Source organism: Verrucomicrobiia bacterium (assembly GCA_019634635.1).
Lineage (GTDB): Bacteria > Verrucomicrobiota > Verrucomicrobiia > Limisphaerales > UBA9464 > UBA9464.
This window is the reverse complement of the sequence record JAHCBB010000001.1, coordinates 1-115,343: the sequence shown is the minus strand read 5'-3', so window position 1 is coordinate 115,343 and position 115,343 is coordinate 1. Positions and strand designations below refer to the sequence as shown.

The 115,343-nt window shown below is 66.3% G+C and carries 96 protein-coding genes, 1 tRNA gene and 3 pseudogenes (1 of these 100 running past the window's edge); 44 read left to right on the top strand and 56 right to left on the bottom strand.

The window, feature by feature from the left end; genetic code table 11:
- From KF791_00500 to KF791_00485, 4 genes are all read right to left on the bottom strand, one after another.
- A protein-coding gene (locus tag KF791_00500; protein ID MBX3731051.1) for a hypothetical protein crosses the window boundary here: on the bottom strand, positions 1 to 795 show its 5' portion. Its footprint begins 156 nt before the window's first position; 795 of the gene's 951 nt are visible here — the first part of the coding sequence; it begins with the start codon at positions 793 to 795; its stop codon lies beyond the left edge, outside the window.
- Positions 792 to 1,271 (bottom strand): hypothetical protein, encoded by a 480-nt coding sequence (locus KF791_00495; GenBank protein ID MBX3731050.1) that lies wholly within the window; start codon positions 1,269 to 1,271, stop codon positions 792 to 794. The genes KF791_00500 and KF791_00495 overlap by 4 nt, the downstream gene beginning before the upstream one ends.
- A 98-nt stretch (positions 1,272 to 1,369) precedes the next feature.
- Positions 1,370 to 1,756 (bottom strand): DUF393 domain-containing protein, encoded by a 387-nt coding sequence (locus KF791_00490; GenBank protein MBX3731049.1) that lies wholly within the window; start codon positions 1,754 to 1,756, stop codon positions 1,370 to 1,372.
- 192 nt (positions 1,757 to 1,948) lie between these two features.
- A complete protein-coding gene (locus KF791_00485; GenBank protein ID MBX3731048.1) occupies positions 1,949 to 2,773 on the bottom strand; it encodes a type II secretion system protein in 825 nt (274 codons plus the stop codon).
- Between the two features lie 229 nt (positions 2,774 to 3,002).
- On the opposite strand from KF791_00485, the gene KF791_00480 reads away from it, so the two are divergent.
- The 8 genes from KF791_00480 (at position 3,003) to KF791_00445 (ending at position 12,747) form a co-directional block, all read left to right on the top strand.
- Entirely contained in the window at positions 3,003 to 3,791 is a 789-nt protein-coding gene (locus tag KF791_00480) for a cyclase family protein (protein ID MBX3731047.1), read from the top strand.
- A 103-nt stretch (positions 3,792 to 3,894) separates the two neighbouring features.
- Positions 3,895 to 5,385: a PD40 domain-containing protein gene (locus tag KF791_00475; GenBank protein MBX3731046.1), complete on the top strand. Its 1,491-nt coding sequence runs from the start codon at positions 3,895 to 3,897 to the stop codon at positions 5,383 to 5,385.
- Positions 5,382 to 7,022, top strand: a complete 1,641-nt coding sequence (locus KF791_00470) for an alpha/beta-hydrolase family protein (protein ID MBX3731045.1) — start codon at positions 5,382 to 5,384, stop codon at positions 7,020 to 7,022. The genes KF791_00475 and KF791_00470 overlap by 4 nt, the downstream gene beginning before the upstream one ends.
- Positions 7,023 to 7,077: 55 nt before the next feature.
- On the top strand, positions 7,078 to 8,040 hold the full coding sequence (locus KF791_00465) for an ROK family protein (protein ID MBX3731044.1): 963 nt from the start codon (positions 7,078 to 7,080) through the stop codon (positions 8,038 to 8,040).
- Positions 8,041 to 8,056: 16 nt separating this feature from the next.
- Positions 8,057 to 9,511 (top strand): DUF1080 domain-containing protein, encoded by a 1,455-nt coding sequence (locus tag KF791_00460; GenBank protein ID MBX3731043.1) that lies wholly within the window; start codon positions 8,057 to 8,059, stop codon positions 9,509 to 9,511.
- Positions 9,512 to 9,701: 190 nt separating this feature from the next.
- Positions 9,702 to 10,010, top strand: coding sequence for a hypothetical protein (locus tag KF791_00455; GenBank protein MBX3731042.1), 309 nt, complete (start codon positions 9,702 to 9,704; stop codon positions 10,008 to 10,010).
- Between the two features lie 24 nt (positions 10,011 to 10,034).
- Positions 10,035 to 11,645: a bifunctional GNAT family N-acetyltransferase/carbon-nitrogen hydrolase family protein gene (locus KF791_00450; protein ID MBX3731041.1), complete on the top strand. Its 1,611-nt coding sequence runs from the start codon at positions 10,035 to 10,037 to the stop codon at positions 11,643 to 11,645.
- A gap of 64 nt (positions 11,646 to 11,709) precedes the next feature.
- On the top strand, positions 11,710 to 12,747 hold the full coding sequence (locus KF791_00445) for a methyltransferase domain-containing protein (protein ID MBX3731040.1): 1,038 nt from the start codon (positions 11,710 to 11,712) through the stop codon (positions 12,745 to 12,747).
- A 12-nt stretch (positions 12,748 to 12,759) separates the two neighbouring features.
- Here KF791_00445 and KF791_00440 read toward each other — a convergent pair whose 3' ends face one another.
- The 5 genes from KF791_00440 to KF791_00420 all read right to left on the bottom strand — a co-directional run bounded on the left by KF791_00440 (position 12,760) and on the right by KF791_00420 (position 17,987).
- On the bottom strand, positions 12,760 to 13,830 hold the full coding sequence (locus KF791_00440) for a hydroxymethylbilane synthase (GenBank protein MBX3731039.1): 1,071 nt from the start codon (positions 13,828 to 13,830) through the stop codon (positions 12,760 to 12,762).
- Positions 13,831 to 13,859: 29 nt separating this feature from the next.
- The gene (gene hemA / locus KF791_00435; GenBank protein ID MBX3731038.1) at positions 13,860 to 14,909 is read right to left on the bottom strand and encodes a glutamyl-tRNA reductase; all 1,050 of its coding nucleotides are present in this window, start codon (positions 14,907 to 14,909) and stop codon (positions 13,860 to 13,862) included.
- A gap of 5 nt (positions 14,910 to 14,914) precedes the next feature.
- Positions 14,915 to 15,682 carry a cytochrome c biogenesis protein CcsA gene (gene ccsA, locus KF791_00430; protein MBX3731037.1) on the bottom strand — a complete coding sequence of 256 codons (768 nt, stop codon included), beginning with the start codon at positions 15,680 to 15,682 and terminating at the stop codon, positions 14,915 to 14,917.
- Positions 15,683 to 15,814: 132 nt separating this feature from the next.
- A complete protein-coding gene (locus tag KF791_00425; protein MBX3731036.1) occupies positions 15,815 to 17,107 on the bottom strand; it encodes a PQQ-binding-like beta-propeller repeat protein in 1,293 nt (430 codons plus the stop codon).
- 31 nt (positions 17,108 to 17,138) lie between these two features.
- The gene (locus KF791_00420; protein ID MBX3731035.1) at positions 17,139 to 17,987 is read right to left on the bottom strand and encodes a hypothetical protein; all 849 of its coding nucleotides are present in this window, start codon (positions 17,985 to 17,987) and stop codon (positions 17,139 to 17,141) included.
- 318 nt (positions 17,988 to 18,305) lie between these two features.
- Between KF791_00420 and KF791_00415 the strand changes: the two genes are divergently transcribed.
- A complete protein-coding gene (locus KF791_00415) occupies positions 18,306 to 19,184 on the top strand; it encodes a purine-nucleoside phosphorylase (protein MBX3731034.1) in 879 nt (292 codons plus the stop codon).
- A gap of 33 nt (positions 19,185 to 19,217) precedes the next feature.
- Here the strand turns inward: KF791_00415 and KF791_00410 are convergent, their stop codons facing one another.
- The 5 genes from KF791_00410 to KF791_00390 form a co-directional block, all read right to left on the bottom strand.
- A complete protein-coding gene (locus tag KF791_00410; protein MBX3731033.1) occupies positions 19,218 to 20,969 on the bottom strand; it encodes a cation:proton antiporter in 1,752 nt (583 codons plus the stop codon).
- An 85-nt stretch (positions 20,970 to 21,054) separates the two neighbouring features.
- Positions 21,055 to 22,110, bottom strand: a complete 1,056-nt coding sequence (locus KF791_00405) for a sugar kinase (protein ID MBX3731032.1) — start codon at positions 22,108 to 22,110, stop codon at positions 21,055 to 21,057.
- A gap of 322 nt (positions 22,111 to 22,432) precedes the next feature.
- On the bottom strand, positions 22,433 to 24,856 hold the full coding sequence (locus KF791_00400) for a hypothetical protein (GenBank protein MBX3731031.1): 2,424 nt from the start codon (positions 24,854 to 24,856) through the stop codon (positions 22,433 to 22,435).
- Between the two features lie 87 nt (positions 24,857 to 24,943).
- Positions 24,944 to 26,041, bottom strand: coding sequence for a TIM barrel protein (locus KF791_00395; GenBank protein ID MBX3731030.1), 1,098 nt, complete (start codon positions 26,039 to 26,041; stop codon positions 24,944 to 24,946).
- A 36-nt stretch (positions 26,042 to 26,077) separates the two neighbouring features.
- Positions 26,078 to 27,229 carry an SAM-dependent methyltransferase gene (locus KF791_00390; GenBank protein ID MBX3731029.1) on the bottom strand — a complete coding sequence of 384 codons (1,152 nt, stop codon included), beginning with the start codon at positions 27,227 to 27,229 and terminating at the stop codon, positions 26,078 to 26,080.
- A gap of 206 nt (positions 27,230 to 27,435) precedes the next feature.
- Here KF791_00390 and KF791_00385 point away from each other — a divergent pair, with 206 nt between their 5' ends.
- From KF791_00385 to KF791_00365, 5 genes are all read left to right on the top strand, one after another.
- Positions 27,436 to 28,227 (top strand): TlyA family RNA methyltransferase, encoded by a 792-nt coding sequence (locus KF791_00385; protein MBX3731028.1) that lies wholly within the window; start codon positions 27,436 to 27,438, stop codon positions 28,225 to 28,227.
- 540 nt (positions 28,228 to 28,767) lie between these two features.
- On the top strand, positions 28,768 to 32,721 hold the full coding sequence (locus KF791_00380; protein MBX3731027.1) for a PQQ-dependent sugar dehydrogenase: 3,954 nt from the start codon (positions 28,768 to 28,770) through the stop codon (positions 32,719 to 32,721).
- A gap of 173 nt (positions 32,722 to 32,894) precedes the next feature.
- Positions 32,895 to 34,244 carry a hypothetical protein gene (locus KF791_00375; protein MBX3731026.1) on the top strand — a complete coding sequence of 450 codons (1,350 nt, stop codon included), beginning with the start codon at positions 32,895 to 32,897 and terminating at the stop codon, positions 34,242 to 34,244.
- A 256-nt stretch (positions 34,245 to 34,500) separates the two neighbouring features.
- Complete coding sequence (locus KF791_00370; GenBank protein MBX3731025.1) at positions 34,501 to 36,252, top strand: hypothetical protein; 1,752 nt, start codon at positions 34,501 to 34,503, stop codon at positions 36,250 to 36,252.
- A gap of 28 nt (positions 36,253 to 36,280) precedes the next feature.
- Positions 36,281 to 37,216 (top strand): SCO family protein, encoded by a 936-nt coding sequence (locus KF791_00365; protein MBX3731024.1) that lies wholly within the window; start codon positions 36,281 to 36,283, stop codon positions 37,214 to 37,216.
- Positions 37,217 to 37,237: 21 nt separating this feature from the next.
- Here the strand turns inward: KF791_00365 and KF791_00360 are convergent, their stop codons facing one another.
- The 7 genes from KF791_00360 to KF791_00330 form a co-directional block, all read right to left on the bottom strand.
- Complete coding sequence (locus tag KF791_00360; GenBank protein ID MBX3731023.1) at positions 37,238 to 38,224, bottom strand: phospholipase; 987 nt, start codon at positions 38,222 to 38,224, stop codon at positions 37,238 to 37,240.
- Between the two features lie 31 nt (positions 38,225 to 38,255).
- Positions 38,256 to 40,043, bottom strand: a complete 1,788-nt coding sequence (locus KF791_00355; protein ID MBX3731022.1) for an ABC transporter ATP-binding protein — start codon at positions 40,041 to 40,043, stop codon at positions 38,256 to 38,258.
- A gap of 141 nt (positions 40,044 to 40,184) precedes the next feature.
- Positions 40,185 to 40,955 carry a hypothetical protein gene (locus KF791_00350; protein MBX3731021.1) on the bottom strand — a complete coding sequence of 257 codons (771 nt, stop codon included), beginning with the start codon at positions 40,953 to 40,955 and terminating at the stop codon, positions 40,185 to 40,187.
- A gap of 68 nt (positions 40,956 to 41,023) precedes the next feature.
- Positions 41,024 to 41,413: an RbsD/FucU family protein gene (locus KF791_00345; protein ID MBX3731020.1), complete on the bottom strand. Its 390-nt coding sequence runs from the start codon at positions 41,411 to 41,413 to the stop codon at positions 41,024 to 41,026.
- A 66-nt stretch (positions 41,414 to 41,479) separates the two neighbouring features.
- Positions 41,480 to 41,569, bottom strand: a tRNA-Ser gene (locus tag KF791_00340).
- Between the two features lie 59 nt (positions 41,570 to 41,628).
- On the bottom strand, positions 41,629 to 44,151 hold the full coding sequence (locus tag KF791_00335; GenBank protein ID MBX3731019.1) for a DUF1553 domain-containing protein: 2,523 nt from the start codon (positions 44,149 to 44,151) through the stop codon (positions 41,629 to 41,631).
- 417 nt (positions 44,152 to 44,568) lie between these two features.
- Positions 44,569 to 45,930 (bottom strand): DUF1501 domain-containing protein, encoded by a 1,362-nt coding sequence (locus KF791_00330; protein MBX3731018.1) that lies wholly within the window; start codon positions 45,928 to 45,930, stop codon positions 44,569 to 44,571.
- 220 nt (positions 45,931 to 46,150) lie between these two features.
- Here KF791_00330 and KF791_00325 point away from each other — a divergent pair, with 220 nt between their 5' ends.
- The 10 genes from KF791_00325 to obgE all read left to right on the top strand — a co-directional run bounded on the left by KF791_00325 (position 46,151) and on the right by obgE (position 54,781).
- The gene (locus KF791_00325) at positions 46,151 to 46,975 is read left to right on the top strand and encodes a type II secretion system protein (GenBank protein MBX3731017.1); all 825 of its coding nucleotides are present in this window, start codon (positions 46,151 to 46,153) and stop codon (positions 46,973 to 46,975) included.
- 237 nt (positions 46,976 to 47,212) lie between these two features.
- Positions 47,213 to 48,067 (top strand): sugar phosphate isomerase/epimerase, encoded by an 855-nt coding sequence (locus KF791_00320; GenBank protein MBX3731016.1) that lies wholly within the window; start codon positions 47,213 to 47,215, stop codon positions 48,065 to 48,067.
- Positions 48,068 to 48,085: 18 nt separating this feature from the next.
- A complete protein-coding gene (locus KF791_00315) occupies positions 48,086 to 48,925 on the top strand; it encodes a DUF1080 domain-containing protein (protein ID MBX3731015.1) in 840 nt (279 codons plus the stop codon).
- Between the two features lie 56 nt (positions 48,926 to 48,981).
- Positions 48,982 to 49,497 (top strand): hypothetical protein, encoded by a 516-nt coding sequence (locus KF791_00310; GenBank protein MBX3731014.1) that lies wholly within the window; start codon positions 48,982 to 48,984, stop codon positions 49,495 to 49,497.
- Positions 49,494 to 50,555 (top strand): hypothetical protein, encoded by a 1,062-nt coding sequence (locus KF791_00305; protein ID MBX3731013.1) that lies wholly within the window; start codon positions 49,494 to 49,496, stop codon positions 50,553 to 50,555. The genes KF791_00310 and KF791_00305 overlap by 4 nt, the downstream gene beginning before the upstream one ends.
- A 46-nt stretch (positions 50,556 to 50,601) precedes the next feature.
- Entirely contained in the window at positions 50,602 to 51,711 is a 1,110-nt protein-coding gene (locus tag KF791_00300) for a D-TA family PLP-dependent enzyme (GenBank protein MBX3731012.1), read from the top strand.
- 18 nt (positions 51,712 to 51,729) lie between these two features.
- Positions 51,730 to 52,818 carry a membrane dipeptidase gene (locus KF791_00295; GenBank protein ID MBX3731011.1) on the top strand — a complete coding sequence of 363 codons (1,089 nt, stop codon included), beginning with the start codon at positions 51,730 to 51,732 and terminating at the stop codon, positions 52,816 to 52,818.
- 103 nt (positions 52,819 to 52,921) lie between these two features.
- Positions 52,922 to 53,233, top strand: coding sequence for a 50S ribosomal protein L21 (gene rplU / locus KF791_00290; protein MBX3731010.1), 312 nt, complete (start codon positions 52,922 to 52,924; stop codon positions 53,231 to 53,233).
- An 18-nt stretch (positions 53,234 to 53,251) separates the two neighbouring features.
- Complete coding sequence (gene rpmA, locus KF791_00285) at positions 53,252 to 53,515, top strand: 50S ribosomal protein L27 (GenBank protein MBX3731009.1); 264 nt, start codon at positions 53,252 to 53,254, stop codon at positions 53,513 to 53,515.
- 75 nt (positions 53,516 to 53,590) lie between these two features.
- Positions 53,591 to 54,781 carry a GTPase ObgE gene (obgE, locus tag KF791_00280; protein ID MBX3731008.1) on the top strand — a complete coding sequence of 397 codons (1,191 nt, stop codon included), beginning with the start codon at positions 53,591 to 53,593 and terminating at the stop codon, positions 54,779 to 54,781.
- A gap of 33 nt (positions 54,782 to 54,814) precedes the next feature.
- On the opposite strand, the gene KF791_00275 is transcribed toward obgE, so the two are convergent.
- Positions 54,815 to 58,030, bottom strand: coding sequence for a HEAT repeat domain-containing protein (locus tag KF791_00275; GenBank protein ID MBX3731007.1), 3,216 nt, complete (start codon positions 58,028 to 58,030; stop codon positions 54,815 to 54,817).
- Between the two features lie 108 nt (positions 58,031 to 58,138).
- Between KF791_00275 and KF791_00270 the strand changes: the two genes are divergently transcribed.
- Entirely contained in the window at positions 58,139 to 59,527 is a 1,389-nt protein-coding gene (locus tag KF791_00270; GenBank protein MBX3731006.1) for a polynucleotide adenylyltransferase, read from the top strand.
- A 25-nt stretch (positions 59,528 to 59,552) separates the two neighbouring features.
- Here KF791_00270 and KF791_00265 read toward each other — a convergent pair whose 3' ends face one another.
- Entirely contained in the window at positions 59,553 to 60,269 is a 717-nt protein-coding gene (locus tag KF791_00265; GenBank protein ID MBX3731005.1) for a pirin family protein, read from the bottom strand.
- Positions 60,270 to 60,497: 228 nt separating this feature from the next.
- Here KF791_00265 and KF791_00260 point away from each other — a divergent pair, with 228 nt between their 5' ends.
- From KF791_00260 to KF791_00250, 3 genes are all read left to right on the top strand, one after another.
- The gene (locus KF791_00260; GenBank protein ID MBX3731004.1) at positions 60,498 to 61,454 is read left to right on the top strand and encodes a ThuA domain-containing protein; all 957 of its coding nucleotides are present in this window, start codon (positions 60,498 to 60,500) and stop codon (positions 61,452 to 61,454) included.
- Positions 61,455 to 61,529: 75 nt separating this feature from the next.
- Complete coding sequence (locus KF791_00255; protein MBX3731003.1) at positions 61,530 to 62,033, top strand: TlpA family protein disulfide reductase; 504 nt, start codon at positions 61,530 to 61,532, stop codon at positions 62,031 to 62,033.
- Positions 62,034 to 62,154: 121 nt separating this feature from the next.
- Positions 62,155 to 65,055 carry an MMPL family transporter gene (locus tag KF791_00250; GenBank protein ID MBX3731002.1) on the top strand — a complete coding sequence of 967 codons (2,901 nt, stop codon included), beginning with the start codon at positions 62,155 to 62,157 and terminating at the stop codon, positions 65,053 to 65,055.
- Here the strand turns inward: KF791_00250 and KF791_00245 are convergent.
- Both KF791_00245 and KF791_00240 read right to left on the bottom strand, forming a co-directional pair.
- A complete protein-coding gene (locus KF791_00245) occupies positions 64,976 to 65,839 on the bottom strand; it encodes a histone deacetylase (protein MBX3731001.1) in 864 nt (287 codons plus the stop codon). The two genes, KF791_00250 and KF791_00245, sit on opposite strands and share 80 nt — an antisense overlap.
- 82 nt (positions 65,840 to 65,921) lie before the next feature.
- The gene (locus KF791_00240) at positions 65,922 to 66,998 is read right to left on the bottom strand and encodes a Gfo/Idh/MocA family oxidoreductase (protein ID MBX3731000.1); all 1,077 of its coding nucleotides are present in this window, start codon (positions 66,996 to 66,998) and stop codon (positions 65,922 to 65,924) included.
- Positions 66,999 to 67,277: 279 nt separating this feature from the next.
- On the opposite strand from KF791_00240, the gene KF791_00235 reads away from it, so the two are divergent.
- From KF791_00235 to KF791_00215, 5 genes and pseudogenes are all read left to right on the top strand, one after another.
- Positions 67,278 to 69,314, top strand: a complete 2,037-nt coding sequence (locus tag KF791_00235) for a 2-oxoacid:acceptor oxidoreductase family protein (protein MBX3730999.1) — start codon at positions 67,278 to 67,280, stop codon at positions 69,312 to 69,314.
- Between the two features lie 50 nt (positions 69,315 to 69,364).
- Positions 69,365 to 70,972, top strand: a complete 1,608-nt coding sequence (locus KF791_00230; protein ID MBX3730998.1) for a thiamine pyrophosphate-binding protein — start codon at positions 69,365 to 69,367, stop codon at positions 70,970 to 70,972.
- Positions 70,973 to 71,514: 542 nt separating this feature from the next.
- Positions 71,515 to 72,054 (top strand): PEP-CTERM sorting domain-containing protein, encoded by a 540-nt coding sequence (locus tag KF791_00225; GenBank protein MBX3730997.1) that lies wholly within the window; start codon positions 71,515 to 71,517, stop codon positions 72,052 to 72,054.
- Positions 72,055 to 72,128: 74 nt separating this feature from the next.
- Complete coding sequence (locus KF791_00220; protein ID MBX3730996.1) at positions 72,129 to 73,004, top strand: hypothetical protein; 876 nt, start codon at positions 72,129 to 72,131, stop codon at positions 73,002 to 73,004.
- 13 nt (positions 73,005 to 73,017) lie between these two features.
- Positions 73,018 to 73,236: pseudogene (locus tag KF791_00215) on the top strand (prepilin-type N-terminal cleavage/methylation domain-containing protein).
- Between the two features lie 604 nt (positions 73,237 to 73,840).
- On the opposite strand, the gene kdsA reads toward KF791_00215, so the two are convergent.
- Positions 73,841 to 74,665 (bottom strand): 3-deoxy-8-phosphooctulonate synthase, encoded by an 825-nt coding sequence (gene kdsA, locus KF791_00210; protein ID MBX3730995.1) that lies wholly within the window; start codon positions 74,663 to 74,665, stop codon positions 73,841 to 73,843.
- Between the two features lie 140 nt (positions 74,666 to 74,805).
- Complete coding sequence (locus tag KF791_00205) at positions 74,806 to 75,348, bottom strand: gamma carbonic anhydrase family protein (protein MBX3730994.1); 543 nt, start codon at positions 75,346 to 75,348, stop codon at positions 74,806 to 74,808.
- Between the two features lie 278 nt (positions 75,349 to 75,626).
- On the opposite strand from KF791_00205, the gene prmC reads away from it, so the two are divergent.
- The 4 genes from prmC to hemL all read left to right on the top strand — a co-directional run bounded on the left by prmC (position 75,627) and on the right by hemL (position 83,510).
- Complete coding sequence (gene prmC, locus KF791_00200; protein ID MBX3730993.1) at positions 75,627 to 76,529, top strand: peptide chain release factor N(5)-glutamine methyltransferase; 903 nt, start codon at positions 75,627 to 75,629, stop codon at positions 76,527 to 76,529.
- Positions 76,530 to 76,554: 25 nt separating this feature from the next.
- Entirely contained in the window at positions 76,555 to 77,817 is a 1,263-nt protein-coding gene (gene murA, locus KF791_00195; protein MBX3730992.1) for a UDP-N-acetylglucosamine 1-carboxyvinyltransferase, read from the top strand.
- Positions 77,818 to 77,984: 167 nt separating this feature from the next.
- Positions 77,985 to 82,136: a hypothetical protein gene (locus tag KF791_00190; protein ID MBX3730991.1), complete on the top strand. Its 4,152-nt coding sequence runs from the start codon at positions 77,985 to 77,987 to the stop codon at positions 82,134 to 82,136.
- Between the two features lie 93 nt (positions 82,137 to 82,229).
- Positions 82,230 to 83,510 carry a glutamate-1-semialdehyde 2,1-aminomutase gene (gene hemL / locus KF791_00185; protein ID MBX3730990.1) on the top strand — a complete coding sequence of 427 codons (1,281 nt, stop codon included), beginning with the start codon at positions 82,230 to 82,232 and terminating at the stop codon, positions 83,508 to 83,510.
- On the opposite strand, the gene KF791_00180 is transcribed toward hemL, so the two are convergent.
- From KF791_00180 to KF791_00105, 16 genes are all read right to left on the bottom strand, one after another.
- Positions 83,511 to 84,518 carry an alpha/beta fold hydrolase gene (locus KF791_00180; GenBank protein ID MBX3730989.1) on the bottom strand — a complete coding sequence of 336 codons (1,008 nt, stop codon included), beginning with the start codon at positions 84,516 to 84,518 and terminating at the stop codon, positions 83,511 to 83,513.
- A 5-nt stretch (positions 84,519 to 84,523) separates the two neighbouring features.
- Complete coding sequence (hpnD, locus tag KF791_00175) at positions 84,524 to 85,396, bottom strand: presqualene diphosphate synthase HpnD (GenBank protein ID MBX3730988.1); 873 nt, start codon at positions 85,394 to 85,396, stop codon at positions 84,524 to 84,526.
- Entirely contained in the window at positions 85,393 to 85,740 is a 348-nt protein-coding gene (locus KF791_00170; GenBank protein ID MBX3730987.1) for a hypothetical protein, read from the bottom strand. Before KF791_00170 ends, hpnD begins: the two co-directional genes overlap by 4 nt.
- Positions 85,737 to 87,185: a sigma-54-dependent Fis family transcriptional regulator gene (locus KF791_00165; protein MBX3730986.1), complete on the bottom strand. Its 1,449-nt coding sequence runs from the start codon at positions 87,183 to 87,185 to the stop codon at positions 85,737 to 85,739. Before KF791_00165 ends, KF791_00170 begins: the two co-directional genes overlap by 4 nt.
- Positions 87,182 to 88,606, bottom strand: a complete 1,425-nt coding sequence (locus KF791_00160; protein ID MBX3730985.1) for a hypothetical protein — start codon at positions 88,604 to 88,606, stop codon at positions 87,182 to 87,184. The genes KF791_00165 and KF791_00160 overlap by 4 nt, the downstream gene beginning before the upstream one ends.
- A 27-nt stretch (positions 88,607 to 88,633) precedes the next feature.
- Entirely contained in the window at positions 88,634 to 89,188 is a 555-nt protein-coding gene (locus tag KF791_00155) for a phosphopantothenoylcysteine decarboxylase (protein ID MBX3730984.1), read from the bottom strand.
- Positions 89,189 to 89,205: 17 nt separating this feature from the next.
- Positions 89,206 to 89,613 carry a hypothetical protein gene (locus KF791_00150; GenBank protein MBX3730983.1) on the bottom strand — a complete coding sequence of 136 codons (408 nt, stop codon included), beginning with the start codon at positions 89,611 to 89,613 and terminating at the stop codon, positions 89,206 to 89,208.
- Between the two features lie 2 nt (positions 89,614 to 89,615).
- A complete protein-coding gene (locus KF791_00145; protein ID MBX3730982.1) occupies positions 89,616 to 89,765 on the bottom strand; it encodes a hypothetical protein in 150 nt (49 codons plus the stop codon).
- A gap of 75 nt (positions 89,766 to 89,840) precedes the next feature.
- The gene (locus tag KF791_00140) at positions 89,841 to 92,576 is read right to left on the bottom strand and encodes a leucine--tRNA ligase (protein MBX3730981.1); all 2,736 of its coding nucleotides are present in this window, start codon (positions 92,574 to 92,576) and stop codon (positions 89,841 to 89,843) included.
- Between the two features lie 93 nt (positions 92,577 to 92,669).
- Positions 92,670 to 94,460 (bottom strand): sulfatase, encoded by a 1,791-nt coding sequence (locus KF791_00135; GenBank protein MBX3730980.1) that lies wholly within the window; start codon positions 94,458 to 94,460, stop codon positions 92,670 to 92,672.
- Between the two features lie 168 nt (positions 94,461 to 94,628).
- A complete protein-coding gene (locus KF791_00130; protein MBX3730979.1) occupies positions 94,629 to 95,528 on the bottom strand; it encodes a DUF2652 domain-containing protein in 900 nt (299 codons plus the stop codon).
- Between the two features lie 351 nt (positions 95,529 to 95,879).
- Entirely contained in the window at positions 95,880 to 96,749 is an 870-nt protein-coding gene (locus KF791_00125) for a prohibitin family protein (GenBank protein MBX3730978.1), read from the bottom strand.
- 7 nt (positions 96,750 to 96,756) lie between these two features.
- Positions 96,757 to 97,584, bottom strand: a complete 828-nt coding sequence (locus KF791_00120; protein ID MBX3730977.1) for a prohibitin family protein — start codon at positions 97,582 to 97,584, stop codon at positions 96,757 to 96,759.
- A gap of 122 nt (positions 97,585 to 97,706) precedes the next feature.
- A complete protein-coding gene (locus KF791_00115) occupies positions 97,707 to 98,075 on the bottom strand; it encodes a DUF5615 family PIN-like protein (protein MBX3730976.1) in 369 nt (122 codons plus the stop codon).
- Positions 98,072 to 98,293, bottom strand: coding sequence for a DUF433 domain-containing protein (locus KF791_00110; GenBank protein ID MBX3730975.1), 222 nt, complete (start codon positions 98,291 to 98,293; stop codon positions 98,072 to 98,074). The genes KF791_00115 and KF791_00110 overlap by 4 nt, the downstream gene beginning before the upstream one ends.
- A 259-nt stretch (positions 98,294 to 98,552) precedes the next feature.
- Positions 98,553 to 98,699, bottom strand: a complete 147-nt coding sequence (locus KF791_00105; protein MBX3730974.1) for a hypothetical protein — start codon at positions 98,697 to 98,699, stop codon at positions 98,553 to 98,555.
- Positions 98,700 to 98,710: 11 nt separating this feature from the next.
- Here KF791_00105 and KF791_00100 point away from each other — a divergent pair, with 11 nt between their 5' ends.
- Entirely contained in the window at positions 98,711 to 99,697 is a 987-nt protein-coding gene (locus KF791_00100; protein ID MBX3730973.1) for an SUMF1/EgtB/PvdO family nonheme iron enzyme, read from the top strand.
- Between the two features lie 173 nt (positions 99,698 to 99,870).
- Here the strand turns inward: KF791_00100 and KF791_00095 are convergent, their stop codons facing one another.
- Both KF791_00095 and KF791_00090 read right to left on the bottom strand, forming a co-directional pair.
- Positions 99,871 to 100,398 carry a DDE-type integrase/transposase/recombinase gene (locus KF791_00095; GenBank protein ID MBX3730972.1) on the bottom strand — a complete coding sequence of 176 codons (528 nt, stop codon included), beginning with the start codon at positions 100,396 to 100,398 and terminating at the stop codon, positions 99,871 to 99,873.
- Between the two features lie 74 nt (positions 100,399 to 100,472).
- Positions 100,473 to 100,553, bottom strand: a pseudogene (locus KF791_00090) (transposase).
- Between the two features lie 379 nt (positions 100,554 to 100,932).
- On the opposite strand from KF791_00090, the gene KF791_00085 reads away from it, so the two are divergent.
- Positions 100,933 to 102,159 carry a transposase gene (locus tag KF791_00085; protein ID MBX3730971.1) on the top strand — a complete coding sequence of 409 codons (1,227 nt, stop codon included), beginning with the start codon at positions 100,933 to 100,935 and terminating at the stop codon, positions 102,157 to 102,159.
- A gap of 27 nt (positions 102,160 to 102,186) precedes the next feature.
- On the opposite strand, the gene KF791_00080 is transcribed toward KF791_00085, so the two are convergent.
- Together KF791_00080 and KF791_00075 are read right to left on the bottom strand one after the other, a co-directional pair.
- The gene (locus KF791_00080) at positions 102,187 to 102,390 is read right to left on the bottom strand and encodes a hypothetical protein (GenBank protein ID MBX3730970.1); all 204 of its coding nucleotides are present in this window, start codon (positions 102,388 to 102,390) and stop codon (positions 102,187 to 102,189) included.
- A 507-nt stretch (positions 102,391 to 102,897) separates the two neighbouring features.
- A complete protein-coding gene (locus tag KF791_00075; protein MBX3730969.1) occupies positions 102,898 to 103,269 on the bottom strand; it encodes a DUF2934 domain-containing protein in 372 nt (123 codons plus the stop codon).
- A 295-nt stretch (positions 103,270 to 103,564) separates the two neighbouring features.
- On the opposite strand from KF791_00075, the gene KF791_00070 reads away from it, so the two are divergent.
- The 3 genes and pseudogenes from KF791_00070 to KF791_00060 all read left to right on the top strand — a co-directional run bounded on the left by KF791_00070 (position 103,565) and on the right by KF791_00060 (position 105,739).
- On the top strand, positions 103,565 to 104,482 hold the full coding sequence (locus KF791_00070) for a BON domain-containing protein (GenBank protein ID MBX3730968.1): 918 nt from the start codon (positions 103,565 to 103,567) through the stop codon (positions 104,480 to 104,482).
- 43 nt (positions 104,483 to 104,525) lie between these two features.
- Positions 104,526 to 105,041, top strand: a pseudogene (locus KF791_00065) (DUF3341 domain-containing protein).
- 173 nt (positions 105,042 to 105,214) lie between these two features.
- The gene (locus KF791_00060; protein MBX3730967.1) at positions 105,215 to 105,739 is read left to right on the top strand and encodes a ferritin-like domain-containing protein; all 525 of its coding nucleotides are present in this window, start codon (positions 105,215 to 105,217) and stop codon (positions 105,737 to 105,739) included.
- 360 nt (positions 105,740 to 106,099) lie between these two features.
- On the opposite strand, the gene KF791_00055 is transcribed toward KF791_00060, so the two are convergent.
- The 9 genes from KF791_00055 to KF791_00015 all read right to left on the bottom strand — a co-directional run bounded on the left by KF791_00055 (position 106,100) and on the right by KF791_00015 (position 114,473).
- Positions 106,100 to 107,455: a sigma-54-dependent Fis family transcriptional regulator gene (locus KF791_00055; GenBank protein MBX3730966.1), complete on the bottom strand. Its 1,356-nt coding sequence runs from the start codon at positions 107,453 to 107,455 to the stop codon at positions 106,100 to 106,102.
- A 140-nt stretch (positions 107,456 to 107,595) separates the two neighbouring features.
- Complete coding sequence (locus KF791_00050; protein MBX3730965.1) at positions 107,596 to 108,744, bottom strand: hybrid sensor histidine kinase/response regulator; 1,149 nt, start codon at positions 108,742 to 108,744, stop codon at positions 107,596 to 107,598.
- A complete protein-coding gene (locus tag KF791_00045; GenBank protein MBX3730964.1) occupies positions 108,741 to 110,936 on the bottom strand; it encodes a CHASE3 domain-containing protein in 2,196 nt (731 codons plus the stop codon). The genes KF791_00050 and KF791_00045 overlap by 4 nt, the downstream gene beginning before the upstream one ends.
- Positions 110,933 to 112,009: a putative zinc-binding metallopeptidase gene (locus tag KF791_00040; protein ID MBX3730963.1), complete on the bottom strand. Its 1,077-nt coding sequence runs from the start codon at positions 112,007 to 112,009 to the stop codon at positions 110,933 to 110,935. The genes KF791_00045 and KF791_00040 overlap by 4 nt, the downstream gene beginning before the upstream one ends.
- 126 nt (positions 112,010 to 112,135) lie before the next feature.
- Positions 112,136 to 112,618 (bottom strand): SRPBCC family protein, encoded by a 483-nt coding sequence (locus tag KF791_00035; GenBank protein MBX3730962.1) that lies wholly within the window; start codon positions 112,616 to 112,618, stop codon positions 112,136 to 112,138.
- Between the two features lie 554 nt (positions 112,619 to 113,172).
- Entirely contained in the window at positions 113,173 to 113,562 is a 390-nt protein-coding gene (locus tag KF791_00030) for a phage holin family protein (GenBank protein ID MBX3730961.1), read from the bottom strand.
- 105 nt (positions 113,563 to 113,667) lie between these two features.
- On the bottom strand, positions 113,668 to 113,982 hold the full coding sequence (locus KF791_00025; GenBank protein MBX3730960.1) for a DUF883 domain-containing protein: 315 nt from the start codon (positions 113,980 to 113,982) through the stop codon (positions 113,668 to 113,670).
- A gap of 67 nt (positions 113,983 to 114,049) precedes the next feature.
- Positions 114,050 to 114,196, bottom strand: coding sequence for a lmo0937 family membrane protein (locus KF791_00020; GenBank protein MBX3730959.1), 147 nt, complete (start codon positions 114,194 to 114,196; stop codon positions 114,050 to 114,052).
- Between the two features lie 118 nt (positions 114,197 to 114,314).
- Entirely contained in the window at positions 114,315 to 114,473 is a 159-nt protein-coding gene (locus tag KF791_00015) for a DUF1328 domain-containing protein (GenBank protein ID MBX3730958.1), read from the bottom strand.
- A 366-nt stretch (positions 114,474 to 114,839) separates the two neighbouring features.
- On the opposite strand from KF791_00015, the gene KF791_00010 reads away from it, so the two are divergent.
- A complete protein-coding gene (locus tag KF791_00010) occupies positions 114,840 to 115,046 on the top strand; it encodes a CsbD family protein (protein ID MBX3730957.1) in 207 nt (68 codons plus the stop codon).
- 91 nt (positions 115,047 to 115,137) lie between these two features.
- The gene (locus tag KF791_00005) at positions 115,138 to 115,290 is read left to right on the top strand and encodes an entericidin A/B family lipoprotein (protein MBX3730956.1); all 153 of its coding nucleotides are present in this window, start codon (positions 115,138 to 115,140) and stop codon (positions 115,288 to 115,290) included.
- Positions 115,291 to 115,343 lie beyond the last annotated feature (53 nt).

Genomic DNA, 115,343 nt, shown 5'->3' with positions numbered 1-115,343 from the left:
GCCCACCAGCAGCGCACCCATGACCGGCACCAACACCCAGCGCGCCCTGCCCGAGAACAGGGCGGCAGGGTAGAGGAGTTCGGCGACCTGGGCGACAACGCCGATGATCACGGTGCTCATGGGATGCCACTGCAGCAGCCAGGGGCCCAGGTCGGTCGCCGGTCGCCCCCGCGAGGTGTACCAGTAGCCCCCCTGCAGGATGGCGTGCCGGATGGTGTCGGAGAGCATCCAGTCGGGAAATCCGCCAAACCGGACCTTGGCGACCCCGGCGGCGAAAAAAATGCACGACAGAAACGCGCAGACCAATCGCACCGGCCAGCCGTACTCCTCCGGAGGTCCGGCGACATCCCGGCCCCGCCGCCGCCGAATCCAGGCGTCCACCGACAGCACATCGCCACACCGCGAGACCCCAAGGATGAGCGGAACAAACACGCCGGCGGTGTACGAGCGTCCGGCCACATCAGGGGCGTCGAGTCCCATCAGGTAAAGGCTGCCGAACCCGGCAGCGAAGCAGGCCGGCCGGGTGAGCAGCCCGATCGCGGCCATGAAGATGGCCAGCCGCCACAGCCACTCGATGCCCATCAGCGGCAGGGTCCCGGGTACCGGAACCGCCAGCCACACGAGATACCGGGCGCGGAATGCGTGAAGGAAGTCAGGGACCTCCGCCCATTCGTGGAAGGCACGGGTCAGACTGAAGGCGAAAAACCCGGTGAAAAACAGGAAGCGTCCCACCGCAAGGTCCGCGGCCGGAGCGGGGGCAAACCAGAAACGGTTCCAACGGCTCCAGAGATTCACGGATGTTCCCCGGACTCCCACGATTCCACGAGAAGGGTCCTCGGGTTCGCCCGATTGCGGAGGGAGGGATCGGGATCCCACTCCACGTCGTACAACCGGATCCCGCGAAGCCGGTCACCACCGGGGTCCTGCCGGGCGATCTGCAGATTGCAATACCGGAGCATTTCTTCAAGGCGCCGCCGGACTTCCGGCGCTCCATGGCGGGCGCGTGCCTGGGGACCCAGCGGACCGGCATAAAGGAATGGCGACAAGGAGCGCCCCAGATCCCGTCGCCCCTTCAGCCAACGCTCGGCCCCGTCGCCGGTGACCCCCACCAGCACCGTGGCCCGGATCACGGATGGCATCCGGCGACTTTCGGCGAACATGGGATAGTGCGAAAACGGCCAGAGCTGGTGCCCGGCCAGCAGGCACACCAGGTGGCCCAAGAGGACGCCCCCGATGGTGCACTGGATGACGAGGCGACGAACGGGTGACATGCCGTGGGGGAATTGACCGACCGGAGAGGGGCCGATGGTCTCGTTGCCACTTCCCCGATCAAGGGGACAGTCGGGCGGCTCCGCGCGTTCCCTGAACTCTACTCCAGGAACCGCCCGCGCTGTTCCGGGGACGGCAGCGCACACGATGCCTTCCCAAACCACGAAAACCGGTGACGTGCCACAACGTCATAGGCGGCATTGCGCAACCCCCGCGGCAAAACGGTCGCGAACCTGAGCCAGCACCATGGCGCCCGAAGATGCCGCGCGACGGCCAATGCGGCATCGCTGCGCTGTAGAAGCGCGTCCCCCTCCACAAACAAGACGGTCTCCAACCCGCTCCCCGCACGTCCGGACCATTCACGGCCAACGGCGGACTGAAGCGGGGCAAACCGGATTCGCGGAACCCGCTCCCACCGAAGAACGAACCGCACGAATCCATGGCAAAGCCCGCACTCACCATCGTAGAGCAACAGCGGACCACTCACCCGGAAAACCTGAAGGGTTCATCAGAAATTGGCCAGCAGGCGTCACCGGCGGGTGCGCCCCGGTGGTGCCGAGGCTCCGCCATACGCTTCACCGAGGGTCGGGCCCAAGCGGACTGCTCACGCCGATGGCCCGGAAGGACCTTGCCCCACCGGGGAGGAGATCGCGTGGGCTCCGCCGGGATGGACCGAGGCTCAATAGAAATAGGTGGTGTCCGCCGACGGGCCGCCGCGCGCCCGCGGCTTGATCTGGGCCTTGGGCCGGTTGATCACCGAGCCATCGGCCTGTCCCACGGGTTGATCCGGCGTGGCCGACCAGGCCCAAAGCGGCCGGCTCTGGCTGCCCTGCCCGAAGCGTCCCAGATGCCCGACATCCCACAGCATGGTCCCGGGCGTCTCGCTGACCCGATGAGTGATGAAGGCCCGGCGGCTTTCGCACTCGTTCTCGTTCCGGGGCCATGCGGGCTCGGTGTCCGGATCCGTGGCATCCACCCGGCCTGCCGGCGTCAGGAAACGCATGGGCGGCGACGCAGTGAAGTTCGCGAACCACATGTAGGGCGTGTACACATTGGCCGCCGGAGTGTCCCACCCGCCGTAATCCCGCGTCGAGCGATCGGCAAAGTTCGCCATGCTCTCGTAATTGAGCCATTGGCGGCCAAATGACTTGCGCGTGATCGGACAGATGAGGATTGCGGTGTTGGGCACGTATTTTCCGCGCAGCAGCGTGACAATGCTGTCGGCGCGGCCGCCGAGGCGATGGTAATCGGGACTGCCGTCCTCGTGGTTGGGAAACCGCCCGCGATTGTCTCCGCTGTAAAGCAACTGGGAAAGGTATTGCTGCCGGATGTTGCTCCAGCAGGCCGCGCGCATGCCCGTGTACTTGGCCCGGGCGAGTGCCGGCAGCAGCATGCCCGCAAGAATCGCAATGATGGCAATCACCACCAGCAGTTCGATCAGCGTGAACCCATGAGTCCGCGGCCGGACTGGCGGCCACCTGCATGCCCCTTTGCCACTCCCCATGGGAACGTTCTGCGCCCGCGCCGCAGATTCGTCAACCCGCCAGCACAAAAATGGGGCACTGGGGAATGGGTCCATGGTGGCTTCTCAACTTCCGGATCAAGGCCGGCCCACGCGACGGAGCCCCCCACGCACCATTCGCGACGCATCCCCCACGACCCTGAGCCCGGATGCGACCAGTCCCGCGCATCGCCGTTGTTCGAGACGATCGGCGTGCCTACCTTCAAGCGCGATGACAACGACCCTCCCCGCAATCCTGCTGGCGGCGGTGCTTGCCGGCCTTTGCCATGCCGCTGATGCCTCACGCCCCTCCGAAACCTGGCCATGGGTGGACCTCACACATCCCATCCCGCCAGGCACCCGGATTGGCGTGCCCCAAACCGTCACCACGGACGCCCCGTCCTCCTCCCTCATGACACTGCTCGGGGCGCCCGCCCGATTCGCTCCCGACCGGCCGGCGATTGCCGACCTGCGACCGGATCAACTCACGGGCAGGACGGTCGTGGTGGGTGTGGTGGACGCCGTCCGCACCCACCGCGACTACGCGGTGACCGTGGACGACCTCCAGCGCTGGGAGCGTCGCCACGGACGCATTCGCGAGGGCACCATCGTGCTGATCCACACTGGATTTGGGTTCTGGTGGCCCGACGCGGAACGGTATCTGGGCCAAAGTGCCTCTGCTGCCGGGACGCCCGGGCGGGCGTCGCACCCAGGACTCCATCCGGAAGCCGCCCGATGGCTGGCGAGCGACAGGAGGGTGAAGGCCGTGGGCATGGACACGGCGGGCGTGGACCCCGGTGGGTCCGGGAGCACTGAGGTCGCGCAAATCTTCTCCGAAGCCCACATCCCGATCTTCACGAATGTTGCCAACATGGACCGGTTGCCCCCGACCGGCTCCTATGGAGTCGCCCTGCCCCTCCGGCTTGAGGATGCCGGAGAGGCGCCGGTTCACATTATCGCCCAGTTCCGCGCCCGCCCTTCCCGGATCCGTTCCTCATCTCCCGCCGGCCCCGTCTTTTGAGATGGAGCACCGGCGCCGTGTCGTGAGGGTCCGGGGGCACCTGGAGCCGGAATGCATGTCCTCGACGTCGCGCGAAACAGAATGCACACTTTGACATCTTCGTATGACAACCCGTCGCCTGCCGGCCTTCCGACTTCTGCCATGGGCCGCACTCCTCGCCACTGCGCAGATTGCCGGGGCGGCGACGGGGACGATCTTTTTCAATGGAGCCGAATCCGTGCAGAGCCCGATCACGCTGCGGAGCGTGAACAGCGACGGCACCGGACTTCGGATCGTGCCGGTGGATCTGCCGGAACCGGCGTTCCCGGTGATCTCGCGTGACGGCCGGCAGCTCCTGCTCACCTCCGGGGACCCTGGCCGGCCGTTCAAGATCAGCCGCAACATCTTCAGCCTGGACCTGGCCACGGGCGGACTGGCCAAAGTCACCTCGTTTGAAGACTCCGTCCGGACGGGTACCGGCACCATCACGACGCTGACCAACGGCGTCGCCTCACACACCAACGACTCCTCGTTCACCTCCTATACGATCCACTTCCCCTACCACAAGGCGCTCTCACCGGACGGACGGCAAGTCGCCGTCATGGACCTGCCCCGGACGGGCGGCAGCACCCTGAGCGTCTCACGAACCAACGCACCCACGGAGCAATTTCTGGGGGGCGGCCGTGCGCCGGTCCTGGAGGTCTATCCGGCCGCCGGCCCCAGCTTGATCGGTCACCTGCTCTTCGCAGGCGGCTTTCGCACAGGCAACAATCAGGGCGGCGACGGCGTGGACTGGCATCCCAATCTCGCCGAGGTCGTGGGTGCCTTTCGCGATGACATTCCCGTGACGGGCACCTCCGGAGTTCAAGGCTCCGAAGGCACCGTGGTGGTGGTGTTCGCCACGGACGGGCGCCTGGACCCCTTCGTCCGCAAGCTGACACGGCCCGCGGGTGTCTGGCATTCCTACATAGACCTCTTCACCTCGATCTTCACCCGTGCGGACGAAAACGACTATGCCCCGGCGATTTCTCCGGACGGCACGCGGGTCGCCTACCTGCGGCACACGATCCGGTTCGACTCCCGGATCAGCGACCTGCACAACCTGCCGGCCGTATGCGCCATCCGGGTGATCAATTACGACGGCACGGGGGACCGCGAGGTGTTGCGACTGGCCGACGGGTTGTGGGTGACCCGCGTCGCCTGGTCGCCCGATGGTTCGGAGCTCGCCTTCGACCTTTCGCCCCAGCTGTTCTCGCAGGGCGCTCCGCTTCTGGCGGGCGACATCACCCGTTCGGAGATCCACGCGGTCCGCGCGGATGGCACCCACCCGCGACCACTGGTCCCCGCCCCGGCCGCCTACCCGACCTGGTCGCCGCTGGGAATCGTCGTTCCTCCCCCATCGCCGCCCGGGATCCGCATCACACGCAATGGGGAGGCCCTCGAAGTGCAAGTTTCCGGTCTGACTCCGGGCCGCGAGGTGGATCTTGAACGTTCGGCCGATCTGGATGGCTGGGCCCTCGTCCACCGCGAGCTGGCTTCAAGCGCCAGTCGAACGTTCCATCTGGAACCGCCGGCGGCAAACGCGCCGGGGTTCTTTCGGATCCGCACCCGATGATTCCGTCACCCGGGCCGGCATTGGGGCGGTTGAATCTGAGCAGTGCCGGCCTGCTCGTCGGCACGGTGTTCTTTGCGGTTTCCCTCACGCCATCGCTGCTGCCACGGCCGTATGGGGTCCAGGGCGTCCTCTCGGGTCTGTCCTTCGCAGCGGGCTACGGCCTGGGCGCAGCAGGGGTCTGGCTGTGGAGCTTCCTGCAGCTGCCGGTGGGGCGTCCGGAGATCACGCGCAGGGTCCGCATCGTGGCGGCCGTGCTCTGCGCGCTGATCGTGGTCAGCTTTCTTTGGCGGGCGGCGGCCTGGCAGAACTCGATCCGGACCCTGATGGGCATGGAGGCGTCGGCCGGCGTGCAACCGTTCGTTCCGGGGCTGATCGCCGTGGTGGTGTTCGGCGTGGTTCTGGGGCTGGCACGCCTGTTTCGGTGGGTCATTCACGCGCTGTCCGTCCGGCTGCGCCGTTACGTGCCACCGCGCATCTCCCACGCGGTGGGCATCGTCATCGCGGTGCTGCTGTTCTGGGGGGTGATTGACGGGGTGCTGGTCACCGGCCTGCTGAGAACCGTGGACCAGTCGTTTCAGCAGCTCGATGCGCTGATCGAGGATGATCTGCCGACCCCGGTCCACCCGGACCAGACCGGCAGTGCCGCCTCGCGGATCCGTTGGAAGGAGCTGGGCCGGCAAGGGCGCCGCTTTGTATCGGGCGGTCCCACCGCCGGGGACTTGAGCGAATTTTTTGGCGCCCCGATGCCCGCGCCGGTCCGCGTGTACGTGGGATTGAATTCAGCCGAAAGCCCGGAACAACGCGCGCGCCTTGCGCTGGACGAGCTCATACGTGCCGGCGGTTTCGGACGGTCGGTGCTGCTGCTGGTGACACCGACCGGAACCGGCTGGGTGGACCCCGCCGCGCAAGATACCGTCGAGTACCTTCATCGCGGCGATGTCGCCACGGTCGCGGCGCAGTACTCCTACTTGAACAGTCCGCTGGCCTTGATGACGGAGGCCGCCTACGGGGCCGAGATGGCGCGCGCCCTGTTTTCGGAGATCTACGGTCACTGGCGATCCCTGCCACGGGACTCCCGGCCCCGGCTTTACCTTTGGGGATTGAGCCTCGGGTCGCTGAACTCCGATCTTTCCTTCGATCTTTACGACATCATTGATGATCCCTTCGACGGAGTGCTGTGGAGCGGACCGCCATTTCGCAATGCGACCTGGCGCCACCTGACCCGGCAGCGCGATCCGGGGTCCACGGAGTGGTTGCCCCGATTTCGCGGCGGCGCGGTGGTTCGCTTCATGAATCAGGATCCAAGTCCAGCCCCCTGGGCTGTTGATTGGGGGGCGTTCCGGATGGTCATTTTGCAATACGCCAGCGATCCGATCACGTTCTACAGCCCGCAGTCGGCCTGGCGCGAGCCGGACTGGATGCGCGAGCCGCGCGGTCCCGATGTCTCGGCCGACCTGCGCTGGTTTCCGATTGTGACCATGCTGCAACTGGCCGCCGACATGATGGTGGGCACCGCCCCGAAAGGCTTCGGACACGAGTATGCACCGGCTCACTACATTCAGGCCTGGCTGGCCCTGACCGAACCGGAAGGCTGGAGCGCGGCCGAACTGGATCGTCTGCGGGCCGTGTTCGAGTGACGTCCCGGCGTGGCATGGCCCCGGCTTCTCGTCGCGTTCCGGTGCCGGTAGACTCGTGCCCGTGAGCGTTCTCGGAATCGAAATCGGCGGCACCAAGCTCCAGGTCGTGGCAGGCGACGGCTCGGGGCGGATCCTCGCCCGAACCCGGGATGCCGTGGATCCCGCCGCCGGGGGTGCCGGAATCCGCACCTCCCTCAGCCGCCGCCTGCCCGGATTGCTCCAGGAACATGGGCCGGTGGCGGTCGGTGTCGGGTTCGGAGGCCCCGTGGACTGGCGCACCGGACGCATCGGCTGCTCCCATCAGATTTCGGGCTGGAACGGTTTCGAGCTTGGCGCCTGGCTGTACGCCGAAACCGGGCTGCCCGTGCATGTGGACAATGACGCCAACGTCGCCGCGCTGGGCGAAGCCATTTGCGGCTCCGGACGCGGCGCCAGCCCGGTGTTCTGGATCAACATGGGCAGCGGGGTGGGCGGCGGTCTGGTGGTGGACGGGCGCATCTACCACGGGGCACCCCCGGGCGAAGCGGAGATTGGACACCTCTGCCTCGACAAGTCCGGGGTGCGCGTGGAGGCCCGATGCTCGGGATGGGCGGTGGATCGCCGCATCCGGGAGGCCATCCGGCAGCATCCGGAGGGTCCGTTGGCCACGCACCTCCGACCGGTCGGAAGCTGCGAGTCCAGGGCCCTGGCCCCCGCGCTGGCCGACGGCGACCCGCTGGCGCAGGCGATCCTTAGCGAACTGGCCGACAACCTTGCCTTCGCGCTGTCGCACGCGGTGCAGCTTTTCCACCCCGAGGTGATCGTGATCGGGGGGGGACTCTCGCTGATTGGCGAACCGCTGCGCGCCGCGATCGCCGCGGCCCTGCCGGCCTACGTGATGAACGCCTTCCTGCCCGGCCCGCGCATCGCGCTCGCCGGATTGGGGGAGGACTCCGTGCCGGTCGGCGCCCTCGCGCTCGCCGCCGGCCGCGTCTCACGCGTCGTGCCGGCGATTGCGCAATTCGCCCCGCCTGCCTAGAACCACCGCGTCCGCCATGCCCCGACTCTTCCCGTGCCTCCTCGGTTGCGTGCTCCTGTCCGCCGTCGCGTCACCGGTCGTTCTCCCCGCCGCCGAGACGCCATGGCAGGCCCTGTTCAACGGCCGCGACCTGACAGGCTGGGATACCTGGCTCGGACCCAAGAGCAGCGGGTACCTGGACCCGAAGACGACCGCCGAGCCGCCCTTGGGCCTCAATCACGATCCGCTCGGTGTGTTCACCGTGGACACCGCCTCCGGTTCACCCGCGATCCATGTGTCCGGGCAGGTCTTCGGGGCCATCACCACGCAAAACTCGTTCGAAAATGCGCACATTCGGGTCGAGTACCGTTGGGGCACCAAAAAGTGGCCGCCGCGCGATGAGGACCGGCATTACCGGGACACCGGGATTCTCTATTGGGCCATCGGTCCCCAAGGCGCCGGGAGTTACGCGTGGATGCGCTCCGTCGAGTGCAACATCATGGAGAAGGGGGTCGGCCAGTGGTGGTCGGTTGACGGCACCCATGTGGACATCGAGGGCCGCAAGGTCACGCTGCAGGACCACCCCACCATTCCCTACCGCGGAGAGAGCCCGGGCGAGCAATGCGTCGTCTGGGAGCCGGGAGCGCCGCAGTTCACCACGGGCGAGGGCATCACGTCGCCCTTCGACCCGGAACGTCCCGCCGACTGGAACCTCTGCGAAGTGATCGCCTGGGGAAACGTCTGCCTCCATCTGCTGAATGGCGAAGTCGTCCTGGCTCTGACCAATCCCGGCTACATCGAAAACGGGCGCAAGCGCCCGCTCACGGAGGGCAAAATCCAACTGCAATCCGAGGGGGCCGAAGTCTTCTTTCGCAGGGTGGAGACACGGCCGGTGGATGAAATCCCCGCCTCCCTGCTCCGTTGGATTCCAAAGAGCGCCCCCGACGAGCGTGATTTTCTCCCGCTCCTCACCGATCCGGCCGCCACGAACTGGGTCCAGTGCGGCCCCGGACGCTTCACCGTTGCCGAGGGGGTGGCCAGCGCAGAAGGCGGCATGGGCCTTTGGTGGTATCGCGGCCGGGAGTTCACGAATTTTGTACTGCGAGGCGAGTTCCTGCAGTCCAAGGCCACGGCCGATTCCGGAGTGTTCGTCCGCTTCCCCAATCCCGGCGAGGATCCGTGGGTGGCGGTCCGGCGTGGACACGAGTTTGAGATCGGTGATCCCGCGCCGGAGAATCCCAACTGGCGTACCGGCTCTCTCTACCCGTTCAAGGCATCCACCCGGGCCAATACCCATCCCCCGGGGACCTGGAACGACTTCGAGGTGGTCTGCTTCGGACACAACTACTCGATCCGGATCAACGGCGAGGTCGTCACGACCTGGACCGATCCGGAGCGCCGCAGCGCGCGGGGATTCATCGGGCTGCAGAACTACGACGACGGCGGCACCGTCCGGTTCCGCAACCTGCGCATCCGGGACCTCCCTGACTGAGCGCCACCGGGTTCACCCTGCAGGCCTGTCGCAGCTCCGCCCCGAAGGTCCATGGATGGGACGGTCGGTTGGATTGGACTTCGCGCCATGCCACCTTGAAGGCAGACTGATCGCGGAGTTTCCGGGCCGGCCGGCGGCGTGTGCGTCGGGCTGCATCCCGGGAAGCACCCGGAACGCAAGAATGCCTGCCATGCCACAGAATCGCTTTATCTATTGGGGGATCGTCGTCCTGGTCGCGACGCTGTCGCTCTGGGCCGGTGCGGAATTGACCCGTCGCGTCGAATGGATCCTGCCGTACACCGGGTCGTTGGCGGCCCTGATGATTGTCGGCGGCTTCGCCTACGAATGGTGGCGGGCCCGCAAGGCCGCCGAAACCTCCCGGGAAGGCCCGCCCCCGGCGGCGACCTCCCCGGACCCCGCGCCCATGAAACCCCCGGGGACGAATTCCGCGCCACGATCCTCCCGCGGAGCCGCGGATGGGATCTCGAATCCCTCCTGAGGCCCGCACCCGACCCGCGCGTTCGTGAGCAAGCCCAAGAAGTCCATCAAGGTCCGCCAGGCGACCAAGGCTGACATCCCGCGCCTGGTCGAGCTGAACCGGGCCGCCTATCCGGTCCTCGCCGCCGAGAACATCGTCTGGGGAGAGGCGCACCTGCTGAGCCACCAGCGCGTGTTTCCGGAGGGGCAGTGGCTTGCCGAGGTGGGCGGCCGCATCGTGGGCGCCGTGGCCACGCTCATCGTGGACCTCGGGCGCGATCCGCTGCGGCACCACACCTGGTCGGGAATCACCGACAGCGGCTACTTCACCAACCATGACCGGGACTCGGACACGCTGTATGGCGCGGACATCTACGTCCATCCGGACGCCCGCGGGCTGGGCGTGGGTCATGCGCTGTACGAAGTGCGTCGCGAGTTGTGCGTGCGCCTGAACAAGCGCCGCATTCTCGCCGGGGGCCGCCTTTCAAATTACCACGAGCACGCCGACAGGATGTCAGCCCCCGAATACGCCCACCGGGTGGCCTCCGGCGAGTTTCGAGACCTGGTGCTGAGCTTTCAATTGCGCGAGGGCTTCCAGTTGCGCGGGGTGATGCCGAACTACCTGCGCGATCCGCAAAGCCGCAACTGGGCCAGCCTGATCGAATGGCTCAACCCGGACCACCAGCCGATGCCGCGCGGGCCGCGCAAGGCCCGGATCGCCTGCGTGCAATACCAGATGCGCCGCGTGAAATCCTTCGCCGAGTTCGCGCAGCAGGTGACGTACTTCACCGACGTGGCCGCCGATTACCGCGCGGACTTCGTGCTCTTTCCTGAGCTGTTCACCGTCCAGCTCCTGTCCGCCATGGAGGCCAAATCCCCCCAGGAGGGCATGCGCAAGCTGTCGGAGTACACTCCAAGGCTGGTCACCCTGCTCCAGGGCCTGGCCATGAAATACGGCGTGACCCTCATCGGGGGCAGCCATCCGGTCGGTGTCGGCAAGGAACTGCTGAACAACAGCTACATCTGCCTGCCCAGCGGCCAGATCGTCGAGCAGCCCAAGCTGCACATCACGCCCAACGAACGCCGCTGGTGGGGCATCTCGGGCGGAGGCAGCCTCCAGATCATTGACACCCCCAAGGCGCGGATCGGCGTGCTGATCTGCTATGACATCGAGTTCCCCGAGACCGCGCGATACCTGGCCGATGCCGGCGCCGAGATCGTATTTGTCCCCTTCTGCACCGACAACCGCCAGGGCTACCTGCGCGTGCGCCACTGCGCTGCCGCCCGCGCCATCGAGAACCAGATCTACGTCGCCCTCGCCGGCAATGTGGGCAACCTGCCCGACGTGGCCAACATGGACGTGCAATACGGTCAGGCTGCGGTGCTCACGCCGTCCGATTTCGCGTTCGCCCGCGACGGCGTGGCGGCGGAGGCGGATGCCAACGAGGAAACGGTGCTGATCTGCGACGTGGACCTCGATGCGCTGCACGCGTCGCGGAACGCCGGCACCGTCACACCCCGGCTGGACCGCCGGTCCGATCTGTTCCACATCAGCAGCCGGCTTCGGCTGCCGGCCGCATTCCAGGTCAACCCGGACGACGGACCGCTCGGCGACCACGTGGACCGTCTCCCCGCCCACGATCCGGAGGATGAATGACCCGGACAACGCCCACCGATGACACGTGCTTGGCGGCGTGCGTCCTCCGCGAGAGGATCCCTTCATGCCGGTTGATGACCTGATGTCTCTGCCCGGGAGCGACCCGACGCGGGCCTATGCGTATCGGGACACCCTCTACGCCGCCGACCTGATTACCGCGGCCCTGGTCCATTTCGACGTGTTCTCCGCACTGGGTGACGCCCCGGCCACGTTGGAACAGTTCTGCGCCCGACATCGCTTCGCCCGGCGCCCCGCCGACGTGCTGCTCACCCTTTGCGTCGCCAACGAATTTGTGACGTGCAACGGGGATGGGTCCTTCGCGCTCACCGGCACCGGCCGTGATTTTCTCACGAAGGGCTCTCCGTGGGGGCTTGCTCCGTACTACGCCTCGCTGAAGGACCGTCCCGTGACGCTCGACTACGTCCGGGTCCTGACCACCGGCCGCCCGGCCAACTGGGGGGGCGACCGGGGGGCGCGCGACTGGCACCGGGCCATGGAGGACGAGGCCTTCGCCCAAATGTTTACCGCCACCATGGATTGCCGCGGGCGCCTGCTCGGCCCAGCCCTTGCCCGGCGCCTCGACCTGGGCCGGAACCGCCGCGTGCTTGATGTGGCCGGCGGTTCGGGCATCTATGCCGCCGCTCTTGTTGCGGCCCATCCCGGGCTGGAGGCCACGGTGCTGGAGCAACCCCCGGTGGACCACATCGCCCGCACGTGCCTTGCGGCGCTGGGACTCGGCGGACGCGTCCGCGTGGCGGCCGGCGACCTGTTTCAAGAGGCGTGGCCCGAGGACTGCGACGTTCATCTGATCTCCAACGTCCTCCACGATTGGGAGGAACCTGAGATCGCCTCGATCCTTTCACGTTCGTTCGAGGCAATGCCCCCGGGCGGACTGTTGGTGATCCACGACGCCTTCCTCAATCCCGAGAAGACGGGTCCGTTGGCGGTTGCCGAGTACTCGGCACTGCTGATGCACTCGACGCAGGGCCGGTGCTACTCGATCCGCGAGTATTCGGACCTGCTGGCGGCCGCGGGTTTCGAGGTGGGACGTTACGAGGAGACCCTCGTGCACCGGGGATTTCTGACGGCGCACAAGCGCTGATCCGCCGGGTCCTCACCGCAGGACTGCGGCAACCTCCTCGCCCAACCGGATGGCCTCGCGGACCGGCCGCCGCGCGGACGCCACGCGGGGTGGGTCCTGGTGGAACGAGGCAGCCCGCAGCTCCAGTTGATGCCCAAGGATGCGCGCATGGGCGGCGACCGGGGACTGGCATCCCCCGCCCATCGCTGCGAGGAAGGCGCGCTCTGCGGTAACCGACTGGAACGTGTTGAAATGGTTCAGGGAGGCGACGATGGGGGCGATCCCGGGGTCCCCGGCCCGGATCTCCAGCGCGACGGCCCCCTGCCCCACCGCCGGCAGCATTTCCTCCGGATCGAGCACGCAGGCCAGCAGTCCCGCAGGCGGTGCCGCGAGGGTCTCCCGAACGTCGGCAGGCAGGCGTGGATCCAGCCTCAGGACCCCGCGTGGGCCCAGGTCAAACTGCAGTCGTACCAACCCGGCCGCGGCAAGCAGCGTGGCATCGAGCGTCAGATCCCGCCGCAGCTTCTCCAGGCGCGTTCCGACATTCCCGCGAATGGGCACCACCGCAAGGTCCCCGCGCAGGGCACGCAGCTGGGCGGCACGCCGCGGACTGCTCGTGGCCACTACAGCGCCCGGTGGCAGGGCGCGGATCGAGGCACCCGGTTTTCCGAAGTACGGCTCCCGTACACCCGGTCGCCAGTCCGGGGCTGCCCCGCCCTCCGGGTGCGCAACCGGATGGGCGACATCGCGATAGAGCAGCACCTCCCGCGGATCCGCCCGCGGCAGGGTCGCCGCCAGCACCAGGCCCTCCGGCAACGCCGTCGGAAGGTCCTTCAGGCTGTGAACGGCAATATCCGCAGTGCCGTCCAGCAGCGCCACCTCCAACTCCTTGGTGAACAGGCCCCGGGGCACCGACTCGGAGGCGTCCGGGGCTTGTGACGTCTGGAGGCGATCCCCGGTGGTCCGGATCACCAGGCGCTCGAAGTGCCGTTCCGGAAACTGCCGCCGCAATTCACGGATCACCCCGTCCGCCTGGGCCAGCGCCAGCGCGGAACCCCGGGTGCAAACGGTGACCGGACGGTGGGGAGCATCGGAGGACGGCATCGGAAAGCGGCGGGGTGTCGTCCCCGGATTCATTCAAACGCCCAGCGTCCGGTCGCCTGCGGCGCGGGCCCGAGTCCGTGCAACCACCCCTGCACGCGTTCCCGGACGATGGCGTCGCAACGGGCCAGCTCCTCCCGCCGGTTGCGCACATGCTCGTCGGCAATCGCCTGCAGGTCGTCCACGTTCGCGAGGAAAACGCCATCCAGGCGCTTGATCTCCGGATCAATGTCCCGGGGCACTGCCAGGTCCACGAGCAACAACGGACGGGCAGGGCGCCCGACCAGTAGTCGTTCGAGGCGCGGGAAGTCGAGGATGAAATGCGGGGCGCTGGTGCTGCTGATGAGAATGTCGAGCCGTGCAAACTCCCGCTCCCACTCATCAAAGTGGATGGCCCTTCCCCCAAGTTCCGCGGCGAGGGCCGCTGCGCGATCCCAGGAACGATTGCTCACGATCACGGAATGGGCGCCGCGGCTGAGCAGCGCCCGGGCAGTCTTCTCGGAGGTATCGCCGGCGCCGATGACCATCACCTGGCGGTCGGAAAGTCCGTCAAAGATCTTCTCCGCCAGGTCCACGGCCACGGAGGCGACACTGGTGTTCCCGCGCTGGATCTGCGTGTCGCTCCGGATCTTCTTGGCGGCGGCAAAGGCCGCCTGAAACAGCTTGTTGAGGAGGCGTCCGGTGCTCCCACAGCGCAGCGCGAGTCCGTAGGCCTGCTTCAACTGCCCCAGGATCTCGGTCTCGCCCAGGACGAGGGAGTCCAGTCCGCCGGCCACCCGGAACAAATGTTCGGCCGCCGCAAGGCCACTGAGGTGGTACACCTCGGGTCCCAGGGGCTCCTGGATGCCGCGGTCGCTCAGCAGAAAACGCCGCAGGGCCGCGGTCGCCTCGGCAGGCGGATGGGGCGTGCCGATGTACAGCTCGACCCGGTTGCAGGTGGACACGAGCACCGCCTCGGTGCCGATGCCGCCGGTACGGACGCGCTCGAGCAAACCGGGGGCCTCGGCATCCGGACACGCAAAACGCTCCCGCAGCTCGACGGGAGCCGAATGGTGACTGATGCCGACCAGCAGGAGGTTCATGCGGCCTACGGATTGTGGATCGCCGACGGCAGGTTGGTGCCCCAGAACGTGAGCAGCACGAAGACGAATGCCCCGATCACCACCCAGGCAAACCGGCGCCCCACGGTCCGGAGCCGGTCATGCAACGCCAGCAGCGCGCCGTAGGCGAGCCAGACGCCCAAGGACCAGACGACCTTGGGATCGGCGATAAACCAGCGTCCCTGCTCCCGGTAAAGCCACCACGAGCCGACCACGAGACCCGCGGTGAGCAGGCCAAATCCCGCCACCACCAGGCAGGCGGTCACCTTCTCGAGTCGCTGGATCGCCGGCAGGATCGCGAGCACGGCCCGCGTCTTGTCGAACTTCAGATTGTGCTCCTGGGTCAGGTACATCAGGGCCGCCACGGCGCTCAGGCCGAAGGCGCCGTAGGCCAGCAGCACCAGCGCTGCGTGCAGGCTGGCCCAGCCATGGACGAAGGCCGGCCGCGGTCCGCGTTCGTCCAGCATCGGAAATAGTCCGAAGACCCCAAGGGCAAAAAGCAGTGGGGCTACCAGGGCGCCGAGGGATCGCAGGCGGCGCCACAAACCCAGCAGGAGAAACGCGGCCACAATGGTCCAGGCAATGAACATGGTGGCCTCAAAAAGGTTGTTGATCGGACAGCGCTGGATCGAAAACCCGCGGTGGAGCATCGCCACGGTGTGCAGCAAGGCTCCAAGGGCGAGCGAGGCATACAGAATCCAGTCATCACGGCGAAAACCGCGCCGCCAGAGCAGCACCGAATACGCCGCCCCCATGCCGTAGCAGGTGACGGCGAGGGCAAACCACTGGCGATCCGTCAACCCAGGCACCCGGGCACTCTACAAAAGGCGCCTGAATTTTCCAAGATCCCGCGGGATTCCCCCCGTACGCCCGGACGCCGCACCGTTTCAGGGCGCCCTGAAGCAAAACAGATGACGCTCCGTGCGGATGTAAAACCGTCCGTCCGCCAGCGCGGGCGAGGCCTGCACCGGTTCTCCGAGTGGATTGCGAGCCAGCACCTTGAATTCCGGTCCGGCCTCAATCACGGAGGTGTCCCCGTTGTCCGCAACCAGATACAGGCGTCCCGCAGCGGCGACCGGCGACGCCGAAAAATTGCCGCCCACCCGTTCCATCCACACCGATTCGCCGGTCGCGGCATCCAAACAGGAGGCCACCCCTCCGTCGGTGATCGCGAACAGATGGGGCTTCAAATACAGCAGGGAGGGCACCTTGGGCATGCCACGCTTTTGCTCCCAGGCCAGCCGCGATTCCCCAAGGTCGCCACGGCCTCCCAGGCGAAACGCCTTGATGGTCTCCTTGCCGCCCCAGCCGCCCGCGGTGAAGACCAGTCCCTCACCAGTGACCGCCGACGGCACCTTGCCCTCGCCCAGCACTTCACTGGTCCACAGGCGTTCCCCGGTCTGGACATCGAACCCCTGGACCACATCCCCCGCCTCGCTGATGACCTGCACGCCGTCCGGCGACTCCCAGATCGTCGGCGCCCCGTGGGAAATCCGCGACAGACCCCGTCCGGTGCGCCACTGCTCCCTCCCGGTCCGGGCGTCGAGCGCGAGCACATAAGACCGGTCCCAGGGTGTCTGCCACCCGATCTTCTTGTCCTCGCCGTCATTGCTGCCGTCCCGGGCCATGATCAACAGGTTCCCGTACAGAATGGGCGAGGTGCCGAGCCCGTGCTGGCTGTAGAACGGATACGCCCGATTGGTCCAAACGAGGGTTCCCTGGAAATCCAACCCCGCGAAACTGCCATCGCCAAAACAGGCGTACACCCGCTCCCCGTCGGTCGCGGGCGTCGGGGTCGCGTAGGAATTGCGGCCTTCCTTCCGACGCGGGAACTGCTGAAACACCTCCCGGTTCCAAAGAATCCGCCCGGTGTCCCGATCGAGCGCCAGCACCCGACATTCCACCCCGTTGGCGGTCGCCGTGGTCACAAACACCCGGTCGCCCCAGACAACCGGCGATGACCAAGAGTCGCCCGGAATCTCCGTCTTCCAGGCGACATTTGTCGTGGCGGACCAGTGGAGCGGCGGGTGGGGATCCGGAGAGACTCCCTGGTACCCTGGGCCGCGAAATCCCGGCCAATTCCCGGCAGCCGCAGGGGCCAGCGCCGCCATGGCAACGAACCCCCAACGGGTCATCGAGCCGACGATGCCGGAAGCAATGGGAAACGACCTTGGAATCATGGCCGTAGCCTCACCGCTCGCCTTCCGGACCTCAAGGCCGCTGTTCGCCAGGCGGCCGCCCAACCGAAGCCCCGCCCTCCGGAAGCGGCCATGCACGGCCAATCGGAAGCGGCTCCCGTCGCCATCCGTCGCCCGGCGATGATTCCCCGACTCCATACCAGCGCGCCGATCCGCCATCCCGCCGCCATTCGAACAACGGCAGCGTGTCCGCGGACGGCGGCAGGGCCCGCACCCGCTCCGGTCGCCGGGCCTCCCAGCGGCCCGAGTCCCCCTCGGGCACCTGACGCCAGGTGCCCCGCAATCGTCCCTGCTCCCAGGTGCCGCTCATCTCATACCGGTCGCTGATGTACTCCACCATCACCTCAAGCTGGCGCTGCCGCCAGGTGGCTCCGGTCAGGTAGGCAAAGCGAAAATCCGTCTCCTGATCGAGCCGCCCCGCGGCACGCTCCCCCGCAACGCTCCATTCCATCGCCAACCGGTGCCGCCGCCCCTCCTCGCTTTCGGATTCCAAGGTCCAGCGTCCGGCCAAAAGCGCGGCATCCGGCTCCCCCTCCGGCGGCAACAAGAAGCAGAGCGGGTCCGAAAAATTCTCACGCCCAAGTGGCGGGAGCCGTCGCAACTCCGCGCGGCCCTCCCCCTCGATGGCAAACACCGGCACCAATCCCTCGGGCCAGGCCTTGGACACCACCCCACGAAACACGCGGATCGCAGTTGTGGGCGCGGGCCGATCCGGACGCTCAACGCCCCACGTCCCACCGCCCCCCGGCCCGGGGATCCGCCACACGGTGGAGAGCACCTCCGGCGGATGGCCCTGCCCAAAAGCCCATACGACCATCAGGCCCGGAATGACGCCTCCGGCAATCGTCCGCACCCATCGCATTTCCGACCCTCCTTCACCCCCCGGCCCGCCGCAATGTCGCAATGTGCACTGCCCTGCCGGGAACTAAGCCGTCCGGTGATCCGTTTGCGGCCCAGCCCCCCAATTCCGGTGGAGCGAGGGTCCTCACGAGCCGTGCGCGCGTGAAGACTCCACCAGGTCAGCTCGCAGTCCCGCGCACGGCGCGGCAGGACCCTTGCGCCACCCTAGCAACCAGGAGGCGGGTTTTCCATTGCGCACTTCATCCGCAACGCGCCTTTCGTCATCCTCCCCCAACCCAACGGCCCACCACGGCCCGAGGCACTCCACAACACGATGCCCATGGCTTCACCGAAACCCGCCACCACCGCCGCGTTCCTCCGCCGGACGGTTCCGTCACCGCCGCGCCTTGCCATCCAGCTCGGAACCGGTTTCGGAGGCATCGCCCGGCAGGTCACCGTGTCGCAGGAGTGGAGCTATCGCCGAGTTCCTGGGTTCCCCGTCGGCGGCGTGCCCGGTCATGAGGGGCGGCTGATCGCGGGGCGGTTGGCGGAGGTCCCGGTCTGGGTGCTTTCGGGGCGCACTCACTACTACGAGGGCGCCCCGATGAACCAGATCACCTTTCCCATCCGCGTCCTGGCCGCACTCGACGTGGAAACGGTGCTCCTCACCAACGCCTCCGGCGGGATTGGCCGGCAACTGCGTCCGGGCGATTTCATGATCCTGCGCGACCACATCAATTTCATGGGTTCCAATCCACTGCGCGGGCCGACGCCGTCCGGACTTCCGCAATTCGTGGACTGCCACGCGGTGTACGACGCAACCCTGCGCACGATGCTCCGTCGTGCCGCACGCCAGGCCGGAGTCCGATGCCGGGAAGGAGTCTACCTGTCCGTCAGTGGTCCCAGCTTCGAAACGCCGGCGGAGGTCCGCGCGTTCGCCCGGCTCGGCGCCGACGCCGTCGGCATGAGCACCGTACCCGAGGCCCTGGTGGCGCGTCAGCATGGGCAGCGTGTCGCCGCCGTCAGTCTGGTGGCCAACCCCGCGTCCGGGCTGGACACAACGCAACCGATGCTGGCCCACCACGATGTCCTGACCCTCGCGGCCGCACGGGAATTGGAGGCCACATCCTTGATCACCGGGTTTGTCAGACTCTGGGCGGCGGCAGCAAGCCATGGGCGCTTCCCCGCATCCGATGGACGGGCAGCCGCGAGCCGCTGATTTTTTCCCGACGCGCCCGTGGGTTCGCGCCGCTCAGGCGGTGTCGTTCCCGGCAGGCGCGTGTTCGTTCATTTCCCGCCGTTCCCCGACCAGCGACTCCAGGTCTCGGCGCAGATCCGGATGCTTCCGGAGGATGTACCGGAAATCCCCGGGGCCCAGCCAAAGCAGCCGGCAGTAATCGAGCGCCGTCACGTCGGCGGTCCGGAGCTTGCCCCCCAGCAACCCCATTTCCCCAAACACGGATCCCGGGCCGAGCCGGATGCGGCGTCCGGCGGCCTGCACCTCGACCTCCCCCGACTGGATGAAGTACACCGCATCGGCGACGTCCCCGGTTCGGATGATGCGTTCGCCCGGCTGCACGGACCGGGGCCTGAAATACAACAGAAGAAGCTCGCGTTGATCCTGGGACAAATCGCGAAACACCGGAAACCGCTCGGCGAGCTCCTCCGGGCTGAGGAAGCGATGAGCCGCCACACGCTCCTCGGCGCGCAGGCGGGCGGCGTCCAGGTCGGCCTCGACCGCGGCCAGCCGGTCCCGTCTCGGATCCGGGGCGCCGACAGGCCGCCCGAGGCATCGGACGGCCAGGTCGGTCGCGGCGAACACCGCCGGATTCAGGGCGATGGAGAACAGGGCTCCTGCCACAAGCAGACTGACACTCTCCGCGGGCAGGAGCCCCAGCCCCACACCCAGGCCGGCCAGGATGAACGAAAACTCGCCCACCTGGGCCAGCGCCGCCGAGACGTTCAACGCCGTGCGCGCCGGAAACCCGAGCGCCAGGACGATCCCCACCGCGATCAACGACTTCCCCATCAGGATCAGCAGGACCACGCCGGCGACGCGCAGCGGTTGCTGGAGGACGATTCCGGGGTCAAACAGCATCCCGACGGACACGAAGAAGAGGACGGCGAAGGCATCCTGCAGCGGCAGCGAGTTCCCCGCGGCCTTGTGGCTCAGGTCGGACTCGCTCAGCACCACGCCCGCAAAAAAGGCGCCCAGGGCGAAGGACACACCGAACAGGTGCGCGGAACCAAAGGCGATGCCCATCGAGATGGCCAGGACGGAGAGGGTGAACAGCTCGCGCGATCCCGTCCGGGCCACTTGGCGGAGCATCCAGGGCAGCGTGCGGGGCCCGAGCAACAACACCAGCGCGGCAAACGCGCCGACCTTCAACAGGGTCAGGGCCAGGGCGCCGACCCAACCGCCGGGCCCGTGGGAGGCCGTCGCGGCGTGCGCGCCGTCCGCCGGCGGGCTTGTGGCCCCAAGAAACGGCGCGACGGCGGGCAGCAGGACCAGCACCAGCACCATGGCGAGGTCCTCAACGATGAGCCATCCCACGGCAATCCGCCCGTCCACGGTCGCCACCGCATTCCGTTCCTCCAGCGCTTTGAGCAGGACCACGGTGCTGGCCACCGAGAGGCACAGGCCCATCACTACGCCGCTGCCCCACGACCACCCCCAGGTGCGCGTCATGACCGCCCCCAACAGGGTGGCGATCAGGATCTGTCCGACGGCCCCGGGAATGGCGATCCGTCGGACCGCCGCCAGGTCGGCAACCGAGAAATGAAGTCCGACGCCAAACATCAACAGGATCACGCCGATCTCCGCCAGCTGTCCTGCGAGTCCTGCATCGGCGACGAACCCCGGAGTGAACGGCCCCACCGCCACACCGGCCAGCAGGTAACCCGCCAGGGGCGGCAACCCCAGCCGGCTGGCCCCGTAGCCAAACAACGCCGCCAGCACAAACCCCACCGCGACCGACGCGATCAGCGTGACATCATGCGGCACGGCCGCCCTCCTCGTCGCTGGTGTCGAGCCGGATCATTCCGGCCAGACTGGGAAACGGACGCCACGCGGGCAAGTCCGCCGCGCCTCAACGTTGCATGGCGGCCGGGGAGCCGGTCATGCGGCCCTCAACCTCCCCCGCGGTGAACTGGGACGTATCACCCCGCGTGGTATGCACCAGCGCGGCATGGGTGAGCGCAAACCGCAGCGTCCGTGGCGGCGGCCAGCCCGAGAGCACCCCGTGAACCAGTCCCGCCGAAAAGGCATCCCCCGTGCCCACCCGGTCCACCACTCCAAGATCCGGCCAACCGGGGTCCTCGAACCACCCCTGCTCCGAGAGCAAAAACCCCGACAGATCGTTGCGGGATGCCGAATGAACCGTCCGGCAGGTGCCGGCAACGATCCTGAGCCCCGGAAAACGCTCACGCACCGCCGCCGCAAGGGTTCCCACCGGCCGGCACTCCCCCGCACCAGCGTCGCCCAGCAGGCATTCCAAACCCTCGGGACTTCCAATCAGCACGTCGGCGATCCCGACCAATTGTCGGTTGAGCACCGCCGCCTCTCCCAGCGTACCGAGCGCGGACCGGTAGTTCAAGTCAAAGCTGACGGTCGCCCCGAACCGCCGGGCGACAACCAGCGCCTCCTCCAATGCCCGGGCGCAGTCCCCGGCCAGCGCCGGAAAGATCCCGCTCGCGTGCATCCACCGGCAGCCGCCCTCAAACAGGGCCGCCCAATCCACCGAGCCCGGACCCATCGCTGCCGCGGCGGAATGCCCCCGATCAAACAGCACCAGCCCGCCGCGGGCCCCGGCTCCGATCTCCGCGAAATTCAGCCCCAGACGTCCGGACCTTCCCACGCCATCATACGGACGAAGCGTCATCCAGCGGGTGTCCAGTCCGGCAGCCCGCGCATGCTGCAGCACCCGGCGCGACAACGGGTGATCCGGCAGCTGCGTCACCAATCCGGCAGACCACCCGAACCGGGCCAACGCATGCACGACGTTGTATTCACCGCCCCCGACATCCACCTCCAGGGTCCGCGCAAACTCCAACCGTTCCGCTCCCGGTGGCGACAACCGGATCATGACCTCGCCCATCGCGACGATTGCCGGGCATCGTCCACCCTCCAGGGTCGCTGCGCTCATAGCCGATTCATTGATGCCTCATACTCGTCGAAACCGCCTTCCCCCGCGGCGCCCCACGGCGGAGCAAATCTTCCTGGTGAGTCGTGCACCGGCAATCATCAGCGAAGGTAGGATCACGGCTTCGCATACGGTGCGGCGGGAGCCTGGGCTGATCCGATCAAGAGGCAGGATTGAGGCCCACGCCCTCAATACCGGTGGGGCAAGGGTCCTCACGTGCGCGTTCAAAGTCTCCACCAGGTCAGCTCGCCGTCTCGCGCACGGCGCGGCAGGAGCCTTGGCCCACCGGATCAAGGAGCAAGACCTCCGATGTCGGTGACGGTCCTCACAAGCCATGTGCGACACCCGCTCGGTGACGCAATTGACGCGCGGCCGCCGTCCGCAGCCGTTCGTCCTTGTTGGCAATCAATTCCCCCACCAGCGCCTCCGTGGGCTGCCCAAAGGCCTCCTGCAACCACAGCACCTCCAGACGGGCCCGCGGGTCGGTCTGCCGGGCCAGCCATCCGGACAACTCGGGAGCCACCGCCGCCCCGCCGCGCTGGCGCAGGACCACGCGCGACTGCTCCTGCTCCCATCCGTTTGCCGAGAGTGTGCGGTCGAGCAGTTCGGGCGTGGACAGCCGGGTCAGGTCCGGCGCGGGTCCGGTGGGCCGGGCACCGGACGCCGCCACCCGCCAGATGCGCCCGTGCTCGTGGTCGCGGCGCGGATCCCGGAAATCCACCTCACCATGTTGAATGATCGGGTTCGACCAGTCGGCGATGTACAGGGCGCCGTCGGGACCAAACCGCAGGTCAATCGGCCGAAATGTCACATTCGTGGACCGGAGCAGATCCGGCATCTCACGGGTCTGGAACGTGGAGCCGACGTCGGTGAGCTGGAACCGCACGATGCGATGAGCTCGGAAATCACACGTCAGCACGTTCCCCTGCCAGTCCGCAGGAAACATCGGGCTGTGCACGATCTCCAGGCTGGCAAACTTGGGGTAGTTGCCCGGACTGATGCTCTCCGCCTCACGCCGCATGTCGGCGTAGGTGAAGTAGGTCGCTCCCTCCATGGCGTGGTAGATCCCCTTGAAGCCGGCGCCGTCGGTGAAAAAGGAGTTGCCGTACTGGTCCCAATGATGCCCCCAGGGATTGCATCCGCCCTTGGTGAAGATTTCCAGGGACCACGTGTCGGGCTGGAACCGCCAGATGCCGGCGCTGTTCAGTCGCCGGACCCCGTGGGGGGTCTCCACATGGGTGTGGGTGTAGATGGACTGGTTCAGATAGAGGTGCCCGTCGAAACCCCAGCGCAGGGTGTGCAGGTTATGGTGGGTGTCCTCGGTGCCAAAGCTGGAGAGGACAATCGTCGTCTCGTCGCCGCGGCCGTCACCATCCCGGTCGGCCACGTGCAGCAACTGGTGGCTCGCCGCGACATAACACCCGCCGCGTCCGTCGGGCACCACACCGGTCGGGATCACCAGGCCCTCGGCAAACACCGTGTGCGTGTCGGCCCTGCCGTCACCGTTGGTGTCCTCCAGCACGATCACCGCGTCCTCCGCGTCCTGACCGGGCTGGATCTGCGGATACAGCCGCGAACTCGCCACCCAGAGGCGGCCCTGCGGATCCCAGTTCATCTGGATCGGCTTGTAGAGCATCGGATTCTCCGCCCAGAGCGACACCTCGAACCCGGGGGCCACCTCGAAGGTGGGCAGCGGCTGTTCCTTGTAGTTCGGGTCGCGATGATCCCTGCCGGCCGCGCCGGCCGTGGCCGTCCGGACTTCGGCAACGACCGCGGCATCCTGCCGCCCGGGATGCCGCAACGCGGCGATCCGGGCGTCCCAGGCCTCGATGAGCGGATCGAACTTCGGGATCTCGACCGCGTTCTGCCCCTGCTCGTGTTTGCGGAATCCAAACAGGTAGGTCCAGTTCGCCGGACGCCACCGGTGAAAGAACAGCTCGTTCTTCTTGCGGATGGCCGCGTTCAGGACCTGCACCCCCGCAGCCGCGTCGCCGTCATCCGCCGCCGGCAGCACCGTGCCCCCCAGCGCGACCACGAGGGGGCCCGACAGGAGTGCATACCCGGCCGGTTTCGGCACCACGCCGTCCGGACTGGTCGGGTTCCCGGAACGGGGGGCCGCGGCCGGCTTCGAGAAATCATGGAAAGCCAGGAACGCCGCGCCCTGGGCGTCGGCCACCGATTCCAGCGTCCGTTGCACCAAATCAAGCCGCCGCTCCCGTTCGGCAAAGGTCGCCGACAATTCCGCAGGACCGTCGGAAGGACGCACCGCCGGACCCAGCACCACAAAGCGAACTCCGGGGCCGCTGACCTCGCGAATCGCGTCCATCAGCCGCACAAGGTCCCGGCCAAACGGTTCAAGGTCGGGCTGCCCGGAGCCATCGGGTTCCCCGAGAGCCGCGGACATCCCATGGCTCATGACCACCACTGTGGGCTCCACCAGCGCCACCTGTTCCTGCACCCGCTTCAACCAGTCTGCGCCCGATTTGTTCCAGTCGAAGCTGGCCCGGGAACGTCCGAGGGGCGTATCGGCCGCCCAACCGAGATTCCGGAAGGTGATCCGCCGGTCCGGAAAGGCCATGGTCAACGCCGTCTCCAGAATGCCGTAGTCCACCTCCCGCTCAATGAAGGTGTCCCCCAGGAACAACACCCGGTCGCCATCCCGAAGCGCGACCGCCGGCGCCGCCGTGAGCCGCACCCCCGCGACGGCCAGCACGGCCAACAACATCAGGCATCGCCACCGTCTATTCATCGCAAACCCCGGAGGAGTGGTCATCACGAAGGCAGTAGAGCGGGGACGGCTCCGAACGGCAAGAATCCGGCCGCTGGTCCCCCGGGGCTATTCCCGCCATCCATGATGCTCGCGCACCTGGATCATCGCAGCCAGAATGTTATTCCAGGTCTCCTGCTTCATGAGCATCTCGTTCGGGAACATGCAGCCGTCCCAGCAGATGTGGCGGGTCTTGCGGGTCACCTTGCCCCGGGCGTCGCGCAGCCAGTAGCCGGCATCGCGCACCACGTTCAGCTTGCCCTGCACATCGTTGACCGGGCAGTGCTTCCCGGTTTTCTCGTGGTCTCCGGACCCCTTCACCGTCGCGTCGTTCTGGGCGACATGGAAGTCGAACGTCCACGGGCGGAGGGCGTCGGTCATCTTCGTCATCGCCGCATGGAAGGCGCCCGGCTCCCAATGGAAGTTCGCGGGAACGATCCGGTGCTCGGGCGCATTATACCCCAGCGTGTACAGGAGCGTGTGGGCCATGTCGGCCTGGAAACCGACGACCCGCGGCATCGCCGTTTCCTCAAGGGTTCGGAGCATGTATTTCCAGGAATGCATGCCACCCCAGCAGATCTCCCCTTCGGCGGCGAGGCGTTCCCCGTGGTCCTTCGCCACCTTGCCGCCTTCCCGAAACGTCTGGGCGATCCGTTTGGTGTTGCCCTTCGGGTCCTGGCCCCACGCGGTGACCGGTGCCGCGGAATCAATCCGCACGACGCCATACGGACGCACCCCCAGCTCGCGAAGGCGTTGCGCAATGTGGCAGGCCTTGCGCACCGCCGTCACCCAGTTCGATCGCTGCGTCTCGTCCCCCATCGCCGAGCCGTCGAACCACACTGGCGCCACCACCGACCCCACGACGAAGCCCTTCTTGCGGATCTTGTCGGCGAGGCGCCGGATGCCGGCGTCGTCGAGGTCAATATCCACATGCGGGTTGTACAAGAACAGGTCCACTCCGTCGAAGCGCACCCCGCCCACCTCGGCCTTTGCGGTGAGATCCAGCATCGTGTCGAGGTCAATCGCCGGTTCGGCTCCGGGACTCCCCTTCCCCACCAGGCCCGGCCACATGGCGTTGTGGAGCCTCGGAAAGTTGTTCGCAGTGGCCGGGTTGGCGGCGGCGGTGGTGGCGCTCTTGCGGGCTTTGGCGGCGGACGTTGTGCTCATGTGCTGGAGGGAACCCCAATTGCCGGAAAACCGCCCTCAAGGGCAAGCCGCATTTCCGGAAACCGCCGGCGGACGCCTCTGGACGAGGACGCGAAAGCGCCGGCCCAGATGCTCGGGATGGGTGAGGGTTTGAAACTGCCGCACCCGGCCCCGATCCCATTCCGGGAACCCGGTGCCCGCCACCGGAAGCGTCCGGCCCAGGAGCGCCGTCAACCACGCCCGCTGGGTGCCGCGCCACTCTGTGGACAACCCCGCCGCCTCGCCGGCGCGCGCGACCGCCGCAACGTCCACATCCGCCGTTAGATCCTGCCCACCGGGATCCGCCAGCACGTCCCCCAGCACGCGATGTTGCGCATACGCACGCAGCGATCCCGACGAAGCCCCGGGCCGCACCGGCACTTCCTCGTCGAATCCGTAGTCGAAGGTCATCAACACCCCGTGGCGAAGGGACCCGGCCGCCTCCTGCCACCACGCCGCGGCCGACGGCGACACGTCCAGCACCTGCCCGTCGGGAAGAACCTCCCGCAGGGAAGCCGGCAGGCCATCCAGACGCCGCCGATCCGCGGCCCCTGCCGTTTCGAGCGCATCCGGCAGCGGCCGCCAGACAAACCGTCCGGCCGCCCAGCCCACCCCCGATTCCTCCCAACGGCCGGGCGGACGGCGCCACACCAAGCGATGGACCGGGAAGGCATCGAGCAGTTCATTGGAGTAGAAAACGCCGCGAATCCCACCTCCGGTCCGGGCGGTCAACTCCGCGGGTCGGGACACCCAGTCCGCCCGGGAGACCCATTTGCCGAGGGTTCCGGCCTGCCGGGCGCGACGCGTGGCCGATGGCTCGACAAGCCACAGGCGCAGCCGGGAGGCCAGGTCCGGACGCCACCGTTCAAACCACTGCAGGACATCTGCCGCAAGCCGGCCGTCATGGGCGCCCGCCTCCACCAGGTCCAGCGGCCCATTCCGCTCCCCAACCTTGTCCCCGTTCGCAGCCAGGAGCTGGTCGAACCAGCACGAGCATTGATACGCGAGCAACTCTCCAAACAGCGGCCCGACGCTCACACTCGTGTAAAAATCGCCGGAACGTCCCGGGGAAGTCCGCCGCTCATAGTATCCCAGTTCCGGGGCATACAGCGCCACTTCCATGAACCGGGCAAATGGCAGAACACCGCCCGCCGTGGCGATCTCCTCCACGAGGCGATCTCGAAGCGCCCCCCGATCCTTCGATATTCGCTGCGCGTCCAGGACGCGAGCATCAAGAACCGCCGATCCCGCTCAAGTCGGAAGCGCCCTTTTCATCGCGGCACCGGGTGCATCCCAGGTGCTTGGTGGAGTCCCCGGCGGGCCGTAACGAAACAATGGCAGGGCGACTTTGACCGGGATTTCCGCTCCCATAGCCCGTGGTGACGCGTCTGGACCAGGCATTGGTGGAGCGTGGCCTGTGCGAGAGCCGGGGCCGCGCCCAGCGGTCCGTCATGGCCGGACAGGTGCGCGTCAACGGGCGGCGCGCCGGAAAGCCCGGGGACCGGGTCCGGGACTCCGACGTCTTGGAGGTCGTCACCGGCGAACGTTACGTGAGCCGGGGCGGACACAAGCTGGAACACGCGCTCCGCGAGTTCGCACTGGACCCGACGGGGCTTCATGCGCTGGACGTCGGAGCCAGCACGGGGGGATTCACCGACTGCCTGTTGCAGCATGGAGCGGACCGTGTCGTCGCCGTGGATGTCGGCCAGGGACAGCTCGCCTGGAAGCTGCGGCAGGACCCGCGGGTCGTGGTTCTGGAACGGGTCAATGCGCGCCACCTGACCGTGGACCATCTGCCGCCGAACCTCCGGGAATTTGATCTCGCCGTGATGGACTGCTCGTTCATATCGCTGCGACACGTCCTGCCCCCGGTCGCCCGGCTGTTGCGTCCCGCCGGAAGCGTGGTCGCCCTGGTAAAACCCCAGTTCGAGGCCGGGAGGGACGAGGCCGACCGGGGAGCTGGCGTGATCACAGATCCCGCAGTTCACGCCCGCGTGCTCGCCGAACTCGAAAGCTTCGTCGCCCGCGAACTCCCAAACCTCCGGTGGGACGCCGTCACCCCTTCCCCTCTCCTGGGCCCTGCCGGCAACCGCGAGTTCCTGGCCCTGCTGACGGCGCACCTCAGCCACCCCGAGGACTCCGGACACCCGGGCCGGGTCGCTGCATGACCTGCGTGGCGTTCGGCGTCACGGCACATTGGGTTCGTCAACCAGAACTGAAGCGCCCCATTTGCGTCATGGTCGTAGCAGGCGTCCCTCTCTGGATCCGGCGACAAGAGATGATTCGCCGCGAGAAAGCTCGGAAGTGATGCCTGAGCAATCGGTCGAGCCGAACGGTCGCCGCGATGTTCCGGGCGAGGTTGGGCGCCAGTCCGGGAGCGCCTCGTGCGATTCACCCTCCCTGTCACCGGCGGTCCCCCACCTCTACCGCTTTGAAATCGGCATTCTTGGCTCTACGGATCGTCGTCCCCCCCTCCAGATGTTTCCCATTCGTCACGCGGCAACCCACGGTTTGAAATGGTCCGCGGTCAAGAATGAGAGGTGATCCATTTTGGCAGCTCGTCCTCAGCGGGCATCGCATGCCTGCTCGTCAGCATCACTTTGGGAGCCGACGCCCCCCGAGGCCTGATCGAACGCCCCTCGTTCCCAGCCTTCCTCTCCGGGCGTATGCCGGAGTCGGCGCCAACCCTCTCCGGCAATTGGACAGCGGTGCCGGCGTTTCCCAACCTGACCTTCCTGAATCCGATGGGACTGTTGCCGGTGCCGGGAACGTCCAATCTGGCGGTGTACGAGCGGGAGGGACGCATCTACCAGTTCCCCAACGATTCCCAAACGGCATCCAAAACCCTGGTGCTCGACATTTCCCGACAATGCCAGGGATGGGATGATTCCGGGCTGATGGGCATTGCCTACCACCCCGGTTTCGAAACCAACCGATTTCTGTTCGTCTACTACACCTGGGTGGCTCCCGGAACCGTCCGGGGCAGCGCCACCGCACGCCCGCCCACCGCGACGCCCAACCGCGACCGCCTGGAGCGCTACACGCTCGACGCCTCGGGTGTGGCCATTCCTGGAAGCGTCCAGATCCTGATGGATCAGCGCGCCGAAACCGTGTGGCACAACGGAGGCGGCATGTTCTTCCATCCGCAGGATGGCTTCCTCTATTTGACCAACGGCGATGATGCCATCGGGGCCAACGCCCAGCGCATCAACCGCAGCCTCCATTCCGGGGTGCTCCGGATTGACGTGGACCAGCGTGGCGGGGACATCAGCCATCCCATCCCGAGGCAGCCCCAGCCTTCGGGAAGCGTGACCTCCCACTACTTCATTCCGAACGACAACCCGTTCGTCGGGCTTCCCGGCGTGCTGGAGGAGTTCTTCGCCGTCGGCCTCCGGAGTCCGCACCGGATGACCCTGGATCCGCCCACCGGACGCATCTTCATCGGTGACGTCGGCGGCAGTTCCAGGGAGGAGCTCAACATCATCGAGCCCACCGACCCGTTCGGATTGAACTTTCAGTGGGATCGCATCGAGGGACTCGGCGGCGATCTCAATCCGCCCTTTATCGGCGTCAACCACCGTCCCGCCCTGGACTATCCCCGCAGTGACGGCGCGGCCATCATCGGCGGCTACGTGTATCGCGGACAGGAATTCGCAGCAGAGCTGGGCGGCCGATATGTATTCGGCGACAACATTGCGAACGTGATCTGGGTGCTCGACGAAACCACCAGCCCGGTTCGCAAGGTGCTTCTCTGCTCGATGCCGCGCGGTCCCGGGCCAAACGCGGGCAACGACTACGTGGGACTGTCGGGATTCGGCCACGATCATGAGAACGAAATTTACATGTGCCAGTTGAGCAGTACCGCTGGACGCATCTTCAAGCTGCGTCGGGGCGGACCGGCCCCCCGCCAACTGCCGAACCTCCTCTCGGCCACCGGCGCCTTCACGGATCTGGCCACGCTCACACCGTCCCCCGGATTGGTGCACTATGAACCGGCGTCCCCACTCTGGTCGGACGGTGCCAGCAAGGAGCGCTGGATGGGCATTCCCGACGGCACACGGATCGGCTTCGCGCCCCACGGCGAATGGACCTTTCCGGCCGGCGCCGTCTGGGTGAAGCACTTCGACCTGCCCGTCCACGAAACCAATCCGGCGATTCGACGCCGGCTGGAAACGCGCCTCCTCGTCCGTGACACCAATGGGCATGTGTACGGGGCCAGCTACCGGTGGCGTCCCGACCAGTCCGACGCCGAGATCGTGCATGGCGGTCTCACCGAGGAGATCCCCATCACCGGTGCCCAGCAGATGGGCGACCTGACCAGCCAGGACATCGGGGGACCGGTGGCTGGATCCACGATGCGCCCTGGCGATGTCTGGGAACTCACGGCGGGAGGCGCCGACATTTGGGGTGCCACCGACCAGTTCCGATTCGCCCATCAGACGCGCGAGGGGGACTTCGATGTCCGTGTCCGGATCCACTCGGTCACTCCCACCGATTTGCACACCAAGGCCGGCTTGATGGTGCGCGACTCACTGAATCCGAACGCGCGGCACCTGATGGCCCTGGTCTTCCCGAGCAACGCCTCAAGGAACAACAACGACGGCGGGTATGAGTTTCAGTTTCGCGACACGCCGGGTGGACAGGCCGCGGCAATCTACCCTCCACGGCCCAATCCGCGGGTGCGTTACCCGGACTCCTGGCTGCGCCTGAAGCGGGCCGGCAACGTATGGACCGCCTACAGCAGCGACGATGGGCGGGATTGGCGTCCCATCGCCACCAAGACCCTGACGCTTCCGGATACGGTCTACTTCGGCCTCGCCCTGACCGCCCACACCACGTCCGGCGCACGGGCGACGGCACGCTTCGATTTCCGGGAGCGTTACACCCAGCCCTGGTTCTTTCCGGGGCGTGACGACTGCCTGCGTTGCCACACTGTGGCCTCCGGCGGCGTGCTCGGGGTGTCCACGCGCCAGAGCAATCGGGAGCACCTCTTTCTGGAATCCGGGGTTCGGGACAACCAGCTTCGCGCCTGGAATCATGCCGGCTACTTCGATCCGGCCCTGACGGAATCGTCCATTCCCGGCATGCCCGCCCTGGTGCCCCTCACGGATGACGGGTCGCCACTGGAGCGGCGCGTCCGATCGTATCTCGATTCGAACTGCTCGCATTGCCACCGCCCCGGCGGGCCCGCCGGCCAGTCCCAATGGGACGCGCGGATTGAAACCCCGCTCGGCGCGTCGGGAATCCTCGGCGGCCCGGTGGTGGACACCCTCGGGGTGAGCGGCTCCCGGGTCGTGCTCCCCCGGGACCTCGCCCGGTCCGTGATGCACCGCCGCTTGGCCACGGCGACCGAGACGTACCGGATGCCCCCGCTCGCGAAGAATCTTGTGGATCGCGAGGCCGTCGAGACGCTCGCCGCGTGGATCACCGGATTGACCGGCCTGCCCGAGGTCACGCTCGCATTCCCCGAGCACGGCGGCATCTTTCCCTCCGGCTCCAGGATCATCCTCACCGCGCACGCGCGCACCACCAACGGTTCCATCGCGCGGGTCGAGTTTTATGACGGGGATGCCAGGCTCGGCGAAGTGAGTTCGCCGCCCTATCAGCTGAGCTGGCGGCCCGCCAGCGGCGGGAATCACGAGATCCGGGCCCTCGCAACGGATTCCGCGGGCATCTCCGCCAGCACGCCCTCCACGACCGTCTCCGTGCTGGACAACTCCTCCGGCGGGCTCCTTGGGGAATACTTCAACACCATGAATCTGACCGGCCCAAGCCTCGTGCGGCTGGATCCCCAGGTGGATTTCGACTGGGGCGATGGATCGCCCATGGCCGGGATTGACCCGGACACCTTTTCAGTGCGCTGGAGCGGCTTCCTGACGCCGGCATACTCGGAACTCCATACGTTCATTGCCACTGTGGACGACGGGTTCCGGCTGCGCGTCGGCGGTCGGCTCGTCATCAACCAGTGGATGGACCAGCCGCCCACGACGCACCGGGGCACGATCGCCCTGACGGCGGGCCAGCCCGTGGCCATCCGGATGGAGTACTACGAAAACGGCGGCGGCGCCGTGGCCCGGGTCCGATGGTCAAGCCGCAGCCAGCCGGAGGAGCCGCTTTCCGCCAGGGCGCTGCGACCGCCCCTGCCTCCATCCGCGCCACCGACGGTCATCCTGCGGTCGCCGGTCGCGGGACAGATGCTCGCCCAGGACGCGCCCGTCACTCTTGTCGCGGAGGCCTTGGACGCCAATGGCGACCTCGATGCGGTCGAATTCCATGTCAACGACCTGAAGCTGGGCGAGACGACCGACACGCCCTTCCAGTTGGAATGGATACCCCGTCAACCGGGTCTCCATCGCATCCGGGTGCGCGTCCGCGACCATTCGGGCCAGACGGCGGAAACCCTTGTCGAGATCCAGGTCATCGCGCCGCCAGAGGTTTGGCTGGAGATCGCGGCCGTCGAAGGCACACCGGCGGGATTCCTGATTCGTGCCGCCGTTCCGGATGGTCTGCGGGTGCGGCTGGATGCCGGCGAACGGCCCGGCGATTGGCAATCGGTCGAGGAGCGGACCGCTTCCGGAGGCCGTGTCGAGTTTCTCCGTTCCGCCGACCGGAACCTGATGTTCTTTCGCCTCGTCACCGGCGCCGGCGCCTCGGAGCCGTAGCCGCGGCCCAAAGGCGTCGTGCTTGGCTGTCCGGGGTCATCGGCTCGCCCCGTGTCAACGATTCGGGAACCGGCCGGGAAAATGTACCGTCGAAGACGGGCTTGCACTCGCGCCCATTGGAACAGTTCCTTCGGGCGCGAACCCGACGCAAATGCCATCCTTCCACGCCAGAAATGAAACTCCTCCTCACCCTGCTTTTCGCGACGGAGATCCTGCTGGCCGACACCGCTGCGACGCAGACCCCGATCTACTACACACGCTACACGGACTCGCCTGCGGGGCCGGTCGCGCAGCTCTTCCGACTCGGCGTCGGGACCGACACCCAGATCCCCGTCGGTCTTCCGGAGCAGGCCCTTCCAGCAATCTCCAAAAGCGGGCGCTTCGCGGCCGTCACCTCGGGCGACCCGAATCGCCCGAACAAGATCAGCCAGAACGTCTACATCATAGACCTCGCGGACAATAGCCCCCGACTGCTCGTCGAAAAAAGCGATGCCACCGACCCGATTACCGGTAGTTCGACGACGACACTCCCTCTCTTCAAGGCGTTCTCCCCCGACGGCAGCCTGCTCGCCGTTTCTTCGGTTCGACAGACGATCGCCAATCCCCAAGGCCTCAGCACCAGCCCCCTCTTGGAGATTCACCGCGTCACCGATGGCTTCCCGGTCGCGCTGACCGTCATCGGCCAGATCCGCACGGGTGACTACACGGAGATGGCCGGTCTTGACTGGTCCGGACAGGGCAACGTCCTCGTCACACCGCTGCGTCGGGACTCCCCGACGGGTCCCGGGCAGGTCACCGCCATCCACCTCGTGAGTCCGATCGAGGACGCCATTGGCCGGAATGCCTTCACCCAGATTTCCTTTCCACAGTCCACTTCCGGGTTCAATCAGGGCGTGTTCTTCACGCTTTGGGAGAATGACCTCCTGCCGGCCTTCGCGCCCAACGGCACCGAAGTCGCCTACTTCCGGGCACCGCAGGGCCTTGCCGGCACGGTCCCGCCGCAGCGGTTTTTCCAGCAGCCCGTGCTGTTGGTGCGCAATCTCAACTCCCACCAGACCCGCACCGTCCGGAATTTCCCCCAAGGCCTGTACCCAACCGGACTTTCCTGGTCGCCGGATGGCACACGGCTGATCGTCGGGATTGCCCCGCTGTTGTTCTCCGACGGCCAACCGATTCCCCAAGGCAACCTCCTCCAGAGCAACCTTGTCATCGTCAACGCCGCCGATGGCACCTCCGAGGGCGTGGGGATTCCCGCATCCGCCGCCTTTCCCGCATGGCCGCCCGTGGACGGTTCTTCCAGCGGCAGCCTGCCCGCAGTCACCCTTTCCCCCGGCACCAATGGGAACCTGATCCTCCAGACCCACGGCGCCGTCCCCTCCGCAAACTTCACGCTGAAATCCTCGGGCAACCTCTCCACTTGGGGAAACCCGCAGACGTTCACCGGGGCCGAGCTCAACAACGGCTTCACGGTCACCCCCGGCCAGATCCGGGAGTTTTTCCGCATTGAGGCTTCCACGAATTGAACCGCAGCCCTCAGAAGCCAAAAACAGTCACGGATGCAATGCCGACCCTTCACCCGGGGAGGGAGCATTGATTCCCGGGCCCCGGGGATCGAAAAGGGGCGCTTGGCAATCGGATCCTAGTCCATGCCAATTCCGGGTCGGGTTCGGAGCACCCGACTTGCTGCGGACATGCGCTTGCAATTCCGCCAGGAGCTCCGCATCGTCAAAGGCCTTTGCAGAATTCAAGCCTCGCCCTGTCCGCGACGCCCTTCCTTCCATGAGCGAACCCCTCGACCTCTCCCTCGACCTCGAAAAGGCCTTTCTGCCGGCATGGGCCCAGCAGCCCGCCACCGACACCTCAAAATATGCCAAGTACGAGGGCCATGACGACGCCGGTCGGGGACGACGACGCGACGGCGATCGCGGCTTTGATCGGGGGCCCCGACGAGACGGTCCCGGGCGCCGTCCCGGTCCCGGTTCCGGTCCTGGTTCCTTCGGGCAGCGCGGTCCGCGTTCAGGTCCGGGCCCCGGGGGTCCACGGGACGCCGGGGGTGCGCCGGGACTGCGATGGGATCCGACACAGGGCCCGGGTCGCGGCGGTCGGGGACCGCGACGCGACGACCGGCGGGAGGCCCCGCCGGAACCGCTGGTGCCGGTGGACGTGGACCTGCGGCCCGATCCAGCCGGGGTCACATCGCTCGCGCGCCAGATCAAGTTGAGCGGACGCGCCTATCCGCTTGCGGAGGTGGCGGGATTGGTGGTTCAGAAGCCGGACCGCTACGAAGTGACCTTCCGGGTGCAGCGTTCCAACGAGGGCAAACCCATCCAGGCCCTGTATGTCTGCTCGCTCGACGACAGCCTCTGGCTGAGCGAAGCCGATGCGCACCGGCACGCGCTCCAAGCGCACTTCGACACCTTCTACCAGACGAACAAGCAGCCCTGCGACCCCCCAAAGGGTGTCTGGACCCTGGTGGCGGTGTTTGACGACCAGGTGCTGGGACCTCCGAATTACCACGGGTATCAGGACAAGTTGCGGAAGTTGCATTCGCAACGGGCCCCGCGAATGCCCTTCGAGGCCTTCAAGAGCCGCGTACGCATCGTCAAGGACGAGGCGGCTGTAAAGCAGTGGCTGGAGGATCAGAGCCACCGGTTGGAATTCACCGCGTTGAACGTGCCCGAACCGAAGACACTGCTCTCCATGGCCGAAGTGGAGGCGCACTTCTTGGAGACCCACGCCGCCGCGCTGGTGAAGGAGGTCACCTCGTGGGTGCTTCGACGGGAACCCAACGCACCGCGCCTTCCCGAACCGCTCCTCCGCGTGCTCAGAGTCACCCTCGACCGCGAGCGCCGCTTTCCCATCCGGACCATGACCGCCCTGAGCGGGGCGTTTGCCCAGGCCGGACTCCAGTTCTTCAAGCGGGACCGGACGGTGGTGCACGTCGCCGTCGCCCGGCCGCATTATCTGGACCTGGAGACAACCGCGGTCCAGCCGGGGATCCGCCGGATCATCGAATTCATCAACGAGCATCCGAAGTGCACCCGCAAGCATCTGGTGGAGGCCCTCGTCCCGGTGGCACCCGTGACCCCGGCCGTTTCTCCGATCCCGGACGAAGGAACCGCCCCGGCGGCAGCTCCGGCAGATGTCCCCGTTGCCGAAGGGATTGCGACCGTTGTACCGGAGACACCGCCGTCGCCGGCCTCCCCCGAAGCAACGACGACCCGCGATGCCGCTGCGTCCAACGCCGAGGAAAACATTCCGGCCCCGGTGGCCGCAGATCCCGCGCTCCAAACCGTCCTGGGCGACCTGCACTGGCTGATTCACCAGGGCCACGTGATCGAGTTTGCCAATGGTGTGCTTGAGACGGCCCGCAAGCCGATGCCCCGTCCGGAGCCCACCCCGGCCGCTCCGGTGACGCGGCCGGTCCGGACCGAAAAGCGCGAGCGTCCGCCGAAGCGGCTCGGCCGCTACGTCTGGGACAATCAAGGACTCCTGCCCCTGCCGATGGCGCAACCGGCTCTGGTCGGCTGACCGGCCGGCGGCATCAAGTCTCCCCGGCATGCCCCCGCCCTTGTGGAACCCGGCGACGCTGCTTCCGGCTGTCAGTGCCGCGATGCTGCTCGCTGTCGTGGGCTGCCGGCCGTCGCCCCAGGCGACTCCGGACGTCGCTGCGGACGGCCCGATCACCAACTACACCGTTCGCGGGGTGGTCCGCTCCCTGAAACCTGAGGAAAGGACCGTGGTGGTCCGGCACGAGGAAATCCCGGGCTACATGATGGCCATGACCATGCCCCTGGCGGTGCTGGACGTGGCGGAGCTGGATGGCGTCCGCCCCGGCGACGGCATCCGGTTCCGGATGCGGGTCACGGCCAACGACGGTTGGATTGACCAGATCGAGGTGATCAGCAACGCCCCGCCGGACGCCCCCGAAGCCGCCCAGGCCCCGCCCGGATTCCGCGTCCTGCCCAATGTGCCCGAACTCGAACCGGGCGACGCCATTCCCAACTACGCGTTCACCAACCAGTTTGGACAGCGGTTCGATCTGGAGTCGCTGCGCGGACAGGCGGTGGCCGTGACGTTCATCTTCACCCGCTGTCCGTATCCCCTGTTCTGTCCGCGGATGTCGGGCCACTTCGCACAGGTGCAGCGCCTGATGAGCGCCGGTGCCGACGGTCCAGCCAACTGGCGGCTGATCTCGCTTACCTTCGACCCGGAATACGACACACCCGAAACGATGAGGGCTTACGGCGCGCGCTGGAACGCGAACCCTGAGCACTGGATCCTGGCCACCGGGGCGCTGGACCAGATTGAGCCGTTCGCGATCAGCTCCGGGTTGTACTTCGGACGCGACGTGGACGTGGCCAACATGAACCACAACCTGCGCACGTTGGTCATCAATCCCGACGGCCGGCTCCGGGAAACCCTGGTGGGCAATGAATGGACCCCTGCGGAGCTCGCGGCCTCCTTGAAGGCCGCCGCCACTCCGGAGCCCTGACCCACGACGGCCCCGGCCGGGTCATTTCCCCGGCTTCAGTGCGAGTCGTCCTGCTCCCTCACGGTCTGCGAGATCGGCCAGAAGTCCCTCGTCAGTCAGGTCGAGCGGATGGGAGTGTTCCCAGTCGTGATGGGACACCTTGTGCAGACGCTCCACCACATCGTCGTCGTGAATCTCGATCGCCAGCTCGCGGCGATCGTCAAAGCTGCCCGGAGCCAGGTTGATGGACCCGATCACCGCCCGGAGTCCGTCGGCAAGAAGCATCTTCCCGTGCAGCTTGAGGTGCTTGAGCTTGTGCACCCTGATCCCGACGTCGTCCAGGATGCGCAAGCCGCCCACGCCTTCGAGCAGCTTTTCCCTTTTCAGCGCATGGGGCGGCCGGGCCATGACGTGGACCTTCACGCCGCGGGTGGCCGCGCGCACCAGGCGCTCGATGATGATGGGATCCTGATAGCGCTCGTTTTGAATGAAGAGCCGGTGGTTCGCCCGGTCGATGAATTCGGCGATCCGGTCGCGGCCATTGATGGGGCACCAGATCAGGTGCGGATGGCTCCCCGGGGCAAAGGACTCGCGGTTCCAGTCAGCCTCGAAACACTCGAGCACCTCCCGGACCTCCTTCGGATGCTCTGTGGACACGGCGTAATCGCGGGTCTCCGTGAGGTTCTTGGTCGCCCAATTGAGGGACTTCACGAAGGCCACGGTGTCGTCCACAACCATGGATTTTTCGTGGGTCAATCCGAAATCCGGATTGCTGTCCTTCACCTCCACACCGGCGGCATGCAGCGCCTTGCGGCACTCCGCGTTGTCATCCTCGCCATCCCGGCGCGCCGGGTTGAGCATCACCCGCACGTTCACCCCGCGCCGCTTGGCCGCAATCACCGCCTTCAGCAGATCCGGATCTGAAAAGACGAACATTTTGACGCACAGCGTGCGGGAGGCATCGGCGATCGCCTCCAGGATTCCACCAGGCGAATCGTCGGGCAGGACCAGCAGCGAGCGGGCAGGCATCGCGGAGAGCTTGCGAATCCGGGGGGCCCGGTCAATGACCGTCCGCGGCCACGACGCCGCCCGCCTGGATCCGGTGCAGGTCGGCATAGACCCCATTGCGGGCCAGCAACTCCGGATGGGTCCCTGATTCCGCGACCACGCCCTCCTTCAACACCACGATGCGGTCCGCATCCCGGATGGTGCTGAGCCGGTGCGCGATCGTGATCACCGTTCGGCCCTCCATCAGCCGTTCCAGCGCCTCCATCACCAGTTGCTCCGACTCGGTGTCCAGGGCCGCGGTCGGCTCGTCCAGGATCAACAGGGGCGCATTGCGCACGAGCGCCCGGGCAATTCCGATCCGCTGACGCTGGCCGCCGGACAGCGTCAGCCCGCGTTCCCCGACCATTGTGTCGTACCCATGAGGGGCACGCGCGATGAACTCCTCGGCGTTGGCGAGCCGCGCCGCCTCCTCGATCTCGGGCTGCGTCGCCTCCGGGCGTCCGTAGGCGATGTTGTCCCGGATGGTGCCGCGAAACAGCACGGTATCCTGAAGGACAAACCCGATCTGCGCGCGAAGTCCGTCAATCCGAAACTCGCGGAGATCCACACCATCCAAGAGAATGCGGCCCCGGGTGGGGTCGTAGAACCGGGGAATCAGGCTGACGACGGTGGATTTCCCGCCTCCGGTCGGACCGCAGATGCCGATCCGCTGTCCCGGCTGGATGGCGAAGCTCACCCCTTTGAGGACCGCAGCCTCGTCGTTGTAAGCGAAATGGACGTCCTCGAATTCCACGAGGCCGCGCAGGGCTGCCGGATCCCGCGCGTCCGGCCGCTCGGGGACGATGTCGTCGGTGTCGAGGATGGCCCGGACCCGTTCCAGTCCGACGGAGGCGGCGGCGATGGTGTTGGTCATCTTGGCGAGGTCCTGCACCGGTTTGAAGAACTTGTTCAGATACGCCAGGAACACCGTCAGAGATCCGATGGTCATGGCGCCCGTCACGATGAGGTGGGCGCCGCGCCAGAGAACGATGGCCGTGCAGGCGGCAACTGTGAACGCGACGATCGGCGACAGGAGTGATTTGACCCGGCGGGCTTTCAGGGCGGCCTCGACCGTGGCCTGACTTGCGGAGGCCAGGCGCGACTCCTCCAGCGGCTGGCGCCCGAAGGCCTTCACGGAGCGCACGGATTCCAGCCCCTGCTGGACCACGGCCAGCATGTCACTCTGCCGGTGGCGGACCTCGTGGGTGGCCTTCTTCACCGCCTTCTTGAACCGGGCCACAAACAGGAGCAGGAACGGGGTGATGCCCAGCGCGATCAGGGTGAAATCCCAGTCGAGCCAGAACATCAATCCCAGCATCCCCACGATCGTCAGCAGGTCCACGAGGATTCCCAGGGTGGCCGACGAGGCGAAGTTTTGCAGGGTGAGCACGTCGTCGGTCAGGGTGCTCATCAGCACCCCGGTCTGGTGGTTGTCGAAAAACTTCAACGAAAGCCGGTGCAGATGGTGGTACACGCGGAGCCGCAGATCATTGGCGACCCACTGACCGACGCTCTCCGTATAGTAATTGTCCACATACCCGGCCACCCCGCCTACGACCGCGATCCCGAGCGTCAGCACCGCCGCGAAAGCGGCAATGCCCATCGGAGACTGCCCGATGGCAAAGGCCTCCAGCCAGTGGAGCCAGCCGGGCAGCGGATGCCCGCCCACAGCGTTGTCCAGAACCAGCTTCAACGGCCACGGCGCCGCCAACCCCATCACCGTCTCGATCAGCATCGCCCCCAGCACCACCGCCAGCGAGCCCCGGTAGGGGCGCAGAAGGCCGGTGACGAATGCCGCCATGGGCTTGCCGGCCGCCCCGGACACCCCGGGAGACCCGCCGGAATGCGGCCGGGGATTCGAGTCGGTTTGTGGCGCTTCCACGGCGTCATCGGGCCTTTCCGACACCGCCGCTGTCAAGACCGCCACCTTCCCGCCTCCGGGTCAGTTGTCTTCGGGAACGGGTGCCGGGTCGGGAGCCTGCAGGGGCTGCCGGAGCGCCTCCCACTCGCTGAAGTCCCCGGTGTCGTTCGCCGTGATCTCGCTGTGACCATCCGCAAACCCGTAGGTGCGGGCCCAACGGCCATCGAAGGTCTGCCATGCAGCGCGCTCCCGCATGACTATGGCCATGGCTGAATTCCCGACATCGCGGAGGGACCCGGAGAACGTGATCTCGAATTCCCCCGGGTTGAGCGACGCCAGGCCCTCTGCAAACTCCGGGGCCACGTCCCCCTGTCGCAACCCCGCGGCGGCGGCCTCGGGCGTCCCGGGGAACTGATCCCCGTTGGCGGCGGCAACCTGCAGGGCCCCCACCAGCAACAGCTTCATTTCCTGGAGCCGCCGGATCCCGAAGCGCTTGGTCTCCTCGCGGGCCGAATCTTCGGGAGGGGCCTCCGCCTCAGGGGGCGCCGCCACCACCGGCACCCGGGTGGCGGCGCGGGAAGCCCCGGCCAGTTGCTGGTGGAGCCGGGCCACTTCGCCACGCAAACGCAACAACTCGGCCGAGGGCTGCTGCAATCGAGATTGTTCCGCCGCGTGCTCGTCCGCCGCGCGACGCAGGGAATCACGCTCCCCGGCCACCGCCGCGAGTTGAGCCTCCAATTCCCGCTGCGCGTCCCGCAGACGCGAGGATGTCCGGTATTGAAGGACGGCGACGGCAACGACCCCGGCGAGGGCCACGACCAGCAGGGAAATTTTCAGGAATGAGGTGTTCATGGGGGGTGTCGATTGCAACCCGGGAGCGACAGGACGGCGGGTCGCTCAACGCAGGCCGGGATTCAGGTTCATGCCGATTCCAGGATCATGTTGGTGTAAATTCGGGCTTCACCGGTCCGGATCAACCCGACTGCCCGGGGCACCCGTTCCTTGAGGGCCGCGTGGGGGATCAAACCCAGGGGGACAAAACCCAGCGTTTCGCGGATCTCGCGAAGTGTGGCGGCATCGCCCCGGTCCACAAACTCGGAGGCCATCCAAGCGGCACCACATTTCCACTGGGACAGCAGGGCGTCGAGCACCTGCGGCACGGTAGGAACGCCCTGAACCAGCGAGAGGTCCACCTCGGGAAGTCCGGTCCACGATGGAAACATCGAATCCGCGATCACCACGGTGTTGGTATGACGCACCCGTGCCAGCAGCGCCAGCACGTGGGGATTGAGCAGGCCGGACCGGATCACACGGCGATCACAGGCGCGGAAACCTGGAAGGTCAAGCCGGCGCAGCGTGCGACACGGAAACCAAAGTGGCGGAAGGGGAGGGATTCGAACCCCCGGATGGGTTGCCCCATCTCCTGATTTCGAGTCAGGTGCCTTTAACCACTCAGCCACCCTTCCCGCCGGTCGGCACAATGAACCAATCGAAATGCCCGGAGGCAAGCCCCACGTTCCCGCCTTCAGTGGTTGAAAAGAAATTCCTTGGTGTTCAGGAGCGCCCAGAGGGTGTCCTCATACGCCTCGCGACGCGCCTGGAGCCGGGCGGCTTCCGCCTCCTCGGAGGTCGCGTCGGTCGCGGGCGGGGGCGTCCGTTTCGCGAGGTGGTCCAGGGCGATCTTCAATTCCTCCGAATGCGGATCCCGGGCGTAGGCCAGCCGGTACAGGGCCTGCACCGAGCCGGGGTCGCCGGCGGGATCCTGCCGCGCGAGCATCGCCGCCCGCCCGCCAACGCCGGCCAAACGCTCCTGAAGGTCCTTCGCGTTGATCAAATGCAAGCTCTGGCTCAGGGAGGCCTCCATGCTCCGCTCGCATTCGCAGGCGCTCGCGCTGTCCGGACGCCCAAACACGGTCAGGAAATAACTGCCGGCGTTGAAACTGTTGTCCGGCAGGCAGACGGCCCGCGTGCCCGGCGGCAGTCCCTCAAATCGCGCCTCCGCACCCACCAGGCGGTTCAGGGAGTCGTAGAGCACCTCGGCAGGGAGACGGCGCGGATAGAACCGGGAAAAGAAATGCCGGTCGCGTATGTTGTGGGCGTTGGGCACGGCGCTGAGCTGGTAGGCCGCGGACCGGGTCAGTGTGCGCACCAGATCCTTCAGATCGTAGCCGCCCGCGACAAAATGGGCGGCCAGCGCATCCAACAGCTCCGGATGGGTCGCCGGATTCGTGTCGCGGAGGTCGTCCTCGGGGTCCACCAGGCCACGCCCAAAGAAATGCTTCCAATACCGGTTCACCAGAGCTCTTGCAAAAAAGCGGTTGGTGGGGCCGGTCATCCAGTCCGCCAGAAGGTGGCGCGGATCCTCATCCGGCGAGAGGCCGGCAATGGACTCCCCCAGACCCGTGGGTGAGACCGGCTGGCCGCTCTTCGTGTTGGTGGTTTTCGGTTCGCCGCGGCGATGAACCAGGGTCTCCTCGCCGGGTCGCATCCCCGGGCGATAAGCCACCCGTGAGAAGAAGGCCCCGAAGCTCCAGTAGTCCGCCTGGCTCCAGCGCTCATACGGATGGTGGTGACACTGCGCGCATTGCAGGCGCTGACCCAGAAACAACTGGGCGGCGTCCTCCAACTGACCCTGCGGGGTCCGCACCTGGCGAAACCAGGCGACCGGGGGGTTCTGGTTCATGTCGCCCGACGCGGACACGATCTCGCGCACGAACCGGTCGTAGGGTTTGTTGTGCAGCAGAGAGTCCCGGATCCAGCCGTGAAAGGCCAGCGTCCCGCGCGCCTGCCGGGGATCCGCCCGCCGGTTGCGCAGAAGCGCGGACCATTTGTTGGCGAAGTAATCGGCGTAGTCCCCGCCCGCCAGCAGGCGCTCAATGACCGCTTCGCGGGCCGCCGCAGTCGCTTCCGTGGGCCCGGGGGCCGGCCGATCGGATGCGGGGGAGAGCATCGCCCCGCGTCGCCGGCGGGAATCCTCCAGGAACGCCTCCAGCTCCGACTCGGTGGGCAGGCGCCCGGCGATGTCGAGCGTCACACGCCGGAGGAAGGTGGCGTCGTCAGCCGCATCGCTGGCCGGTAAACCGACTTTTCGAAGCTCCGCAAACACCAGGTCGTCCACAAAGGTGCGCGCCGGCGGCAGCGTCGCCACCGGCACCCCCAGGGGCACCGTGGCGCGGAACACGGCCACCTTGCCCTGGTAGCGGACCATCACCGCCACCACGCCAGGCTGATTGAAGACCTTCACGCGGCCCAACGCGTCGGTGGCCGCCATGTCCTTGTCGTTCGCCTCGTAAAGCGCACTGCGGGTCACATCCGCCGTCGAGCCATCCGCGTAATGCGCCGTCACCACCAACTGCTGCTGCCCGTCCAGCGGCAGGATCCGCTCGGCGGGATACACCTCGAGTCGCGCGACGGACGGTGCGTCAACGGCGCCGGGCGGCATGCCTTGCCCGATCCAACGGACCAGCAGGCGGTAATCGTCGGAGCCCGGTTCGAGTCGGCGGCCGCCGCCATGCGGCAGTTGGGCCGTGCCCTTGGTGAGCAGCAGGCTCCGCTCCGGCGCCGCGGGGAACAGCCGGCGTCCACGCGCCTCGCGGACCAGGTGGTCATAGTCCTCCTCTGGCTCAAAGCCGAGGAGCGAAAGGCGGAACCCGTTCTGGCCCGCCGCCTTTCCGTGGCAGCCGCCACCATTGCAGCCGTACTTGGTGAAGATCGGGACGATCTGGTTTGCGAAATGAATCGTTGGCGAACGATTCGCAGCCGCCACCACAACCGGAATCCGGGCCTCCATGCCGTCCGGCATTCGGGCCACGATCGCGGCCGCCCCGTCGGCGACCGGCGTGACACGCCCCGAACCATCCACCCGGGCCACCCCGGATGGTTCCACCGACCACGCCACTGCACGGGTCACATCAAGGTCCCCTGTCCCGGTGGCCACAACCTGCTGATGGGCGTCGGCCGAGTCGAGCACCACCTCGGTGGCACCCGGACGAAACTCAATCCGCAAGGCCTCCGCACCCAAAAGCGAGCCGGTCAAAATCCAGCTCATCAAGCCACCGGCAACGCGGCTCCACCCGCGAAACCCGGCAAGCCCCGAAGCCGGGCACCAGGACAGGAGTTTGTGTAGATTCCGTCGCAGCACCTGCCGGAGAGTTCTCCCAGGAAGCTTCATTTCACCGTTCCCTCCGGTGGGGGGGCACCGGGTCCGACAACAGAGGTGGGGCAAGGTCTTCCTGAGCCGTCCGCGCAGGGAGTCCCCACAGGACCGAACCGCAGTCCCGCGTACGGCTCGGCGGGAGCCTCACCCCACCGGGGCCCACAACGGTGGTGGGGCGAAGGTCCTCCTGAGCCGTCCGCGCAGGGAGTCCCCACAGGACCGAATCGCAGTCCCGCGAACGGCTCGGCGGGAGCCCCACCGGGGCCGAAAACGACTCGACCATCGTGGCGTCGTGGATGTTCATCCCTCCTACCCGATCAACTCCCGGATGGGTTGGGAACCGTCCGGGACCAGGAATTGCGGCCGCCCCGTCAGGTCATTGACCGTCACCTGGTTCACGTCAAGCCCGAGGGCGCGGTACAGGGTGGCATGGACCTCCCCGAAGGTGACCGGACGCGAGGCCGCCTCGCCGCCGAGACGGTCGGTGGACCCGATGACCTGGCCGTGTTTCATGCCCCCGCCGGCCAGCAGCGCAAAGTTCACCCGCGGCCAGTGGTCGCGTCCGCCGTCCTTGTTGATGGTCGGGGTTCGCCCGAATTCACCCCAGACCACCACACTGACGTCCCGCTCCAGTCCGCGATCGCGCAAGTCCTGGAGCAACGCACTCAAACCCTGATCGAAGAGCGGGAGGTCCTGGCGCAACGCCCCAAAGTTGTCGCCGTGGTGATCCCACCGGCTGAAGGCCAGCGTCACGCACCGCGCGCCGGCCTCCACCAGACGGCGCGCCACCAGGAAATGTTCCATGAGCTTCGGCCCGCCGTCATCGCGGTTCTTCGGATCCCCCTGGCCATATCGCTCGAGGATCGTGGGATCCTCCCTCTGGTAGTCCAACGCCTCCACCAGCCGGCTGGAAGTCAGGATGCCAAAGGCCTGCTGATTGTAGGCGTCCAGTCCGGCCATCTGCCCACTCGCATCCACCTCGCGACGGAAGGTGTCGAGCGACGCCAGCAGACCCCGCCGGTCAGCCAGGCGGTCGAGGGTGATCCCGTTGAGGATCATGTCGTCCTTGCCGCCGCCCTTGTGGATCTCGAAGGGCGCATAGGCCGCCCCCAGGAAGCCGGCGACGCCGTTGTCGGACCAGGGCACATGGCCCATCTTCGGTGCCAGTCCAACAAACGCCGGCAACGCGGGATCGCCGGAGCCCTGGAGCTTGCCCAGCAGCGACCCCATGGACGGCCACCCCCCCGGGGGCTGCGCGCGGTTCAGCCGGCCGGTGTAGCATTGGAACGACTCATGCCGGTCCTCCATGCCCACCAGGGAGCGGATGATCGTGTACTGGTCGGCCTGCCGGGCGATGCGGGGCAGATGCTCACAAATCTGGATGCCCGGGACATTGGTCGCGATGGGCTTGAACTCCCCGCGGACTTCGGCCGGAGCGTCCATCTTCAGGTCGAACATGTCCTGATGCGACGGCCCGCCCGGCAGGAAAATCATGATGACCGCCTTGTGCTGGCTGCCGGCGCTGCGGATGCCGGCTGACGACTCGGCGCGCAGCAGGTCCGGCAGTGCCAGCCCTCCCATCCCAAGCGCACCGATGCGCAGGAAGTTGCGGCGGGAGACGCCGTCGCAATACGCGCGGCCGGCACAGCGGGGACCCAGGATGGTCAGCATGGGAGCATGCGGTTCAGTTCACGGGACTTTTCAACGGAGGGTCTACGCTCCGGCCGGTGGAGAGGCAAGCGTCGGTTCAGCACGGCGGCTTCGGTCAAGGCCGATGGTGGGGAGGGTCCTTTCGCGCCCCGAGTGGTCTTGACAGGGCCTGCCGAATTTTCCGCTGGCCACGGAAGTCCTGCTGCCTACTGTTTCCAAACCTCATACACTGGTACTTGCCATGAAACGCAGAATCCTTTCCACGACCCGCAGGGGGTTCACCCTGATCGAGCTCCTGGTGGTGATCGCCATCATTGCCATCCTGGCGGGCATGCTCCTTCCTGCTTTGTCGCGTGCGAAAAGCAAAGCCCATTCCATCAATTGCGTGAACAACCTGCGTCAGCTCGCCCTGTGCTGGACGATGTACTTCAACGACAATGACGATCGTTTGATCCCGAACTGGCTGGGCACCACCAACGCGTGGATCGGCGGCAATGTCGCCGCACTGCCCGGTGCGACCAACGAACTGGACATCCGGAATGGCCGGTTGTTCGTGTACAACAATTCGGTGGCCATCTACCGGGACCCGGCGGCAGTCGAGCTTCCGGACAGTCTGAAGGCCCAGAGGGCCCGGATTCCCAAAGGGTTGGTGCGCACCTATTCCATGAGCGGGCGGATGGGCGGGAGCGATGGCCGGGACGGAGGCGCCGACACCAGCTGGGTGTTGGGTCCCCGATACCCGCAGTACCGACGGTCCTCGGACATCAAGAACCCCTCCCCGGCCCAGTCCCTTGTGTTCGTGGACGAAAGCAAGGAGACGGTGGATGACGGCTATTATGCCACACAGGCCCCCCCGAGCCGCACCTGGCAGAATTCGCCCACCGCGCGCCACGGGCGGTCGGCGGCGTTTTCCTTCGCGGATGGGCATGCCGAGGTGTTCCGCTGGACGGTCCTCAGCGTGGACCAGCGGCTCGATACCCCGGCGGCCTCCAGTCGGGGCGGCAACAGCATCAACGACCTGAAAAAGATGCAGCGCACCGTCGTGCCGCCCGAGGACGTGCCATAATCCGCTGTCCGCGCCATTCGAAGTTCTGGAAGCCGGCGCAACGCGATCCATGCGCCGGAAGGGCGCTGCGATTCCCCAGATTTCCAGGACGCAGCGGCTTCGTCACCCTGTGGGACCGGCCGGGAGGGTGATCGGGCGACGGTCCTTGATCCGGGGCCGCGTGACCTTCTCCCCGCCGGACCGCGCGAATCGCTTTGACGCCGGGCCATGCCTCCCTAGCCTCGCGTCGCTGTCACCATGCGTTTCGGAATCAACACCTTCCTGTTCGTCTCTCCGTTCACGACGGAAAGCGTCAAGCTCTTCCCCCAGTTCAAGCGCTGGGGGTTCGACTCCATCGAGATCCCGGTCGAGGATCCGTCACACATTGACCCGGCCCGGGTGCAGGCGGCAGCCGACCGGGCGGGCCTCGTCATCGGCAGCATCTGCGCCTGCATGGGACCCGGACGCGATTTCCGCGGCACCGCAGAGGAGCAGAAGACCGCGATGACTTATTGCAAGGCGCTCGTGGATCAGGCCGGGGTGCTCGGTGGCGCGAAGATCATCGGCCCGGTGTACTCCGTGGTCGGCAAGGCCGACGCGGTGGACCCCGCCCAGCAAAAAGTCGAGTTCCAGCTTGTGGTCAAAAACCTGAAGGAGCTCGCCAGGTACGCCGAGGCACGGGGCATCACCATCTGCGTCGAGCCGCTGAACCGGTTCGAGACGGATTTCCTCAACACTTGCGACCAGGGACTCAAGCTGCTGAGGGCGGTCGGATCCGGGGCACTCCGGCTGCACCTCGACACCTTCCACATGAACATCGAGGAGAAAAACCAGGCGGCGGCCATCAAGAAGGCGGGCAGGCTCCTCGGCCATTTTCATGCGTGCGGCACCGACCGTGGGACACCCGGTGGCGACTCGCTGAACTGGAAGGAGATTGTGGCGGCGTTGAAGTCGGTGAAATACGACGGGGACATCGTCATCGAGTCGTTCACCACCGACGTGAAGGTGATCGCCCGGGCCGCCGCCATCTGGCGCCGCATTGAGCCCACCCGAAACGAAATCGCCGTCAAGGGCCTGCAAAACCTCAAGCGCCTCTTCGGCCGCCGCAAATAACCCGCCACCTTCCCCATCATGTCTGTCCCGCACTCCCCCAGCCGCCGTCCCGCACTCCGGGCGCTCGCACTCGCCGGCCTCGCCCTCGGCCTGACGGCCCAGGCCGCTCCGCCGAGGGCCGTGGCCCCGCCCGGCGTCAAGCCGGAGTCGCTCTTCAACGGCAAAACGCTCGCCGGCTGGGCGGGACTGCCCGCCCACTGGACGGTCCGCGATGGTGCCATCACCGGCTTCACCTCCCCCGCGAACCCGATCCGCCAGAACACCTTCCTCGTCTGGACCAACGGAACGGTTCGCGATTTCGAGCTGCACCTGAAATACCGGATTGTCGGCGGCAACTCGGGGGTGCAATACCGCAGCGAATTGATGGATCCCGCCGCGTTCGTCGTGGGCGGCTACCAGGCCGACATTGACTCCAGTCCGCGATACACCGGGATCCTCTATGAGGAACGGGGCCGCGGCATTCTCTGTGAGCGGGGGCAGCGCACGCTGGTGAAGGATGTTGACGGCAGGCCGGAAGTGAAGGTGATCGGAACTGTGGGCACCCCGGAAGCCCTCCAGAAACGGATCCATGCCTCCGACTGGAACGAGTACACCATCGTCGCCCGGGGAAATCAGGTGCTCCACTTCATCAACGGACACCTCATGGCGGATTGCGTGGACCTCGGGAGCAAGGCCCCTCGCGAGGGAATCCTGGCGCTGCAGATCCACACCGGCCCTCCTATGCAAGTGCAGTTCAAGGACATTGAACTGTTCCGCCTTCCCGATGCCCCGCCGGAAACGGGTCTGCCCGCAAAGGTGGGGATCGGCAAAGACACCAATGCGCCGGCCGCGGACGCCCCATCGCCTGCCCGGCGCTGATCCGGAACGCTGCGGCGTTTGCACGCCACGGTCCCGACAGCGCCCCGAGGTCTCCCATGAAACCCACACTGCTCTGCCTGATCCTCGCCGTTGGCCTCGTGTCGGGCTGCACCACACCCCCCACCGGTGCTGGCAAAGGTCGCTATGCCGCCGTGGAGGTGGACGGCTTCTCCCGCGACGCGGTCCGCCTGGCCATCGCCCAGGTTTTTGAACGTGAGGGGTACAAGCTGGTGAACGAAAAGAACAACGCGCTCACCTACGAAAAGGCCGCAAGCACGGGCCAGAACGTCCTCTGGGGCAATCTCGAGCGGGGGGTCTGGGAACGCGTCATCATCTCCATAACCCGCCTGCGCGAGGGGGACTTCTTCCTCGTGTCCCTGGACGCCTATCGGATCAACAACCACGGCGACGCCGTCCTTGAAGACGCCAAAAAGATGGGCTTCGCGATGCAGAGCAAGTATCAGGACCTGCTGGAACAAGTACGTAAATTGCTCGCACCGCTCCCCATGGCCGCCGCACCTCATGTCCCGGTTACACGTCCCGTCCCCCACGTCATCAGATCCCCTTCATGAACCACCCGACGCCCGCCCGGGCCCTCCGGATCCTCGCCCTCGCGGCATGGACCGCCACGGCCGCCCTCGCCAGCACCGCCACCGAGCCAGAGCCCCGGCCCGACGAATGGTGGCAGCAGCGCCAGACGGCCATGAACACGCGGGTCTCCGTGGCCGGTGACCAGGCCCAGGTGCTGTTCATTGGCGACTCCATCACCCAGGGGTGGGAAGGTGCCGGCAAGGAGGTCTGGTCCGAGTTCTATGCCCCCCGCCACGCCATCAATCTCGGCATCGGTGGGGACCGCACCCAGCATGTCCTCTGGCGTCTCGACAACGGAAACCTCGCCGGAGTGCACCCCAAGGCGGCAGTGATCATGATCGGCACCAACAACTCCAATGGCGAGGACAACACCGTCGCCGAAATCGCCGAGGGCATAACGGCCATTGTCCAGAAGCTCCGCGCGACCCTGCCGGACACCCGCATCCTGGTCCTCGGTATTTTTCCGCGTGGCGAGACCCCGAATCCGCAACGCGGCAAGTTGTGCCAGGTCAACCAGCTCCTCCAACAGCTTGACGACGGCCAGCACGTCCGGTTTGTGGACATCGGCCACCGATTCCTCCGCGCCGACGGCAGCCTGCCGAAGGAGATCATGCCGGATTTCCTCCACCTTTCCCCCGCTGGCTACCGGATCTGGGCCGAGGCCCTCGAACCCCATCTCGCCGAAATCACCGGTCCCCGCCCGCCCTCGACAGCCGGCGCCGATGTGCTGACCGGCAACTGGACCTGGACCATCAACGGCCCGGATGGCCAGCCGGTGTCGGCCCCGCTGATCCTCAATCAGGAGGGCGCCACGGTCAGCGGCCGCTTCGCGGGCGGACCCGACCGCTGGCTGGCGATCGAAGAGGGACGGGTGGAAGGGCGGAAGTTCAAGTGGACCGTGAAGCGGATGCGCTCGAACGGGGAAACCATGACCTATCGCATGACCGAGGAGGTCGTCGAGGGGTCCATCCGCGGAACGGCAAAGGCGGACCTCGACGGCACCGAGATCGTCAGCGACTGGACCGCCGTCCGGGACTAGGCACCGGGACGCTTGCACTTGATGCGGCCCGTGCCGCCGGGATCGCATGGACGACTGGTACCGCATCACCGGTGAGTCGGAGGTGGCCTCCCCGGCGCTCCTGATCCACCCCGACCGCATCGCGGAGAATCTCCGGCGTTTGCTGGCCACGGTCGGAGGCGATCCGGCGCGGCTGCGTCCTCACGTCAAAACCCACAAGCTGGCGCCGGTCATCGCGCTGCATCTCGACGTCGGGATCAACCGATTCAAGGCATCCACCATCGCCGAGTGCGAGATGGTCGCGGCAGCCGGCGGCACGGATGTGTTGCTGGCCCATCCCATGGTCGGCCCCACGGTCAACCGGTTCGTGGAACTGCAACGCGCCTACCCCCGGGTCCGGTTTCGCGGCATGGTGGACCACCCCGACACCTTGGAAGCAATCCGGACCGCCGCCGGCCGCTTGGGAGGCCCGATCCGCCTCCTGGTGGACCTGGATGTCGGCATGCACCGGACCGGCATCGCCCCCGGAGAGGCTGCGTTCGATCTGGCGTGCCGGATACACCAGGACGCTGCACTCGAATTCGATGGGCTGCACGTTTACGATGGGCATCTGGCCATACCCGAGGTCCAAAAGCGCCGGGCCGCCTGGAACGAGGCCGGCGGCCCCGTCTGGACGCTGCGGGACCGATTGGAATCCGCTGGTGTCCACGTGCCGCGAATCGTCGGTGGCGGCACCCCCACCCTGCCCTTCTTTGCCGAAAGACCGGATGTGGAGTGCAGCGCCGGGACGGTGGTGCTCTGGGATTTCGGCCAGCCCCTGCAGGATCCGGATCTCGATTTCCTGAACGCCGCGGTACTGCTCACGCGGGTGATCAGCCGGCCGGGTCCGCGGCGCCTGTGCCTGGATTTGGGCCACAAGGCGGTGGCGTCGGAGATGGCACCCCCACGCGTCCGTCTGTTCGGTCTCGAGGAGGCCACCCTGGTGGGCCACAGCGAGGAACACCTGGTGCTGGAAACCCCGGAGCCCAGCGCGTTGGCCTCCGGCACGGTCGTGTACGGAATTCCGCGCCACGTGTGCCCGACGGTCGCGCTGTATTCCGAGGTGCTGGCGGTCCGGGACCATCAGGTGACGGACCGATGGCCGGTGACCGCCCGGACACGACGAATCACAATTTGACGTCCCACGGCCCATCCAATGAAGCCGCGCCTCCTCTTTGACGCCCACCTCGACCTCTCGTACAACGCGGTGGATTTCAACCGGGACCTCCGCTGGCCACTGGAACGTATCCGCCGCCACGAACTCGGACGGACCGATCACGTATGCCGCTCGCGCGGGACGGTCTGCTTTCCGGAAATGCGCCGTGGCCGGATCGGCCTTTGTGTGGCCACCCAGCTGGCGCGCCATGTGGATCCGTTTTCCCGGATGCCGGGCTGCAACAGCCCGGAACAGGCCTGGGCCTGGACCCAGGGCCAGCATGCGTGGCATGTCGAGATGGAGCACGCCGGCGAACTGCGCCAGCTCCGCACCGGCGCCGAAGTGGCCGCCCACGCGGCGGTGTGGCTGAAAGCGGACGACGCCGAGGCCGCCCGCCTGCCGATTGGATACGTGCTCAGCCTCGAGGGTGCCGACTCGCTGGTGTCGCGACGCCACCTGGACACCGCCTACGGCTACGGTCTGCGAATCGTCGGCCTCACCCATTACGGCCCCGGCGTCCACGGTCAGGGGACCGATGCGACGGGTCCGCTGACGCCGCGCGGCCGGGATCTGCTGCGGGAATTGCGCAGCCTGGGGATCATCCTCGACGCCACGCATCTCAGCGATGCGTCGTTTCGCGATGCGCTCGACCACTGGGATGGCCCGGTATGGGCGAGCCATTCCAATTGCCGGGCGCTCGCCGCCTGGAACCGCCAGTTCGACGACGCCCAGATCCGCGAGCTGGCCCGGCGCGGTGCGGTGATCGGCATGGCCTTCGACGCGATCATGATGGTCCACGGCTGGGCCCATCACCGATCGCGTCCGGAGGACTTCCAGTTGCGGCTCGAAAAAATTGTCGAACACATGGACCACATCTGCCAGCTCACTGGCACGTCCGGCCACCTGGCCATCGGCTCGGACCTGGACGGCGGCTTCGGCACCGAGCAGACGCCAATGGACCTCGACACCATTGCAGACCTCGCCCGCCTGGGAGACCTCCTGGCGGGACGGGGATACTCCGGGGACGACATTGAGGGCATTCTCTGGGGCAACGCGGTCTCCTTCCTGGAGCGCCACCTGCCCTCCTGAGCCACGCGGCGCCTGGAGATGCCGTAAAAATTACCAATCGCAAATTGACACCAAACCGCGGCTTTGATTAGCTTCGCCCCTCTTTTTGTCAGGAGCTCAAGTTATGTACGCAGTTCTGGAAACCGGTGGAAAGCAGTACCGCGTCGCCGCGGGCGACACGTTGAAAATTGAACGGCTCGCGGTGGACGCGGGTCAGACCTTCACCTTCGATCGTGTGCTGCTGGTCAACAACGAGGGGCAGGTCGCCGTCGGCTCACCCACCGTTCCCGGCGCCACGGTCGCCGCCGATGTGGTTGAACACATCCGCGGCGAAAAAAAGGTCATCTTCAAGATGAAGCGCCGCAAGGGATACCACAAGAAGCAGGGGCACCGTCAGGAGCTCACCGTGGTCCGGATCACCGGCATCACCGCTTAAAGTACAGAAAGATTCAACATGGCTCACAAGAAAGGTCAGGGAAGTTCCCGCAACGGGCGCGATAGCAACGCGCAACGACTGGGCGTGAAGGCTTTCGGTTCCGAAAAGGTCACCGCAGGGTCCATCATCGTTCGTCAGCGCGGCACCCGGTTTCACGCCGGGAAGAACGTGGGTACCGGGCGCGACTGGACCCTCTTCGCACTGGTGGACGGCCGGGTGCAGTTCGAAAAGTCGGCGCGACGGGTTCATGTCGTCCCCGAGCCCAATCCGGCCGCCAATTGACGCTGACGCCCAGCCGGCCGGGTTCCTGGCGAGGCGAAAGCCTCGCCTTTTTCATTGGGACCCGGCCCATCCGACATGTTTGTTGACGAGGTCAAGGTGTTTGCACGCGCAGGCCACGGCGGCAAAGGTGCGGTCGCCTTTCACCGGGAGGCCTACATCCCCAAAGGTGGCCCGAGCGGCGGCAACGGCGGCCGCGGCGGCAGTGTCATCCTTGAGGCCAGCCATGACCTCAACAACCTGATCCACCAGTTCTACCAGCCACGGCTGATTGCGGAGAACGGGCACCACGGCATGGGGAAGGGCATGGATGGACTGGCCGGTCGTGACCTGGTGATCCAGGTGCCCTGCGGAACCGTCGTCTGGCGGCTGCCACCAATGCACCCGCCGGCGTCCCCGCCCGCCGCGGATGCGGCACCCGACGCCGGAGACCGGGAACCCGGGGCCGAAGCCGCATGGCGGCTCGCGTCTGCGGGGCGTCCGGTGATCCGCAGCGGCGCACGGGCCCTGGAGATCCGCCTCGACCGTGACGCCACCCCGCCGGAAGCACCGCCCCGGGTGGTCCGGGAACGCGGCGACCTCGTGTGCGACCTTACCCGCCATGGGGAGCGCTTCGTCCTCTGCATCGGCGGCCGGGGCGGACTCGGCAACCGCAATTTCGCCACATCGGTCCGCCAGGCACCGCGCTTCGCCCAGCCCGGAGAGCCCGGAAGCGAAGGGGACTTCCTGTTCGAACTCCGCCTTGTCGCCGATGTCGGGATCGTGGGATATCCCAACGCCGGCAAGTCCACCCTGCTCACGGCGATCTCGAAGGCGCGTCCGAAGATCGCCGCCTACCCGTTCACAACACTCACGCCCAAGGTGGGCATCGTCGAGTATCCCGACCACCGACGCCTCACCCTCTGCGACGTCCCCGGCCTCATCGCGGGCGCCCACGCCAACGTGGGCCTGGGCCACAAGTTCCTCCGCCATGTCGCCCGCTGCAAGGCGCTGATCCTCCTCCTCGACATGGCCGGTAGCGAAGGCCGCGCCCCTTGGGACGACTACCGATCGCTCCTCGAGGAACTCGAGCTCTACGACCCCGCCCTGCTCGAGAAGCCCCGGCTGGTTGTGGCCAACAAAATGGATGAATCGAATGCCGAGGCGAACCTCAGGGCATTCAAGCGCAAGATCCGCAAGATGCCTGTCCTCCCGATCTCAGCGGCTTTTGACGAAGGCATCCCGGCCTTGCTGAAGGCCATCCGGGAACTCACCGACGAGACGGCATGAGGCGATCCCGTCCGGCCCATTCCCGCAAGGGGGTCAGGGCGTTGCCGAAAGGGATTCCAGGTAGTCCAACAGTGAGGCGAACTGGCGCACGGTCAGGTCCGCAGCCAACCCCTCCGGCATGAGCGAACGTTCCTGACGTTCCCGCCGCTCAATGGCATCCACGGGAATGCGGACCTCCTCCGCAGCAACGGTGCGGATCGTCACCGCATCCGCCGCCTCCTGAACCACAAACCCGTCCACTTCGGTGCCATCCTTGAGCACGAAGTAATTTGCGATGAACCCCTGGGCCAGCGTCTTGTCCGGGACGAGGATTGCCTCCGCGAGTTCACGACGGCGATAGGTCCGCGCGATGGTGCCGAGATACGGCCCCTTTGGAGGTTCATCCTCACGCACGGTGTGGCATCCACTGCAGCCGGACTGCAGGAAAATCTGCTCCCCGCGGGAGACATCCCCGCGAAGGGTCCCCACCGCGTCAAGCACCGCGCTGACGTCGAGTTCACCGACCTTCGGCCCGGAGGCCTCGGCCTGGAATGCCGCCGGATCAATCTTCAGTCGTTTCACCGTCTCCGCGGCGGCCGCGGCCACCTCGGGATCCGCATCCTCCAACGCCGCCACAAACCACGCGGCACGTCCCGAGTCCCGAACCTGTGCCGCCGCGCGCAGGATCTGGAGACGCCTTGCCTGGGTGGTCCAGCCGACCTCAAGCGAGCGACCGGCCGCCTCCCGTGCCGCGGAGGGTGTCGCGGCACGGGACGCCAGCTTCATCAGAAGTCCCTCCGCGATCTGCGACGGCTCCCCGTCCACCCGGGCGGCAACCTCCTGCAACACCGCCACCACCGGCTCCACGGCCGGTGCGGCGGCAACGGCATTGCGCGCGCGTTCCGCCAGATGGTTTTCAGTGCGGGTCCGCTGCACCTGAGGAAGGGCCGTCAGGATCGCACGCCATGCCACAGGATCCCCGGTTCGCGCAAGGGCGATGACCGCTGCAGCCCGGGCGGCGTCCGCGGCCGACGCATCGCCGGCGACCCGCACGAGCAGCGGCACCGCCTCGGCCGGGGTGTCCTCGGCATCGGCCAGCTGGGAGGCGATCGCCGGGAGCAGGGAATCCTCATCGGCCGCCCGCGCCATCAGCGTCGCCAGCACCTCGCCCGCCGGGAGGCGGTGCCGCGCCATCTCACGCCCAATCCAGGCCGCCTCCCTCGAATGGGCAGCGGCCAGTGCCTGCGCCAGGGTCGCGGCAATCATGGGAGTGCCCGCCCAGGGCTGGGGCTGGTAGTACGGCCCCCGGGTGTCCGGACGCGTCCCCCACGAGTCCCCCGCCCACGCGGCCTCGCGGAACTGCAGCCGGCACAATGCGGTGATAAGCCCTTCCCGACGACCCGGCTCCGTCTCGTCCGCCAGCCGTTCCACCAGGGCCTCCACCGTCTCAAGGTCCGACAGGCGGCGGACGACGCGAAGCGCCCCGGACCGGAGCAACGGCGGGGCATTTCGATCATCCACCACCTGCAGACACGCCCTGAGCGCCCTGAGGCGGACCAGCGCCTCAACCGCCGTATGCGAGACCACCGGGTCGGAATCCGCCACCAGTGGCACGACAACCGCAGCATCGGACTCCTGTCCGACCCGTGCGAGCGCCAGCGCCGCCTCGCGGCGGGTCCTTGCGTCCGGCGAAGCGGCCATGGATCGGATGGCGGCCCGCGTTTCCGGTGTGGCGCGGACGGGGGAATCCCCAAGGGCACGCAGCACCCATGGCGCCAGCTGGCGGTCGCGAAGCCAGCCTGAGATCAGGGCCGGACTGTCGGCTGGAAATCCGAGTGCAATGGTGAACAGGGCCACCACCCGGGAGGGCAACGGCGCCGCCTCGTTCAATGCCAGCGCCGAGAGCATCCCCAACACTCCCGGAGCCGGGTCCGCATGCAACCGGCGCAACAGCGCCCGCTGGGCCGCCAGTCGCCGGCGATGTCCCGGCGATTCCAGCAGTTGCAAAAGCTCAAGGTCGCCGAGGCGCCCGAAATCCGGGACCGGCGGCGGCGTGTAGCCCCTGGGCGTTGCCCGGACAAGGAACCCCACCTCGGGGCCCACCCAGGTGAAGGAGGCACCCTTCCAACTGGCCGCGTAGATCGCCGAGTTCGCGTCCACATCCAGATCCGTGACGCGCGGCAGTCTGGCAAACGACTCCTGCGTGGCGGCGAAGGTCGCGCCCCGCTCCGTCAGTCCATGGTGGTAGATCCACCCGGTGCCCCAGTCCGCGGTGAACGGCGCATTGTTCCAGCGCGCCGGTATCCCCGGTTCATCCACCCACGCCGCCCCGCACCCCGATCCCCCTCCGTAATCCGCCAGGGGCTCGATGATCTCGTCGGCGAAGTTCTTGAACCACCGCGGATACCCATGCTGGGTCAGCCCGCTGAAGTGATGCAACCGAACATCCCATCCCCCGCCGTCATTGGTGTTGTCCCGGGCGAATCCATCGAGGAGCGGGCTGACCGCGACTTCCAAAATGTTGCGCGTGCCATCCGCAAACAGCTCGAGCCCGGAGCCGTCCGGTCGCACCCGCACGACGCCGCCGCCCCGCAGTTGCAGCTTCCGCCCATCCGCCCCCACCGCCTCCAGAAATCCAAAATCACCGATTGCCGCATACAGCCAGCCATCCACACCCAGCTCCAGCCCGTTGGAGGAATGATCGGCCGGCCGGTCCTTGAAGGTGAACGCAATGCCTGACACCAGGGTCTGCCGATCCTCCGCCACGCCGTCGCCGTCCCGGTCAAAAAAGACGCTGATGTCCGGCGGATGCAGCAGGTACAGCCGGTCCTGGTCCCAGACGAGGCCGCGCGGGGAGTCCACGTCCGGCACAAACGCCCGCACCTCGTCCGCCTGTCCATCCCCGTCGGCATCCCGCACCCGCAGCACCCGCCCCAAGTGGGGCTTCCGGTCGAGGGAACCGTTGCCGTCGCTTGAGACGTACAGGGTGCCGTCCGGGGCCGCAGCGACAAACACCGGATAATTGACGGCCGGTGGTGTTGCAAAGATCCGCACGTCGAATTCCGGGGGAAATTCCACCTCCTCGAGCAGGGCTGCAGCCCTTGCCGCAGACGCCACCGCCGGCAGTGCTGCGAGTTCGGCCGGGGTGGGCTGGCGGTCGGTCGCGGTGAAGGACGCCGACCGGGCGACCACGGCGAGCACGGCCAAACCGGCGGCGGCAATTGCACGGCCAGTCCTGCGGGCGGGGGAAAGCATCTGAGCGGAACTCATGGAGAACGGCGGGCGTACGCGAGTTGTCGCAGCCCGGGGAGACGGATTCAAACCGTTTGCTTCAGGTATCCGGTCCGGGCTATTGGACGCCTCACGAATTGCCCGCCCATGACCGACTGGCCGCCACCCCCGCTGCAGCGGGTCCTCGCCGGGACCCCCGAATTTGCGGAGGCCTGCCTGGTGGGCGGATGCGTCCGCGACCGCCTGCTCGGCATTCCCAGCAAGGACTTCGACATTGAGGTGTTCGGGCTCGATTACGGACGGCTGGTCAGCGCGCTGCGTCGCTGGGGACGCGTGGATGTCGTCGGACGGTCCTTTGGCGTGGCCAAGCTCACGGTGGCGCCGGGCGAAACCTACGATTTCACCCTTCCCCGTCGCGACTCCAAGGTGGCTCAGGGGCACCGGGGCTTCGACGTGGCATTCGACCCCGGATTGCAGCCCCGTGACGCCGCCGCCCGAAGGGACTTCACGATCAATGCCATGATGTGGCACGTCCGCCGGGGGGAACTGCTCGATTTCTTCGGCGGCGAGGCGGACCTCCGGGCTCGCGTGCTGCGCCATACCAGCCCCGCCTTCGACGAGGATCCGCTGCGGGTCGTCCGCGGCCTGCAGTTCGCCGGACGCTTCCGCCTCACCGGCGCCCCTGAAACCCTCGCGCTCTGCCGCGGCATCGCGCACCGGCACGGCGAACTGGCGGTCGAGCGCATCCGCGAGGAATGGTTCAAGTGGAGCGAACGCTCCGCCCTGCCCTCGGCAGGCCTGCGCTGGCTTCGGGATTCGGGCTGGCTCGTGCACTATTCCGAACTCGAGGCCCTGATCGGCGTGCCCCAGGACCCCGAGTGGCATCCCGAGGGGGATGTGTGGACCCATACCCTCCACTGCCTTGATGCACTCGCGACCCTCCCCGGATGGCGGAATGGCGATGCCACCCGGCGCCGGATCCTCGTGTTCGCCGTGCTTTGCCACGACTTCGCCAAACCAGGCTGCACTCGGGAGGAATCCCGGGAGGGTCGCATGCGCATCGTCTCGCCGGGGCATGAACCGGCGGGCGGCCCCCTGGCCCGGGCATTCCTGGCACGCCTTCAGGCACCAGAGGGGTTGGTGAACCAGGTTCTTCCGCTCGTCGTGAATCACCTCGCGCACCTGCAGGAACCCTCGGAACGCGGAGTCCGGCGACTCGCCGCACGCCTGGCACCTGCAACCCTTGAGGACCTGATGACCGTCATCACCGCGGACGCCTTCGGACGCCCACCGCGACCGCGCGAGGAACCCTCGGGCCTCGCGCATCTCCGAGCCCGAGCGAACCAACTCAAGGTGGCGACCATGGCCCCGCGGCCCCTGTTGTTGGGCCGCCACCTGCTGGAACACCACCTGCGCCCGGGTCCGGAATTCAGCCGGATCCTCAACGCCGCCTTCGCGGCCCAGTTGGACGGCGAATTTGGCGACCTCGACGGCGCGAAGCGCTGGCTGACCGGGTGGCTTTCCGGAAGCCGATAAAACGTTCCCGCCCCACCGGCCTGGATCACCGCAGGTCAAACAACAACGCCTCAACCGGTGCGGACGCCGTCAGCTGCAACGTTCCCGCACGTTCCGTGCTGGCGCCGTCGCCCGCGTGCAACGCCGCCCCGTTTACCGTCAGGGCGCCGGAAGCCATCTGGATCCACACGCCCCTCCCCGGCGCGATTTCGTGGGTGGTGGACTGGCCTGGCTGGAGCCGGATCCGGTACACCAGGGCATCCTGCCGAATGGTCGCCGATCCCTCGCGTCCGTCGGGAGCGATGACGAGAATTTTCGGGACCGCCGCCTCGTCCGGTTTCGGATGCCATTCCGTGTAGCCGGGCTCGAGCCCTTGCGTCGCAGGACGGATCCAGATCTGCAGAAAATGCAGGGGATCCTCCGGGGACGGATTGTACTCGCTGTGGGTGACCCCCCGCCCGGCGCTCATGAGCTGGATCTGTCCCGGACGCAGCCGGCGTCCATTGCCGAGGCTGTCGCGATGCTCAAGGGTCCCGTCGAGCACATAGCTGAAAATCTCCATGTCGCGGTGCGGATGCGTCCCAAACCCACCGCCCGGCGCCACGCGATCCTCGTTGATGACGCGCAGTGTGCGGAACCCCATGTGTGCGGGGTCATGATAATCGGCAAACGAGAACGTATGGCGGGATTGCAGCCAGCCATGATCCGCAATGCCGCGTTCGTCAGCCCGCCGAATCGTGATTCCATTCACGGTCGCTTCCATTGCTGCCGAATATGGCGCGTCCGGCCCCGCGTGGCCAATGCTTGGTTCACCACCGCTGCGACCGCCCAGTTGAGGGCATCCGTGGACCCGTGGCGGCCGAGCCCCCAACGGGGCCGTCCGGCGGGTGGTGATGCGGCATGGGTGGCAACGGACAGCGTCCCGAATCGTCGCAATTTTAATTGCACTTGCGCCCCCGCGTTCGCCGAAACGACGCTTGCCGGCGAATTCATGAAGACTGCAGCCGCACCGGGGCCACGGCGGGCCCTGTCCACTTCGCTCGCCGCACCAGCGCTCGCGCTCACACTCACGCTCGCACTCGCACCGGCGTCGCCGCTGCAAGGCGCCGCGAGCGCCCGGATCCTGCTCATCGCCGGCAAGCCGAGCCATCCGGCCGGAATGCACGAGTTTCGGGCAGGATGCCTGCTGCTCCAGAAATGTCTGGAGGGCATTCCCAACGTGTCAGTGCAGGTCGCCAGCAATGGATGGCCGACACGCGTCGTCGGCGGCCAGGTGGTGGATGACCCCACCGCTTTCGATGAGGTGCGTGCGGTGTTCGTCTATTGCGACGGCGGAGGAGGACACCCTGCCATCGTCCCGGAGCGCCTAAAACTCCTGGACTCCTTGGCCGCCCGGGGGGTTGGGCTCGGATTCGCCCACTATGCGGTGGAGGTACCCCGGGGTGATCCGTCCGAGGCCATGCAACGCTGGATCGGGGGGAATTACGAAGACCGCTACTCGGTAAACCCGATGTGGTCCCCGGAGTATGCGGCGTTTCCGGAACACCCGGTCACCCGCGGCGTCCGGCCCTTCAGCAACCGGGACGAGTGGTATTTCAACATGCGATGGGCCGGAGCCACGAACGGCCTGACCGGCATCCTGGTTGCCACCCCGTCCGATGCGGTGCGCAAGGGGCCTTACGTCTGGCCGGCCGGGCCCTACGAACACGTCATCGCGGCCTCGGGCCGTCCGGAAACCATGATGTGGGTGCTGGAGCGACCCGACGGCGGCCGCGGCTTCGGCTTCACTGGAGGCCATACCCACGCCAACTGGGGTGATCCCAACCAGCGGAAGGTCGTGCTCAACGCCATTCTGTGGATGGCGCAGGTGGACGTTCCGGCCGGGGGTGTGGATTCCATCGTGGCTCCCGGGGATCTGCAACAGAACCTGGATCCCAAGGAGCGTTGAATGTCGCCATCCGCTCCACCGTCCTCCCGGGCTCAGAGTTGTTGTTCCCGGCTCCACTTCTGCTTCCATCCCTCCATGCACTCAATGTCCCGCCTCCTGCCCCCCGTCCTGGTCGCCACCCTGCTGCTGGCCGTCCTGCCCGCCCTCGCGGCCCCCAAGACCGGCGATGCCTTTCCCGATCTGTCCAAGGCGGCGCTGGAGGGAACGCTTCCCGACATGAAGGACAAGGTCGTCCTCGTGGACTTCTGGGCCTCTTGGTGCGGCCCATGCCGGGCCGCGTTCCCGGCGCTCAAGGACATTGCGGAGAAGTACAAGGACCGCGGCGTCGTGGTGCTGGGCATCAGCCTGGATGAGGATCGGGAGGACATGGACCGGTTCGTCAACAAGCTCAAACCCGGCTTCCCCATCGTCCGCGATCCCAAGGGCAAGCTGGCGGAAAAACTCGGCGTCCAGGGCATCCCCTCCACGTTCATCGTCGGACGCGACGGGCGGATCGCCTCCATGCATGAAGGCTACGGTGGCGACCGAACGAAGGCCGAATACGTCGCCACCATCGAGAAGCTGCTGGCGGCCCGGTGAACCGATGGCAGCCTGATTTCCCCGCAGCCCCGGCCACCAGGCTGGGAGGCGCCCGCCTCACGGCGGGCGCGCCGTTTTCCCCCGCGACTTCCCGGGACTCCTGATACCCTGCCGCCGTTTCATGTCCGAACCTGCAGAGACGCTGGTGCTCCGGGGATTGCGCAGTCTGGCCCGCGCCATCGTCGCACGCCCGCGGTGGTTCGTCTGGCCCCAGGTCGCTCTGGTGGCCGCCTGCGCCGCGTACACCGTCACCCACCTCGAGTTCGTGATGGACCGCAACTCACTGCTCGACAGCACTCTCGACTACAACCGTAACTTCCTGGCGTACCGCGCCGAATTCCCGGCCGAGGCCGACCTCGTCGCGGTCGTGGAGTCCGAGGATCCGGAAAAGAACCGGCAATTCGTCGAGCGTCTGGCGGCACGGCTGGCGGCGGTGTCCACGGCGGTGTCGCCGACGAACCTGCTGTCGGATGTGTTCTACAAGGGGGACCTGAAGGTCCTGGGGCCCAAGGCGCTTCACTTCGTGCCCGCCACGAACCTGACCCAGCTCCGGAACACGCTCGGCGATTACCGGCCGTTCCTGGAGCAGTTCTCCGGCGCCTCCAACCTCAACGCGCTCTTCGCCGGAGTGAACACGGCCATCCGGACCGCCGGGCAGAAATCAGAGCGGGAGGCTGAGGGCCTGATCCAGGCGCTTCCGGCCCTCGAACGGATCCTCCGCCGCGCCACGGAGTCCCTGTCGCGTCCCGGCAATCCACCCTCCCCGGGAGTGGACGCCCTCTTCGACGCAGGAAGCGCCGCCGAGGACCGCAAATACATCACCCTGGGCGGTGGCCGCATCTACCTGGTCACGGCGCGTCCGCGGCCGGTGACGCGTGAGGAGTATGCCAGTCCTCCGCGCCGGTTCTGGCAACGATTGACGGGAACCGGGGAACCGGAAGCCGGGATGCTCCCCCGCTGGCGCAAGGCCGCGCAGCAGTCGCTGAATGCGAAGGCCATGGAACAGTTTCGGGACCGGGTCGCCGCCACCGAGGCCGAGGTGACCGGGGTGAACGTGGGCGTGACCGGCGAGCAGGTGCTCGATTTTGATGAGATGGTGCAGAGCCAGCGGGATACGACCCTGGCATCGGTGGTCGCGCTGTCGCTGGTGGCGGTGATCTTCGTGTTCGGATACCAGGAGGCGTCGCGCCCGCTCAAGGCCACGGCCTGTCTGGTGGCCGGCATCGCCTACACGATGGCCTTCGCCACCGCCACGGTCGGACACCTCAACATCCTGACCATCACCTTTGTGCCGATGCTCATCGGCCTGGCGATTGACTTCGGTGTCCACCTGATCACGCGGTTCGAGGAGGAATTGCGGCGCGGCCGGGCCGGACCCGAGGCCCTGACACTGGCCATGATGTTTACCGGCAAGGGGATCTTCACCGGATGCCTGACCACCGCCGGCGCCTTTCTGGCCATGAGCCTCACCGAGTTCCGGGGCATCCGGGAGATGGGCATCATCTGCGGCGGAGGCCTCGTGATCTGCCTGGTGCCGATGATGACGTTGCTGCCGGCCCTGCTGTTGCGACCGGATCGCCCGGGACCGGCTCGCGTGCCCGGGACGTCCGGCGCTGGGGCGACGCCTCTCCGGGAGCGGATCGAGCGGCTGTGGCTGGACCGGCCGTGGACGATCCTCGGGCTGGCCGCTGCGGCGACGGTGCTTGCCGCGGCAGGCCTCCCCCGGGTGCGCTTCGACTACAACCTGCTGAAAATGCAGAGCCCGTCCATCCGCTCGGTGGCCTTCGAGCACAAGCTGCTCGCGTCCGCGGAGAAGTCCGTGATTTTTGGGGCGGTGGTGGCGACCAACATTCAGGAAGCTCGCGCGCTGGAAACCCGGCTGATGGAACTCCCCAGCGTGGCGTCCGTCGAGTCCATGGCGCGGTTCCTCGGGGACGATCCCGAGATCAAGCAACCCCTGATCCGGGACATCGGCACCACCACGGCACCGATCCGTTTCGCCGAGCCGGACCGGCGTCCGGTGGACCTTGAGGACCTGGGGCAGACGCTTTGGAGCCTTGGAGGCTATCTTTCCCTGGCGGCGGAGGAGGCGACGGCCCGGGGGCGGACCAATCTCGTCCCCCCCATCGAGAGTCTGCGCGAGGCCGTCGGAAACCTGAGGGCCGTTCTCTTCCGAGGTGCCCCCGCGGAGGTGGAACGTCGTACACGCAAGCTGGGAAGCTTCCAGGTGGCCCTGCTGGAGGACCTCAGGGAAACGATCGGAGCCCTCCAGAACCAGGATGCCGACGGGAGTCCGACAGCCTCCGATCTTCCGGACCCGTTGCGAAACCGCTTCATCGGGATCCACGGCAGCCTGCTCCTTCAGGTGTATCCCCGCGGCAACGTCTGGGAGCGCGAACCACAGGAGGCGTTCATTCGCGACCTCCAGACGGTGGTGCCCGGAGTGACCGGGGCCCCGGTCCAGATGTATTATTACACGGAGCTGCTCCGGAACGCGTATCTCGAGGCCGCCGGATGGGCCCTCGCCGCCACGGTGCTGCTCGTGGGCCTCCACTTCCGCAACCTTCTGAGCATCGCCCTCGCCCTGCTGCCCGTCGTGCTCGGGAGCCTTTGGGTCGTCGGCCTGATGGGATGGACCGGTCTCGCGTTCAATCCGGCAAACATCATGATGCTGCCCCTCGTCATCGGCATCGGCATCACGAACGGGATCCACATTCTCAACCGATTCACCGAGGAGCGGAACCCCTCCATTTTCGCACGCAGCACGGGAAAGGCGGTGTTCATCTCCGCACTGACGACGATTGCCGGCTTTGGGAGCCTGCTGCTTGCGGAGCACCAGGGAATCCGCAGCCTGGGGTTTGTGATGGTGATGGGGACGGCCGCCTGCATGATCGCCGGTCTGACGGTGCTCCCCTCCCTGCTCTCCCTCACTTCCCGGCCGCTCACTTCCCCTCCAACCCGAGCAAATAGCTCAACACCAGATCCGGCAGATCCAGCGAATACCCCCCTTCCAGCACGCTGAAGGTCGCGATGCCGAGCTTGCGAATCCGCTCGCCCACCCACTGGAAGTCCTCCCGCTCCAGGGTGCCGTTCGCCAGCGGATCACGTGCATAGGCGTCAAATCCGGCCGAGACGCCCAGCAGCGCAGGGCGCGTCGCCATCAACCGCTCGAGGGCCCGCTCCAACTCCCGGCGCCAGTCCGCACGGGGTGTGCCCGGCGCAACCGGGTGATTGAAACAATTGCCGCCGACATCGGCAGTGCCCGTTCCCGGGTAGCACGGATGTTGGTGCACCGATGCAAAGGCGATGCCGTCCAGCGCAGCCACGATGTTCTCGGTGCCATTGCCATGGTGCACGTCGAAATCGAACAGGGCGATCCGGTCCGTGCCCGTGGCCCGGGCTTCCCGCGCTGCAATGGCGAGGGATGCCAGATAGCAGAAGCCCATCGGGTGATCCCGGGTGGCGTGGTGACCCGGCGGACGCAGCAGGCTGAGGGCCGGCTCTCCCGACCGGGCCAGTTCGAGCGCCTTCAGCGCCCCGCCCACCCCGCGGCGGGCATGGTCGCCAATGCCCGGATGGAACGGCGTGTCCCCGTCAAAATCCTGCGGGATCACCAGCCGGACCAAGTAGGACGGACTGTGCGCCCGCAGCAACTGCTCCTCCGAGGGCCGCAACGGGTCCGCCCACTGAAGCGTCAGGGACCGCTGGGACTTCAGCAGGTCGGTCGTCCGGCTGATCCGGGCCGGCTTCTCCGGGTGACCGGATCGGTGATACTCCGTGCAACGGGCGTCGGTGATGATCGTCATGGCTCCCACCTTTTCAGGGGTCTCCGGGCGAGGTTTCCGGCCGCCGGCGCGTGCCCGAACTGCCCCCGGGTCCGTCAGTCGGTCATGCCAGCCGGACCGCCTTCCCCAGCTTCACGCTGCGCACCGCGGCATCCACGATTTCCTGCCCGATGCGGCTGATCGGCAGGGAGACCGGTCCTTCCAGCGGACGGCCCCGGTCCAGGCAATGCAGGAAGTACTGAACCGGGTTCTGATTCGGGGCCCCGGGCGCGGGCGCCGGCACCGGATGCGGCTTCGGCCGGCGTCGCGTCTGCACGGTGATGAAGTCGTCGTAGTCGTAGCTGCTGACCGTCCCCTCCGTCCCCAGGATGACAAAGCCGCAACGCGGTTGCGGCTGGATCACCCACGGATCGGTAAAGGTGCCCCAGCGAGTCTCGAACTTCGATAGGCCGTGGCCATACCGGGCCACCACGATGCTGTGCTCATCCACCTCCAGCCCGGACGGCTGATCCACGACGGCGGTCACGTCCAACGGACGCCGCCCGCCCTGATACCACGTGCCGAGCGTCGTGCCGTACCCGAGGTAATCCAGCAGCGAGCCGCCGCCATGCGCCTTTTTGTAGAACCAGGAGTCCGGCTTCTCACGGGCCACCTGCGCCGCGGTCTTTTCGTCCTTGTCCGCCCCATGGAACAGCGGTCCGCGGTTGCCCCCGAAATGCCAGACATTGAGCACCTCTCCGATGGCGCCGGAGGCCACGATCTCGTGGGCCTTGCGATGGGACCCGACCCACTGGAGGGGCCAGTTGATCATCAGCGATTGCCCGGGCGCCATGCAGGCGACCATGGCGTCCGCCTCCTTCAGTGAGCCGGCGAACGGCTTCTCCACCATCAGATGCGGGCCAAAGGGCGCCACCTTCTTCACCCACTCCCCGTGCCGGGAAGCAGCCGGGCAGAGAAGGACCACATCGGGGTGCGTGGTCTCGAGGCATTCCCGGTAGTCGGTGAAGGCCTGTTCCCGGCGGACGAGTCCCTTGCGGATGGCCTCCTCCATGCGCCCGGGTTGCTCGTCGGCAATGCCCACGATCTCCGCGTGCGGATGCTCATGGGCGTACCGCAGGAGGTCCCCCATGTGGAAATGGTCGAAGTTGATGCCGGCGATCTTCCAGGTGCGCTTTTTCATGGCGATAGCGTCGCGCAACAGCGTGCCGACCGCGGGCCGTGTGTCGAAGCGAAACTGAGGGGGCTTCGCCGCCTCCGGTGAGGTCGAATGAGGCGACGGACGTTGAAGCGTCCCGGGCCTTCCTGGCGGTCCGCCGTTGAGAACTGCCGGTATTCGCTTGCCTGACGTGTCCCGGGCGAATCAACTGACCGGGTACACCGTACGCGTTTGCGACGCCGCGGGAATTCGCCCCCGCGGCCGGCGCCGCGCGCGCACGGCTCAACGTCTTTTCTCGATCACATGAGCCAGGGCACCGCAACCCAATCCGCCACCGGGACCTCCTCGGTCCCCCATCCCGGCATCCCAACCAGCACCGATGGCGCCGGTGCCGTGACCTGGGTGGAAACGCACATCACCCAGGGGGCCTGCGCCTACCCGATCACCTCATCAACCACCATGGGCACCGGCTACCAGACCGAGGTGTCCAACGGCAAACAGAACCTCTGGGGCGACACGCTGCACTTCGTCCAGCCCGAGTCGGAGCACTCGGCGGCCTCCACCTGCGAGGGGTTCGCCCTCGCCGGAGGCCGGGTGACGAACTTCACTTCCGGACAGGGGCTCGTCCTGATGAAGGAGGTGCTCTACACCATCGCCGGGAAGCGGCTTCCGGTGGTGTTTCACATCGGGGCCCGGGCACTGACCAGCCACTCGCTGAACGTGCATTGCGGCCACGACGACGTCATGAGCGTCGCCGACTGCGGCTGGGGCATCCTCTTCGGACGCAACGCCCAGGAGGCCGGCGATCTGGCGCTGATCTGCCGGCGGGCCGCCGAGGCCTGCGACACGCCGTTCCTGAACGTGCAGGACGGCTTCCTGACCACCCACACGATCGAAAACGTCCGGCTTCCGGAGACGGCATTCATGAAGGAATACGTGGGCGATCCCAATGAGCGCCTGCGCTGCCTGTTCGATCCGCGCCAACCCCTCATGTCGGGCGTCGTCCAAAACCAGGATTCCTACATGAAGGGCAAGATCGCCCAGCGGGCCTACTACGACCGCGTGCCCGCGGCGGTGGAGGAGGCGATGGAGACCTTCCACAAGGCCACCGGACGCCGCTACCGGATGGTGGACTGCTACCGGATGGAGGATGCGGACTACGCGCTGGTTGGCATGGGCGGGATGATGGAAACCGCGCAAGCTTCGGTGGATCACCTTCGTGCGACGGCGGGGATCAAGATCGGCGTGGTCCATGTCACCTGCTTCGCCCCCTTCCCCGCCACCCAGATCGTGGCCGCCCTCAAGAACGTCCAGGCGTTCACGGTGATTGAGCGCATGGACAATCCGCTGGCCCAGTCCAATCCGCTGGTCCAGGCGATCAAGGCGTCGTTCGCCGACGCCCTCATCGGCCTGCACTACGGGTCCCGCGGCGAACAAGCCTATCCCGAGGTGCATCGCCTGCCCCGCATCTATGCCTGCGCCGCCGGCCTGGGATCGCGCGACGTGCGCGCCGGTCACTTCATCGCCATCGCGCGCAACATGCAGTCGGAGCAGCCCCGCGAGTTCGGCGTGGTCGGCATCAAGCACGAACTCGCCCTGCCCGACGCCGAGGATCCCGACATGCGCCCCGCGGGCGCGTTCTCCATGCGCGGCCATTCGGTGGGCGGCTTCGGGTCGGTCACCACCAACAAGCTCATCGCGTCCTTCGTTGGGGAGCTGTTCAACCTTTACGTCCAGGCCTACCCCAAATACGGCTCCGAGAAAAAAGGCCTGCCCACGACGTACTACCTCACCGTGGCCGACGGCCATATCCGGTCCCACAGCGAACTGGAGCACGTCGAGTTCATCCCCCTGAACGACGTCAATGCCTTCAATCTGGGCAATCCGCTCGCCGGCATCGCCCCGGAGGGCAGCGTCTTCATCCAGAGCCCCCACACGGACCCCGCAAAGGTCTGGGACGAGATCCCGGCGTTCGGACGCAAGATCATCCGGACCAAGAAGCTCCGCGTGTACTACCTCGACACCGTCAAGATCGCCCGCGAGATCGCCACGGATCCCGACCTGCAGCAGCGCATGCAGGGTGTGGTGCTCGTCGGCATCTTCATCAAGGTGACTCCCTTTGCGTCCCGGTCGGGCATGGACGAGGCCACCGTGCTGGCCGCGGTCGAGAAGTACGTCCGCAAGTATTTCGGAAAGCGCGGCGAGCACGTGGTCCAGGAGAACCTGGCCTGCGTGAGACAGGGGCTGAAGGACGTCCGGGAAATCCCCTCGGAGATCATCCAGGCCCCCGATGCCACCGCCGCCGGGTCCCGTCCCGAGGAGATCGTCTTCGCCAAATAGCCCGCCGCACCACCCTCACCCACCTATCCTCAACGTTCACCCACGATTTCATGAGCCAAGCCATCGCCGAATCCCCGGCCCCCGCCCAGCGTTTGAACGTCCGTCCGGTCGAGGACGACGTCCTGGACGTCGCCGACTTCAACGAACGGATTGTTGGTGCCTACAATGACGGCACCGCCGAGATGGGGCTGCCGGCCGATCTCTCCACCGCCCGCTCGCTGATCACCGCCGGCTCCGCCGCACTGCGGGATTTTTCCTACATCGCGCCGGAGATTCCGCTGCTGCACTCCGAGAACTGCGTTGCCTGCATGGCCTGCGTGACCGAGTGCCCCGACACGGCCATCCTGGGCAAGGTGGTCCCGAAAGCGGCCTTGGAGGCCGAATTGGAGACCATTGCGGATCCGGTGGAGCGAGAGCACTACCGGCGGCAGTTCGGCCGGACGACCAAGTTCTGGAACGTTTACGAGAAAAAGGGGCAGGAGCCGGGGTATTTCGGGATCTTCATTGACCCCACCAAGTGCAAGGGCTGCGCCGAATGCGTGGAGGCCTGTGGCGATCACGGAGCCCTGACGATGCTGAAGAAGGAGGGCACGGTGCTCCCGCGCTTCCAAAAGACCTTCGATTTCTATCGCAAGCTCCCGGAGACCCCGAAGCAGTACATCAACGACAAGCTGCTGACCGACATGATGCTGGCCGACCGTTCCCTGCTCTACGTGGGCGGCGCCGGCTCCTGCATGGGCTGCGGCGAGGGTACGGCGATCCGCATGATGCTTGCCGCCACCGGGTTCGTGCACGGCAGGGACAACCTCGGGATCATCAACTCCACCGGCTGCTCCACCGTGTACGCCTCAACCTACCCGTACAATCCGTATGTGGTGCCCTGGTCGAACTCGCTGTTCGAGAATGGGCCCACCTACGCGATGGGAGTCCGATCGCGATGGGATCAGATGGGCTGGAAGGACAAGAAGCTCTGGGTGTTCGGCGGCGACGGCGCCATGCTCGACATTGGCTTCCAGGCGCTCAGCCGCATGCTGGCCTCCGGCATGAACATCAAGGTGCTCATTCTCGACACCCAGGTGTATTCGAACACCGGCGGGCAGAGCTCCACCGCGTCGTTCATGGGCCAGAACACAAAGTTCTCGGTGCATGGCAAGGCCATCCCGGGCAAGACGGAGCGCCGGAAGGAAATCGCGCAGATCGCCATGATGCACCCGAACACGTTTGTGGCGCAGACGAGCTGCGCGATGACCAATCACTTCTACAAGTCCATCCTGGCGGCCAACGAGTACGAGGGCCCGGCGATCGTGAGCGTGTATACCACCTGCCAGCCGGAGCATGGCGTCGGCGACAACATGGCCATGCACCAGTCCAAGCTGGCCGTGGACACCCGCTCCTTCCCGGTGCTGATGTACGATCCGCGCAAGGGTGAAAAGATCAGCGAACGCCTCAGCCTTCAGGGCAACCCGGCGACCCATGAAGACTTCTACGTCGAGCCCAAGACCGGCGAGGTGTACGACTTCGTGATGTTTGCGCGCAGCGAGGGCCGCTTCTCCAAGCATTTCGACAAGGACGGCAAGCCCAGCCCCACCATCCTCGCCGCCCGCCAGGAGCGCCTCGAAAACTGGCACCTCCTCCAGGAACTCGCCGGCATCCGCTGAAGCCGGATCCGGCCGCCCCCGGTGGGGCAATACGAGAGTCCTCGCGTTCGCGTGTGGAGTCCCCGCCAGCCCGACTTCCCGGTTGCCCAAACCGACAACAGCGGGACGGGTCCCTTGCGGCTCCGCTGCCCGCCCGGACGTTCCATCGCAAGGCGTCACCAACCCGCCGGCTTCCGTTCCCCCCGATTTCTGAACCGCAGCGCAGCGCAGTTGACGTTTGCCCACCGGGCGCGCGGCGGCCATTGTCACTGGACCGAGGCGTTGGCGCGCGCTCTCCCGGCATCCGATTGCCACGACGGGAGCTGTAACCCGGGCCCGGGCCTGGCCATCATCACGACATGAACATGCGTTGTCCCACCACCTCCCGCGTCTCCCTGTTGGCTGTTGCAGCCGCCATCATCACCTGTTCCGCCACGAGAGCTGCGGGCCCACTTGCGGTGGCCAATGGCTCCTTCGAACTGCCCGCGACCACGTTCGTGGATCCGCGCATCACCGACTGGACCAAGACGCCCCAGCCGGACTGGTTTCAGCCGCAGGGCGGCATGACGTGGGACCAGCTCAGCGGCGTCTTTGCCAACACCGCCGTGGGCGCTCCCAGCCACATCGCCAATCTCGACGGATCCCAGGCGGCGTTTTTGCTGGCCATTCCGCAGGCCGGATTCACCCAGGTTCTGGCGTCCCGCTACGAATCCGGCCTCCAGTATTCGCTGACGGTGGCCATGCGGGCCGGAGGCAACATCGCCGAGGGGGACTCACTGAGGCTCGGGCTGTTCTATCTCGATGATGCGATGAACCCGGTGAGTGTTGCGTCCACCCTGGTCCGCTACACGCCGGCGGACCTGCCACAAGGCGCGTTGCTCCACGACCGGGGGGTGATGTCCGGCCTGATCACCCCGGGTGCCGATGCCGAGGGACGCAACATCGGACTTCAGATCATCGCCGCCGGTGGAGACGGCACCGGATATTGGGACCTGGACAACGTCCGCGTCGAGGCAGTTCCCGAACCCGGCACTTGGGCGCTGCTGGGACTCGGGCTCATCGGGTGGCTGGCCGCCGGGCGGCGCCGGATGGCCCAACGGTGATGGGTTCCCTACGAGAGGCCCCTCGGGCAACGCGACGGCGGAATGCCGGCTCAATCCGATCGTCGCTTGCCGCCATGACGGCGATGGTGGCGGCGTTCTGCGCCGCCGCGGCACCGATCCCCATTCCGGTGCCGAACGCATCCTTTGAGTTTCCCGCAACACCGTTCGTCAGTCCCAGCGTGGCCGAGTGGCAGCGGACGCCCAAGCCCCCCGACTACGATGACGAGACCAACTTCGCATGGGACCTGGCCGCCGGAGTATTCCTCAATCCAGGCCCGGGTCAGGATGGCCACAAGGAGAACGCGGAGGGCCGCCAGGCGCTGTACCTCTTCGCCGTGCCTGGCAATGGCATCCTGTTGGACGGCACCGGGCCCGCCGGGGCGTTTCCGGCAATCTATGAACCCGGAAACGCCTACACCTTGACCGTGGCCCTGATCGGAGGTGGCGGCAACATGCTGGAGGGCACATCATTAAGGCTTGTGCTCCATGCCGTCACGGATGCGGGCGAACGCCTGACCGTGGCTTTCGATGAGATTCTGCATTCGGCGCAGCGGTTCCCGACCCTGACCCGATTCGTGGACGTTGCGGTGACCGTACCGCCGGTTCTGCCCGGGGATCCGTGGGCGGGCAGGCCCTTGGGCATAGGCCTGTACTCCGCCGTTCAAGCCGGCTCAGGTCTTGAGGGGGGCTATTGGGATGTGGACAATGTGCGACTGACCGCTTTCCGACCTGCGGAGTTGCGGATCACGCCGGTCGCCGGAAGTGAGACGCCGCGGATCACCTGGGCCGGTGAGGCGGGACTTTGGTATCAGGTCCAGACCTCGGACCACCTTGACGCATGGTCCGATTGGGACGCGCCGCTTGCCGGGACGGGCGAGCCGCTCACGGTCCGCCTGCCCACGGATTTCACCGGGCCGCTATACGTTCGCGTTCGTCTGGTCAATTGGTGATCCCGGCGCTCCAATGCCACGCACTTTCCACCAGGGCGGGAACCGGCGGAACGCGCCGCACACCGCCGGCTTCACGATGATCGAATTGCTGGTGGTGATCGCCATTCTTGGGGTGCTTGCCGCCCTGTTGCTCCCCTGCCTCGCCGCTGCCGCGAGTGCCGGCCGGCGTGCGGCCTGCCTGTCCAACCTTCGCCAGATCGGACTCGGCATCCAAGCGTACGCCGCCGATTACGAGAACCGGATTCCGTTGGGTCCTCAGGCACCGCCATTCACCAGTCCGGCGAGCTTCTATCCGTCCACGGGCGCCCCAACGAGCCTGCTGTCGCTGCAAACCGGGCGACCGGTGGGACTGGGACTCCTGCTGGCCAGTCATCTTGCCGCTCAACCGCGCGTGCTGTTCTGCCCCGGGGCCGATCAACCGCTCGATGCCGGGGAGGAACTGTCGCGGGTGGGTCGTTCCCAGGCGCAGGGGAGTTACTATTACCGCCATGGCAGCAACCCGCAGCTCTTCGACACCCCGGCTGGAAACGGGGCGATGCAAACCCGCCTCGATCATCCCGGATTCAACCGCCAGGGCCAGCCCCTGCGGGCGCTGGCGCTCGACACCCAGTTCCTGAGCCCGCCGGATCTGGTGAACTTCAATGTCCGCCCGCGCACCCACCATCGGCAGTCGTTCGTGAACATCCTCTTCACGGACGGGCATGCCGTGTCCCGGTCCAATCGCGATGCCCGCTACACGGTGGACCTTCGGGAGTACGGCGACATTCGGGCGGCGTTTGACCGGATTCTCGGAGTGCTCGAAAGGGCGGACGCCGCCCCCTGAATCCCGTTCCGGCTCAGGATCCCCGGCGGTGCAGTGCGCGGTGAATGCGAACGCACTGCCGGAGGAGCGGGCCCATGTGGTCGAGCGGCATCATGTTCGGGCCGTCACTCGGCGCCCGGTCCGGGTCCGGATGCGTCTCGATGAAGAGACCGTTCGCTCCGGCCGCCACGGCACAGCGGGCCAGCACGGGTGCAAACTCCCGCTGCCCCCCGGATCGGTCACCCCCACCCCCCGGAAGCTGGACCGAATGAGTCGCGTCAAAGACCACCGGATATCCGAGGCGCGCGAGAATGGGCAGCGAGCGCATGTCGGCGACCAGGTTATGGTAGCCAAAGGTGGTCCCGCGTTCGGTCAACAGCAGCCCGGGATTTCCGGACGAGCACGCCGACCGGGCCTTGGCGACCACTGCCCGCATGTCTTCGGGTGCCAGGAATTGCCCCTTCTTGATGTTGACCACCGCCCCGGTGGCCACCGCGGCCTCGATCAAGTCCGTCTGGCGGCAGAGGAAGGCGGGGATCTGCAGGGCGTCGCACACCTGGCCGGCCGTTGCGGCCTCCTCCGCGGTGTGGACATCGGTGAGCACGGGAACTCCCAGACGGCCGCGAATCCGTTCCAGGATTCGCAACCCCTCCTCCAGTCCGGGGCCGCGAAAGGACGTTCCGGAGGTGCGGTTGGCCTTGTCATAGCTGGCCTTGAACACGAACGGGATCTCCAGCGTTGCGCAGAGCGCCTTCATCCGGCGGCCAATCCGCAGGCACAGCGCCTCATCCTCCAGCACGCAGGGGCCCGCAATCAGGAAAAGTCGCCCTGGCTGCCTGAGGTCACGCCAAAGGCGCATCGTGGAATCCGACACCGCGTCAGGCTAGGTGGCCGATGCCCGTCGGGCGATATCGAATCAGCGATGCCCGGAGCGCGGAACGCCCTGGGCCCGCGCGGGTCGAGACGCCCAGGGCCAGCCACCCAGGCCGGAGCGCGGCCCTATGGCCGGACATTGATGGCGTGTCTGAGACAGTAGGCCCCGTTGACCACGTACTTTTGCGCCCAGTGCTTGAGCCCGGACCGCTCGCTTGTTGTCAGTGGGCGTTTCACCACCGCCGGCGAACCCACCACGAGGGAACCCGGCGGCACGTGCATGCCCTGCGGCACCAGGGTGTTGGCCCCCACCAGGCATTGGTTCCCGATGACTGCGCCATCGAGAATCGTTGCCCCCATCCCGATCAGGCACTCGTCCCCCACCGTGCAGGCGTGCACGATCGCCGAATGCCCGATGGTCACCCAGGACCCAACCACGCAGGGAAAATCGTCCGCCAGATGCAGCACCGCGTTGTCCTGCACATTGGTGTGATGCCCCACCACGATCCGGTTGATGTCACCGCGCAACACGGCGCCGTACCAGACGCTGCTGGCGTCCCCCAGGGTGACGTCACCGATCACCACGGCCGTCGTCGCAATGTACACATCGCGCCCGAGCGTGGGCGATTTTTGGAGAAAGGTGTCCAAGCGGGCTTCCAGTGCGTCCACACGTCGAGACTCTCGTCTGATCGGGGGACCATCAATCCCGCAAAACGAACAGCGCGGGCCGGGCCAGGCGCGGCTCCGCCCCTTCGACCGGTGGGGTAAAGGTCCCTGTGCCAGCGTGTGGAGTCCCCACAGGCCCGGCTCGCGGTTGCACGTTCGGTTCGTGGGAGCCTTGCCCCGCCCGCAGGCTCGCCGACCCCACTGCGGGCCGCGCCAATGCGAAGCAAAGTCTGCCCCGCGCTGCCTTGCACCCGCCACCCGGTTGCGTTCAGCGTCCGGCGGTGTCGCTGACCGTCCTTGAGATCCTCCGTCGCAGCACGGAGTTCCTGGAAGCACGGGGTGTCGAATCCGCGCGGCTCAACGCCGAGCTCATCCTGTCCCATGTCCTGCGCCAGCCACGCCTGCGGCTGTACCTGGAGTTTGACCGGGTGGTGGGCGCCCCGGAGACCGCCGCGGTGCGGGATCTGGTGCGGCGGCGGGGCCGCAGGGAGCCGCTTCAGCACCTCACGGGAACTGCCGCATTCCTCGGGCACGAACTGCGGGTCGGTCCGGAAGTCCTGATCCCGCGCCCGGAAACAGAGCGGCTGGCACAACTCGCGATCGAACGCCTCCGGAGGCCCGACGCCTCGGCGACACCGCGGGTGCTGGACTTCGGCACCGGCTCCGGCTGCCTCGCCATCGCGATCGCCGCCGCAATTCCCGCAGCCGAAGTCCACGCCCTGGAGCTCTCCGTGCCGGCACTGGACCGCGCACGGGAGAACGCGCGTCCCCTGGGAACGGACCGGATCGCGTTTCATTGCGGGGACGGTTTCGCCGCGTTGCCCGACGGGGAGGGGGAACCCCGGCGCGGCTTTGATCTGCTCGTTGCGAATCCGCCCTACATCCCCACGGCGGACATCGGGTCGCTTGACCCGGAGGTGCGGGACCACGAGCCGCGGCTCGCGCTGGATGGGGGTCCGGACGGACTGAGCTTTTTCCGACGGCTCGCGGTGGAGGCCTCGCACCGGATGCGCCGCCCGGGGTGCCTGATGCTGGAGTTCGGGGATGGGCAGGCGGCGGCGGTGCGGGAACTCTTCACCAACACCGCATGGACGGTGGAACGGGTCGAGAAAGACTTGTCCGGCCGGGACCGCATTCTCATCGTGACCCCGCTTCCGGCGTCACGCGTCCCACCCGGGACCTGACCCGGGCGCGCACTGCAACCCGGTCATGGACAGCTTCATCATTCAGGGCGGCACGCCGTTGCGCGGCGAGGTCACCATCAGCGGCTCCAAGAACGCCGTTCTTCCCATCCTGGCCGCCACGCTGCTGACCGGCGACACCTGCATCGTCCGGCGCGTGCCCGACCTGAGCGACGTGGCATTCATGTTGAGCATCCTCAAGTCGCTCGGCGCGTCGGTGTCGCGCGAGGGCGATGTCGTGACCGTGCGTGCCGCCAAAATCCGCGGCTTCGGGGACTACGAGCTGATCCGGAAGATGCGGGGCAGCATCTGCATCCTCGGTCCGCTCCTCGGGAGGTTGCGCGCGGCGAGCGTCTCGCTTCCCGGGGGCTGCGTGATCGGAACCCGCCCGATTGATCTCCACCTCAAGGGCCTGACCGCCCTTGGCGCGCGCATTCGGATCGAGGGTGGTTACGTGCATGCCAAGGTTCGACGCCTGTCTGGAACCACCATTTTTCTCGGGGGCCGCGCCGGCCCGACAGTCCTCGGCACGGCCAACATTCTGATGGCGTCGGTGCTGGCGGACGGCGTGACCGTGATCGAGAGCGCGGCCTGCGAACCGGAAGTCGCCGACCTGGCCGGCTTCCTCGTGGCCATGGGGGCCCGCATTGGAGGCATTGGGAGCCCGACGCTGACGGTGACCGGCGTGCCGGAGCTCCATGGGACCCGGCACGAGGTGATTCCGGACCGCATCGAGGCCTGCACCTTCCTCTGCGCCGCGGCTGCGACCCGGGGCGATGTCACCTTGCATGGGGCGCGTCCCGAACACTTTGCCGCCGTGCTCGACAAGTTGCGGGAGGCCGGTGTGACGGTGGAGCGGACCGGATCCGCCCTGCGGGTGAGCCGCCGGGGTCCGCTCAAGCCCGCCGATGTGACCACACAACCCTATGCAGGATTTCCCACCGACGTGCAGGCACAATTCATGGCGCTTATGACATTGGCGTCAGGCATCAGTGTGATCACCGAGCGGATTTTCGAATCCCGGTTCATGCATGTCGCGGAACTCCTGCGGTTGGGCGCGGACATCGCCATTGAGGGACCCAACGCAATCGTGAAGGGAGGGCGCACCCTGAGCGGCGCTCCGGTGATGGCCAGCGATCTCCGGGCCAGTGCCGCCCTGGTGATTGCCGGACTGGCCGCGCGCGGGTCCACGCAGGTCCATCGCATCTACCATCTGGACCGCGGCTATGAGCGGATGGAGGACAAGCTGCGGGGTCTTGGAGCGCGCATTGAACGGGCGGCCGGTGAGTGAGGGCCTTCCCCGGCGCGGAGACTGTATGTGGGTTGGCCAATTGTGCGGTTCAGAGGCTTGCCATCGAATATTCATTTCGGTAATAACGCAAAGGCAGCGTGGTTCGGTCAGGCCCCAGACTGTCCATCACCCCGCATTCTCAGCACGGCCGCCCCCCTAGGCAACTTATGGACACCCGATTCCTTCGCACCTCCGGCCTTGCGGCCGTCACCATCATGTTGGGCCTCCTGAGCGACGCCCTCGCCGCCGCACCCCGGCAAATCTGGCAGATTGGGGAAAATGCCCCACCCGGCGCCTCGGGAAGCGCGCTGCACGGCGAATTCAGCCAGGAGAATGGGAGGAACGATGCGCCGCCCGGCCTGGTCACCCGGGTGTCTGGAGATCCGCAGTTCAACGCCGGGAACAATCCTGGGGCGGACAACGACTACTATTTTGCCGGCAACTACCCGGCCGGGTTCAACCAGCTGGGTGCCCCGCTTGCCGTCCCATTCGATGAACCGTGGACCGCCTGGGAGCGGGCCCACACCGTCGGCGACCGGACGAACCGGATGCACTTCCACCTGGACGCCGGCCAGGTGACCGGAGGCGGCACCTGGACGCTTCGCGCCGAGTACGCCTCCGGTGGCTTCATGATCAACGGGGTCGTGCAGTCCGGATTTGGCACTCACGACCTCGTGGTCCGTTTTCGCAACGGATCGGGCGCGGCAACCCAGCTGTATTCCGGACGCCTCACCGCATCAACCGAACTCGTGCTCAACTTCACCCCGGGCCAGGTGAATGCCACGGCAGGGCCCAACTCGATCGAATTCGTCCGCACCGGACCCGCGCAATCGGGCTACAGCTACTGGCTCATCTACGACTATGTCCAGCTCAGCGCTCCCGCCGGCAACAACGCCGCCCCGATCGCCGCGGTGGTGCCGGATCAGAATCTCCCGGAGTTGACCCCGCTCGCCCTGAACTTGAACGGACCACGCCTCAATCAGCCCGGAACCATCGCCTACGCCTTCGGGGATTCCATCACCGCCGGTGCTTCGGCGTCGCCGGCGTCGGTCAATTCCTGGCTGGCCCGTGCCGCGGAATCGCGGGGCTGGCCGCTGACCAATCTGGCCTACAGCTCCGCATGCATTCCGGACATCAACTGGCAGCTCATGCCCGGCTTTCGGGTGACCAATAACAGCTTCCACGGCGGCCAGCCGGTGCGCTCCCCGGACGTGATTGCTCCGACGCAGGCGTCCATGCTCCTGACAGGTTACAACGACGGGCGCGATGGCTTCGGCCGGCCCACCCAGACCGCCTATCAAAACTTCTACCGCTCCAGCTTGCGTCATGCGGCCGCGTACCTGGCCATTCCCACCTCCCGCAAGACCTACGCCCAGGCGGCGTCCGCCTCCGGCACGTGGCAGCCGTACGCCCAGTTTGGGGGCAATATGGGGCGGACAGCCACCGCGAACGGGAGCACGCTGACGTTCTCCGGACTTTCAGGGAGCGCCATCTACATCGGATATCTGGCGACGGCGCAAACGGACATGGGCTCCTTTACGGTGACCGTGGATGGCATCCCAAGGGGCGTGGTGCCGTGCACCGGAGCCTTCGGCAATCGCAACGCCCGGCACGGCAATCCATCCAGTTCGCCCATACCCCACAACGTCGGCACGTCCGGCGACGGACGCATCTGGGCCTCACCGCTCCTGTACCGGATTTCGGGCCTGAGCGAGGGCGCACACACGGTGGTGGTTACGGCGACAGTCAGCCCACACCCGGTCACCATCCTCTGGGCGGCCGGATCCGCGAGCGCGCGGGCAGGCCTCTCCCGCGGCGATGGACCCTCGGTGTGGGTCGGTGGCACGCTCAAGAGCACACCCGTAGGCTACCTCGTGGGCAGTGAGGAGGGCATGGCCGTCCTGACCGGGATCCAGTCCGAGATCTGCGCGGAGCTGGCTGGCGACGGCCTTCATGTGCAGCACGTGCGGGCCGGGGATTACTTCGATCCCTCGACGGGCATGTGGACGGATAACGTCCATCCCAACAACGTCGGGCATGCCCAGATCGCCACGGCGTTCATCGAGAAGTTCGTCGCTCCGGGCTCGGATGCCGAAACGCCCTCCGGGGCGCTGACCTACTCGCTTCTGAACGGGCCATCGGGGATGACCGTGAGTTCGGATGGCCGCCTTTCCTGGACGCCCACCGAGGCGCAGGGACCTTCCACCCAGACGGTGCGGGTGCGGGTGACCGACGCCGGGCCGAATCCCCAAAGCGCCACCAGTGAATTCACCGTGAGCGTCCGCGAGGTCAACGCGCCGCCGGTGCCTCAGGTGATTCCTGACCGCATCCTTGCCGTGAACACGTCCCTGACCGTGCAGCTGGCCGCCAACGACCCCGACCTGCCACCCAACAGTCTCACCTACCAGCTCCTCTCGGGCCCGCCAGGCCTGCAAATCACCCCGGGTGGATTTGTCACCTGGAGCCCCGGATCCGGGCAGCAACTCGACAGCTATCTCGTCGAGTATCGCGTGACCGACAATGGAACACCGCCGTTGAGTGCGACCGGGGAATTCACGGTGGTTCTCTCACAGAGCGCCCCAGAAATTCCAGAGGTCCCAGAAGCCCCGGAAGCACCTCAGTCGCCAGGGACGATCCGCTCGGTCTGGACGATCGGGGTCAACGCGCCGCCCAATATCACCGGTGGCACGCTCTACGCGGAGTTCAGTCCTCAGAACAACATCAACGACCTGCCCCCCGGAGCCGTCACCCGGATCCCCGGGGACCCGCAATACAATCCGGCAAACAACCCGGGTGCCGATGACGATCACTATTTCGCAGGTGTCTATCCCGCCGGTTTCAACCGGCTCACGCAACCCCTGACGGTCCCGTTTGACGAACCGGACATCGCCTGGGAGCGGGCGCACACCCTGGGTGATCGCACGAACCGGTTCCATTTCCATCTCCATCCCACCCAGGCTGCCGCAACCACTGTTCTGCGCCTCGCGGTCGAGTTTGCCGGGGGCGGATGGATGATCAACGGGGTGGTCCAGCCGGGCTTTGCCGACCACGACATGGTGATCCGCTTCCGGAATGGCGCTGGAATGGCGACCCAGATCTACGCCGGACGGATCTCGCGACAAACCGAACTCATCCTGGACTTCACCGCCAGCTCCGTGTCGGCGACCTCAGGGGCCAATTCGATTGAGGTGGTCCGGACGGGTCCCTTGGGAACTACGGGGTATTCCTACTGGATTCAGTATGACTACATGGAATTATCAGTGCCCGAGTCTGAAAATCCGGGTCTGGGCAGCTCGGCACCCACCCGCAACGACTGGCAGCTGGGCTTCAATGCACCGCCGTCGGCGCCGGTCGCCTCGACCTACGCCGAGTTCAGTGAGCAGAATCACCGGAATGACGCGCCGCCCGGTCTGGTCACACGCATTCCCGGGGACCCGCAATTCAACCCCGCGGCCAATCCAACCGCGGACAATGATTTCTATTTCGCCGGCATTTATCCGGCCGGTTTCAACGGCCTGACCGCCCCCCTGAACGTCCCGAATGATGAACCGTTCAGCGCCTGGGAACGCGCGCTGTCCATCGGCGACCGGACCAACCGCGCTCACTTCATCCTGAGTCCCACACACACCGCAGCCGGAGCCAGATTGCGCCTCAGTTTCGAATTCCCCGGCGGCGCTCTCGCCATCGGTGGGGTGGTCCAGCCCGGGTTCTCGGAGCACGACATGGTGGTGCGATTCCGCAATTCCGCGGGCGTGTCCACCGTGGTGTATTCCAATCGCGTCAGCGCGCCCACGGAGGTGTCGCTGGAGTTCCCGGCCTCGGCACTTGGCGCGACCCCCGGTCCGAACACTCTGGAATTTGTGCGCACGGGTCCCGTTGGCTCGGGGGTTTCCTACTGGATCTTGTTCGACTACGTGCGCATTCAGTCGCTCGTGGGATCCACCTCACCCTCCGTGGCGCTCACCAGCGGGCCCCGCCCTGCGGCCGCTGGTATCCCAATCGCCCCGGCGGCTCCGCCGGCGTACGAAGTGTCGCTCGGCACGGTGGAATCCGGTTCCGAACGTCATCTCACCATCACCTACACCCGCCCGAACCCGCCACCCGCCGGTTGGGTGGACCGGGCCGAAGCGTCGGAAGATCTCCTCACCTGGTTTCCGACCCCCACCACGGTGCTCAACGTTGAGTCCGGAGACGGATGGCAGACGGTCACGCTCCAGGACGACATCCCGCTGCCCGAGGACGGGTCTCGCTTCCTTCGCATCCGGGGTACGCCACAGACCTGGATCCCCGGTGCGGACGAAGGCTTGACCGGGCGGTGATTGCACGGCGCCGACGGTGGCCCCGAAGCGTCCGCCAGCCAGTGCGCCAGCCCGGGGCTCGTCAGCAGGACCCCCCCGGGCTAGGGTCACGCAATGCGCGCCCGGTCCGATGCCCTGTTTGCCACCGCCCTCGACTACTTCCCCGGTGGCGTCAATTCGCCGGTGCGCGCATTCCGCGCCGTGGGCGGCTCGCCGTTCTTCGTCGAGTCGGCGGCGGGTGCCCGACTGACGGATGCTGATGGCAACCGCCTGTTGGACTACGTGGGCACCTGGGGTCCGGCCATTCTGGGGCATGCTCATCCCGCGATCACGGCAGCCATCCGGGAGGCGGCGGAACGCGGAACGAGCTTTGGGACCCCTCATGCAGGGGAACTGAAACTGGCCGGAGCCATTCGGCGATTGGTCCCGGGTGTCCAGAAACTGCGCTTCTGCAACTCGGGAACCGAGGCCTGCATGACCGCCATCCGGCTCGCCCGGGGAGTCACGGGGCGGGACGTCATCGTCAAGTTTGACGGCTGTTATCATGGGCATGCGGACAGCCTGCTTGTGAAGGCGGGTTCCGGTGCGTTGACGCATGGGCAGCCCGACAGCGCCGGGGTGCCATCCGAACTGGCAAAGCTGACGGTGGTCCTTCCCTACAATGACGCGGACGCCCTGAATGCGCTCTTCACGCGCAAGGGGTCCGAGATCGCGGCGGTCATTGTTGAGGGCGTCCCCGCCAACGCCGGACTGTACCTGCCAAAGCCGGGCTTCTACGAAGCCTTGCAGCGGCTTTGCCGCCAACATGGGGCCCTGTTTGTCTGCGACGAGGTCATGACCGGGTTCCGCCTGGGCCCCGACGGTGCGCAGGGTCGCTTCGGACTCGAACCGGACCTCAGCTGTTTTGGCAAGGTCATTGGCGGCGGCCTGCCCGTCGGCGCCATCGGGGGCCGGGCAGATGTCATGGACCGGCTGAGTCCGGTGGGACCGGTCTACCAGGCGGGAACCCTCAGCGGGAACCCCCTGGCCATGGCCGCCGGGTTGGCGGCGCTGGAGACGTTGGAGTCCGCCGACGGATACGCCCACCTCGAATCGCTGGGCGCCCAGCTTGAATCCGGAATGAACGAGGCGGCCCGCCGGGCCGGAATCGCCCTCCAATGGCAGCGCATTGGCTCGATGTTCTGCGGATACTTCACCAACCTGCCGGTCCATCATCTGGGTGACGCCCTTCGATGTGATCGGGACCGCTTCGCACGTTTTTTTCACGGGATGCTCGACGCCGGAGTTTATCTGGCGCCCTCCCAGTTCGAAGCCGGTTTCCTGTCCACCGCCCACACCCCGGGCGACATCGAGGAAACGATTCGCGCCGCCTCCGACGTCTTCCGGCGGCTCTGATCAGAACGGCGGAGTTGAGGGCCCGACCGCCGCCTCCAGAAAGGACGCGATCCGCAGCTCACTCCAGTATTCGCCCGGATGACGGCCACCTCCCACAAATCCGACGTGGCCGCCGTGATCCGTGATCTCCACCGTCAGCCGGGGATTTTTCGCCGCGTCCTGACGCGGATGGCACTCCGGTGTCAGGAACGGATCATCCGCCGCGTTCAGAACGAGCGTCGGCACCCGGATTCCCGACAGAAAACGCAATGCCGAGCAACGTTCCCAGTAGTCGGCCGCATCCCGAAATCCATGCAGCGGCGCGGTGAACCGGTCGTCAAAATCCAGGAAATTCCGGATCGCGGCCCGGTCCACGACCGGAATGATCGCTCCAAATTGCCGGCGCTTGGCATCCATGCGGTGACGCAACGAGTCCAGAAACCGGCGCAGATAGATCCGGTTGACCGATGCGTCCAGCCGCAGCGCCGAGGCTCGGAGATCGCAGGGGACCGAAACGGCAACTCCCGCGACCACCCGGGCCCCCTCGGGACGGCCCTCCCCCAGGAACTTGAGGGTGAGATTGCCGCCCAGGCTGAACCCGCACACGGCAACCGTGGCATGGCCGCGGCCGGCGATGCCCGACACCACCGCCGCCAGATCCTCCGAGGCGCCGCTGTGGTAGGATCGCGGCAGCCGGTTTGGCTCGCCTGAGCAACCGCGGAGATTCCAGGCCACCACATCCCACGCACGACGATTCAATGCCCGGGCCAACCCGCGCACATACCCACGGCGGCTGTCCCCCTCGAGGCCATGCGCGATGATCACCACGCGCGACGCCCCAACGCGATGCCAGTCGAGGTCCAGAAAATCGCCGTCCGGAAGCTCGAGTCGCTCCCGGACCGGGGCTCCGGCGACGACACGGCGGAACGCCGAGGCCCAGACCGTCTGCGCGTGTCCCCCCCGCAGCCACCACGGCGGACGGTAGGGTGGCACGCCGGCAAGCCCCAATGCTGCGGCCGCACCGGGCATCGGAATCAGGCCCCGTAGGCGGCCAACGGAATGCCGGTCCGCACCCGGATCCATGCCAGCAGGAGCAGCGCCAGCTTGTGCGGCCTGCCCAGGCGGACGGGCTCCGGGGATAGCACCGGGTACCCGCGTCGCTCCAGTCGGCGCAACAGGCTCCAGTACACCGAGGCCATCAGCTCGGCAGCGACCATCGAACGTCGCTCCGAGGGCGGCAGGTGCTCCCGGGCCAGTCGGTAATGGTTTCGCGCCCGAAGTGCGAACGCCGAGGCCAGCTCCCGGAAACCCCGCGAATCCCGCCCGGCCAGGATGTCCTCCGCGCTCACCCCGAACCGGCTCAATTCCTCCCCGGGAAGATAGACCCTGCCCCGCTGGGCATCGTTGCCGACATCGCGGAGGACATTCGTGAACTGCAACGCCTTTCCGAGCGCATCCGCATAGTCGCGGCAGCGCGGGTCGCGATAGCCAAATATTTCGATGCTCAAGAGCCCGACCACCGACGCCACGCGATAGCAGTACTCCTCCAACTCCGCATAGGTTGCATACCGCCGCCGGTCGAGGTCGGATTCCACACCCACGATCAGTTCATCAAACAAACGACAGGGCAGCCCGTACTGCTCGATGAACGGCTGCAACTCCCGGATCACCGGATGGCCCGGAGGCTCCCCGGCACAGGCGCGCACAATGTCGCTTCGCCATTCGCCCAAAGCCGCCCGCCGCGCCGCCACCGGCTGGGACTCATCGTCGGCGATGTCATCCACCTGGCGGCAGAACGCATACAGGGCGCTCATCGCCGCACGTCGGTCGGGCGGCAGGACAACAAACGCCAGCGCCAGGTTGGAGGCACTTTGGCGGGTGATCTGTTCGCTGACCCCTGTGCTCACAGAATGGTCGGGTCCACCCCGCCGGCCCCCGCCGGCGGCAGGCCGCCGGTTTCCGCCCGGGTCGGGTTCGTGGGCCGGCGCTCACGGCGCCGGCGCCGGCGCCGGCGTCCCGAGCCCGCCGAACGGTCCGACACCTCGCCCTCGACCAGCACCCCGCGACGGCGCGCACCCGGCGGCTTGCGCAGGAACACCGCCCAGATCACCGACAGGGCCAGCACCGCAAACACCGCCGCCAGCACGGGCATCAGCCCGCGCAACGACCCCTGGGCCTCGGCCGGCAACCCCTGGGGCAGGAGGGCGGAGTCCGGCAGGGCTCCCAGCAGCATGCGGTCCACAGACATCATCTGGCGATTGAGCCTGAGGGTGGGTCCGACTCCTCGTCAACGATGCCGTCCACCCGCAGGTTCAGACGGCTCATCCGGTAGCGCAGCGCATGCCGGGACAGCTCCAGGTGCTGGGCGGCCCGGGACAGCTGGCCGCCGCTGCGTTGGAGGGCCGCCATGATCAGATCGCGCTCGAACTGTACCAAGGCCTCCGCAAGCGAGCCCCCCGGCAACTCCGGGGACGACGAGCCCACGCGGCCCGAAACCGGAGCCAGCCCTTTGCGCAACCGCGACTCCACCTCGAAGTCGGGCAGGCTGGTTGCCTGAATCTCGGTGCCGGTCTCCAGGATGACGGCCCGCTCCATCACGTTGCGGAGTTCACGGACGTTGCCCGGCCAGGAGTGTGCCAGCAGGGCCGCCTGCGCCGCGGCACTGATGCCGGTGACCGGACGTCCGAGGCGCAGCGCGAAATGCCGGAGAAAAAATTCCGCAAGCAACAGGATGTCGCGCCCGCGCTCCCGGAGTGGTGACGGGCGGAACTGGATGACATTCAGCCGGTGAAACAGGTCCTCCCGGAAGTCCCCCTTCTGGATCGCCTCCACAATGTTGCGGTTGGTCGCCGCGATCAGGCGCACATGGACCTTGAGTTCCTGCGTGCCGCCCACCCGGGAGAACGAGCCATCCTCCAGAAACCGCAACAGCTTCGCCTGGAGCGGCCGGCTCATGTCCCCGATTTCGTCGAGAAAGATGGTGCCGCCGTCCGCCTCCTCCACGAGACCCCGCTTGGTCCGGTGCGCGCCCGTGAAGGCACCCCGCTCGTATCCGAAAAGCTCGCTTTCCAACAGGGTCTCGGGGATCGCCGCGCAGTTCAGTCGGACGTACGGGTGGGGTGCCCGCTGGCTCAGGGCGTGCAACGCTCCCGCGATCAACTCCTTGCCGGTGCCGCTTTCCCCGAGGATGAGCACGGTCGCATCCGTCGGGGCCACGGTCTGGATCAACTGCCGCAGTTCACGGACCTTCGGGGCCTCGCCGATCAGATGGTCGAGGCGGTACGGCTCGCCGGCCCGGGCGCGGAGCGCGGCATTCTCCGCCATCAGTCGGTGCCGTTCCGCACAGCGTTGAACCGCATGAATGAGTTCGCCCGGCTCGAACGGCTTTCCAAGGTAGTCCACCGCTCCGTTCTTGATGGCCTCCACCGCCAGGCGGGGGGTGGCGTAGGCCGTGATGATCAGCACCGGCAGACCCGCATGCCGCTTCACCACCTCCTTGAGGAACTCGTAGCCGCTCATCCCTCCGAGGCGCGCGTCGGTGATCACCAGGAACACCTCCTCGTCCGCCAGGCGCTTGAGGGCCGCCTCGGCGGACTCCGCGAGCAGCACCTCGTACCCCTCGTCGCGGAGCACCGTCTCGAGGGTCAGACGCATGTTTTTCTCGTCATCCACGACGAGGAGCGGGGGAAGCTTCATTTGCGGACGCGCATGAGGGCGCGAGCCGGGAATCGAATCGTGAATTGGGTGCCCTTTCCAAGCTCCGATTCCACCTCCACGGTGCCGCCATAGATCTCCGTGTTGTGCCGCACGATGGCAAGCCCAAGGCCGGTGCCCCGCTCCTTGGTCGTAAAATACGGCTCAAAGACCTGGTCCAATTTCTCCGGCGAGATCCCGGGACCGTCGTCACGGACGGTGGCGATCACCGAGAAGTCCGCACCGGTCCGCGTGGACAGATGGATCTCGCCCCGCCCCCCCATCGCCTCGCGCGCATTGGTCAGCAGGTTCGCGAACACCTCGGCGAAATGGGCGCGTTGCCCGAGCAGCTGCGGGAGGCCCGGCTCGAAGCTTCGATGCACCCGGATATCGAAGCGCGCCGCCGCCGGCAGCACCGCCTCCACCGCCCGATCGAGCTCCTCGTTGAGCTGCACCCGCTCCACCCGCCCTTCCGCCAGCCGGGCATATCCCATGAGTTCGGTGATGATCCGGTCGGACCGGTTGACCTCCTCCCGGATGATGCGGATCTGCTGGGTGATGGTCTTGCCCTCCTTGACGGTGCGCTGGAGGGTGAATGCGGCGTTGTTGATGATGCCGAGGGGATTCTTGAGCTGGTGGGCGATTTCCGCCGCGAGCCGGCCCGCAGCCTCCAGTTGCTGCTGCTTGATCTGGAACTCACGTCCCTCCCATTCCCGCTGCCGCTGGCGGTCCACCAGCACCTGGATGCCCGCGCAGCAGGCGGTCATGAGCACCAGCAGCAGCAGGCGCAGCACGAGGGACTCGGTCACCGGCAGGTCGGACTCGTCAAAGATGCCTCCCGTCACGGTCCCCCGCCCCGTCCCCCGGATCAGTTCCTTCGCGCTCTCCGTCGCCATCAGTTCGAGCAGCCCGGCCACGAGGTAGAGCGCGCTGACGATGAGATTGACCGCCACCTGGACGTCAGCGTGCGGGATGATGGCGGCATTGCGAACCACCAGACCGAGGAAAACCCAATACAGCGCGCTGTCGAAGCCCCCCATCACCACCACCAGCAGCGACAGCATGGCCGCATCCAGCACGGCCATGATGTAGGTCACCCGGACCACGAGCCGGGGTGAAACCTCGTCCATGCCCCAGAGGATCAGACCGGCCCCGACATTGAGGGCGAAGTACAGCAGGAAGAATGTGCGGATGTAGACCGGCACGTCCTCGTTCATCGGCGTCAGAGCCGAAAACCAGTCCGTGAAGAAGAGCGCGATGAGCAGGAACACCAGCACCACCGCCTTGACCGGCAGGCCCACGCCACGCTCCACAAAGCGGATCCGACGCAAGAACACCTCCGGCGGAGGTGGGGGCGTCGAACTCAACGCCCGCAGAGTGTCCGCCCACGACCGCCACCGATTCCAGAACTCGGGCGGCGGCATGGCGGGGTATCCGGGACTCCCGAAGGTTCAGGCGATCCCGGTGAGTTCCCGGGCCCGCGCCGCGATGTCGGCCACCGGCCAGAGGCGACCCAACCCCTCGTACCCGCAGGAGAGCAGTCCTTCCTCCGGCCCCAGGAATTCCGCACCACGCTGCCGCAGCAACGCCACATGGGACTGCGTTGCGGGGTGCTGCCACATGCGACCGTTCATCGCGGGAGCCACCAGCAGGCGCGCCCGTTCGTTCAAGGCCAGGGCCACGCAGGTGAGGGCGTCATCGGCCAGGCCCAGCGCCAGCCGGGCAATCACCTGGGCCGTCGCCGGCGCGATCAGGAGCAGGGACGCCTCGTCCGCCAGCCGGATGTGCGCCGGCTTCCATCCCTCCTCCTCGTCATACAGGTCGGTCACAACCGGGTGCCGCGACAGGGTCTTGAGCGCCAATGGCGTGACGAACCGCTGCGCGTCGGCAGTCATGACCACGTGCACCGCGGCCCCGGCCCGGGTGAGCAGGCTGGCCAGATCCACCGCCCGGTGCGCAGCGATGGAGCCGGTCACACCGAGGACAATCAGCGGGGGGGAGGCCATGAGGTTGGGAGGGAGGCTCAGCGGTTGCGGGAGGCCGGCGCCACCCCCGGCACATACGGACGCCGGAACGCCTCCTCGAAATCGTAGCCGTCCTTGAAGTCCTCCCGCAGATCCGTTTCCGACTTCGACAGGATCCGGTGGGAAATCAGGTTGAAGACGATCTCCCCGAAATCATCGCACGTCCTCACACCCCATGCCTCAAACACCGTGCAGCTCATGGGACCAAACTGCTCAAGGGCGTAGGAGCGGATGCCCTCCAGCAACTCGCGGCCGGTCACGTGGCGTGGCGCCGGCTCTCCACGCCGCAGCAGCAACGCCTGGGTGTGATCCAGCGCCTCGCGCACGAAGTGGTACGCCCCGCGATCATACCGCGAGTCCCGCTCCAACAGCGGCGCCAGGGCCGCATCGAGATCCTGTTTGCCCATGTTCAGCGCGACGATGGAACCGGCAACGGCAGCGGCGGCAGCTCCCGCGGAGGTCGCGACCGGAGCCAGAACTGCGTGGCCAGCCCGGTCAGCACCAGGAACAGCACCAGCGTCAGCGCCCGTCGCTCCCCGGGAGTCAGCACCGTCAACACGATGACAAGATAGCATGACGCCCCCCGGGATAGGAATAGCGCACTTCACCTGCGACTCCCGGGAACAATGGGACTTCAGACCACCACAATGTTCACCAGCTTTCCGGGGACCACGATCACGCGCCGGATCATCCGTCCCTCCAGGAACGGTTGCACCTTCTCCGAACGCAGGGCGGCGGCCTCAAGCCCGGCATCAGACGCCGTCGCGGAGACCCGGAGGAGATCGCGGAGCTTGCCATTGACCTGAACGGGGATCTCCAGCGTGTCCTCCACCAGCAGCGCCGGATCGAAGGCGGGCCAGGCGGCATACGAGAGGGACGGTGTGGGCAGGCCGCTGCTCCGGCCAAGGAGGTCCCAAAGTTCCTCCGCAAGATGCGGCGCCAGCGGGGCAAGCAACTGAAGGAAGGTGCGAAGGACCGCGACCGGCCGCACCTCCCAGGCAATGGCTTCATTGACAAAGATCATCAACGCCGAGATGGCCGTGTTGAAACGCAGGCCCTCAAAGTCCTCGGTCACCTTGCGGATGCAGGCATGCAGCGGCCGCAGATGGAAGGCATCCGGCGGCACCTCCTGGACATTCGCCGCAAGACGAAGCTCCTGCAGCCATTCCTCGGCCCGGTCAGGCTCGACGGCGCACCGCTGCTCAAACGCGGCCTCGCCGGCCTCATCCACAAACAGACGCCACACGCGCCCCAGAAACTTGTAAACCCCCGAAACGCCCTGCGTGCTCCAGGGTTTCACCTCCTGAAGCGGTCCGAGGAACATCTCGTACAGGCGGAAGGCGTCGGCGCCATATTCTGCGAGCACCTCGTCCGGATTCACCACGTTGCCGCGGGACTTCGACATCTTCTGTCCGTCCTCGCCCAGGATCAGCCCCTGGTTGACCAACCGAAAGAACGGTTCCGGGGTCGAGACCTGACCGAGGTCGAACAGCACCTTGTGCCAGAAGCGGGCATACAGCAGGTGCAACACGGCATGCTCCGTGCCGCCGACATACAGGTCCACGCCGGGGGACCCCGGCGGCAGCGCCGACGGTCCCGGCGCCGGAAGCATCCAGTAAGACTCGGACTCGGCGGACACGAACCGGCCGGCATTCCGCGCGTCGAGATACCGGAGGTAATACCAGCAACTTCCCGCCCATTGCGGCATGGTGTTGGTCTCGCGGATCGCGCCATCCGGAAGTTCCACCCAGGACGTCGCCCGCGCGAGCGGCGGGCGTCCATCCGGCGTTGGCTTGTAGTCATCCAGCGGGGGCGGCACCAGCGGCAGGGCATCCTCCGGCACGGACTCATGATGCAATACGCCGTCGCTGTCGGGGCGCCACACAATGGGAAAGGGCTCACCCCAGTAGCGCTGCCGGCTGAACAGCCAGTCCCGGAGCTTGTAGTTCACGGTTCGTGACCCGAAGCCCCGGGCCTGCAGCCACTCGGTGATCCGACGCCGGGCCTCCGGAGAGGGCAGTCCATCCAGGGAGAACGATTCCGTGGAAGAATTCACCGCAACACCGTCACCCGTGAATCCGCGCCAATCCGTGCCCGCCGGCGGCTCGACCACCTGGCGCACGGGCAGTCCAAACTTCCCGGCGAATTCCAGATCGCGCGTGTCGTGCCCCGGGACCGCCATGATCGCCCCGGTGCCATAGCTGGCGAGCACGTAGTCCGCGATCCATACCGGAAGCCGCTCGCCGTTGACCGGGTTCAGCGCATGCGCCCCACAGAACACTCCGGTCTTCTCCTTCGACAATTCCGTCCGCTCGAGGTCCGACCGGCCCGCGGCAAACGCCCGATACCCGCGCACCACCTCGTCCTGCGCCGCCGTCGTCAATCGTGGCACCAGGGGGTGCTCCGGAGACAACACCAGGTAGGTGGCTCCAAACAGCGTGTCCGGACGGGTCGTAAAGACCGGAATCCGCTCCTCAAGGCCCTCCACCGGGAACTCCACCCGCGCCCCCTCGCTGCGGCCGATCCAGTTTCGCTGCATCTCCTTCAGCGACGCGCTCCATTGCAACCCCTCCAGATCCTCCAGCAGACGCTCTGCATAGGCCGTGATGCGCAGCATCCACTGCCGCATCGGCCGGCGCTCCACCGGGAATCCCCCGACCTCGCTCCTGCCGGCCACCACCTCCTCGTTGGCCAGCACGGTGCCGAGTTCCGGACACCAGTTCACCGGCGCCTCACAAACATAGGCCAGCCGGTGGGCATCCCGGTACGCACGCTGCCGTTCCGCCGTGTCGCACGCTGCGGGCATCGGCAGCGTGGTCATGGGCTCCGCGCGCCGATTCTCGGGATTGTACCAGGACTGGTACAGCTGCAGGAAGATCCATTGCGTCCATCGAAAGTAGCCCGGATCGGTGGTGGCCACCTCGCGGGTCCAGTCATAGCTGAATCCCAGGCTTTTGATCTGCCGGGTGAACGTGGCGATGTTCGCCTCCGTGGTGACCCGCGGATGTTGACCGGTCCGCACCGCGTACTGCTCGGCGGGAAGCCCGAAGGCATCCCACCCCATCGGGTGCAGCACATTGTACCCCTGGGCACGCCGGTACCGGGCGAGAATGTCCGTCGCCGTGTACCCCTCGGGATGCCCGACGTGGAGGCCCGCACCGGATGGATAGGGAAACATGTCGAGCAGGTAGCACTTCGGCGGCAATGCGATCGCACCGGGGTTCCGGCCGCTCAGTCCATGGCGCACGCCGAACGGATGGCCCTCCGGAATGTGCTCGCCAGGATTCCACGCCCGGAAGGTCTGTTGCGCCGCCCAGCGCTGCTGCCACCTGGGCTCAATCACATGAAACGGGTACTGACGTCGGGCCATATCGGAACGCGCAGCATGGACACCGGGGTTCCGCCGGGCAAGGCAGGCCTTCCGGCGTGGCGTTCCGTCCACGGCCGCACTGGCAGTCCCAGCTCAGGGAATGGGATGCAGCACCACCGCGCGCAGGGCGTCCAGTGCCGAACCCGAAGGCGTGGCACCCCGAACCTCCAGGCGGTGCCGCCCCCCGGCGGCGAACTGCACGGTGCCCGGTGATTCCACCACGAACGTGTCCGCCCCCTGCCCCGCCAGGGCTCGTCGAATCCGCTGACCGTTGACGAAAATATCGAGCGGGACGTCGCGCACACCCGGACGGGAGGCGTGTTCCACTTCGATCCGGTACGCCCCGGTGCGGTGGATGACCAACTCCCATTCCGCCCGGTCCGATGTCCGCGTCCACGACGTGATCGCCTCCAGCCCGGAGACCAGCCCGTATCGCAGGTCCACCCCTTGAACCACCGCGTTGGTTGCCCGCAACGACAGGCGCCCATCCCCCTCGGGAAGCACCCGAAACGCCGCAGCGAATCCCGCCGGCCGCACCTCCGTGCCGACCAGGGTTCGCAATCCGTCGCCCAACGATCGCCTCCAACGGTCACCGGCCTGGTCCAGAAGGGCGGCCACCTCCGAATGCGTCACCGAAACGTCCACGGCCTCGGCAGGGTCGTCGCCAAGATGGAAGAGTGCCGGCCCCGTCCGCTGCTGAATATAGGCTCCCGGCAGCCCGCCCGCACCGGCCCGATCCAGGTGCTGGTACACATGGGAAAACACCCGCTTCCAGTGCCCCCATCTCAGGTGGCACAGGTTCGCGCCATAATACCCGGGAACGAACGAATCCTCCACGTCACTCGTGGGTGCATTGGTGAACACCGACGCCAGATTGCGGCCATCCACGACGCGCTCCTGCGGCATGGGAGCGTCGGTGAGGGCCGCCAGTGTCGGCAGCAGGTCCAGCGTGGACGCCACCCCGGAGTGCACGCGCCCCGGGGCCACCTGCCCGGGCCATCGGACGATCAGCGGCACGCGCACTCCGCCTTCCCAGGCAGTGCCCTTGCCTTCCCGAAGGCCACCGGTGACTCCGGCATGGTCGCCATACGTGAGCCATGGTCCATTGTCGGACGTGAAGAGAACCAGCGTGTCCCGCTCCACACCGGTCTCTTGCAACGCCGCCAGGATGTCCCCGACGGAGGCATCCAGTTCCTCGATCACATCGCCGTACAGCCCGGCGCCCGAGCGTCCGCGAAACCGCTCCGAGGCAAAGAGCGGCACATGCGGCATGGAGTGGGCCACGTACAGGAAGAACGGCCGCCGCGCCTGCCTGCGGATGAAGTCCACGGCGCGCGCCGTGTAGCGGGCCGTCAGGGCCGCCTGATCCTCCGGCCCCACGTCGCCATTCACCACCGCGAATCCATCCAGCATCGGGAGGGGCGGAAAATTCGTCATCGTCGGATGCCGGGGCCACATGTCGTTGGAGTACGGCAGTCCCAGCCACTCATCGAACCCATGGCGCAACGGGTGGAACGGCGGGGCGTCTCCCAGGTGCCATTTGCCCACGATGCATGTGGCATGACCCCGGGCCTGCAGCACTTCCGCCATGGTGACCTCGCCGGGATGAAGTCCCATCGGGGCGCCGGGAAACAACGCTCCGAGGATGCCGACGCGGTTCGGATAGCACCCGGTCAGCAACGCAGCCCGCGACGCCGAACACACGGCCTGCGGCACCTGGAATCCGGTGAACCGCAATCCCTCGGCAGCCATCCGGTCCAGGTGCGGCGTCCGAAGATCCGTCCTCCCATAGCAACCCAGATCACCATACCCGAGGTCATCGGCGACGATCAGGATCACGTTTGGCGGGCGCACCGCCGCCGCGACCGGAGGTTCCCAGGACATCAGGAGAAGGCCGAACCACCCCAACGGGAAAATCGACCGCAACCACAATCCCGCGCGCCGCGTTCCGGACAAGGACATCGGCGGAGGCTACGCGAACCCCCGGCGTCCGGCGAAGCCGAATGCGCCCTGAAACGACGGGCGGGCGCACGCAACATTCCGAGGCTTGCGTCATCCGGATCGGACCGGCAGGCCCGCGCGGCGTCGCAGCGCGTTGAAAAAGTTTACCGGAAGCAGGATGGGTGCGAGGACCACCGACACTGCGGCGAGGGCGATCCTCGCCAACAATGAACCCAAACGCGGCGGCGGATGACCCGGCCCGCGGTGACGACGGGCCGGTCCGGCCACCGTCCCCATCCAGAGTCTCCATTGCCAGCCCAGCATGAAGACCGCCGTCGGCACGTCCGGGGCCGTCCGGTCGTCCGCGACCGGGTGGAACACCGCGGCACATACCGGATCAAAGTCCGCATACCGCTCCACGGTCCCGCGCACCGGCAGCTCTGGCGGCAGCGCCACAAACGGCGCCGCCGCGGCGGTCAACAGCAGGTACTCCCGCGATGCCACCGAGTTTTTCAAGAGCCGGTGCGCCAGGATGACGTCCGGACCCGCCCACTCGTGAAGGCCGGCGACTTCATGGTTCAGGGCGACACCGGCGTGGACGATCAGCTTCAACCGGAGACCGCCCAGATGAGTGCATGCGCCACAGGTACAGGTCGTCGCGCTGGCCAGTGCGTGCAGGGACCTCCGAAACGTCTCGAAGAAGCCCAGCAACCGCAGCCCCCAACCCGTGGCGGCAATGGCTGCATCCGGATCGCAACCCGGTTGACGGGCCACGAAGAACACCGCGTCTCCCTCCAGCTTGGCCAGCTCCAGAGGCAATTCGGCATGGCGCACGATCGCCTGGATCAGCTCGGTGATCACGGTCTGGCTGTGGGCGAGGCTCTTCGCGTTCGCCGTGAGAAACCTTGTGTAGCCGCTGATGTCGGCAAGCACGAGAATGACGGGCTCCGGCGCGGCGGCGAATTTTCGGGGGCCTCCGTCGGGACGGGGTGGATGGTGTCGGGCAGTCACCGGCTGTGGAGGCGCGGCACGCCACCCGGGACGCCGCCGAAGGCCGTGAGTTCATCCGGAAGCTCCAGGGCCGGGCCGGGACCGGCGCCACCAATGCACTTGACGGCCGCGAGGAACGCACTTGCGGATCGCCCCGGCCCTCGCGGGCGGGGGCACGGGCATCGGGCGAGTGCTCCGGCTCCGCACGCGCGGCGTTGAGATTCCATGACCCCGATGGGTCGAAGCAACCAACCATTCCTTTCACGCAAACGCCGGCCTTCACCCAATCGGGCCGGGCGGTGACATCGCGACAGGGATCCCGCGTCGTCAAGCCGGACCGCAACCGCGCGAGCCTCGCAACCGGCACCCCGGTCACTTGCGATTGTCGAGATCGCCCAACGGGATCATGACCGGCGATGTGGCCCCCTCCCCGCCAACCACCAGCGGTGAGGTGCCATCCCACTTTTCGACAATCTGGAGCCGGATGAAGGCCGGGTTCTCGCGCAGGGCCCGGCCGCGAATGGCAATGGCCTCCGCCTCGCCCCGGCCCTTGATGATGGCCGTCTCGGCTTCGATCTCCGCCTGTCGCTGAACAAACTTCGCGCGCTCCGCCTCCTCCCGCTGGGTCATCTTCTGCTCGATGGCGGTATTGAGCTCGGCCGACAACGCCAGGTCGGAGAGGGTGAGATCCTCGATTACGATCAGCGGACCGCCCCCGGGCAGCTCGCCGATCTTGCGGCGGGTCGCGGCGAGGGCCTCCATTTTGATGGTCTCCCGGTTCTGCACAATCATCTCTGCACTCTGGGTGGAGGCCACCTCCTTGAGGGCCTCCACAACCCGCGGGGCCACCAGGGCGGCCAGCGGGTCGCCGCTGTAATCGCGGAACAGGGTGACCACGGAAGCCTCGGGTATCCGGAACAGGATGCGCACCGACGCCCGGACCTGCTGCAGGTCGGCGGAATAGCACTCGGTTTTCAACTCGACGGTCTGCTGCCGGATGCTCACCTGGTGGATTTGCGTGATGAACGGAGCCTTGACGAGGAACCCCTCCTGCTCGAAGACCGGGGACACCCGCCCCAGCGTCACGCGAACCCCTCGGTGCCCGGGCTCGACCACGGTTGTGGACCGGGCGGCCGCCAGGATCAGGACAATCACGAGCACGGCGCCGCCGATGAGGGCGGCCAGGGTGGCCACCGGGAGTTCGCCTTGGGGCCGGCGGAAGTCGGAGTATCGGGGGTTCATGGCCGGTTCAAGGACGGGCGTCGGAGATCGCCGGAAGGGGTGCCGGGCCCAATGGCAGGATCATTCTGGCGCCGGTGGCGTCGCCGCTGACCACCCGGGGTGTCCGCCCGTTCCATTTGCGGACAAGCTCCAAGTCCATGAGCTCGGGATTGCTGGCCAATGCCTCGCCGCGGATGCGGATGGACTCGGCCTCACCCCGCGCCCGCACCACGGCGATCTGGGCGTCAATCTGGGCCTTTTGCTGTTCAAACACCGCCTTGTTGGCCTCCTGTTCCTGGACCATTTTCCGCTCGATCGCGGCCTCCAGGTTTTCCGAGAGCGAAATGTCGGCCACCACGACATCCGCCAGGTCCAGGAGGTTGCCCACCTTGGTCCGCGCGTTCTCAAGGGTTCGCTGCTTGATCCGGGCGCGTTCCTGGACGATTTCCTGCGCGGTGTGCTCCTTGGTGATCTCCTTGATCGCCTCATCCACGCGCGGCTGGATGAGGCTCAGGAACGGGTCGCCCTTGAATTGCTGGTAGATGGACACCACCGACTGCTCGGGGATGCGGTACAGCACTTTGAGGCCGGTGCGGACCTCCTGAAGATCCTTTGAGATGACCGCGGCCTGCATGTCGGCGGTCGCCTGGCGGACGCTCACTGGAATGACGGTGGCGATGAACGGGGGTTTCAGTCCGAAGCCCTCGGACCGAAAGTTCGGCGAGACCCGTCCCAGCGTCACGAGCACCCCGCGGTGGCCTGGCGGCACGACATAGACGGCCGATGCAACGATCACCGTGAGGATCAGCACGAACACGGCCAGGGCAAGCAGGCGGGCAATACCAGTTGGCGACATGATGCCCCCCAATAAACACGATCGAACCCGGGTGGCGAACGAAAATGGCCAGCCGGCCACCCGGGGGTCAGTGCGCAAGGAAGGGGGAAGGCTCAAATCGCGGGGAGCTCAGCCTCCTTTGATCACTGGATCGGCAGCCGTCGGACCCGCACCCGTTCGTCATCCACACCACTGACAATGGCGCCGCCCGGGAGGGCCTCCTCGACCCCCGCGAGAACCGCTTGAAGCACCTCGTTCACCCGCTCGACGTGCGGCGATCCCAGGCGGAGCACCAGGAGCGAAGGAGCGTTCCGCCCGCTCGTGGCAATCAATCCGGTGAAGTCCATGTCCTGCGTCAGCACGATCCTCCCTTCGTCCAGGGCCAATGCGAGGATCGTCGCATCGGGCGCGTTGCTGGGAAGGCGCTCCGAAACACGGACCGCGTCGTGCCCCAGATGCCGGAGAAACGCGACGGTGCGGGAAGAAATGTCTTGATCGGCCGGGAACTTCACGCCACCGACGCCCATTGCTCACTGGCCAGCCAGGCAGCGTACTTCGCCGCTTCCCGGATGTCCGTCATCGTCAGCTCCGGGTAGTCCCGCACGATCTCAGCCGGCGTCAGGCCGTCCCCGATCAGCCGCAGGACGAAGTCAACGGTGATCCGCGTGCCACGGATCGTCGCTTTGCCCATGCAAATCTCCGGGTCAGTCACGATACGTTCCAGTCGCATCGTTGTAGGTGTACCCCCCATTGCTACCAAAGCCTAGTATTGCGCCCTCGCGGGCAGGGATTCCGCAAGGGGGAGGGGATTAAAGCGCGGCAGGTGATGGGGTCAAAATTTTGGGCACCGGCCGGGGGCCCTGGAGTGGGCGGGCGGCCTGGTGCCCTGGTCGTGGAGACACCTCACCGGGGACGAGAGATTGTCGGAGTTTGATTTGGCAACGAACAGGACGACGGCTCCCGGCGATGAGCCGGGCCGCCGGGGAAGCTCACCCGTTCCAGAGCGTCTCCAGTTCTTCCCAACGTCCCAGGGCGAGCAGGAAGCTGTCGCGCAGGTCCTGGAGGGTCTGCTGGCCCAGACGTGCCGTCTTGAGGTGGAGTTTGGCGAAGAGCTCAAAGAGCACGAAGCCCAGCACCAGGGACGGATGTGTTGTTCTGCATTTGGGCAACCCGGATCAAGGACTACGCCGCGTACGCCCGGGCCAATCCCGGTGCGGATGCCTCCTGGAAGAATCCTTCCTTCCAGAATGTGGCGGTCACCCCGACCGACGATTGCCCGGTCGTCAACGTGAGTTGGGAAGACGCCAGGAGATTCTGCGAGTGGCTGACCCGCTTGGAGCATCGCGACGGCCGCCTCTCGCCCCAACAGCACTACCGCCTGCCAACGGACCTGGAATGGAGCCGCGCCGTGGGGTTGCCCGCCGAACGCGGCAGCAATCCCAAGGAGCGGGACAAAAAAAACGGGGGTGTCTACCCGTGGGGATCCCAGTGGCCCCCACCAGCGGGTGCGGGCAACTATGCGGATCAATCCACCAAAACCCAATTCAACGACCTGGCAGTCATTGACAGCTATCGAGATGGCTTTGCGACAACGGCGCCCGTCGGGAGTTTTGCCGGCAATCCGTTGGGGCTGTTTGATCTGGGCGGCAACGTGTGGGAGTGGTGCGATGATTGGTATGACGGCGAGCAAAAGTGGCGCGTGTTGCGGGGCGGGTCGTTGTTCAATAGTGATCCACGCTTTCTGCTCTCGTTGTATCGCAACAACAACATCGGGTTTCGTGTGGTGTTGGTGTCGGCGCGCAAGGTATCCGAGCCGTGGTCGGGCGTGATGTGGCGTGGGAATTCTGTCCTGCGCCGCCAGTGCCAAGAGGGATCACCTAACCCCGTCATCCGCGCCCCGCCGATCGGGGAAAAGACGCGGCGCAGGCCGTGGCCGGTAGGAAAGAGTGCCCAAGGCGCTCCACTGAAAGTCACGGCCTGCAATCGCGGACCTGCCGTGCCTTCCAGCCGGCAGGCACTCAAGGCGCCGGCTGGGGGGTGCCCGTACGACGTTCCAACTGTCGCAGCCAGCCGCCGGTCATGCGTCCGGCTTCGTCAATGCGGGCGATCACGAATACGAGCTGCTGCTGGCTGATCCATCGCTGGTCACACGCGAAGGCGTGCCGTTTTGCGGGTTTCGCTTTCAGCCGGGCTTGAGGCCGCGGGTGCTCGGCGCCACCAAGAGCCGGTTCGAGCGCCGGTGGCGACGGCTGTACCGGGAAGGCCGGATCCGAGATTTGAGCGCGGCGGTGTTTGCCTGGTGCCAGTTCAGCAGGGAGGGGAACACAGACGGTCTGCGTCGTTGCGGCTGCGGTCGGCGGCGCGTGTCAGGGATTGGACCAGGCCGGCGTCTGCCAGAGCTGCGCGAAACCCTCCGCAGGCATACCGGATGCCACGATCCGAGTGGAACAGCAGCCCGGCGGCGGGGCCGCGTTGAAGGAGGGACATGGAGAGGGCCGAAAGCACCAGGGCCGAGTCGATACTGTGGCCCATGGTCCAGCCAACGACCTTGCGGCTGTGGAGGTCGAGGATACCGGCAAGGTAGAGCCAGCCTTCACCGGTGGGGATGAAGGGGATGTCGGCGACCCAGATCTGGTTGGGCCCGCAGGGGCTGGGAGCTTCCGCCAGACGGTTGGGCGCGATGGGGTGGTCGTGGTTGCTGTCGGTGGTTCGGACGCGGTAGCAGCCCCTCTTGGCGCCCGGAGAGCCCCCAGCTGCGCATGAGGCGGGCAATGCGCCTGCGGCCATGACGACGTCCGCGCGAGCGCAGTGCGTCCACGACGCAAGGAGATCCATAGGTCCGGCGGCTTTCGGCGTGAATCTCGAGGACCTCTGCCGCGAGAACCTCGTCCTCGAGCGTGCAGAGGCCGGAGTCTTCGCCATGCGAAAAGCCGATCCGGGCTCAAGCCCAGCTCCTGGGCGACGACCTCCGCGGTCTTGCCACTGGAGATCCAGTTCCGAACGGCTTCGAGTTTAAGGGCGGGGTCCTATTGGCGACGGGTTTCCCCAGCGGCTTGTTCAAGGATTTCATGCTACTTCAGGAGCCCGATTCCTTCTCCGTCTTTTCGGCACAACCTCACCCACCTGCGTCACTTTCGAGAGATCCAACTCCCGGAACGGTGTACGTGAAGTGGGCTGAAGTTTTTGGGCGTGGCGGGGGTGCGGCAGCGCGTGGCGGGCGCTTCCGCGCGTCGAAGACGCCGGGGTTCGCCGATGGTTCTCTCCGTAAAAAGATCGCGTGGTGGAACGTATAATTCCAAAGAAATAGCTTGACGTGGCCCAGGTCGCCCAAAATCGACCTCGATGCCTGCTTCTTCTGATATTCCACGCGTGAACGACCTCTTCCTTGCACCCATCAATCCCCTGGTGCTCAACAGCCCTTCGACCCGTCCCTGCCCGGAGTTCTCCGATCTGGACTTCGTCCGCATGGGCATCCAGCGGGTGCTGGAGACCTCACCCAGCGGGCGAGGGTTTCTCCAGGAACACGGAACGCGCTTCGCGCACACCCCCTCCCACACCAATTACTTCGACACCTTGCGCAGCGCGCGCCGCGGCCAACTGCTGGACACGGTGCACGACGGACTGGCTGAGGCTTTGGACCCGCGCTTGGTGGATCGCCTGGCCCACATCCCGGAACTGGCCCTCTACGAATGCTTCGCCTGCGACGGACACTGGCATCGGGCGGCGACGCATGATCCACGCCATGACGGCGCCAAGATGGCGGTGGGCCACTTCTACAGCCTGAACCTGCGCCGCGACAGCCTGCGACATCTGGCCACCGCTGAAGGTCTGCACGAGCACGACATGAGTGCGCTCAAGCGGGTCAAACCCCGCGGACTGCGCCAGGGCGTTGTCCGGGGGCGACGGGTCCTGGTGGTGTACGACAAGGCGGGGATCAACCTCCGGTTTTGGAAGCGCTGCCGCCAGGAGAGCGCCGTATACTTCCTGAGCCTAGTGAAGGAGGACATGGTGTATGACTGGCTCAGTGATCGGGACTGGGACCGGGAGGATTCGCGCAATCACGGCGTCCAGTCGGATCGCCGGGTGATGACACGCGAGGGCGTTGAGTTGCGCATCGTGGTGTACATCAATCCGGTGGACGGGGAGCGCTTCGAGTTCCTGACCAATGAACCGGATCTGCCCCCGGGGGTGATCGCCGAGCTGTACCGTCGCCGCTGGGAGATCGAGAAGGTGTTTGATGAGATCAAGAACAAGCTCTGCGAGCGCAAGGCTTGGGGCACCAGCTTGGAGACGCGGACCGCTCAGGCCCGCCTGATCGCCATCACCCACAACCTGCTCCTGGCCTACGAGCAGCATCTGGAGCGCAAACATGATGTCCAGAACCGGCCGGAAGATCAGCGCCGGACTCGGCGGACGACTGAGGCCCAGGCGCAAGCCCTCAAGGCGGGACGGCCACTGACAACGCTCGTTGGCGCCTCGCGCAGGGCCACCCAGTGCTGCGTGAAGTTCATCCGATGGCTTCGCGCAGTCCTGCGCGACGGACTCACGGAAGACGTCGCCGTGGGCCGCCTTCAGGCCCTATATGCCTCCCCGTGATCCCCGTTCACGCACACCGTTCATCCGTCAGTGGCGCGTGTTGTTCTCGCCCAGAATCTGCCCCGCCTTCTTCACCGGCATCTCCCGCTTCCGGGTCAGGGCAAAGGCCTCAAACTCCCGGGTGAAATGCGTTCTCTGGCCCTCCCGCGGCGCCAGAACCGTCCATGCGGCAGGCGTTGCACCGCGCCCGCGGCAGGGCGCAGAGATTCTTGGTCCGCGTTCCAAACGCATCCAGATAGCGCCACGTCCGGGGCTCGGCGTGGTCGTAGCAGACGATTCGCTTCCGACCAAAGGTGGCCTCCGGACAACGCGGGATCGGCCAAAGCTATTCGGTCTCCCGCACGAGGATCAGGAACCGTTCCACAGGCTCCGTCTCATACCCGACCGCCACCACACTCTACCGACCGTCCAATTGCAACAACCTTGCGAGGCTGAGGAAGACGCTACGCACTGCTTCGGCGACCGCGGCGCGCTGGTCCAGGCGAGGCACTGTCGCCCATCGCAGTCGCGCGCTTGTTGCGCCCTTCGCGATGTCCGGCGGCAGTTGCTCGAACACTCATCGGCATCATTCCTTTCAGGGCTTTCAAACTGGCAGCTTTCCCCGGTTCTCGCACACGCAACGAAACCGCCCGAGCTGCCGACCGCCGCACTGAGCCCGGACCATCTGACAAGGACTGAGTTACGACTCGCCCTTGACCGGGCAAGCGCATTTATTACTACGACTCCTCTTCTTCCGCCTCAATTTGTTGACGCGCCTCCGGGCGGCGTCTCTGCGTCCTGTCTGGGCGCAGTCGCGGTCGTCGAATGGTCGACCAAGGGTTGTTCAACTGCGGCCGCGCGCTCCCTTCTGGCAAGAATCGCCTCCGCCTTCAGCCAGTCATCGACCGGAGTGCCCTCCTTGCCTTCCCGCAACTCGTAAACATGGGAGGCGATCTCCGCAATCTCCTTCTTCTGGTCCTCTGCCGGATCGGAGTTTGCCGATTTCTTTCTCTCATCCGGAGTGGCTGTTGCGCCGGTGTCGTTCATAGACGATTTGCCGAAGCGGTTCGCGTGCCAACCGGCGCGGCTGGTCCTGAAGTCGCCCAGAATGGTTGAACTTCTTGCGGCCATGGTGCCATTGGAAATCGAGTTGCTGCAAACAACCGCGGCCGAAACACCCCCGGATGTTTGCGAGACACTGCTCCAGACACGGGGAGTTTGCCATCGAATCCACACACTCAAGCCCCCCGCGGTGTCGAGGCGTCCACCCCGGCTGCGTCGGCCCGCTCTACACCTGCGACGTTTCCATGCAGCCTGCAAGCGAGCCGGGGTCGGCCCGTGCAGATTGCGGCAAATGCGCCCGGGTGATTTCACCCAGCCAATGGTTAACAAGCGTTGCATCAGAGTGTTCCGATACAGTCAGTCAATGGCACATCCGCTGCAAGATGTGTTCTTGGATTGCACGGTGTGTCAGGCGGACGCCCCGCACCAGCGTCTCTCAACAAAAGTTACGAATAAACCTCTTATGAATACTCTTCGAATACTGTCCCCGGCAATTGCCGGTACCATTCTCGCGCTGCCCCTGCTGGCGGAGGATCACAAACCAGATCAATCAGCACCCCCGCGCGCCAACGTCCCTGCCCACGTTGTCTCCGGAGCAATGAAGTCGAATCTGCCGCTGGGCCCCGTGACCAGGGTCAGCGATGTCATCGGCCTCGAGGTCCGGAACCTTCAGGATGAGAAGCTGGGCAAGGTGAGCGATCTGGCGTTGGACGTGGCTTCCGGGCACATCGTCGAAGTGATCGTCTCGACCGGGGGTGTGTTGGGCGTGGGCGCGACCCTGATCGGAGTTCCCCCGGCGGCTTTTCACTACGATCACACGACCAGAGTGCTTCATCTCGATCGCACCAAGGAGTCCCTCAAGAGCCTGCCAGAGTTCGATCTCACCCAGTGGGAGGCAAATTTTCAGCCGGCCAACGTTGTTGAAGTGTACCGGGAATATGGCGTGACGCCATACTTTGATGCCGACGCTGTGGCGGCCGACAACACCGGGCTCAACCGCCGCGATCGGGACCGCACTACGCTAACTCCGGAGGACCAGGGCACAAGCACCACTGACATCGCAATCACCACCCGGATCCGGAGGGCGGTGCTGGACCGTGACGAGCTTTCGATTAATGCCAGAAACGTCAAGATTATCACTCGAAACGGTCGCGTCACCCTCCGCGGGCCGGTCAACTCCGACGCCGAAGCGCGTGCCATCGTCGAGATCGCCGAAAGCGTGGTTGAACCGTCATCCGTGAACAACCAACTCGAAGTTGTGCGCGACGCCATCCGCGACTGATTCTGTTCCTGATCACCTCATTTCACTTCAACATAAAATTCATATGTCCAAGAAATCTGTCATCTGTCTCGCCACCTCGCGTTTCCAGGCGGAAGCCATCGTGGACGGCCTCAGAAGTTCCGGGTTCACCAGCAACGATATATCCGTGTTGCTGCCCGACAAGGACGGCACGCGGGACTTTGCCCATGAGAAGAGCACCAAGGCGCCCGAAGGTGCGGCGACTGGCGCGGGTACAGGCGGCGTCGTCGGAGGTGCGGTGGGTCTTCTCGCCGGCATCGGCCTGCTCGCCATTCCCGGGGTCGGACCCTTCCTCGCCGCTGGTCCGATCATGGCGGCGCTGAGCGGCGCTGCGGTCGGCGCAACGGTGGGGGGAATTGCCGGCGGGTTGATCGGTCTCGGAATTCCTGAGTACGAAGCCAAACGCTATGAGGGCAAAATCAAGGACGGCGGCATCCTGATTTCCGTTCATGCGGAGAGTTCCGACGAGATCCGCCGCGCGAAGGAGATCTACGAGGCCGCCGGCGCCAAGGACATCTCCAGCACCGGCGAGGCGAGCGTTCCTTCCAAGGATGCGGATGCCCAGCGCACGGTCAGCGGCCATGAGGCTCCCCCCGTTGTCGAGACCACAAACGAGGAGATCCGGGCCCGGGCAAACGCACCGATGTATCCGAGCCGGTGATCTTTGGGCGCGACCGGCCCATGCTCAACAGTACCAGTGGTTCCCATCCTTCCATGAAAACACTCGAAAACCTGCTTCTCGATGAACTGGCGGACATGTATGACGCCGAACATCGCCTTGTCAAAGCCTTGCCGAAGATGGTGGAGGCGGCAACTCACGAGGAACTCAAAGCCGCCTTCCAGGCGCACCTCACCGAAACCGAAGGGCACGTCCAAAAAGTAGAGCAGGTGTTCCAGATCTTCGGCAAGGAAGCCAGGCAGGCGAAATGCGAGGCGACCGTCGGCCTTTTGAAGGAGGCCGACGAGATCGCCTCGGACAACGAGGATTCGCCCACGATTAACGCCGCCCTGATCTGCGCCGCCCAGAAAGTGGAGCACTACGAGATTGCCTCCTATGGCTGCCTTCGCACTTGGGCAGAAGAGCTGGGTAACGCAAAGGCTGCGAGGCTCCTCGGGGAAATCCTCGGCCAGGAGAAAGCCGCCGATGAGGACCTGACGTTGCTTGCAATCAAGACCTGCAATTCAGCCGCCGAGGGCGAGGCAAAGACGGGAACGAAGGCGAGGACGAGGACGTCGTGAAAGACGCGCCGCCCACACCGCGCAAGCGGGCCGGACGCAAACAGCCCGCAGCCGTGGTCCCGAAAACCCGGCAGGTGGAATCGGCCAAGGGGTAAGGATGGCCGTCGGTTTCAACACGAATCGGGAGCGGCAACTATACGCATTTCATCCCAACGGCAGGCCCAAGCCGGAAAAGTGGGCTGGGCGGTCCTGTGGCTCCTGGGCGTGCCGCTCCCGATTCTTCTCATCCTCTTCCTGGTGCGCGGCTGCACCTGACCCCATTCCGGCCATCCCGCTCGGGTCGCCCGGGGACTTCAACCTCCACCTCCTTGTTCCAGATCGGTCGCCAAGGCCGAACCCCGGAAGGATTCCGTCGATTTTTCATTCCAAGCCCAGCTTCTTCCGCTTCCGGTACAGCGTCGCCTGGTCAATGCCCAGAATCTGCGCGGCCTCAACCAGGCTGGGGCTTTGCGCCAGCACCCGGCGGATATGAACCTCCTCGAGCTGTTCAAGAGAGCACGCGGCGCCCGGTTGAATGACCTTGCCCCCTTCGCCCGAGCTCTCCACCCGCAGTTCCAGCGGCAGGTCGCTGGCGGACAGCCGATCGCCCGCCGCGAGGATGGCGGCCCGCTCGATGGCGTTGCGCAGCTCCCGCAGATTGCCGGGCCAAGCGTAGGCGCGGACCGCCGCTTCGGCCTCAGGATCGAACGTCATGGACGGGCGGCCGCACTGCGCGGCGAAATGCTGCAGGAAATGATTGGCCAACCGCATCAGATCCTCGGGTCGGGTCCGCAGCGGAGCCATCTCCACGGAGATCACATTCAGCCGGTAATACAAGTCCTCCCGGAACGTGCCCTCGGCGACCCGATGTTTCAGGTCGCGGTTGGTGGCGGCGACGATCCGCACGTCAGCCGTGCGGGTGATGTTCTCGCCCAGGCGTTCGTATTCCCGCTCCTGCAGCAGGCGCAGCAACTTGGGCTGAATTTCAAGCGGCAGGTCGCCGATCTCGTCCAGAAACAAGGTGCCGCCCGACGCGGCCTTCACCTTTCCCCAATGGTCCTTCACGGCGCCCGTGAACGCGCCCTTCACGTGTCCGAACAGGTCGCTCTCCAGCAGCTCGCGCGAGAGGCTTGGGCAGCTCAGGGTCACAAACGGCTGGTCAGCCAGATGACTGTGCTGATGCACCATGCGCGCGACGACACTCTTGCCCGTACCGCTTTCACCGAGGATGAGGATCGAGGCAGGCGACCGCGCGGCGCGCAGCAGCACGCGCATCGCCTCCTGCATCAACGGCGTGCTGAAATCCATCACCGGTTCGGGCTGGAGCGAGCGGACCTCACGCACTTCGACCTCGAGCTGTTCGATCCGTCGGCCGAGTTGACGCAGCCGCTGCAGTCGGGCCAGGACGGTGTGGAATTTTTCACGGGTGAAGGGCTTTTCGAGGTAGTCCTGCGCCCCCCGCCGCATCGCCTCGACCGCGGTCTTGACCGAGCCGGCCGCCGTGAACATTACCACAGGCAACTGCGGATAGGTCTTGGTCAACGTGTCCAGTACATCGAGTCCGTTTTCCTGACCGAGATTGAGGTCCAGCAGCGCCACGTCGAACCTGGCCTCCTTCAGACGTTGCAGCGCAGCGGCCCCTGTTTCCGCGCCTTCCGCGTAGTGCTCGTCGCTCTCGATGAGCAAGCTGGTGGCGTCGCGAAACGCCCGATCGTCGTCGATTACGAGAAAATCCATGGATCAATGGAAATGAGGTCAAACCAGCGAGGAGCACCGATGGCCACCGCAGGGATCGGTGCGTCTCCCCTCGTGTAGCCTGCACTCCAGGCGGCGGAATGGGCTGTTGTAACCATCTGGCAATCGATGTTGATCGGGGGTCAACAAGGTTGCGGTTCCTTCGCGGTTCCGGGCAATGCCCTGGCGAGGCGGACGGTGAAGGTGGCACCGCGGCCGGCTTCGCTGTCGCATCGAAGTTCCCCACCCAGCGAACGCATGAGTTTTTTCACGATGCTTAGCCCCAGACCCGTGCTGGGCTCGTTGCCCGTGGGCCGGGCGGAAAGGCGGCTGTACCGTCGGAACATCCGGGTGCGGTCCTCCGGTGTGAAGCCCGGGCCTTCATCCCGGATTCGGCATTCCGCGTGACCTGCGTCGGTGGCAAAAGTCACCCAGATCGAGCGTCCGGGCGGAGAAAACTTGACGGCGTTGCCGATCAGGTTGTCCAGCACCTGCCGCAGGGCTACGCGGTCGGCCAGGACGACGGGATCCGATACCGGTGGCTCCAGCCGCAGCTTCAACTGTTTGAATCGTGCCGTCGCCGTCTGCTCGCGCACTACTTCGGCGGCCAGCTCCCCGAAACGTACCGCGGCAGGTTCCAGAGCGAGGGCATGCTCGACCGCCGTGTTGGAAAGAAATAGTTCCACGAACGCCAGGGTGCGGTCGGCGGTCTCCAGAATGTTGTGGCTGAGTCGATGCAACTTTGGGTCCGCTTCCGCACGTTCGACGAGCAACTGCGAACTCATCAGGATGCAGCCCAATGCACCCTTGAGATCGTGTGCCAGGACCCCGAGCAGCTCGTCCTTGTCCTCCGCCAGCTGCCGCAGCCGGTCCCGCGCGGCCTTGAGCGCCACGTGCGTCCTCACGCGGGACACCAGCTCCGCCTGGTTGAAGGGCTTGGTCACGTAGTCCACCGCACCGCTTTCCAGCGCCCGGACCGTGAGATCTTTATCGTCCGCGGCGGAAAGAAAAATGACCGGCAGATCGGTAAACGCGGGCTGCTCGCGGATACACCGGCAGACGTCGAATCCGTCCATGCCCGGCATGATGACGTCGAGCAGGACCAGATCGGGCGGCCTCAGGCTCAGGCGCTTGAGCGCCGTGGGCCCATTGTCTGCCAGCACGACATCGTAGCCCTGCAGGCCCAGGATGCCTCCCAGCACCTGCAAGTTCGCCGGCTGATCATCCACGATCAGGATGCGGGCGGGCGGCGCTGGCGCGGTGGTCGGCGGGGCAGTGGGTGGGCGGATCATACCGTGTTGGCCTCCAGTTGGCTGATCAGTTGGGGAAAACGAGCCAGTTCAGGTTCCAGTGCGGAGATATCATAGGCCATGGCGTGACTCTCCAGAACTCCGGCGTAGTCCACCAAGGGCGCGCATTCGGCGTCCTCGCCCAAGCCCCGAAGCCGGGCGGCGAAATCGTGCACCTCGGTCATGGACATTCCGTCCCGCACCGTTGGCCAATCGCTGGATTCCAGCCGGTGCAACTCAACAGCCAGCTCGGCCCGCTGCAACGTCGGCGCGCCTCCGGGGGGCTGGGTCGTGGGCGGCAGAGGTTCGGAACCGGCCGCGGCCGTTGGAACTTCGGCCCGCGGCAGAAACTGCGCCAACTCCTCAAACAGCGCTCGGGGAGTGAAAGGTTTGCGAACGTACCCATCGAATTCCTCGCGGAACTCCCGCTCGTCGTCGGCCAGGTTGGAGGCGGTCACGGCTACGACGGGAACGAGCTCGAGACCCGGGGACTGGCGTATCGCTGCCAGGGTCTCCCTTCCGTCCAGCAGCGGCATCCGGATGTCGAGCAGCACGGCGTCGGGCTTGAGCGCACGCGCCAGCGCCAGAGCTTCCTCCCCGTTGACCCCGAAGTGCAGGGCATGGTGGGTCGGTGAGAAGATGCTTTCGATCAGTTCTCGGTTCACCGCGTTGTCGTCCGCCACCACCAGCGTCGCAGGGCGGAACTCGTTGAAATCCACCGCGGCATTGGACGCCGGCAGCTGGGTGGCCGGCAGCCGGGCGGAGACCGCGACGTCGGGAATCCGCACACGAAACGTGGTCCCGTGGCCCTCGATGCTCGCGACGGCGACGGTGCCGCCCATCAGCTCGATGAGCCGCCGCACGATGGCGAGGCCTAGACCGGTGCCTTCCTGCTCCTGGGGGCGCCGCGGATCGGTCTGGGCGAACGGTTTGAAGACGTCGTCGAGCCGGTCCTTCGGAATGCCGATCCCGGTGTCCTCCACTTCGATCACGAGGGTGATCCGGCTGCCGACGGCCGCCTGTGCCTCCGACATTATATGGACCCGGATGAAGCCTCGCTCGGTGAATTTAACTGCGTTCCCCACGAGGTTCACAAGCACCTGCCGAATCCGGGTCCGATCGAGGAGCAGTGCCCGCGGAAGGTCCTCAGCAGTGCCGCACGTGAGCTGCACGGACCGGCGGGCAGCCTGTTCCGAGAAGACGCTGTGAAGGAACTCGCAGATCTCTCGGGGATCGGTCGGCTCGGGGTGCAGGTCCACCACGCCAGCTTCGATCTTGGACATATCGAGGACATCGTTGATGATCTGGAGGAGTGATTCGGATGCCGTCCGAATCGAGGTCAGGTACCGCCGTTGCCGCGGCTCGCGAACCTCGGCGGACAGCAGGTCGGTGAAGCCGAGGATGGCGTTCATCGGCGTACGAATTTCATGGCTCATATTCGCGAGGAAGGCGCTCTTCTGCGCGCTGTCCTTTTCCGCCTGCAGTTTAGATTCGGCCAGTTGGCGCTCCATTCGCTCATGGTCCAGGCTCAACCGCGCTAGGAAGAACGCGAAAAACCCGGCCCCCACGCCCAAGACGCCAGCGACCAGGCTGGTGATGTTGGCCCGATTGAGATGTTGACGCGTTGTGGCGCCGTGTCGCGTCAGAATCCCCACCCGGTCCCGCCGCATACCGCCAATCTGGAGGCGGATTTGGTCCATTGTCTCCTCGCCATTGCCTGTGACAATCTGCAACGCCGCCGCCGGGAAGCCCTGAGTGCGTCGGGCTTGCACCACCTCCAACATTTGATTCAAGCGGAGTTCGACCAGCACGCGCAGATCGAGGACCTTCCGCTGCCGCTCGCGGTCGATCAGGGAAAACTCAGTGAGTGCCTCCAGTTCACCGGGAAGCCGCTGGAGCGCCAGCTCATAGGGATCCAGGAAGCTCTCGATTCCTGTGATGGTGTACCCGCGCTGTCCGGACTCGGCTTCGAGGACCAGGGAAAACACGCGGTCCAGGGTGTCGTTAAAATTGCTCACCGCCACCGCCGCGTTCACCGACTCCGACAGCCGGACCCAGCTCACGGCCGCCATCACCACCCCGGCGATGGAGAGCGTGAGCCACACCGCCACCAGTGCGCTGTAGAGCTGGGACCGGTGGGCTCTCATCCGTACCGCCAGCATCTCAAACGTTGGGATCTGGCAAAGGAAATTCACGTCCTTCCGGCCGCCGCTTCGGTGATGACGCTGTGGACGAAGCGGAGCTTCTCCACCGCCGCCGGTGCGAGGACAAATGGATAGAGGTCCGGCAGGCCCATCCCGCGGTTGATCGAGTTCAGCGCCAGGGTCAAGGGCAGCCAGTTGGCAAACACGGCGTCGAAATCGGCCTGCGACTGGATGATCGGGCCCGGGTCCACCGCCAAAGGGGTGGCCGCCGGATGCCGGGGCTTCACGGACAGGCCGAATCCGGCCGCGGTCTCGAGGGTGTCCACCATGTGCAAGTAATGCGCCCACGTCTCCGCCCAGTCCTCCCACGGATGCGCGCTGGCGTAGGCGCTCACGCCGCGCTCCAACCACTCCAACGGTGGTCCCTGCCGATGGTATGCTTCGAGGGCGACGGCATAGTCGGCAGTCTCGTCTCCGAACACTTGGCGAAATGGCTCAAGCCAGGCCGAACTCGCCACCAGCCGGCCCCAATAGAAGTGGCCAGCCTCGTGGCGGAAGTGCGCCGGGAGGGTGCGCAACGGTTCATGAAGGCTTACGCGGCGGCGCTCACGCTCGACCTCATCGGCCTCCGCGATGTTGAGCGTGATCACGCCGGCCTCGTGACCGGTCAGCACCTGGGCGGCCCCCGGCACATCACCGAGAAAGCGGAAACGCAGGGCCGGGGAGTGCACTGCAGCGACCTCATGCAGGGGCAGGCCCAGCCTCAGCAGGGTATAGACGAGCCGACGCTTGGCCAGTTCCACCCGCAGCCAGCGCTCGCCGTTGCCGGCGACCGTGGGATCGGGGATCATCTCGTTCAGCCGGCAGGCTAGGCAAAAAGGCTCCGGATCGGCGACCGGAACATACCAATTGCATGCCTCGTGCTGCAGCCCATTGGGACAGCGCCGGTACGAACGGTCGGCTGCGGCTGGCGCCAGCGCCCGAAACAGCCCGGTCTTCTCGGCCTTCAACGCACTCAGATCGAGCAGGTCAGGTAGAAGGCCCAGCGCGACATCGCACCTCAGGCACCGGACGTTTTCGAAGGCCAGCAGGGCGCCACAATGATCGCAGTGGAAGGACTTCATGCTTGGGCCGTGGTCACGAGCTTCAATTGGTGGGATGGGCCGAATGTTGAGCGTCGTGCCGGAATCGGCCCGTCGGCCACCCCGCGCCCGAAGCTGGCGGCGTGCATCCCGGATGCTGAGTGGCGGCTACGGCGGGTTTCCCATGGACAGGATTCTCTTGCCCTGAATCTCACCCCGCCAGCCCGCAACGGGCTCCGCGCGGGACTCGATGAAGTCCTTGAATCGCTTGAGGTCGCCCGCCACCCGGGCCGCCACCAATCCCAGCGCATCGCCCAGATTCTCGGCCAGTCCTTCCGGGTCATAGTGCAGGGCCAGGCTAACCTCCGTCTCATTGAGGCCGACGGGGGTAAAGTTAACCATACCCGAGTTCTTTGCTCCGCCCATGCTGCGCCAGGCGATGCGTCGGTCAGGAATTTGCTCGAAGATCTCCGCATCCCACGCCTTGACCTTCCCTCCAATCTCCGCTTTCCAAGACAGACGCTTTTCGTCCAACTGCTTGACCTCCTTGACGCCCTCCATGAACTGGGGGAATTCCTCAAATTGCGTCCATTGGTTATAGGCCCGGGTTACGGATACTCGCACCGTGATTGATTTTTCGATTGTCTTCATAGGCTTCTACCGCCATTCGGCGGCCGGTTCTCATTGGGTCACGGCACGTCAGCGCCGAGCCATAGGGCAGGAGCACAAGGCGCACCGCGGAAGTCGAAGGGCTGTCCGCCGGGCGACCTGGGACCGGCATCGCCGCCGGGACCAAACCGGTGAAACCGGTCAACCCCCGCAGCATCTCCGAGTCTTCCTCGATCAGCCCGGTTGGAATTGCACTGGTCACGAGGTTTACGGCCGCAGCGGCTGTCGGTGGTGCTGGACCTCAGCCCGGTCGTGGAGAGCCCTCCACGTTGCCCAAATTGCTACCGCCAGTTCAATGCCGCGGAGAAGGACTTGGCGCCCACGGCCAAGCCGGCGTTTGGTGGGACGCGTCGGACCCCGAATAAGGTTGAAAACCGTCAATCCCGCGGCGGCGACGAGGACGCAAGCCCCGAGCTTGATGGACTGTCGCATGCTCAACTCCAGCCGGGTCTTGGTAGTCGACCAATCAGCCGCAAGCTGCCGGCGGCGCACCTCCGTCTCCGTCAGCAGCAGTTGCTTCTCCAGGTGGCGCGGATTCATTGAAGGCGGCGCGACAAGGCCGCGCCATCGCGGCGGAGTTGACCAAGGGTTTCAGGGAGGGATTCCCAGCTCGTCACCAGGCGTTGCAGGCGCCGGTATATGACCGCACTGCCTCCGGCGTAGACCACCATCAAAATCGCGAGGGGCCATACCCGCGAAGCAGGCCACAGCACCACGACCACTGATGCCGTGAAGGCGATGCCGACCAGCAACGCCAGCGTCGCCACCCCGAGCAGGAGCGCAAAGGCACGGAACATGCGCTCTCGCTCCTCCTGCAGCTCCACCATCAACAACTCCAGCTGGGTCCCCCCGGCTGCCAGCGCGTGCTGCGCCAGGCGCAGGGTGGTCCACCCCAAGTTGGAGTCTGTCGCTTCAGAATCGATCATGGTCTGGGATTCTCCCGCAGGTTGCCCGGAGGCAACGAGATTAAGCCGCGATGCGATGCGTTGAACCGCAGGCGTTCGCCGCCTCGAGGCCGGGTGCTGGCCCCCCTAATGACTGCGCCTTGACAGGAGCACACCAAGCAAAGCCCCAACGCCAAGCGCCAACGCGATAGATTCATAGGGGTGGCCGCGGACCACGGTGTCAGCCTGGCGCGCGCCGTCTATGGCCTTCTCCTCGGCGACCTGAAACAACTCCCTGGCGCATTCTTTAACGGATGCGAGGGCCGTGGTTAGACGCTTCCGCGCCTCGGTGACCTTCTTGTCGGCCACGTGCGCCGTGGCATCGAGTAGCTCGCGGGCGTCATCAGCCAACGCTTTGGAGTCGTGCCGCAGTGCGTCGGGAGTTTCAAACTTGGCGTTCATGATGTGGTCTATGATTCAGTGATCTGTTGCAGGATCAGAAATGAAAATGGACGTCGCGCTACGCCGATTACACCTTGTTTCCCCGGATGAGCCGGAGCACGATGACAACGAGCGCCACCACCAGTAGGACGTGGATGAATCCCCCCATGGTGTACGTACTGACCAGGCCGAGGATCCAGAGGATGATCAGGACGATGGCGATGGTTTCGAGCATGGTGTGCGGGGTTGGTGTGTGGAGTACGCCGGCCAGGAGACTACCGGTTCGAGCGGGTTATGCATGCGGGTTACGGAGGCAAATTTATCGGGCGAGCGACCGGTACGACTCCGTTGGTTCAAACCTTTCGTCCTCGGATGATCGAAACCAGGAATAGCACGATGAAGATGACAAGGCAGACCTTGGCGATGGCCCCTGCGGTTCCCGCCAACGTCCCGAACCCAAGGACGCCGGCGACAAGGGCTACGATCAAAAAGGTGACAGTCCAATAGAGCATGGAAGTGGGGGGGGGTCAGTGTGATGCTGGAGACGTCGTCCAAAAGGAACCTTCAACCCCCTCTGCGCGTTGCGTACCAACCGCTAGGTAATGCATAACCCGTTGCTCATACCTTTGTTCGGCCGACGGCTTCTCAAACGTCTCCCTACGGATCGTGCAATCTGCAACCCGCCACCCGGATGCCGGAGGCAATTTGCAAAGTGGCGAGGTGCCGGCCATCGCATGATAAACGCGCCGGAAATTGCAGTTTGCGCCCGAATTGAGACGAACGGCGATGGTCGCAGGGGTGGCATCCGTCCTGCGAGTGGCAACCGAGATCTCCGGCGATGACCCGGAAACACAGGAAACATCTGACCAGAAACGATTATGAATACACTCACGATCAAGGGCGATTGGAACATCGCCAAGGGTAAGCTGAAGCAGAAGTGGGCCCAACTCACGGACGACGACCTGCAGTTCGTCGAAGGCAAAGAGGAGGAGCTGGTGGGTCGGATCCAAAGACGCACCGGGCAAACCCGGGATGCCGTCGAAGAGGTCCTCCGCGAAACGCAGAAGAGCTCATGCGGCTGCTAGTTTCCGCTCGGACGGCGGAATCCCTGCGGGAAACCGCCGCCCTGCTCGTAATCACCGCTTCGCACGATTCAACACCACATCCATGAGCTCCATGAGAAATGCATCAAGCAATGTTGGGCTGATCCTCTGCCTATTCGGCCTGCTGCTCGTCGGCATGGCCACGGCCGGCTGCAGAAACACGGCTTCGGGTTTCGGCAAGGACGTTGAAAATGCCGGGGAAAAGATTCAGGAAAAGGTGGATTAGCCCGACTTTCGCAACTGGAGAAGGAAAAGAGAGAGAATGGGCCTGATTCTGAA

Coding starts and splice junctions, on each gene's coding strand:
- KF791_00040 (MBX3730963.1), bottom strand. CDS start 112,009: ATGAAGTCCTTCCACTGCGATCATTGTGGCGCCCTGCTGGCCTTCGAA.
- KF791_00070 (MBX3730968.1), top strand. CDS start 103,565: ATGGCACATCCGCTGCAAGATGTGTTCTTGGATTGCACGGTGTGTCAG.
- KF791_00235 (MBX3730999.1), top strand. CDS start 67,278: ATGAGCCAGGGCACCGCAACCCAATCCGCCACCGGGACCTCCTCGGTC.
- KF791_00255 (MBX3731003.1), top strand. CDS start 61,530: ATGCACTCAATGTCCCGCCTCCTGCCCCCCGTCCTGGTCGCCACCCTG.
- KF791_00005 (MBX3730956.1), top strand. CDS start 115,138: ATGAGAAATGCATCAAGCAATGTTGGGCTGATCCTCTGCCTATTCGGC.
- KF791_00315 (MBX3731015.1), top strand. CDS start 48,086: ATGTCTGTCCCGCACTCCCCCAGCCGCCGTCCCGCACTCCGGGCGCTC.
- hemL (MBX3730990.1), top strand. CDS start 82,230: ATGCGCGCCCGGTCCGATGCCCTGTTTGCCACCGCCCTCGACTACTTC.
- KF791_00165 (MBX3730986.1), bottom strand. CDS start 87,185: ATGAAGCTTCCCCCGCTCCTCGTCGTGGATGACGAGAAAAACATGCGT.
- KF791_00140 (MBX3730981.1), bottom strand. CDS start 92,576: ATGGCCCGACGTCAGTACCCGTTTCATGTGATTGAGCCCAGGTGGCAG.
- KF791_00330 (MBX3731018.1), bottom strand. CDS start 45,930: ATGCTGACCATCCTGGGTCCCCGCTGTGCCGGCCGCGCGTATTGCGAC.
- KF791_00025 (MBX3730960.1), bottom strand. CDS start 113,982: ATGAACGCCAAGTTTGAAACTCCCGACGCACTGCGGCACGACTCCAAA.
- kdsA (MBX3730995.1), bottom strand. CDS start 74,665: ATGCGCCTTTGGCGTGACCTCAGGCAGCCAGGGCGACTTTTCCTGATT.
- KF791_00325 (MBX3731017.1), top strand. CDS start 46,151: ATGAAACGCAGAATCCTTTCCACGACCCGCAGGGGGTTCACCCTGATC.
- KF791_00475 (MBX3731046.1), top strand. CDS start 3,895: ATGACAACCCGTCGCCTGCCGGCCTTCCGACTTCTGCCATGGGCCGCA.
- KF791_00470 (MBX3731045.1), top strand. CDS start 5,382: ATGATTCCGTCACCCGGGCCGGCATTGGGGCGGTTGAATCTGAGCAGT.
- KF791_00365 (MBX3731024.1), top strand. CDS start 36,281: ATGCCCCCGCCCTTGTGGAACCCGGCGACGCTGCTTCCGGCTGTCAGT.
- KF791_00375 (MBX3731026.1), top strand. CDS start 32,895: ATGAAACTCCTCCTCACCCTGCTTTTCGCGACGGAGATCCTGCTGGCC.
- ccsA (MBX3731037.1), bottom strand. CDS start 15,682: ATGGGGGCGGCGTATTCGGTGCTGCTCTGGCGGCGCGGTTTTCGCCGT.
- KF791_00020 (MBX3730959.1), bottom strand. CDS start 114,196: ATGCTCGAAACCATCGCCATCGTCCTGATCATCCTCTGGATCCTCGGC.
- KF791_00400 (MBX3731031.1), bottom strand. CDS start 24,856: ATGAATAGACGGTGGCGATGCCTGATGTTGTTGGCCGTGCTGGCCGTC.
- KF791_00455 (MBX3731042.1), top strand. CDS start 9,702: ATGCCACAGAATCGCTTTATCTATTGGGGGATCGTCGTCCTGGTCGCG.
- KF791_00305 (MBX3731013.1), top strand. CDS start 49,494: ATGAACCACCCGACGCCCGCCCGGGCCCTCCGGATCCTCGCCCTCGCG.
- KF791_00010 (MBX3730957.1), top strand. CDS start 114,840: ATGAATACACTCACGATCAAGGGCGATTGGAACATCGCCAAGGGTAAG.
- KF791_00180 (MBX3730989.1), bottom strand. CDS start 84,518: ATGCCCGGTGCGGCCGCAGCATTGGGGCTTGCCGGCGTGCCACCCTAC.
- KF791_00030 (MBX3730961.1), bottom strand. CDS start 113,562: ATGATCGATTCTGAAGCGACAGACTCCAACTTGGGGTGGACCACCCTG.
- KF791_00480 (MBX3731047.1), top strand. CDS start 3,003: ATGACAACGACCCTCCCCGCAATCCTGCTGGCGGCGGTGCTTGCCGGC.
- KF791_00160 (MBX3730985.1), bottom strand. CDS start 88,606: ATGCCGCCGCCCGAGTTCTGGAATCGGTGGCGGTCGTGGGCGGACACT.
- KF791_00190 (MBX3730991.1), top strand. CDS start 77,985: ATGGACACCCGATTCCTTCGCACCTCCGGCCTTGCGGCCGTCACCATC.
- KF791_00035 (MBX3730962.1), bottom strand. CDS start 112,618: ATGAAGACAATCGAAAAATCAATCACGGTGCGAGTATCCGTAACCCGG.
- KF791_00360 (MBX3731023.1), bottom strand. CDS start 38,224: ATGCCTGCCCGCTCGCTGCTGGTCCTGCCCGACGATTCGCCTGGTGGA.
- KF791_00445 (MBX3731040.1), top strand. CDS start 11,710: ATGCCGGTTGATGACCTGATGTCTCTGCCCGGGAGCGACCCGACGCGG.
- KF791_00220 (MBX3730996.1), top strand. CDS start 72,129: ATGACGGCGATGGTGGCGGCGTTCTGCGCCGCCGCGGCACCGATCCCC.
- KF791_00135 (MBX3730980.1), bottom strand. CDS start 94,460: ATGTCCTGGGAACCTCCGGTCGCGGCGGCGGTGCGCCCGCCAAACGTG.
- KF791_00155 (MBX3730984.1), bottom strand. CDS start 89,188: ATGGCCTCCCCCCCGCTGATTGTCCTCGGTGTGACCGGCTCCATCGCT.
- KF791_00405 (MBX3731032.1), bottom strand. CDS start 22,110: ATGAGCGCAGCGACCCTGGAGGGTGGACGATGCCCGGCAATCGTCGCG.
- KF791_00260 (MBX3731004.1), top strand. CDS start 60,498: ATGAAGACTGCAGCCGCACCGGGGCCACGGCGGGCCCTGTCCACTTCG.
- KF791_00095 (MBX3730972.1), bottom strand. CDS start 100,398: ATGGATCTCCTTGCGTCGTGGACGCACTGCGCTCGCGCGGACGTCGTC.
- KF791_00320 (MBX3731016.1), top strand. CDS start 47,213: ATGCGTTTCGGAATCAACACCTTCCTGTTCGTCTCTCCGTTCACGACG.
- KF791_00460 (MBX3731043.1), top strand. CDS start 8,057: ATGCCCCGACTCTTCCCGTGCCTCCTCGGTTGCGTGCTCCTGTCCGCC.
- KF791_00270 (MBX3731006.1), top strand. CDS start 58,139: ATGACCGACTGGCCGCCACCCCCGCTGCAGCGGGTCCTCGCCGGGACC.
- obgE (MBX3731008.1), top strand. CDS start 53,591: ATGTTTGTTGACGAGGTCAAGGTGTTTGCACGCGCAGGCCACGGCGGC.
- KF791_00355 (MBX3731022.1), bottom strand. CDS start 40,043: ATGGCGGCATTCGTCACCGGCCTTCTGCGCCCCTACCGGGGCTCGCTG.
- KF791_00120 (MBX3730977.1), bottom strand. CDS start 97,584: ATGTCGCCAACTGGTATTGCCCGCCTGCTTGCCCTGGCCGTGTTCGTG.
- rplU (MBX3731010.1), top strand. CDS start 52,922: ATGTACGCAGTTCTGGAAACCGGTGGAAAGCAGTACCGCGTCGCCGCG.
- murA (MBX3730992.1), top strand. CDS start 76,555: ATGGACAGCTTCATCATTCAGGGCGGCACGCCGTTGCGCGGCGAGGTC.
- KF791_00350 (MBX3731021.1), bottom strand. CDS start 40,955: ATGAACACCTCATTCCTGAAAATTTCCCTGCTGGTCGTGGCCCTCGCC.
- KF791_00080 (MBX3730970.1), bottom strand. CDS start 102,390: ATGCGTTTGGAACGCGGACCAAGAATCTCTGCGCCCTGCCGCGGGCGC.
- KF791_00110 (MBX3730975.1), bottom strand. CDS start 98,293: ATGCGACTGGAACGTATCGTGACTGACCCGGAGATTTGCATGGGCAAA.
- KF791_00295 (MBX3731011.1), top strand. CDS start 51,730: ATGAAGCCGCGCCTCCTCTTTGACGCCCACCTCGACCTCTCGTACAAC.
- KF791_00060 (MBX3730967.1), top strand. CDS start 105,215: ATGAAAACACTCGAAAACCTGCTTCTCGATGAACTGGCGGACATGTAT.
- KF791_00055 (MBX3730966.1), bottom strand. CDS start 107,455: ATGGATTTTCTCGTAATCGACGACGATCGGGCGTTTCGCGACGCCACC.
- KF791_00335 (MBX3731019.1), bottom strand. CDS start 44,151: ATGAGCTGGATTTTGACCGGCTCGCTTTTGGGTGCGGAGGCCTTGCGG.
- KF791_00265 (MBX3731005.1), bottom strand. CDS start 60,269: ATGGAAGCGACCGTGAATGGAATCACGATTCGGCGGGCTGACGAACGC.
- KF791_00300 (MBX3731012.1), top strand. CDS start 50,602: ATGGACGACTGGTACCGCATCACCGGTGAGTCGGAGGTGGCCTCCCCG.
- KF791_00245 (MBX3731001.1), bottom strand. CDS start 65,839: ATGACGATCATCACCGACGCCCGTTGCACGGAGTATCACCGATCCGGT.
- KF791_00495 (MBX3731050.1), bottom strand. CDS start 1,271: ATGTCACCCGTTCGTCGCCTCGTCATCCAGTGCACCATCGGGGGCGTC.
- KF791_00225 (MBX3730997.1), top strand. CDS start 71,515: ATGACGTGGGACCAGCTCAGCGGCGTCTTTGCCAACACCGCCGTGGGC.
- hemA (MBX3731038.1), bottom strand. CDS start 14,909: ATGAACCTCCTGCTGGTCGGCATCAGTCACCATTCGGCTCCCGTCGAG.
- KF791_00015 (MBX3730958.1), bottom strand. CDS start 114,473: ATGCTCTATTGGACTGTCACCTTTTTGATCGTAGCCCTTGTCGCCGGC.
- KF791_00275 (MBX3731007.1), bottom strand. CDS start 58,030: ATGAGTTCCGCTCAGATGCTTTCCCCCGCCCGCAGGACTGGCCGTGCA.
- KF791_00370 (MBX3731025.1), top strand. CDS start 34,501: ATGAGCGAACCCCTCGACCTCTCCCTCGACCTCGAAAAGGCCTTTCTG.
- KF791_00150 (MBX3730983.1), bottom strand. CDS start 89,613: ATGGGCAAACAGGATCTCGATGCGGCCCTGGCGCCGCTGTTGGAGCGG.
- KF791_00250 (MBX3731002.1), top strand. CDS start 62,155: ATGTCCGAACCTGCAGAGACGCTGGTGCTCCGGGGATTGCGCAGTCTG.
- KF791_00425 (MBX3731036.1), bottom strand. CDS start 17,107: ATGATTCCAAGGTCGTTTCCCATTGCTTCCGGCATCGTCGGCTCGATG.
- KF791_00125 (MBX3730978.1), bottom strand. CDS start 96,749: ATGAACCCCCGATACTCCGACTTCCGCCGGCCCCAAGGCGAACTCCCG.
- KF791_00440 (MBX3731039.1), bottom strand. CDS start 13,830: ATGCCGTCCTCCGATGCTCCCCACCGTCCGGTCACCGTTTGCACCCGG.
- KF791_00485 (MBX3731048.1), bottom strand. CDS start 2,773: ATGGGGAGTGGCAAAGGGGCATGCAGGTGGCCGCCAGTCCGGCCGCGG.
- KF791_00310 (MBX3731014.1), top strand. CDS start 48,982: ATGAAACCCACACTGCTCTGCCTGATCCTCGCCGTTGGCCTCGTGTCG.
- KF791_00075 (MBX3730969.1), bottom strand. CDS start 103,269: ATGGCCGCAAGAAGTTCAACCATTCTGGGCGACTTCAGGACCAGCCGC.
- KF791_00170 (MBX3730987.1), bottom strand. CDS start 85,740: ATGATGTCTGTGGACCGCATGCTGCTGGGAGCCCTGCCGGACTCCGCC.
- KF791_00240 (MBX3731000.1), bottom strand. CDS start 66,998: ATGAAAAAGCGCACCTGGAAGATCGCCGGCATCAACTTCGACCATTTC.
- KF791_00415 (MBX3731034.1), top strand. CDS start 18,306: ATGGCTTCACCGAAACCCGCCACCACCGCCGCGTTCCTCCGCCGGACG.
- KF791_00420 (MBX3731035.1), bottom strand. CDS start 17,987: ATGCGATGGGTGCGGACGATTGCCGGAGGCGTCATTCCGGGCCTGATG.
- KF791_00050 (MBX3730965.1), bottom strand. CDS start 108,744: ATGATCCGCCCACCCACTGCCCCGCCGACCACCGCGCCAGCGCCGCCC.
- KF791_00395 (MBX3731030.1), bottom strand. CDS start 26,041: ATGAGCACAACGTCCGCCGCCAAAGCCCGCAAGAGCGCCACCACCGCC.
- rpmA (MBX3731009.1), top strand. CDS start 53,252: ATGGCTCACAAGAAAGGTCAGGGAAGTTCCCGCAACGGGCGCGATAGC.
- KF791_00230 (MBX3730998.1), top strand. CDS start 69,365: ATGAGCCAAGCCATCGCCGAATCCCCGGCCCCCGCCCAGCGTTTGAAC.